The organism is Pseudomonas sp. R15(2017) (genome assembly GCF_002112685.1).
GTDB lineage: Bacteria > Pseudomonadota > Gammaproteobacteria > Pseudomonadales > Pseudomonadaceae > Aquipseudomonas > Aquipseudomonas glycinae.
Genome location: NZ_NEII01000005.1, coordinates 1 through 115,343 on the forward strand (window position 1 = coordinate 1; position 115,343 = coordinate 115,343).

Annotated in this window: 94 protein-coding genes, 3 tRNA genes, 1 rRNA gene, 1 other RNA gene and 1 pseudogene (1 of these 100 running past the window's edge); 72 read left to right on the forward strand and 28 right to left on the reverse strand. The window is 59.9% G+C overall.

Annotation, left to right across the window (positions count from 1 at the left end):
- Nucleotides 1-10: 10 nt before the first annotated feature.
- The 7 genes from rrf (at nucleotide 11) to CAF77_RS11800 (ending at nucleotide 11,984) form a co-directional block, all read left to right on the forward strand.
- A 5S ribosomal RNA gene (gene rrf, locus CAF77_RS11770) occupies nucleotides 11-126 on the forward strand.
- Between the two features lie 154 nt (nucleotides 127-280).
- Nucleotides 281-3,733: an exodeoxyribonuclease V subunit gamma gene (gene recC / locus CAF77_RS11775; RefSeq protein ID WP_085654517.1), complete on the forward strand. Its 3,453-nt coding sequence runs from the start codon at nucleotides 281-283 to the stop codon at nucleotides 3,731-3,733.
- Nucleotides 3,730-7,419 carry an exodeoxyribonuclease V subunit beta gene (gene recB / locus CAF77_RS11780; protein ID WP_085654519.1) on the forward strand — a complete coding sequence of 1,230 codons (3,690 nt, stop codon included), beginning with the start codon at nucleotides 3,730-3,732 and terminating at the stop codon, nucleotides 7,417-7,419. Before recC ends, recB begins: the two co-directional genes overlap by 4 nt.
- Nucleotides 7,416-9,524, forward strand: a complete 2,109-nt coding sequence (gene recD, locus CAF77_RS11785; protein WP_085654521.1) for an exodeoxyribonuclease V subunit alpha — start codon at nucleotides 7,416-7,418, stop codon at nucleotides 9,522-9,524. Before recB ends, recD begins: the two co-directional genes overlap by 4 nt.
- Nucleotides 9,525-9,643: 119 nt before the next feature.
- A complete protein-coding gene (locus CAF77_RS11790) occupies nucleotides 9,644-10,219 on the forward strand; it encodes a YfiR family protein (RefSeq protein WP_064382633.1) in 576 nt (191 codons plus the stop codon).
- Complete coding sequence (locus tag CAF77_RS11795) at nucleotides 10,216-11,484, forward strand: diguanylate cyclase domain-containing protein (RefSeq protein WP_064382632.1); 1,269 nt, start codon at nucleotides 10,216-10,218, stop codon at nucleotides 11,482-11,484. The genes CAF77_RS11790 and CAF77_RS11795 overlap by 4 nt, the downstream gene beginning before the upstream one ends.
- Nucleotides 11,484-11,984, forward strand: coding sequence for an OmpA family protein (locus CAF77_RS11800; RefSeq protein WP_176243896.1), 501 nt, complete (start codon nucleotides 11,484-11,486; stop codon nucleotides 11,982-11,984). Before CAF77_RS11795 ends, CAF77_RS11800 begins: the two co-directional genes overlap by 1 nt.
- On the opposite strand, the gene CAF77_RS11805 is transcribed toward CAF77_RS11800, so the two are convergent.
- On the reverse strand, nucleotides 11,981-12,928 hold the full coding sequence (locus tag CAF77_RS11805; RefSeq protein ID WP_064382631.1) for a LysR family transcriptional regulator: 948 nt from the start codon (nucleotides 12,926-12,928) through the stop codon (nucleotides 11,981-11,983). The genes CAF77_RS11800 and CAF77_RS11805 overlap by 4 nt on opposite strands.
- A gap of 149 nt (nucleotides 12,929-13,077) precedes the next feature.
- Here CAF77_RS11805 and CAF77_RS11810 point away from each other — a divergent pair, with 149 nt between their 5' ends.
- Nucleotides 13,078-14,604, forward strand: coding sequence for a CoA-acylating methylmalonate-semialdehyde dehydrogenase (locus CAF77_RS11810; RefSeq protein ID WP_011332335.1), 1,527 nt, complete (start codon nucleotides 13,078-13,080; stop codon nucleotides 14,602-14,604).
- Nucleotides 14,605-14,613: 9 nt separating this feature from the next.
- Nucleotides 14,614-15,501, forward strand: coding sequence for a 3-hydroxyisobutyrate dehydrogenase (mmsB, locus tag CAF77_RS11815; protein ID WP_085654523.1), 888 nt, complete (start codon nucleotides 14,614-14,616; stop codon nucleotides 15,499-15,501).
- A gap of 94 nt (nucleotides 15,502-15,595) precedes the next feature.
- On the opposite strand, the gene CAF77_RS11820 is transcribed toward mmsB, so the two are convergent.
- On the reverse strand, nucleotides 15,596-15,940 hold the full coding sequence (locus CAF77_RS11820; RefSeq protein WP_039592382.1) for a cupin domain-containing protein: 345 nt from the start codon (nucleotides 15,938-15,940) through the stop codon (nucleotides 15,596-15,598).
- 524 nt (nucleotides 15,941-16,464) lie between these two features.
- Between CAF77_RS11820 and CAF77_RS11825 the strand changes: the two genes are divergently transcribed.
- From CAF77_RS11825 to CAF77_RS11875, 11 genes are all read left to right on the forward strand, one after another.
- Nucleotides 16,465-17,034 (forward strand): acyl carrier protein, encoded by a 570-nt coding sequence (locus CAF77_RS11825; RefSeq protein WP_085654524.1) that lies wholly within the window; start codon nucleotides 16,465-16,467, stop codon nucleotides 17,032-17,034.
- A gap of 8 nt (nucleotides 17,035-17,042) precedes the next feature.
- A complete protein-coding gene (locus CAF77_RS11830; RefSeq protein ID WP_064382629.1) occupies nucleotides 17,043-18,317 on the forward strand; it encodes a beta-ketoacyl-[acyl-carrier-protein] synthase family protein in 1,275 nt (424 codons plus the stop codon).
- A 1-nt stretch (nucleotide 18,318) separates the two neighbouring features.
- Nucleotides 18,319-19,377, forward strand: coding sequence for a beta-ketoacyl synthase N-terminal-like domain-containing protein (locus CAF77_RS11835; protein ID WP_085654526.1), 1,059 nt, complete (start codon nucleotides 18,319-18,321; stop codon nucleotides 19,375-19,377).
- Nucleotides 19,374-20,669, forward strand: a complete 1,296-nt coding sequence (locus CAF77_RS11840; RefSeq protein WP_085654528.1) for a beta-ketoacyl synthase — start codon at nucleotides 19,374-19,376, stop codon at nucleotides 20,667-20,669. Before CAF77_RS11835 ends, CAF77_RS11840 begins: the two co-directional genes overlap by 4 nt.
- Complete coding sequence (locus CAF77_RS11845; protein ID WP_085654530.1) at nucleotides 20,666-21,874, forward strand: beta-ketoacyl synthase N-terminal-like domain-containing protein; 1,209 nt, start codon at nucleotides 20,666-20,668, stop codon at nucleotides 21,872-21,874. Before CAF77_RS11840 ends, CAF77_RS11845 begins: the two co-directional genes overlap by 4 nt.
- Before the next feature lie 54 nt (nucleotides 21,875-21,928).
- Complete coding sequence (locus CAF77_RS11850; protein WP_085654531.1) at nucleotides 21,929-24,799, forward strand: aminotransferase class III-fold pyridoxal phosphate-dependent enzyme; 2,871 nt, start codon at nucleotides 21,929-21,931, stop codon at nucleotides 24,797-24,799.
- A 9-nt stretch (nucleotides 24,800-24,808) separates the two neighbouring features.
- Nucleotides 24,809-25,546: a 3-oxoacyl-ACP reductase family protein gene (locus CAF77_RS11855; RefSeq protein ID WP_064382624.1), complete on the forward strand. Its 738-nt coding sequence runs from the start codon at nucleotides 24,809-24,811 to the stop codon at nucleotides 25,544-25,546.
- Nucleotides 25,543-26,307 carry an SDR family NAD(P)-dependent oxidoreductase gene (locus CAF77_RS11860; RefSeq protein ID WP_085654533.1) on the forward strand — a complete coding sequence of 255 codons (765 nt, stop codon included), beginning with the start codon at nucleotides 25,543-25,545 and terminating at the stop codon, nucleotides 26,305-26,307. The genes CAF77_RS11855 and CAF77_RS11860 overlap by 4 nt, the downstream gene beginning before the upstream one ends.
- A gap of 2 nt (nucleotides 26,308-26,309) precedes the next feature.
- On the forward strand, nucleotides 26,310-27,605 hold the full coding sequence (locus tag CAF77_RS11865) for a DUF1302 family protein (protein WP_085654535.1): 1,296 nt from the start codon (nucleotides 26,310-26,312) through the stop codon (nucleotides 27,603-27,605).
- 70 nt (nucleotides 27,606-27,675) lie between these two features.
- Nucleotides 27,676-28,512 (forward strand): outer membrane lipoprotein-sorting protein, encoded by an 837-nt coding sequence (locus tag CAF77_RS11870; protein WP_085654537.1) that lies wholly within the window; start codon nucleotides 27,676-27,678, stop codon nucleotides 28,510-28,512.
- Nucleotides 28,513-28,545: 33 nt separating this feature from the next.
- Nucleotides 28,546-31,161 (forward strand): RND family transporter, encoded by a 2,616-nt coding sequence (locus CAF77_RS11875; RefSeq protein ID WP_139831592.1) that lies wholly within the window; start codon nucleotides 28,546-28,548, stop codon nucleotides 31,159-31,161.
- 66 nt (nucleotides 31,162-31,227) lie between these two features.
- Here CAF77_RS11875 and CAF77_RS11880 read toward each other — a convergent pair whose 3' ends face one another.
- From CAF77_RS11880 to CAF77_RS11890, 3 genes are all read right to left on the reverse strand, one after another.
- Nucleotides 31,228-31,638 (reverse strand): MerR family transcriptional regulator, encoded by a 411-nt coding sequence (locus tag CAF77_RS11880; protein ID WP_064382619.1) that lies wholly within the window; start codon nucleotides 31,636-31,638, stop codon nucleotides 31,228-31,230.
- A 200-nt stretch (nucleotides 31,639-31,838) separates the two neighbouring features.
- Nucleotides 31,839-32,414, reverse strand: coding sequence for an NAD(P)H-dependent oxidoreductase (locus tag CAF77_RS11885; RefSeq protein ID WP_064382618.1), 576 nt, complete (start codon nucleotides 32,412-32,414; stop codon nucleotides 31,839-31,841).
- A 55-nt stretch (nucleotides 32,415-32,469) separates the two neighbouring features.
- Nucleotides 32,470-33,351, reverse strand: a complete 882-nt coding sequence (locus CAF77_RS11890) for a LysR substrate-binding domain-containing protein (RefSeq protein WP_085654541.1) — start codon at nucleotides 33,349-33,351, stop codon at nucleotides 32,470-32,472.
- Between the two features lie 141 nt (nucleotides 33,352-33,492).
- Between CAF77_RS11890 and CAF77_RS11895 the strand changes: the two genes are divergently transcribed.
- On the forward strand, nucleotides 33,493-34,257 hold the full coding sequence (locus CAF77_RS11895) for a sulfite exporter TauE/SafE family protein (RefSeq protein WP_085654543.1): 765 nt from the start codon (nucleotides 33,493-33,495) through the stop codon (nucleotides 34,255-34,257).
- On the opposite strand, the gene CAF77_RS11900 is transcribed toward CAF77_RS11895, so the two are convergent.
- Nucleotides 34,247-34,561: a putative quinol monooxygenase gene (locus CAF77_RS11900; RefSeq protein WP_011332353.1), complete on the reverse strand. Its 315-nt coding sequence runs from the start codon at nucleotides 34,559-34,561 to the stop codon at nucleotides 34,247-34,249. The genes CAF77_RS11895 and CAF77_RS11900 overlap by 11 nt on opposite strands.
- A 204-nt stretch (nucleotides 34,562-34,765) precedes the next feature.
- Here CAF77_RS11900 and CAF77_RS11905 point away from each other — a divergent pair, with 204 nt between their 5' ends.
- From CAF77_RS11905 to CAF77_RS11935, 7 genes are all read left to right on the forward strand, one after another.
- Entirely contained in the window at nucleotides 34,766-35,356 is a 591-nt protein-coding gene (locus CAF77_RS11905) for an NAD(P)H-dependent oxidoreductase (RefSeq protein ID WP_064382615.1), read from the forward strand.
- 60 nt (nucleotides 35,357-35,416) lie between these two features.
- Nucleotides 35,417-36,328, forward strand: coding sequence for a LysR family transcriptional regulator (locus tag CAF77_RS11910; RefSeq protein WP_039772910.1), 912 nt, complete (start codon nucleotides 35,417-35,419; stop codon nucleotides 36,326-36,328).
- Nucleotides 36,329-36,431: 103 nt separating this feature from the next.
- Nucleotides 36,432-37,325 (forward strand): NAD-dependent epimerase/dehydratase family protein, encoded by an 894-nt coding sequence (locus tag CAF77_RS11915; protein ID WP_064382614.1) that lies wholly within the window; start codon nucleotides 36,432-36,434, stop codon nucleotides 37,323-37,325.
- A gap of 248 nt (nucleotides 37,326-37,573) precedes the next feature.
- Nucleotides 37,574-38,923, forward strand: a complete 1,350-nt coding sequence (locus tag CAF77_RS11920) for a GntP family permease (RefSeq protein ID WP_064384140.1) — start codon at nucleotides 37,574-37,576, stop codon at nucleotides 38,921-38,923.
- A 15-nt stretch (nucleotides 38,924-38,938) separates the two neighbouring features.
- The gene (locus tag CAF77_RS11925) at nucleotides 38,939-39,799 is read left to right on the forward strand and encodes a MurR/RpiR family transcriptional regulator (protein WP_064382613.1); all 861 of its coding nucleotides are present in this window, start codon (nucleotides 38,939-38,941) and stop codon (nucleotides 39,797-39,799) included.
- A gap of 1 nt (nucleotide 39,800) precedes the next feature.
- Nucleotides 39,801-41,258, forward strand: coding sequence for a D-aminoacylase (locus CAF77_RS11930; protein WP_064382612.1), 1,458 nt, complete (start codon nucleotides 39,801-39,803; stop codon nucleotides 41,256-41,258).
- A gap of 117 nt (nucleotides 41,259-41,375) precedes the next feature.
- The gene (locus CAF77_RS11935) at nucleotides 41,376-41,744 is read left to right on the forward strand and encodes a glyoxalase superfamily protein (protein WP_011332360.1); all 369 of its coding nucleotides are present in this window, start codon (nucleotides 41,376-41,378) and stop codon (nucleotides 41,742-41,744) included.
- On the opposite strand, the gene CAF77_RS11940 is transcribed toward CAF77_RS11935, so the two are convergent.
- The 4 genes and pseudogenes from CAF77_RS11940 to CAF77_RS29710 all read right to left on the reverse strand — a co-directional run.
- Nucleotides 41,741-42,769: an AraC family transcriptional regulator gene (locus CAF77_RS11940; protein ID WP_085654545.1), complete on the reverse strand. Its 1,029-nt coding sequence runs from the start codon at nucleotides 42,767-42,769 to the stop codon at nucleotides 41,741-41,743. The two genes, CAF77_RS11935 and CAF77_RS11940, sit on opposite strands and share 4 nt — an antisense overlap.
- 239 nt (nucleotides 42,770-43,008) lie before the next feature.
- On the reverse strand, nucleotides 43,009-43,392 hold the full coding sequence (locus tag CAF77_RS11945; protein WP_085654547.1) for a DUF6124 family protein: 384 nt from the start codon (nucleotides 43,390-43,392) through the stop codon (nucleotides 43,009-43,011).
- A 471-nt stretch (nucleotides 43,393-43,863) separates the two neighbouring features.
- Nucleotides 43,864-44,727: a methyl-accepting chemotaxis protein gene (locus CAF77_RS29705; RefSeq protein WP_371857340.1), complete on the reverse strand. Its 864-nt coding sequence runs from the start codon at nucleotides 44,725-44,727 to the stop codon at nucleotides 43,864-43,866.
- Nucleotides 44,728-44,769: 42 nt separating this feature from the next.
- A pseudogene (locus tag CAF77_RS29710) lies at nucleotides 44,770-45,783 on the reverse strand (methyl-accepting chemotaxis protein); the annotation flags it as partial.
- A gap of 244 nt (nucleotides 45,784-46,027) precedes the next feature.
- Here CAF77_RS29710 and CAF77_RS11955 point away from each other — a divergent pair.
- The gene (locus CAF77_RS11955; RefSeq protein ID WP_085654551.1) at nucleotides 46,028-46,699 is read left to right on the forward strand and encodes a histidine phosphatase family protein; all 672 of its coding nucleotides are present in this window, start codon (nucleotides 46,028-46,030) and stop codon (nucleotides 46,697-46,699) included.
- On the forward strand, nucleotides 46,696-47,517 hold the full coding sequence (locus tag CAF77_RS11960; RefSeq protein WP_085654552.1) for a phosphatase PAP2 family protein: 822 nt from the start codon (nucleotides 46,696-46,698) through the stop codon (nucleotides 47,515-47,517). Before CAF77_RS11955 ends, CAF77_RS11960 begins: the two co-directional genes overlap by 4 nt.
- Nucleotides 47,518-47,582: 65 nt before the next feature.
- On the opposite strand, the gene CAF77_RS11965 is transcribed toward CAF77_RS11960, so the two are convergent.
- Together CAF77_RS11965 and rimJ are read right to left on the reverse strand one after the other, a co-directional pair.
- Nucleotides 47,583-49,016 (reverse strand): glycosyltransferase family 39 protein, encoded by a 1,434-nt coding sequence (locus CAF77_RS11965; protein WP_085654554.1) that lies wholly within the window; start codon nucleotides 49,014-49,016, stop codon nucleotides 47,583-47,585.
- A gap of 68 nt (nucleotides 49,017-49,084) precedes the next feature.
- Nucleotides 49,085-49,672, reverse strand: coding sequence for a ribosomal protein S5-alanine N-acetyltransferase (rimJ, locus tag CAF77_RS11970; protein ID WP_085654556.1), 588 nt, complete (start codon nucleotides 49,670-49,672; stop codon nucleotides 49,085-49,087).
- A 143-nt stretch (nucleotides 49,673-49,815) separates the two neighbouring features.
- On the opposite strand from rimJ, the gene CAF77_RS11975 reads away from it, so the two are divergent.
- Nucleotides 49,816-50,394 (forward strand): GNAT family N-acetyltransferase, encoded by a 579-nt coding sequence (locus tag CAF77_RS11975; RefSeq protein WP_085654557.1) that lies wholly within the window; start codon nucleotides 49,816-49,818, stop codon nucleotides 50,392-50,394.
- A 94-nt stretch (nucleotides 50,395-50,488) separates the two neighbouring features.
- Here CAF77_RS11975 and CAF77_RS11980 read toward each other — a convergent pair whose 3' ends face one another.
- Nucleotides 50,489-50,857: a DUF6124 family protein gene (locus CAF77_RS11980; protein WP_064382603.1), complete on the reverse strand. Its 369-nt coding sequence runs from the start codon at nucleotides 50,855-50,857 to the stop codon at nucleotides 50,489-50,491.
- Nucleotides 50,858-51,521: 664 nt separating this feature from the next.
- On the opposite strand from CAF77_RS11980, the gene CAF77_RS11985 reads away from it, so the two are divergent.
- Genes CAF77_RS11985 through CAF77_RS11995 form a run of 3 tightly spaced genes read left to right on the forward strand, consistent with a single transcriptional unit; the run spans nucleotide 51,522 to nucleotide 57,491 of the window.
- Nucleotides 51,522-54,590, forward strand: a complete 3,069-nt coding sequence (locus tag CAF77_RS11985; RefSeq protein ID WP_256576151.1) for a type I restriction endonuclease subunit R — start codon at nucleotides 51,522-51,524, stop codon at nucleotides 54,588-54,590.
- Nucleotides 54,584-56,230 (forward strand): class I SAM-dependent DNA methyltransferase, encoded by a 1,647-nt coding sequence (locus tag CAF77_RS11990; protein ID WP_085654560.1) that lies wholly within the window; start codon nucleotides 54,584-54,586, stop codon nucleotides 56,228-56,230. Before CAF77_RS11985 ends, CAF77_RS11990 begins: the two co-directional genes overlap by 7 nt.
- The gene (locus CAF77_RS11995) at nucleotides 56,223-57,491 is read left to right on the forward strand and encodes a restriction endonuclease subunit S (RefSeq protein ID WP_085654561.1); all 1,269 of its coding nucleotides are present in this window, start codon (nucleotides 56,223-56,225) and stop codon (nucleotides 57,489-57,491) included. The genes CAF77_RS11990 and CAF77_RS11995 overlap by 8 nt, the downstream gene beginning before the upstream one ends.
- Nucleotides 57,492-57,821: 330 nt before the next feature.
- On the opposite strand, the gene CAF77_RS12000 is transcribed toward CAF77_RS11995, so the two are convergent.
- From CAF77_RS12000 to CAF77_RS12035, 8 genes are all read right to left on the reverse strand, one after another.
- Nucleotides 57,822-58,304 (reverse strand): isochorismatase family protein, encoded by a 483-nt coding sequence (locus tag CAF77_RS12000; protein ID WP_085654563.1) that lies wholly within the window; start codon nucleotides 58,302-58,304, stop codon nucleotides 57,822-57,824.
- A gap of 67 nt (nucleotides 58,305-58,371) precedes the next feature.
- Nucleotides 58,372-58,761, reverse strand: a transfer-messenger RNA (tmRNA) gene (gene ssrA / locus CAF77_RS12005).
- Between the two features lie 98 nt (nucleotides 58,762-58,859).
- Nucleotides 58,860-59,138 (reverse strand): hypothetical protein, encoded by a 279-nt coding sequence (locus CAF77_RS12010; RefSeq protein ID WP_085654565.1) that lies wholly within the window; start codon nucleotides 59,136-59,138, stop codon nucleotides 58,860-58,862.
- A 130-nt stretch (nucleotides 59,139-59,268) separates the two neighbouring features.
- Nucleotides 59,269-62,091, reverse strand: coding sequence for an FAD-binding and (Fe-S)-binding domain-containing protein (locus CAF77_RS12015; protein WP_085654567.1), 2,823 nt, complete (start codon nucleotides 62,089-62,091; stop codon nucleotides 59,269-59,271).
- Complete coding sequence (locus CAF77_RS12020) at nucleotides 62,088-62,759, reverse strand: lactate utilization protein C (protein WP_085654569.1); 672 nt, start codon at nucleotides 62,757-62,759, stop codon at nucleotides 62,088-62,090. Before CAF77_RS12020 ends, CAF77_RS12015 begins: the two co-directional genes overlap by 4 nt.
- Nucleotides 62,759-64,213 carry a LutB/LldF family L-lactate oxidation iron-sulfur protein gene (locus CAF77_RS12025; protein ID WP_064382599.1) on the reverse strand — a complete coding sequence of 485 codons (1,455 nt, stop codon included), beginning with the start codon at nucleotides 64,211-64,213 and terminating at the stop codon, nucleotides 62,759-62,761. Before CAF77_RS12025 ends, CAF77_RS12020 begins: the two co-directional genes overlap by 1 nt.
- Entirely contained in the window at nucleotides 64,210-65,034 is an 825-nt protein-coding gene (locus tag CAF77_RS12030) for a (Fe-S)-binding protein (protein WP_085654570.1), read from the reverse strand. The genes CAF77_RS12025 and CAF77_RS12030 overlap by 4 nt, the downstream gene beginning before the upstream one ends.
- 150 nt (nucleotides 65,035-65,184) lie before the next feature.
- Nucleotides 65,185-66,879 (reverse strand): lactate permease LctP family transporter, encoded by a 1,695-nt coding sequence (locus tag CAF77_RS12035; RefSeq protein ID WP_064382597.1) that lies wholly within the window; start codon nucleotides 66,877-66,879, stop codon nucleotides 65,185-65,187.
- 262 nt (nucleotides 66,880-67,141) lie between these two features.
- Here CAF77_RS12035 and CAF77_RS12040 point away from each other — a divergent pair, with 262 nt between their 5' ends.
- Nucleotides 67,142-67,909 carry an FCD domain-containing protein gene (locus tag CAF77_RS12040; RefSeq protein WP_039769141.1) on the forward strand — a complete coding sequence of 256 codons (768 nt, stop codon included), beginning with the start codon at nucleotides 67,142-67,144 and terminating at the stop codon, nucleotides 67,907-67,909.
- 50 nt (nucleotides 67,910-67,959) lie between these two features.
- On the opposite strand, the gene smpB is transcribed toward CAF77_RS12040, so the two are convergent.
- Nucleotides 67,960-68,442 carry an SsrA-binding protein SmpB gene (gene smpB, locus CAF77_RS12045; protein WP_007953781.1) on the reverse strand — a complete coding sequence of 161 codons (483 nt, stop codon included), beginning with the start codon at nucleotides 68,440-68,442 and terminating at the stop codon, nucleotides 67,960-67,962.
- 119 nt (nucleotides 68,443-68,561) lie between these two features.
- Here smpB and CAF77_RS12050 point away from each other — a divergent pair, with 119 nt between their 5' ends.
- The 3 genes from CAF77_RS12050 to CAF77_RS12060 are packed head-to-tail and all read left to right on the forward strand — an operon-like array spanning nucleotide 68,562 to nucleotide 70,714.
- Nucleotides 68,562-69,965, forward strand: a complete 1,404-nt coding sequence (locus tag CAF77_RS12050; RefSeq protein ID WP_085654572.1) for a sodium-dependent transporter — start codon at nucleotides 68,562-68,564, stop codon at nucleotides 69,963-69,965.
- Nucleotides 69,966-69,972: 7 nt separating this feature from the next.
- Nucleotides 69,973-70,407 carry a type II toxin-antitoxin system RatA family toxin gene (locus tag CAF77_RS12055; protein ID WP_003221509.1) on the forward strand — a complete coding sequence of 145 codons (435 nt, stop codon included), beginning with the start codon at nucleotides 69,973-69,975 and terminating at the stop codon, nucleotides 70,405-70,407.
- A complete protein-coding gene (locus CAF77_RS12060; RefSeq protein ID WP_085654574.1) occupies nucleotides 70,400-70,714 on the forward strand; it encodes an RnfH family protein in 315 nt (104 codons plus the stop codon). The genes CAF77_RS12055 and CAF77_RS12060 overlap by 8 nt, the downstream gene beginning before the upstream one ends.
- A 61-nt stretch (nucleotides 70,715-70,775) precedes the next feature.
- On the opposite strand, the gene CAF77_RS12065 is transcribed toward CAF77_RS12060, so the two are convergent.
- Entirely contained in the window at nucleotides 70,776-71,303 is a 528-nt protein-coding gene (locus CAF77_RS12065) for an outer membrane protein assembly factor BamE (RefSeq protein WP_064382594.1), read from the reverse strand.
- A gap of 97 nt (nucleotides 71,304-71,400) precedes the next feature.
- Between CAF77_RS12065 and fur the strand changes: the two genes are divergently transcribed.
- Nucleotides 71,401-71,805: a ferric iron uptake transcriptional regulator gene (fur, locus tag CAF77_RS12070; RefSeq protein WP_064382593.1), complete on the forward strand. Its 405-nt coding sequence runs from the start codon at nucleotides 71,401-71,403 to the stop codon at nucleotides 71,803-71,805.
- A 75-nt stretch (nucleotides 71,806-71,880) separates the two neighbouring features.
- Here the strand turns inward: fur and recN are convergent, their stop codons facing one another.
- Complete coding sequence (recN, locus tag CAF77_RS12075) at nucleotides 71,881-73,554, reverse strand: DNA repair protein RecN (protein WP_011332393.1); 1,674 nt, start codon at nucleotides 73,552-73,554, stop codon at nucleotides 71,881-71,883.
- Between the two features lie 240 nt (nucleotides 73,555-73,794).
- Here recN and grpE point away from each other — a divergent pair, with 240 nt between their 5' ends.
- From grpE to CAF77_RS12115, 8 genes are all read left to right on the forward strand, one after another.
- Nucleotides 73,795-74,364 carry a nucleotide exchange factor GrpE gene (gene grpE / locus CAF77_RS12080; protein ID WP_011332394.1) on the forward strand — a complete coding sequence of 190 codons (570 nt, stop codon included), beginning with the start codon at nucleotides 73,795-73,797 and terminating at the stop codon, nucleotides 74,362-74,364.
- Nucleotides 74,365-74,466: 102 nt separating this feature from the next.
- Complete coding sequence (gene dnaK / locus CAF77_RS12085; RefSeq protein WP_011332395.1) at nucleotides 74,467-76,383, forward strand: molecular chaperone DnaK; 1,917 nt, start codon at nucleotides 74,467-74,469, stop codon at nucleotides 76,381-76,383.
- 297 nt (nucleotides 76,384-76,680) lie between these two features.
- Nucleotides 76,681-77,805 (forward strand): molecular chaperone DnaJ, encoded by a 1,125-nt coding sequence (gene dnaJ / locus CAF77_RS12090; protein WP_041475136.1) that lies wholly within the window; start codon nucleotides 76,681-76,683, stop codon nucleotides 77,803-77,805.
- A gap of 9 nt (nucleotides 77,806-77,814) precedes the next feature.
- Nucleotides 77,815-78,621 carry a 4-hydroxy-tetrahydrodipicolinate reductase gene (gene dapB / locus CAF77_RS12095; protein WP_085654576.1) on the forward strand — a complete coding sequence of 269 codons (807 nt, stop codon included), beginning with the start codon at nucleotides 77,815-77,817 and terminating at the stop codon, nucleotides 78,619-78,621.
- A 256-nt stretch (nucleotides 78,622-78,877) separates the two neighbouring features.
- A complete protein-coding gene (gene carA, locus CAF77_RS12100) occupies nucleotides 78,878-80,014 on the forward strand; it encodes a glutamine-hydrolyzing carbamoyl-phosphate synthase small subunit (RefSeq protein ID WP_085654578.1) in 1,137 nt (378 codons plus the stop codon).
- A 125-nt stretch (nucleotides 80,015-80,139) separates the two neighbouring features.
- Complete coding sequence (gene carB, locus CAF77_RS12105; RefSeq protein ID WP_039769162.1) at nucleotides 80,140-83,361, forward strand: carbamoyl-phosphate synthase large subunit; 3,222 nt, start codon at nucleotides 80,140-80,142, stop codon at nucleotides 83,359-83,361.
- Nucleotides 83,358-83,834, forward strand: coding sequence for a transcription elongation factor GreA (gene greA / locus CAF77_RS12110; protein ID WP_064382590.1), 477 nt, complete (start codon nucleotides 83,358-83,360; stop codon nucleotides 83,832-83,834). Before carB ends, greA begins: the two co-directional genes overlap by 4 nt.
- A 28-nt stretch (nucleotides 83,835-83,862) precedes the next feature.
- The gene (locus CAF77_RS12115) at nucleotides 83,863-84,267 is read left to right on the forward strand and encodes a hypothetical protein (protein ID WP_064382589.1); all 405 of its coding nucleotides are present in this window, start codon (nucleotides 83,863-83,865) and stop codon (nucleotides 84,265-84,267) included.
- 9 nt (nucleotides 84,268-84,276) lie between these two features.
- Here the strand turns inward: CAF77_RS12115 and CAF77_RS12120 are convergent, their stop codons facing one another.
- Nucleotides 84,277-84,585, reverse strand: coding sequence for a YhbY family RNA-binding protein (locus CAF77_RS12120; protein ID WP_011332401.1), 309 nt, complete (start codon nucleotides 84,583-84,585; stop codon nucleotides 84,277-84,279).
- Between the two features lie 101 nt (nucleotides 84,586-84,686).
- Between CAF77_RS12120 and rlmE the strand changes: the two genes are divergently transcribed.
- The 17 genes from rlmE to CAF77_RS12205 all read left to right on the forward strand — a co-directional run bounded on the left by rlmE (nucleotide 84,687) and on the right by CAF77_RS12205 (nucleotide 100,749).
- On the forward strand, nucleotides 84,687-85,316 hold the full coding sequence (gene rlmE / locus CAF77_RS12125) for a 23S rRNA (uridine(2552)-2'-O)-methyltransferase RlmE (protein ID WP_064382587.1): 630 nt from the start codon (nucleotides 84,687-84,689) through the stop codon (nucleotides 85,314-85,316).
- A 202-nt stretch (nucleotides 85,317-85,518) separates the two neighbouring features.
- Nucleotides 85,519-87,426 carry an ATP-dependent zinc metalloprotease FtsH gene (ftsH, locus tag CAF77_RS12130; protein WP_011332403.1) on the forward strand — a complete coding sequence of 636 codons (1,908 nt, stop codon included), beginning with the start codon at nucleotides 85,519-85,521 and terminating at the stop codon, nucleotides 87,424-87,426.
- 8 nt (nucleotides 87,427-87,434) lie between these two features.
- Nucleotides 87,435-88,286, forward strand: a complete 852-nt coding sequence (gene folP, locus CAF77_RS12135) for a dihydropteroate synthase (RefSeq protein ID WP_064382586.1) — start codon at nucleotides 87,435-87,437, stop codon at nucleotides 88,284-88,286.
- Between the two features lie 16 nt (nucleotides 88,287-88,302).
- Complete coding sequence (gene glmM, locus CAF77_RS12140) at nucleotides 88,303-89,640, forward strand: phosphoglucosamine mutase (RefSeq protein ID WP_085654580.1); 1,338 nt, start codon at nucleotides 88,303-88,305, stop codon at nucleotides 89,638-89,640.
- A 65-nt stretch (nucleotides 89,641-89,705) separates the two neighbouring features.
- Nucleotides 89,706-90,461: a triose-phosphate isomerase gene (gene tpiA, locus CAF77_RS12145; protein ID WP_085654581.1), complete on the forward strand. Its 756-nt coding sequence runs from the start codon at nucleotides 89,706-89,708 to the stop codon at nucleotides 90,459-90,461.
- 4 nt (nucleotides 90,462-90,465) lie between these two features.
- The gene (gene secG / locus CAF77_RS12150) at nucleotides 90,466-90,849 is read left to right on the forward strand and encodes a preprotein translocase subunit SecG (protein ID WP_011332406.1); all 384 of its coding nucleotides are present in this window, start codon (nucleotides 90,466-90,468) and stop codon (nucleotides 90,847-90,849) included.
- A 22-nt stretch (nucleotides 90,850-90,871) separates the two neighbouring features.
- Nucleotides 90,872-90,957: transfer RNA gene (locus CAF77_RS12155), tRNA-Leu, on the forward strand.
- A gap of 97 nt (nucleotides 90,958-91,054) precedes the next feature.
- Nucleotides 91,055-91,131, forward strand: a tRNA-Met gene (locus tag CAF77_RS12160).
- Nucleotides 91,132-91,269: 138 nt separating this feature from the next.
- On the forward strand, nucleotides 91,270-91,728 hold the full coding sequence (rimP, locus tag CAF77_RS12165) for a ribosome maturation factor RimP (protein WP_064384139.1): 459 nt from the start codon (nucleotides 91,270-91,272) through the stop codon (nucleotides 91,726-91,728).
- Between the two features lie 47 nt (nucleotides 91,729-91,775).
- Entirely contained in the window at nucleotides 91,776-93,257 is a 1,482-nt protein-coding gene (gene nusA / locus CAF77_RS12170) for a transcription termination factor NusA (RefSeq protein ID WP_039769175.1), read from the forward strand.
- A gap of 27 nt (nucleotides 93,258-93,284) precedes the next feature.
- On the forward strand, nucleotides 93,285-95,801 hold the full coding sequence (gene infB, locus CAF77_RS12175) for a translation initiation factor IF-2 (protein ID WP_007953742.1): 2,517 nt from the start codon (nucleotides 93,285-93,287) through the stop codon (nucleotides 95,799-95,801).
- Between the two features lie 159 nt (nucleotides 95,802-95,960).
- Entirely contained in the window at nucleotides 95,961-96,362 is a 402-nt protein-coding gene (gene rbfA, locus CAF77_RS12180) for a 30S ribosome-binding factor RbfA (protein ID WP_007953741.1), read from the forward strand.
- Between the two features lie 4 nt (nucleotides 96,363-96,366).
- The gene (gene truB / locus CAF77_RS12185; protein ID WP_007953739.1) at nucleotides 96,367-97,284 is read left to right on the forward strand and encodes a tRNA pseudouridine(55) synthase TruB; all 918 of its coding nucleotides are present in this window, start codon (nucleotides 96,367-96,369) and stop codon (nucleotides 97,282-97,284) included.
- Nucleotides 97,285-97,425: 141 nt separating this feature from the next.
- Entirely contained in the window at nucleotides 97,426-97,695 is a 270-nt protein-coding gene (gene rpsO, locus CAF77_RS12190; protein ID WP_011332409.1) for a 30S ribosomal protein S15, read from the forward strand.
- A gap of 194 nt (nucleotides 97,696-97,889) precedes the next feature.
- Nucleotides 97,890-99,995 carry a polyribonucleotide nucleotidyltransferase gene (gene pnp, locus CAF77_RS12195; protein ID WP_011332410.1) on the forward strand — a complete coding sequence of 702 codons (2,106 nt, stop codon included), beginning with the start codon at nucleotides 97,890-97,892 and terminating at the stop codon, nucleotides 99,993-99,995.
- A gap of 130 nt (nucleotides 99,996-100,125) precedes the next feature.
- A tRNA-Thr gene (locus CAF77_RS12200) sits at nucleotides 100,126-100,201 on the forward strand.
- A 248-nt stretch (nucleotides 100,202-100,449) separates the two neighbouring features.
- Nucleotides 100,450-100,749 carry a DUF6388 family protein gene (locus tag CAF77_RS12205; protein WP_064384138.1) on the forward strand — a complete coding sequence of 100 codons (300 nt, stop codon included), beginning with the start codon at nucleotides 100,450-100,452 and terminating at the stop codon, nucleotides 100,747-100,749.
- Between the two features lie 88 nt (nucleotides 100,750-100,837).
- Here CAF77_RS12205 and nadC read toward each other — a convergent pair whose 3' ends face one another.
- Complete coding sequence (nadC, locus tag CAF77_RS12210; RefSeq protein ID WP_011332412.1) at nucleotides 100,838-101,686, reverse strand: carboxylating nicotinate-nucleotide diphosphorylase; 849 nt, start codon at nucleotides 101,684-101,686, stop codon at nucleotides 100,838-100,840.
- 254 nt (nucleotides 101,687-101,940) lie between these two features.
- Between nadC and CAF77_RS12215 the strand changes: the two genes are divergently transcribed.
- From CAF77_RS12215 to CAF77_RS12235, 5 genes are all read left to right on the forward strand, one after another.
- Entirely contained in the window at nucleotides 101,941-104,130 is a 2,190-nt protein-coding gene (locus CAF77_RS12215) for a DUF1631 domain-containing protein (protein ID WP_085654583.1), read from the forward strand.
- Between the two features lie 64 nt (nucleotides 104,131-104,194).
- The gene (gene ampD / locus CAF77_RS12220) at nucleotides 104,195-104,755 is read left to right on the forward strand and encodes a 1,6-anhydro-N-acetylmuramyl-L-alanine amidase AmpD (RefSeq protein WP_064382582.1); all 561 of its coding nucleotides are present in this window, start codon (nucleotides 104,195-104,197) and stop codon (nucleotides 104,753-104,755) included.
- The gene (ampE, locus tag CAF77_RS12225) at nucleotides 104,752-105,585 is read left to right on the forward strand and encodes a regulatory signaling modulator protein AmpE (RefSeq protein ID WP_085654584.1); all 834 of its coding nucleotides are present in this window, start codon (nucleotides 104,752-104,754) and stop codon (nucleotides 105,583-105,585) included. Before ampD ends, ampE begins: the two co-directional genes overlap by 4 nt.
- A gap of 157 nt (nucleotides 105,586-105,742) precedes the next feature.
- Nucleotides 105,743-107,773, forward strand: a complete 2,031-nt coding sequence (locus CAF77_RS12230) for a methyl-accepting chemotaxis protein (protein WP_085654586.1) — start codon at nucleotides 105,743-105,745, stop codon at nucleotides 107,771-107,773.
- Nucleotides 107,774-107,927: 154 nt separating this feature from the next.
- The gene (locus CAF77_RS12235) at nucleotides 107,928-108,317 is read left to right on the forward strand and encodes a hypothetical protein (RefSeq protein WP_064382579.1); all 390 of its coding nucleotides are present in this window, start codon (nucleotides 107,928-107,930) and stop codon (nucleotides 108,315-108,317) included.
- Here the strand turns inward: CAF77_RS12235 and CAF77_RS12240 are convergent, their stop codons facing one another.
- Complete coding sequence (locus CAF77_RS12240; protein WP_085654588.1) at nucleotides 108,318-109,094, reverse strand: TatD family hydrolase; 777 nt, start codon at nucleotides 109,092-109,094, stop codon at nucleotides 108,318-108,320. It abuts the gene before it with no gap.
- Between the two features lie 3 nt (nucleotides 109,095-109,097).
- A complete protein-coding gene (cra, locus tag CAF77_RS12245; RefSeq protein WP_085654590.1) occupies nucleotides 109,098-110,093 on the reverse strand; it encodes a catabolite repressor/activator in 996 nt (331 codons plus the stop codon).
- A 306-nt stretch (nucleotides 110,094-110,399) separates the two neighbouring features.
- Here cra and ptsP point away from each other — a divergent pair, with 306 nt between their 5' ends.
- The 3 genes in view from ptsP to CAF77_RS12260 are tightly spaced (at most 11 nt apart) and all read left to right on the forward strand, a layout consistent with a single transcriptional unit that may run on beyond the window.
- Nucleotides 110,400-113,261 (forward strand): phosphoenolpyruvate--protein phosphotransferase, encoded by a 2,862-nt coding sequence (ptsP, locus tag CAF77_RS12250; RefSeq protein ID WP_085654592.1) that lies wholly within the window; start codon nucleotides 110,400-110,402, stop codon nucleotides 113,259-113,261.
- On the forward strand, nucleotides 113,261-114,202 hold the full coding sequence (pfkB, locus tag CAF77_RS12255; RefSeq protein WP_085654594.1) for a 1-phosphofructokinase: 942 nt from the start codon (nucleotides 113,261-113,263) through the stop codon (nucleotides 114,200-114,202). The genes ptsP and pfkB overlap by 1 nt, the downstream gene beginning before the upstream one ends.
- 11 nt (nucleotides 114,203-114,213) lie before the next feature.
- On the forward strand, nucleotides 114,214-115,343 hold the 5' portion of the coding sequence (locus CAF77_RS12260; RefSeq protein WP_085654597.1) for a PTS fructose-like transporter subunit IIB. It continues 604 nt past the right edge of the window; only the first 1,130 of its 1,734 coding nucleotides appear in the window; its start codon is at nucleotides 114,214-114,216; its stop codon lies off the right edge, out of view.

Consider the following 115,343-nt stretch of genomic DNA (forward strand, 5'->3'; position numbering starts at 1 on the left):
ACCCGAATTTCTTGACGACCATAGAGCGTTGGAACCACCTGATCCCATCCCGAACTCAGAAGTGAAACGATGCATCGCCGATGGTAGTGTGGGGTTTCCCCATGTGAGAGTAGGTCATCGTCAAGATTAAATTCCGAAACCCCAATTGCGAAAGCAATTGGGGTTTTGTTTTGCCCGCAGGAAAGTTCTTACAGCATTCTCAGCCGTCTTGCGGCTGTCCTCGCCGGCCGACAATGCTAAGGTTCAGCCCTAGCTTTTGTACTTTTCCAAGGAAGCCTTCATGCCGGACACCCAGTCCCTCAACGCTGCATTCATGGTCGTTCAGAGCAACAGCCTGGATGAACTGCGCAGCCTTGTGATCAGCATCATGCGGCGCTATCCGCTGGCACCCTTGGAGAATGAAATTGCGCTCGTGCAGAGTAACGGTATCGCTCAATGGCTCAAGCTGGCCCTGGCTGAAGATCCTGAAGCAGAAGATTCAGGCGGCTGTGGTATCGCCGCTGCTATTGATGTGCAACTGCCGGGCAGTTTCATGTGGCAGCTTTACCGGATGGTGCTGGGGCGAGAAGAAATTCCGGCAAAGTCGTTGCTCGACAAGGCACCGTTGACATGGCGCCTGATGCGCTTGTTGCCACAGGTAATCAACCGTCCGCATTTCGAACCGCTACAACGCTTCCTCACCCATGACACCGATCTACGCAAACGCTACCAGTTATCCGAGCGTCTGGCAGACCTCTTCGACCAATACCAGGTTTACCGCGCTGATTGGCTTGAGGACTGGGCAGAGGGGCATCATCAACTCCGCAATGTAAGAGGTGAAGCGAAGCCGCTCTCACCGACCAGTTGCTGGCAGGCAGAATTGTGGCGCGCTCTGCTGGACGACGTGGGCGAGCAAGGCATGGCCCAAAGCCGGGCAGGCGTGCATCAGCGATTCATGGAACGCATCAACAGTCTTGAAAGCGCACCGAACGGACTTCCCCAGCGAGTAATCGTTTTTGGAATTTCCTCGTTGCCCGCACAAGTACTTGAAGCGTTGGCCGGGCTTTCCCGTTTCAGCCAGGTTTTGTTGTGCGTCCATAACCCCTGTCGTTATCACTGGGCCGATATCGTTGCCGACAAGGATCTACTACGTCATCAGTACAAGCGACAAGCCCGCAAAAACGGCATGCCTGTGGTGCTGGACTCGGAATCACTCCACCAACATGCTCACCCGCTCCTCGCTGCATGGGGTAAGCAAGGTCGTGATTACATCAACCTTCTCGACAGTTACGACGAGCCGGACAGCTATCGCGCAGCATTTCGCAATGGGCGTATTGATCTGTTCAGCGAACACCAGCCGAAGAACATGCTCAATCAGTTACAGGACGACATTCTGGAACTGCGGCCGCTCAGCGAGACTCGTGCGCTCTGGCCGGCAGTCGATCTCACTCAAGACGATTCGATCCGCTTTCATATCGCCCATAGCGCCCAGCGCGAGGTTGAGATTCTCCACGACCAGTTGCTGGCCCGTTTCAGTGCCAACCCTCAATTACGCCCGCGCGACGTGATCGTGATGGTGCCTGACATCGATAGTTATGCGCCGCATATTCGCGCCGTATTTGGGCAGCTTGATCGTCATGACCCACGCTTCATTCCCTTCACCATGGCCGATCAGGGCCAGCGCGGACGGGATCCATTGCTGATCGCTGTCGAGCATCTGCTCAAGCTGCCTGACAGTCGTTTTCCCGTCAGTGAGATCCTCGACCTGCTCGACGTTCCTGCGTTACGCGCCAGATTTGGTGTGCAGGAGCGAGACTTGCCGACCCTGCATCGCTGGATTGAAGGTGCTGGCGTGCGTTGGGGAATCGATGCCGGGCAACGGGCCGAGCTGGGATTGCCCGACGAACTGGAGCAAAACAGTTGGCGCTTTGGCTTGCGCCGGATGCTGCTCGGTTATGCCGTCGGCAGTTCCGGGGCCTGTGGGGATATCGAGCCGTACGACGAAATCGGTGGTCTCGATGCCGCGCTGATCGGCCCATTGGTAGCGTTGCTGGATGCACTGGAACTTTCGCATCAGCAACTGATGACGCCCGCGCAACCATGGGAGTGGGGGGATCGGCTTCAGGCCCTGATGCTGCTGTTTTTCAAACCCGAAAATGAGCATGACGACTACTTGCTCGCTCAACTCGAAGAGCTACGGGAAACCTGGCTGGAAACCTGCGAAGCCGTCGGTCTGTTGGACGAGTTGCCACTGACCGTAGTCCGTGAGGCCTGGTTGGCGGGACTGGATCAGGGTCGCCTGTCGCAGCGTTTCCTGGCGGGAGCCGTGAACTTTTGCACGCTGATGCCGATGCGCGCGATCCCGTTCAGGCTGGTTTGCCTGCTGGGCATGAACGATGGCGATTATCCACGTGCTCAACCGCCGCTGGACTTCGACCTCATGGGCAGCGACTACCGGCCGGGAGATCGCTCCCGTCGGGAGGATGATCGCTATCTTCTGCTTGAAGCGCTTTTGTCCGCCCGTCATCAGCTCTACATCAGCTGGGTCGGCCGCAGCATTCGCGACAACAGTGAGCGGCCCGCCTCTGTGTTGATCGGCCAGTTGCGCGATCATCTCGCCAATGGATGGCGATCGGTCGACGACAACGAAGATCTCCTGATTGCGATGACTCAGGAGCATCCGTTGCAGCCATTCAGTTCGCGCTACTTCCATGAGGAAGACAAGCTGTTCAGCTACGCCAGCGAATGGCAGGTGCTGCATCAACATCACGAACAGAACGACGCCGCAACAATGCTTGCCCCTCATGTCCAGGAGGAACCGTTGAGTCTGGAGTTGCTGCAAGACTTCCTGCGCAATCCGGTCCGACACTTTTTCACTCAGCGACTCAAGGTTTACTTCGAAGCGGCGCAGGTACCTCAGGCTGACGAGGAACCCTTTGTACTGGATGCGTTGCAGCGATACGTGCTCAGCGACAGCTTGCTCGGAGCAGCCTTGAGACACCCGGATAATGTTGATCAGGCACTCGAGTCTCAAGCCCGACGCCTGCAGAACAGCGGACTTTTGCCCATGGCCGGGTTCGGTGAATGCCTTCAACGAGAGCTGATCGAGCCTTTGCCAGACTTGTTGCAACGACATCAACAGCTGTTGGCGTTATGGCCAACACCCCTGACCAACGCCCTACCGATCAATTTCGAATGGCAGGAACTGCGCCTTGAAGGATGGTTGGGAGGTTTGCACCGGCGCGCCGATGGCGGCGTACTGTCGGTCACAACAATCCCCAACAGCATAGGCTCGATCAAGAGCCGCAAATGGCATCGCCTGACCAAGCCCTGGGTCAGCCATCTTGTCGCGTGCGCCAGTGGTCTTTCCCTGACGACAGCACTGGTGGCCAGTGATGACACGCTCCTGCTTGAACCTCTGGAACAGCCCCGGGCGGGCCGAATTCTCGAGGATCTGCTGCTCGCCTGGCAGACGGGTATGCGCCAGCCACTTCCGGTCGCGGTAAAAACGGCTTTTGCATGGCTGGCTCAGACCGATCCGGTCAAGGCTGAAGCGGCTGCCCGCAAAGCCTATGAAGGCGATGGTCAGACCAGCGAAGGCGAGCGGCGTGAAAGCCCGGCTCTGTCCCGACAATTCGCCGACTTCGATGCACTGCAGGCGGATGAAACCTTCTCCGGTTGGTGTGATGCACTGTATCGCCCTTTGCTTGAGGCACCGTGGCGCTCATGGACCCACGAGGAGGCAGGCGCATGAGTAACCAGCCGCCACTCGCCCTGGCATTCCCGTTAAAGGGCAGCCAACTGATTGAAGCCAGTGCAGGCACTGGCAAGACGTTTACCATTTCGGCGTTGTATTTGCGGTTGATCCTTGGCCACGGAGGCGAGGCGAGTGGTTTCGGTCGTGAGCTGTTGCCCCCGCAAATTCTCGTGGTGACCTTCACCGACGCGGCCACCAAAGAGCTGCGCGAACGCATCCGTACGCGTTTGGCCGAAGCCGCCCGTTTCTTCCGCGACGAGACGCCTCCCCCTGATGCGTTGATCAATGAACTGCGTGCACAGTTCGATCCGCAACAATGGCCCGGTTGTGCCAACCGCCTGGACATCGCCGCGCAATGGATGGATGAAGCTGCGGTCTCGACAATCCACAGTTGGTGTCAGCGAATGCTGCGCGAGCATGCGTTCGACAGCGGCAGTCTGTTTACCCAGACCCTTGAAACCGATCACAGCGACTTGCTCGGCGAAGTGCTGCGCGATTATTGGCGGCTGTTCTGCTATCCGATGCAGGGCGATGCATTGAGCTGGGTTCGCAGTCACTGGGGAGGTCCGGCGGCCTTGTTGCCGCGTGTGCGTGGGCTGTTTGGCACCGAGCGCGAGGGGGATTCAGACAATACGCCATCCGAACTGATCGAAGAGTGCCTGCAGGAACGTCGTGCGGCGTTGGTGGACTTGAAGCGACCATGGCGGCAGTGGGCCGATGAGTTGCTCGCCATCTGCCATCAGGGCGTCGCCAACAAAACCGTGGACGGGCGCAAGATGCAGGCCCGCTATTTCGAACCCTGGTTCGAAAAGCTCAAGGCCTGGGCCGAGGACGAGTCGCTCGAACAACTGGATATCGGCACCGGGTTCGCCCGGCTCACGCCGGACGGCATGGCTGAAGCCTGGAAAGGCGAGCCGCCGAGTCACCCGGGCCTGGATGCCATGTCTGTGCTCAAGTCGAGCCTCGACAATTTGCCGACGCCCGATGCGGCCGTGCTGCAGCATGCTGCCAAATGGGTCGGTGCTCGCTTTGAAGACGAGAAGCGCCGTCGAGCCGAAATGGGTTTCGACGACATGCTGTTGCGTCTTGATGCGGCCCTGCAATCCGACGGTGGGGAACGGCTCGCCACGCTCATCCGCGAGCAATTCCCGGTCGCCCTGATCGATGAGTTCCAGGACACGGATCCGGTGCAGTACCGGATCTTCGAAAGCATCTATCGCATTGAAGAAGATAACCCCGAGACCGGGTTGTTTCTGATCGGGGATCCAAAGCAGGCGATCTATGCCTTCCGTGGCGCGGACATCTACACCTATCTGCGAGCCCGGCAGGCCACAACCGGGCGCCTGCATACCCTGGGCACCAACTTCCGTTCCAGTCACGGGATGGTCTGTGCGGTCAACCATGTGTTCGAGCGTGCAGAATCCCGTGAGCAAGGACGCGGAGCGTTTCTGTTCCGAGAGAAAAACGGCGATAACCCTGTGCCGTTCCAGCCTGTGGAGGCTCAGGGGCGCAAAGAACATTTGCAGGTCTCCGGGCTGGATGTGCCGGCGCTGAACATCTGGCATTTATCCACCGACAAACCACTGTCCGGGGCGGTTTACCGCCAGCAGTTGGCGGCCGCCTGTGCCAGTCAGATCACCTCCCTGCTCAATGGCGAACAGACCGGTCGCGCCGGGTTTGCGCAGGAGGGCAAGGATTGGCGTGGGCTGCGGCCAGCGGACATTGCGATCCTGGTGCGCGATGGTAAAGAGGCGCAGGCGGTACGCGGTGAGCTCGCAGTGCGCGGAGTCCGCAGCGTTTATCTGTCGGACAAGGACTCGGTCTTTGCCGCTCAGGAAGCCCATGATCTGCTGTCGTGGCTCAAGGCGTGCGCCGAGCCGGATGTCGAACGCTCCCTGAAAGCGGCGCTGGCGTGCATCACACTGAATCTGCCACTGGCTGAGCTGGAGCGTCTGAATCAGGACGAACGGGTCTGGGAAACCCGGGTCATGCAGTTCCGCGGTTATCGTGAGCTCTGGCGCAAGCAAGGGGTGCTGCCGATGTTGCGGCGCCTGCTGCACGACTTTCAACTGCCGCAGATGCTCATTGCCCGCAGTGATGGCGAGCGGGTGCTGACCAACCTGTTGCACCTGTCGGAGTTGTTGCAACAGGCCGCGTCGGAACTCGATGGCGAGCAGGCACTGATCCGTCATCTGGCCGAGCATCTGGCGCTCTCCGGGCAGGCAGGCGAAGAGCAGATCCTGCGTCTTGAAAGCGACGAACAACTGGTCAAGGTCGTGACCATTCACAAGTCCAAGGGACTTGAATACCCGTTGGTGTTCCTGCCTTTCATCTGCTCGGCCAAACCCGTGGATGGCAGTCGATTGCCGCTGCATTACCACGATGAGTCCGGCAAGGCCCGCATCAGTCTGAAACCCGACGCCGAATTGATCGCCCTGGCGGACAACGAGCGCCTGGCGGAGGATCTGCGTTTGCTCTACGTCGCGCTGACCCGCGCACAACACGCGTGCTGGCTCGGAGTCACGGATCTCAAGCGCGGCAACCACAGCAGCTCGGTGCTGCATCTTTCTGCGCTGGGCTATCTGTTGGGCGGTGGCGCAACGTTGAATGAGTCCAGCGGATTGGCCCGCTGGCTGGACGATCTGCAACAGGATTGCTCGGCGCTGAGCGTTGTTGAAATGCCGGAGGCTACCAGCGAGGTGTACAAGCCCCCGCGTAACGAGGCCAAGCTACGCGCCACACTATTGCCGAGCCGCAGGGCCAGCGAAAACTGGTGGATCGCATCGTACAGCGCCTTGCGCATCAGTGACGTGCTGAGCGTCGGCAATGACGAAGCTCCTGACAGTCCGCAAGCGCAAAAACTGTTCGACGACGAACGCCTCGATCCCGAGGCACAGCGCGAGATCATCACTGGCGGGGCCGATATTCACCGCTTCCCCCGCGGACCGAATCCGGGAACGTTTCTTCACGGTTTGCTGGAGTGGGCAGGGGAGGAGGGTTTCGCGGTCACCCGCGAGTCGTTGAATGATGCGATTGCCCGACGCTGCAACCGTCGGGGCTGGGAAGGCTGGATCACCACCCTCGGCGACTGGTTGCAACATTTGCTCAAACTGCCGCTGCCTGCAGGGCATGATCAACCGCCGGTCGTTCTCGAGCAATTGAAGCAGTATCGGGTCGAGATGGAGTTCTGGTTCGCAAGCCACAAAGTCGACGTCCTCAAGCTTGACGAACAGGTGCGTCAGTTCACCCACAACGGCGTTGCTCGGGTTGGCGCAGAAGCGGTGCAACTCAACGGCATGTTCAAAGGCTTTATCGACCTGACGTTCGAACACGAGGGTCGTTATTACGTGGCCGATTACAAATCCAACTGGCTGGGTGTCGATGACGCGGCGTACACCGAACGGGCCATGGAGCAATCGATCCTCGAGAACCGTTACGACCTGCAATACGTGCTGTACCTGTTGGCACTGCATCGTCAGCTCAAGGCGCGGCTTGCCGATTACGACTACGACCGGCATATCGGTGGCGCGTTGTATCTGTTCCTGCGCGGGACACGGTCCCCTGGAGGCGGCGTTTACTTCGCGAGGCCACCAAGGGAGCTGATCGAACGTCTGGATCTCATGTTCCAGGGCAAACCGCAACCCAAGGCCGAGCCCGCGTGGGAACAGGGAGAACTGCTATGAACCGGACATTCGCCGACCTGCTGCCAACGCCGCTGACCGCCGACAGCCTTGCTCAGCTGACACCTCTGACCCGTGCCGATGATCTGTTGCTGTTGCTGACCCAATGGGTCGAGCGTGGCTGGTTGCGGGCACTGGACAAGGCATTCGTGGCCTTTCTTCATGAGTTGGCACCCGATGTCGATCCGCTGGTGTTGCTAGCCGCCGCATTGACCAGTCACCAGCTCGGCCATGGTCATGTGTGCCTGGATCTGTTCGAAACCCTCAAGGCGCCGGATTTCGCTTTGTCCCTGCCGCCGGAGGGGGATGCACAACCCGGCGTGTTGCTGCTGCCATCGCAACTGCTTGAAACCCTCGACGGAGTACATTGGTGCAAGGTGCTGGCCGACAGTTCGCTGGTTGCACTGGCCGCCGACGAAGGTGCGTCGGCTCGGGAGCGTCCGCTGGTGTTATCCGGCAAACGCTTGTACTTACGGCGCTATTGGGCCTACGAGCGGCGTATTGACAGCGCGTTGCGTCAGCGACTCGCAGAGCAGGAAGCAACACCGTCCGATCTTGCTCGGCGGCTGGACGAGCTGTTCGATCCGGCGATGCGTGCGGATGTCATCGACTGGCAGAAACTGGCCTGCGCCCTGGCCACCCGAAGTGCCTTCAGCATCATCACGGGCGGCCCGGGCACTGGCAAAACGACAACGGTGGTACGTCTGCTGGCGTTGCTTCAGGCACCTGCGGTCGAGGCGCATCAGCCATTGCGCATTCGGCTCGCGGCGCCTACCGGTAAAGCGGCGGCGCGGCTGACCGAGTCCATCAGTCAGCAGGTGCAATCGCTGAGGGTCGCTGACAGCGTCCGGGAAAAAATCCCGACCGAGGTGACCACGGTGCATCGCCTGCTCGGCAGCCGTCCCGGTACCCGACACTTTCGCCACCATGCCGGTAACCGCTTGCCCCTGGACGTACTGGTGGTCGATGAAGCCTCCATGATCGACCTGGAAATGATGACCAACTTGCTTGATGCGCTGCCGCCTCATGCCAGGTTGGTGTTGCTGGGCGACAAGGATCAATTGGCCTCGGTGGAGGCCGGCGCGGTACTGGGAGATTTGTGCCGTGATGCCGAGGAGGGTTGGTACAGCCCGCAGACTTGCCAGTGGCTGGAAGCGGTGAGCGGCGAATCCCTGCGGGATAGTGGCTTGCGCGAAGGCACTGACGGGTCGCACCCGCTGGCCCAGCAGGTGGTGATGTTGCGTCACTCGCGGCGTTTCGGCGAGGGCAGCGGCATCGGTCAACTGGCGCGACGAGTGAATCGGCAGCTCCCTGATGAAGCTCGCCAGTTGCTGGACGGCAACACTCATGGCGATGTGTTTTCGTTGCCGCTTCAGAACGAGCACGACCGGAAACTTGAGCACCTGGTGCTGGATGGACACGGCGAAGGCCCACACGGTTATCGACATTATCTGAGTGTCTTGCGCAATCGACGTCCGGCGAACGGAACCCCGCTCGAGCATTCGGACTGGGTCGACTGGGCGCGTGACGTCTTGCGGGCCTTCGATACCTTCCAGTTGTTGTGCGCAGTGCGCAAAGGGCCGTGGGGTGTCGAGGGGCTGAACCAGCGCATCACCGACGCGCTGCTCAAGGCGCGGCTGATCGAGAGCGACCAGCAATGGTACGAAGGCCGGCCGGTGCTGATGACCCGAAACGACTACGGTCTGGGGCTGATGAACGGTGACATCGGTATCGCCCTGAGATTGCCCGAGCTCGATGGCCCGGATGCCGACAGGTCGGTGTTGCGGGTGGCGTTCCCGCGTAACGACGGCCGCGGCGGGGTGCGCTTCGTTCTGCCGAGCCGACTCAACGATGTCGAAACCGTGTACGCCATGACCGTGCACAAGTCACAGGGCTCGGAGTTTGCCCATACCGCGCTGATCCTGCCGGACGCCCTGAACCCCGTGTTGACCAAGGAACTGATCTACACCGGAATTACCCGGGCCAAGGACTGGTTCACTTTGATCGAACCCCGCAGTGGCGTGTTTGAAGAGGCAGTACAACGCAAGGTGAAGCGCTTGAGCGGACTGATGCTGGAGCTGGAGGAGGGGGCGCTGCCTCGAGGATGAAGGCGCGTTCGATTGCCACCGTTAACTGACCAACCGGTCAGAGGTCGCTGTATCGCTGGCTTTCCAACGCTGTGCTATCGTTGCGGCATCATTTCGTAACGATCCAAGAGAATCCCTGCATGAAGGTGGCTGTCTGGGCGATAGAGCGCGTAGTTGGCTGCAAGCAGGCATTGCTTGCCGTTGTACTCTGTTTGCTCACGGGTTTGGCCGCTGCCCAGACTCCAGCCCCTGCGGGGATGGCCGAACAGCGGGCCAAATCCGTCACCCAGGTTGTTCTCGGTATCCTCAGTTACGCGCGCTGGCCGGTAGAGCCGGCGCAGTTACGCCTGTGCATCGTCGGCCCGACCGAATACACCGATGACCTGGTCAAGGGCACGACGCAGGCCACGGGCCGTCCGGTCATCGTGCGCCGACTGTTGGCCGACAATCCAGCCATCGTCAGCGAGTGCGACGCGGTCTATATCGGCAAACTCACCACAGACGAACGCAGCCGGCTGTTCGCGTCCCTGATCGGCCATCCGGTGCTGAGCATCAGCGAAGGCGGTGATCAATGCACGGTGGGCAGCCTGTTCTGCCTGCGGGTCGGCGATGAACAAGTGTCGTTCGAGGTCAATCTGGACTCCGTCGCCCGTAGCGGTGTGCGCATTCATCCCAGCGTGCTGCAGTTGTCGCGGCGCAAACCGGCGGTGCCATGAGACGCGACAAATCCACAGGGCGCCCGACCCTCGGCTCGGTCATCGGCCGTGGCAACCTGATTGTGGCGCTGGTCGCCGTGGCAATGGCCAGTGTGTCGCTGACGCTGCTCGGGGTACTGGCGCTGCGGGTCTATGCCGATCACAACCTGCACTTGATCGCCCGCTCGATCAGTTACACGGTTGAAGCCGCCGTGGTGTTCAATGACAAGGCTGCCGCGACCGAATCGCTGGCGTTGATCGCCTCAACCGAAGAAGTGGCCGATGCGCAGGTGTTGAACGCTCAGGGCCAGTTGCTCGCGCGCTGGCAGCGTCCGGAGAACGGCCTGTTTTCCGAACTGGAGATGCAGGTCGCGCGGGTCATTCTGGAAAAACCCATCAATCTGCCGATCCAGCATCAGGATCGCGAGATCGGGCGCATCTTGCTGATCGGCCACGGTGGCAGCCTGATGCGCTTTCTGTTGAGCGGTCTGGCGGGGATCATTCTCTGTACGGCGATCAGTGCCTGGGTCGCGCTGTACCTGGCGCAGCGTCAGTTGCGCAGGATCATAGGTCCGTTGCACAGCCTGGCGGCGGTGGCGCATGCGGCACGCAGCGAGCGGGCACTGGATCGACGGGTACCACGGGCGAAAATTGCCGAGCTGGACAACCTCGGCACCGACTTCAATGCCCTGCTCGACGAACTCGAATCCTGGCAAACCCATTTGCAAAGCGAGAACGAAACCCTCGCTCATCAGGCCAGCCATGACAGTCTCACCGGACTGCCGAACCGGGCCTTTTTCGAAGGCCGTCTGATTCGTGCTCTGCGCAATGCCCACAAGTTGAATGAGCAAGTGGCGGTGCTGTTTCTCGACAGCGACCGATTCAAGGACATCAACGACAGCTTCGGCCATGCCGCTGGCGATGCCGTGCTGGTAGCGGTGGCGAATCGAGTGCGGGCGCAGTTGCGTGAAGAGGATCTGGTGGCGCGTCTGGGCGGTGACGAGTTCGCCGTTCTGCTCACGCCCTTGCACAAGACCGAAGACGCCGAACGGATTGCCGACAAGATCCTCGCCAGCATGGACACCCCGATTGCGCTGCCGGGCGACAGCAGTGTCGTGACGTCGCTCAGTATCGGCATCGCGGTTTACCCCGATCATGGCGTCACGCCCGGCACCTTGCTCGATGCGGCCGATGCCGCTATGTATCAAGCCAAGCGTTTGTCGCGCGGCGCCCAATTCACGGCCGGGACGGAGTACCCGGTCGATTCCGTTCAAACCAGGAGCTGATGCCCGTGTTCTCACTTTCCTTTCGACTGTTTTCCACCCTGTTGCTGACGGCCATGCTGGCCCTGACCGGTTGCCAGACCGCCCCGCAAAAAGGCCTGACGCCGGCCCAGGTCGCGGTCCTCAAGCAGCAAGGCTTCGAGCTGACCGATGACGGCTGGGAGTTTGGCCTGTCGGGCAAAGTATTGTTTGGCAGCGATGTCGAAAGCCTGAACCAGCAAAGTACCGAAATCGTTGAGCGTATCGGCAAGGCGTTGCTGGGTGTCGGCATCGAGCGCGTGCGCGTCGATGGCCACACCGACGCTTCGGGCAAGGAGACCTACAACGAGCAGCTGTCACTGCGCCGCGCGAAAAGCGTCGGCAACGTGCTGACCTCGGTCGGCATGAAACAAGAGAACATTCAGCTGCAGGGCCTCGGCAGCCGCGAACCGGTCGCCTCCAACGACACCGCCGCCGGCCGTACCGAAAACCGCCGGGTGTCGATTGTGGTCAGCGCCGATTAATCGGCGAACTGCATCTCTCGGGTCTCGCCCATCAACAGACCCTGATTGCGCTCGGTCACTTCGCGGATGTAATCCCACAACAGGGTGATCCGCTTCAACTTGCGCAGATCCTCCCGGCAGTACATCCAGAACTGCCGGGTGATATCGATTTCCTCCGGCAACACCGGCAACAGGCGCGGATCCTGGGCCGCGAGAAAGCACGGCAGAATCGCCAATGAGCGCCCCTGCTGCGCCGCGACGAATTGTGCGATCACGCTGGTGCTGCGCAAATTGGCGCTGGCGCCGGGCAACACGTTCGCCAGATACAGCAACTCCGAGCTGAACGCCAAGTCATCCACGTAACTGATGAATTGATGCTTGCCCAGGTCGGCGGGGCGGCGGATCGGCGGGTGCTTGTCCAGGTATTCCTGGGTCGCGTAGAGCTGCAAGCGGTAGTCGCAGAGTTTGCAGCACACGTACGGACCGTGTTCCGGGCGTTCGAGGGCGATGACGATATCGGCCTCGCGTTTGGACAGGCTGATGAAGTGTGGCAGCGGCAGGATATCTACCGAAATCGCCGGGTAGGCGTCGACGAAGTGGCTCAGTTGCGGGGTGATGAAGAAGCTGCCGAAACCTTCGGTGCAGCCCATCCGCACATGCCCGGACAGCGCGACGCCGGAGCCCGATACCTGCTCGCAAGCCATGTGCAGTGTGCTTTCGATCGACTCGGCATAACTCAGCAGGCGCTGGCCTTCGGCAGTCAGCACGAAACCGCTGGTGCGGGACTTTTCGAACAGCAAGGTGCCGAGCGCCGATTCCAGCGAACTGATCCGTCGCGACACGGTGGTGTAGTCCACCGCCAGGCGTTTGGCCGCGGTGCTGGCCTTGCGGGTACGGGCGACTTCGAGGAAAAACTTGAGGTCGTCCCAGTTCAGCGAGCCTAAAGACGTGATGTTTTTTTGCATGATGGACCGGCTTATATGTGCGTTCTTATTAGAAGTTTGCACATCTATACTCCAAAAACAGTCCGACAACCAATTCGTGACACACGCCTCATCTCAAGGCGAACCTTTCGCCTTGGCTCCTAAGATAAAAACAAGTTCTGGAGACCAGCATGAACGCATCGCTTACGCCCAACGAAACCACGATCCAGAAGGTCAAGCTGCTGATCGACGGCGAGTGGGTCGAGTCGCAGACCACCGAGTGGCACGACATCGTCAACCCGGCGACCCAGCAGGTTCTGGCCAAGGTTCCATTCGCCACCGCCGCTGAAGTCGACGCCGCCGTCAGCGCCGCCCAGCGCGCCTTCCAGACCTGGAAGCTGACCCCGATCGGCGCGCGCATGCGCATCATGCTCAAGCTGCAGGCGCTGATCCGTGAACATTCCAAACGCATCGCCGTGGTGCTGAGCGCCGAGCAGGGCAAGACCATTGCCGATGCCGAGGGCGATATTTTCCGGGGCCTGGAAGTGGTCGAGCACGCCTGCTCCATCGGTAGCCTGCAGATGGGCGAATTCGCCGAAAACGTGGCCGGCGGTGTCGACACCTACACCCTGCGCCAGCCGATCGGCGTCTGCGCCGGCATCACCCCGTTCAACTTCCCGGCAATGATTCCGCTGTGGATGTTCCCGATGGCCATCGCCTGCGGCAACACCTTCGTCCTCAAGCCATCGGAGCAGGATCCGCTGTCGACCATGTTGCTGGTGGAGCTGGCGATTGAAGCGGGCATTCCGGCCGGTGTGCTTAACGTCGTCCATGGTGGCAAGGACGTGGTTGACGGCTTGTGCACCCACAAGGACATCAAGGCCGTTTCGTTCGTCGGTTCGACTGCCGTCGGCACCCACGTTTATGACCTGGCCGGTAAACACGGCAAACGCGTGCAATCGATGATGGGCGCGAAGAACCATGCGGTGGTGCTGCCGGATGCCAATCGCGAGCAAGCGCTCAACGCCTTGGTCGGCGCCGGTTTCGGTGCGGCCGGTCAGCGTTGCATGGCCACCTCGGTGGTGGTGCTGGTGGGTGCGGCCAAGCAGTGGCTGCCGGATCTGAAAGCGCTGGCGCAGAAACTCAAGGTCAACGCCGGCAATGAGCCGGGCACCGATGTCGGCCCGGTCATTTCGAAAAAGGCCAAGGCGCGGATTCTCGATCTGATCGAAAGCGGCATCAAGGAAGGCGCAAAACTCGAGCTGGACGGTCGCGACATCAGCGTGCCGGGTTACGAGAAAGGCAATTTCGTCGGCCCGACCCTGTTCTCCGGCGTGACCACCGACATGCAGATCTACACCCAGGAAATCTTCGGCCCGGTGCTGGTGGTGCTGGAAGTCGACACCCTCGATCAGGCCATTGCGCTGGTCAACGCCAACCCGTTCGGCAACGGCACGGGCCTGTTCACCCAGAGCGGTGCGGCGGCGCGTAAGTTCCAGACTGAAATCGACGTCGGCCAGGTCGGCATCAACATTCCGATTCCGGTGCCGGTGCCGTTCTTCAGCTTCACCGGTTCGCGTGGTTCGAAACTCGGCGACCTCGGCCCTTACGGCAAGCAAGTGGTGCAGTTCTACACCCAGACCAAAACGGTCACGGCGCGCTGGTTCGATGACGACAGCGTCAACGACGGCGTGAATACCACCATCAACCTGCGCTGAGGAATGGCCATGAAAATCGCATTTATCGGTCTGGGCAACATGGGCGCGCCGATGGCGCGCAACCTGATCAAGGCCGGGCATTCGCTGAATCTGGTGGACCTGAACAAAACCGTGCTGGCGGAACTCGAGCAACTGGGCGGTACCATCCGCGCCTCGGCTCGCGAAGCCGCCGAAGATGCAGAACTGGTGATCACCATGCTGCCGGCGGCGGTGCATGTACGCAGTGTCTGGCTCGGTGAAGACGGCGTGCTGGCGGGGATTGGCAAAGGCGTGCCGGCGGTGGATTGCAGCACCATCGATCCGCAGACCGCACGCGATGTGGCGGCGGCGGCCGCCAAGCAAGGCGTGGCCATGGCCGATGCCCCGGTGTCCGGTGGTACCGGCGGCGCCACTGCAGGTACATTGACCTTCATGGTCGGCGCCACTCCTGAACTGTTCGCCACCCTGCAACCGGTGCTGGCGCAGATGGGTCGCAACATCGTGCATTGCGGTGAGGTCGGCACCGGGCAGATCGCCAAGATCTGCAACAACCTGTTGCTCGCCATTTCGATGGTCGGCGTCAGCGAGGCGATGGCGCTGGGCGATGCGCTGGGGATCGACACCACAGTGCTCGCCGGGATCATCAACAGCTCGACCGGGCGTTGCTGGAGTTCGGAAATGTACAACCCGTGGCCGGGCATCATCGAAACGGCGCCGGCCTCGCGCGGTTACACCGGTGGCTTCGGCGCCGAGCTGATGCTCAAGGATCTGGGGCTGGCTACCGAAGCGGCGCGTCAGGCCCATCAGCCCGTGGTGCTGGGCGCGGTGGCGCAGCAGTTGTATCAGGCAATGAGCCAGCGCGGGGAAGGGGGCAAGGACTTCTCGGCGATCATCAACAGCTATCGCAAGCCGCAGTAATCGTCGTCAGGCCTGTGCTCGTCACAGGTCTGCAATTCAAATGCAGTAGGTGTTGCCGGGAAATCACGTCGGGTGGTTTCCCGGCTTTTTTGTATCAGGCGAACACGAAATATTTGCGCACGGTCTCGACCACTTCCCAGGTGCCTTTCATGCCGGGTTCGACCACGAAGATGTCGCCGGCGCGCAGGTGGATCGGCTCCATGCCGTCCGGGGTAATCACGCAGTAGCCTTCCTGAAAATGGCAGTACTCCCACTTCACGTAGTCCACCCGCCACTTGCCTGGGGTGCAGATCCACGTGCCCATGATCTTGCTGCCGTCTTCGCTGGTGTAGGCGTTGAGATTGACGGTGTGCGGGTCGCCCTCGAGCTTTTCCCATTTGCAGGCGTCGAGTACGGGCAGGGGATGGGTGTCGCGTAAAACGGTGATAGGTGCGGTCATTGGTGAGTTCCAGAATGGGCTTTTGAGCGGAAGCTGCACCCTATAGCGCCGGGTACTTTGCCAATTGTCTGGGCTCGACATTCAGTTGCTCATAAACGCAGTAGCCAATTGCACTGAACGGTTAGTCAATAACCCTGAAACTTTATTTGAAGGGATGTACTGATCTGGAACAAAGGTTATGAACTTATAACAAAATTACTTGATTTAATTTGTCAGGTGATACGTCGGGGTGTCATCGCTAAGTTGCTTTCAATACTTGACCCTGAGAGCGTCCGGCGCGCTCCAGCCTACGCAGACTTTGTTAAGTAAATATGTCGCTCCGACCAATCACTCGCACCAATCGAGTGCAGCATTTACGGGGCTTGTGCACGTCCGTCTCAGATCAATAAAAAACTTTGAATAGTTCGTTGACTCTCCCCTTAAGGGCAGAGTTTAGATTTCCGCCGCGTGAGAAGTTGCTGTAGGAAAAGTTACTTCTCGTATGCGGAAAATATGAGTCAGCCACGACATATAGGGAGATAGAAATGAACAATCCATTGGACTTGGAACAGGTCATAGGCAGCACCCGCGCCATTCTCGCGCAGTTGTTGGTAATGAGCGCTGATGAAATCGATGAGCACAGCAGCATCGTCGAAGATCTGGGGGCGGATTCGCTGGACATCGTCGACCTCAGCTTCCAGCTGGGCCGTCAGTATGGCTGCACCTTGCCCAAGACCAGCGTGCTGGATCACGCGGTGGCTGTCTGCGGGGATGCCAGCGAGTTTCTGGCCAATGGCCGGATCACTGAAAACGGCAAGGCCCTGCTGGAGCAAAGCCTGAGCGCTTACGCACCGGACCAGCTAAAGGCCGGCATGCAGCCGGCGCAGGTGTTCGCGGCCACCACAGTTCTCAACTGGGCGCAGCAGTGCCGCAATCTGTTCAATTACCTGCCATCGAGTTGCCCTGACTGCAACGCCCATCAAGCCGTGCTCAACGAACGTCAGCAAGTGGTCTGTGGTGCATGCGGCGCACGACTGGTGCCGGCCGATGGCGACGAGGTCTCCCGTCAACTGGTCGAGCAGTTTGTGGCCACTCACGTCAAAGAGACGGTGTAGGAGCTCACATGCGGGCACGAGAAGTCTATGTGAGCGGGTTCGGCCTGGTGGCGCCCATGGCGCTGGACGCTGCCACGTTGTTCGAGCGCATCTGCCGGAAACAATCCTGTGTCCGCGAACATCCCCGGTTCCAGGCACTGGGGTTTCGCAACAGTGCGGCCGGGTTTATCGATGACGCGCAGTGGCAGCGGATTGCCGCCGGATTCGGTGGTAACGCTGCGCTGCACCCGCGCCAGAGCGTGCTGGCGGAGTACGTCGCGCGTCAGGCATTGCAGCACGCCGGTCTGACACCGGCCGATTTTGCCCACAGCCGCAGCGGCCTGTTCCTGGGGGCCAATAAATACTGTGCCGACAGTCACGATTTGCAGCGGGTCAGTCGTTGCATGGATGACACGGGGCGAGTCGATCTGGATCGCCTGCTGGATCATCCGGCACCGTCGAGCGCTTCTTTCGCGCGTCGGGTCGATCAACAGACCCAACACCTGGCGGACTGGCTCGGTATACGCGACTGCATCTCGACCCACTCCGACGCCTGTGCCGCCGGCACCATGGCCATCGGCAGCGCTTACCGGGCGATCGAGCGCGGTGAAGTGGACCTGGCAATTTGCGGTGCCGTGGAACTGATGGCCAATGAGCTGCCGTATTACATGTTCAACAGCCTTGGCGCGCTATGCCAGGCCGACCTGCCGGCAGGCGAGCAGAGCCGCCCGTTCATGCCGGATCGCAGTGGTTTTGTGCTCAGCGAAGGCGCGGCGCTGGTGATTCTCGAATCCGCCGAGCATGCCCGGCGGCGCAAGGCCAGGCCACTGGGACGAGTGTTGGGCTACGCCAATGTCTGCGAAGCCCAGAAGATGACCTCCAGCAGCCGGGATGGCAGCAAGTACGAGGAATGCATGGACGCTGCAATCGAAGATGCCGGGCTGCTGCGCAGTGCCGTGCAACACGTCAATACCCACGGGACTTCCACCCAGGCCAACGACAGTTGCGAGGCCCTGGCCCTGCAACGGCTGTTTGGCGAATGCCAGGACTTCATGACCTTCACCGCCAACAAGTCGGCCATTGGGCACTCCCTGGCAGGCAGCGGCGCGATTGAAGCCGTGTTGTCGCTGATGACGTTGCGCGACGGTGTGCTGTTGCCGACCTTGAACTATGAGCCTGAGCGCGCCGAATACCCTTCATTGAAGTTCCTCAGCGAGCCTGTGCGCCAGCCGATCAACGTGGTGATGTCCAACTCCTTCGGGTTCGGCGGCGTCAACAGCTCGCTGGTTCTGGGGAGGGCATGACATGAACAGAGCCCTCTACATCAATGCGGCTGCCGTGCTCAATGCGGCCGGCAGCGAATGCGCCGACCTGCTTGGGACACCGCCGGTGCCACAACCGCTGGCCTTCGACCCGCAACGCAAGGCCCTGGCTTTGCCCGTGCCGCGCCTGGCCAGCGATCTGTTCGATCGCAAGATCCAGCGCAGCGTCGAGCCCCAGGGGTTGCGTCTGCTGCATTGCGCCGCACGTCTGGCGCCCGCGCTGGCAGCGCTGCAACTGCCTGCTGCGCGCATTGCTCTGACCGCCGCCATTCCGGAAGTGGACGCGCCAAGCCCTTGCTGGGATGCAGTGCAAGCGATCCTCGAACAGCCGCAAAAACAGTTGTCGCAACTGTTGGCCAACACCCCGCCATTGCATGCGTTGACGCTGCTCAACAGCAGTGTGATGGCTTACGTGGCCGAGGCGCTGAACTGCCATGGCCCGATGGGCGGCTTCTGCTCCCAGAACAATGCCGGGCTCGATGCGTTGATCGAGGCCTGTCAGCAAATTGCCGAACAACACGCCGATGCGGCGCTGGTGGTCAGCAGCAGTCCGAACCTGACACCGGCCCTATACCTGCGCGAGCCTGTTCTGGCGGACGAGCCGGTTTACGGTGAAGGCGCCGCGGCGCTGTTGCTCAGTTCGACACCGCTGCAGGACGCCACGCAGATCTTGCGTGTGGCCGGGTTTGCCCGAGGCTACAGCGCCGATCCGCAGCGCACGCTGGTCGTCGGCAAACGCGTGATCGAACGCGCCCTGAGCGAGGAAAAACTGTGTATGGGTGACGTTGCCAATGTGGTGGCCAATCCCGCCGACCGGCAACTGATGAGTCTGTTTGAATCGACGCCACAACACCTGCGCAATGCCAGTGCAATGACCGGCGAACTGGGCGCCAGCGGATTGCTGACCGAGGTCGCCATGGCTTTGCACCACAGCCGCGAAGCAGGCGCTGTGCCTGGTTACACCTTGCTCGTCAGTCATGGTCGCGCCGGTCACTGGGGCGCATTGCTGTTGGCCAGTGAAACCCTGGAGAAGTACGCATGAGTGCGACACGGATTGTGATCACCGGAATGGGCGCGGTAACCGGATTCGGTTTCGAATGGCAGACCCTCTGGGAAAAAATGCTCGGCGCCGAACACTGCGTGCGCCCGTGGCAGCCGCAAGACCTGCACGAAAATGAATTTCCGGTTCGCTACGCGGCGCCCGTGGACATGACGTTGTTACCCGGGCATTTGCAGAACCACCCGGCCTGGACGCGGCTCCTGGAAAAACGCAGTCGCTTTGGCTGGGTGGCCGCCACCCAGGCCGTCGCCGACAGCGGGTTGAACCCCGAGCAGTTGCGCGAGGCTGCCGTGCTGTGTGCCTCCGGGGCGCCACAACACATGCTCGCCGACATGCTCCTGACCCAGGCGCCGGACGGCAATGCACCGGACTGGCAACACCTGATGGCGCGGGCAACAGAAGTCAGCGCCGAGGGTTCCTTGCGTCAGGCCAACGACCGGCTGGCGCGAGTGATTGCCGACGACCTCGGTTGTGAGGGCCCGGTGATCAATATCAGCAGTGCCTGTGCCGGCGCATCCCAGGCGATCGGCAATGCGTTCCAGATGATTCGTCGCGGCGAAGTGAATGTTGCCGTGGCCGGTGGCGCCGACTCGGTGCTCAACCTCGACACCATGGCCGCTTTGTACCTGCTGGGCGCAGCCTCGGGCGAGCAGCGCTGGGGCGCTGATCTGTGCCGGCCGTTCGATCGTGACCGCAGCGGTCTGATCGCCGGCGAGGGTGGCGGGTTTGTTGTATTGGAAAGTCTTGAGCATGCCCTGGCGCGGGGGGCGACCCCGTATGCCGAAGTGCTCGGTTACGGCAGCAGCCTGGATGCCTACAAGGTCACCGCACCGCAGCCAGAAGGCCGCGGCGCCGCGCTGGCAATGCAAGCGGCGCTGGACGATGCGGGGTTGCAGCCGCAGCAGATTGACCTGATCAATGCCCACGGCACCTCGACGCCCCTCAATGATGTTGCCGAGACCCTGGCAATCAAGCAGGTGTTCGCTCAGCACAAGCATTATCAGGCGCTGGCCGTCAGTGCCAACAAATCGCAATTCGGCCACCTGATCGCGGCGGCCGGGGCGCCGGAGTGCATTGTCACTGCGCTGGCCTGTCTGAACGATCTGGTCACACCCACCGTGAACCTGCACGAGGCCGATGAACGCTGCGATCTGGATTATTGCGCCGGTCAGGCCGTCAGCCGTCGTGTGGATTACGCCCTCAGCAACTCCTTTGGCTTCGGCGGCCTGAACACCTCGCTGGCCCTTGGCAAATATCGGGAGCACGGACAATGACTAGCGCCACTGCACGCATTGCCATCGCTGGCAGCGGTTGTGTGTTGCCCACGGGTTGGGGCGTCGAGGGTTTCTGGGCGGCGGCCCGGGAAGGTCGCAGTGCGATCGGACCGCTGCAAACGCCGCTGTTTCACAGTGAACGCATCGCCGCATTCGGACAGATCGATGACGCCACGCACCAGCGCAGTCGCCAGGACGTTGCGCAAAACCTGCAGCGTTACTGCCCGCCGGCGGTGATCTGGGGCGTCAGCGCGGTGCGTCAGGCGCTGGCCGAGGCCGGCGTCGAACCCGGTCAGGACGGTTTGCGTTATGGCCTCTATTGCTGTCAGGGCGGGTATACCCATCCGTCAGTGGCTTCCTATGGGGAACTGCTTCAGGAGTCCCGGACCGACGGCGTAGCCGACATGAACCGCCTCGCCCGGCAAGTGTTGCAGGAGCGTGCGCTCGATCCGTTTCTGGTGCTCAAGAGTCTGAGCAACGGCTTGCTCGGTGTGGTCAGTCTGGCCTTGAAGCTGGAGTGCGAGTGCAACGCTTACATGCAGGGCGTGGCCGGCAATCTGGCGGCATTGCGTCAGGCGCACAGTGCCTTGCAGAGTGGACGCATCGACGTGGCCATCGTGGTCGGGGCCGGCAGTGAGCTCGACCCGCTGGCGCTGGCCGCGCTCGCCGAGGCAGGTGTGATCGGTACCGACGGTTCCCGGCAGATGCTCGCCTTTGACCGAAAGGGTTCGGGCGGCATTGCCGGCGAAGGCGCCGCTGCCCTGGTGCTGCGGCGGGCCGCGGATCTGCCGCCGGAACCGCAAACCTGCCTGACGGCGCTGTTCGCGCACCCGCGTCTGGACGCTCTGAGCCTGCCGGACAAACAGGTCGATTTGCTGATCAGCAGTGCCACCGGCACTGCGCACAAGGACGCCGATCTGGCCCGCACGCTGGCCCGAACCGGCGCCGCACACATCACCAGCAGCACGGCGTTGACCGGCATCCTCAGCGGTGCGCCGAGTCTGGTCGACCTGATCCTCGCCCGCCAGATGCTGCAGGCCCAAAGCATCGCGCCGATTGCCGGGCTGACGCAGCCGGTGGATACGCATCTGCCGTTTGTATCGGGCGAACCGCGGGATGCCGTTCTGCACGATTGCCTGGTGATCAACCGCGACGACAACGGCTTCAGCGCCTGCTACCAGCTCGACTTGCAGGCGGACGACTGACCGCTTCAAGGCAATACATCGCTTCTGAATTTTTACTCAAGGGATATGACTGTCATGGATTACCGCGATTACGTTCGGCCAAAATTCGTTGAACTGATGCAGGCCCTGGGCCTGGAGTGCCAGTTCCATCGGGCGCAGGGCAGCAAACTGTTCTACCGCGACAAGCAGGGTGACGAAGTGACCGTCACCGATTTTCTCGGTGGCTACGGTGCCGCGCTGTACGGTCACAACGATCCGCAATTCGTCGATCAGCTGTGCGGCCTGCTGCGCGCCGATGTGCCGTTCAACGCGCAAATGTCGGTGCGTGGCGCGGCGGGGCAGCTGGGGCGCGAACTCAGCGAAGCGTTCAACCGTGAGCTGAACAACACCGAGCGCTACATTTCCACGTTCTCCAACAGTGGCGCCGAGTCGGTGGAAATCGCCGTCAAGCATGCCGAGTACCGTCGTCAGAAAAACCTGCAGAAGCAGTTCGACGAGCGTGATTTCGAACTGGCGAATCTGGTGGCCAGTGACAAGGCCTATGTCGAGCTGGAGATCGACGATCTCGACCTGCCGGCCGGCCTGTTGCCGCCGCACCTGACCTGCTTGACCGTGCGTCAGGTGGCCGAGGCGGTGCGTCAGCACAACCTTGCGCAACTGCATGTCGAGCCGGTCTTCCTCGCGGTGCGAGGCAGCTTCCATGGCAAACTGGTGAACACCGTTCAACTGACTTACGGCAAGCAATACCGCAAGCCATTTGCCCGTTTCGGGCTCAACGTCGAATTCATCGATCCGCATCAACCGCAGCAGCTGCAAGACCTGCCGGCCCGCCACCAGCATCACTGGCTGAGCCTGGAGTGGAGCGGCGAAACCCTGCACGTGCGCCGTGAAGCGTTCAGCGCAATCACTGCCGTGCTGCTGGAGCCGATCCAGGGCGAGGGCGGGATCAACGAGTTTGCCAAAGAGTTCTATCTGGGCTTGCGTCGCCTGTGCAACGAGCAGCAATGCCCGTTGGTCATCGACGAAGTGCAGTCGGGTTTCGGCCGCACCGGCACCTTGCTCGGCGCCACTCATTTCAACCTGCAGGGCGACTACTACTGCCTGTCCAAGGCATTGGGGGGCGGCTTGATGAAAATCGCCGCCACCGTAATTCGCGCCAGTCATTACGAGAATGATTTCAGCTACATCCACAGCTCGACCTTCGCTGAAGACGATGCGTCGTGCCACATCGCGCTGTCGGCCCTGCGCCGGTTGTTCGAAAACGACAGCGCCATGCTCAAGGATGTGAACAAGAAGGGCGAGTACCTCAAGACTTCGCTGCTGGAACTCAAGGCGGCTTATCCGGACGTGATCGCCGATGTGCGCGGACGCGGCCTGCTGCTGGGGTTCGAACTGCATGACCTGACCGGCGCCAGTTCGCTGGTCCAGGCGTCGGCGCAGTACAACGATGCGCTGGGCTATATCATTGCCGGCTACCTGTTGCAGTTCGAGTCGTTGCGTGTGGCGCCGTCGGGCAGCAACGCCAATGTGATTCGCCTGGAACCACCGGTGTGCATCACTTTCCAGGAAATCGATGGCCTGATCGCTTCGCTGCAAAAAGTCTGCGACATGCTGCGTCGTCGCGACGCGTTCCCGCTGGCTGCCGGTGTGTGTGCCGACAGCATCCCCCAGGTGCCGGCACGCGATGTCAGCTTCACGGAGACCGAAAGCCTCCCAAAGCCTGACGAGAACGTGCGCGTGGTCGCACGCGTGGCGTTCATCAACCACCTGATCGATGCGGACATGCTCAGTGATGTCGACCCATCTCTGTCGACCCTGAGCCCGGAGCAGAAGCGCGAGTTCATCAAACGCATGGCCCCCGAGCGCCGCGCGGCGCCCATCGGCCCGGTGCAGATCCGCTCGAAACTCGGCACTGCGGTGGAGTTCACCCTCTATCCGCTATGCATGGATTCCGATGCGATGGCGGCTTACATCGCCAGCGGCGATCTGGAAACCATCCGCGAGGAAGTCGGCAATCGCATCAAGGATGCCCGCGCCGACGGCTATAGCGTGGCCGGCCTGGGCATGTACACCTCGATCGTCACCAACAACTGTCAGGCGCTGAAAATCCCTGATATGGCGCTGACCTCGGGCAACGCGCTGACCATCGGCATGGGGCTGGAAGCGATCAAGCAGGGCTGCAAACAGCAAGGTCTGGAGCTGAGCCGGCAGACCGCTGCGGTGGTCGGTGCTGCCGGCAACATTGCTTCGACCTACGCTTCGCTGTTGTCGACCCGTGTCGAGCACCTGATCCTGATCGGCAGTGGTCGCGACGGCTCGCTGCGACGCCTGGAGAAAACCGCTCACCAGATTTACGCCGAAGCCGCCCGGGCGATTCTAAAGGGTGTTGCCGAGCACGATCGTCTCGCCAGTCGCCTGCAGCAACTGCGGGGTATCGACGCCCTGCTGCAAGCCCATGGCAACAGTACCGATCTCGGGCTGCGAGTGGCGCAAATGGTCGATGAGCAACTGGGAAGCAACGCGTTCATCACCGTCAGCAACGACCTGGATGCCTTGAAGCAAGCGCGCATCGTGCTTTGTGCGGCGAATGCACCGCAGGCCTTTCTCGGTGCCGAACACTTTGCCGAGAACAGCGTGATCTGCGACATCGCCGTTCCGCTGAACGTGGACCAGAACCTCGCCGGTCAGCGCTCCGACGTGCTGTACATGCACGGCGGGATTGTCCAGACGCCGCTGGGCGATGGCCTGGCCCCAAACGTACGCGCCTACCTCAAGCAAGGTCAGTTGTATGCCTGCATGGCGGAGTCGGTACTGATGGGGCTGTCGGGCATGAAACAGCACTACTCCTACGGCGACATCAGCCGTGAGCAAGTGCAGCAGATCCGTGCACTGGCCGCGACCCACGGGTTCAGCCTCGCGCAGTTCAAAACCGACAACTCGCTGTAAGGAACGGTCATGCCGAACAAAGTAGCAGTAGTGACCGGCGGCAGCCGTGGCATCGGTCGGGCCATCGTCCTGGCGCTGGCAGGTGCCGGTTATCAAGTGGCGTTCAGTTATGTGCGTGATGAAGTAGCGGCGATGGCCTTGCGTGATGAAGTGCAAGCGTCGGGCGTGGATTGCCTGGCGCTGCAATGCGACATCAGCCGTGGCGGCAGCATCGAGTCATTCTTCGAGCGGGTCGAGGCGCATTTCCAGCGCGTCGATCTGCTGGTCAACAACGCCGGCATTACCCGTGACGGCTTGCTGGCGACGATGCCGGCCAGCGACATCCTGGAGGTGATCCAGACCAACCTGGTCGGCACCTTGCTCTGCTGTCAGCAGGTGCTGCCGGGCATGCTGCGCCAGCGCAGTGGCTGTATCGTCAATATCAGTTCGGTCGCCGCGCAAAAGCCCGGCAAGGGCCAGAGCAACTATGCCGCGGCCAAGGGCGGGGTCGAAGCCATGACCCGCGCGCTGGCGGTCGAGCTGGCGCCGCGCAATATCCGGGTCAATGCGGTGGCACCGGGGATCGTCAAGACCGAGATGAGCACCGCACTGATCGGCAGTCAGGAGGAGCAGATCCAGTCGCGGTTGCTGATCAAGCGTTACGCCGAGCCCGAGGAAATTGCCGAGGCGGTGCTGTACCTCGCCGACCGTGGCCTGTACCTGACCGGGGAGGTCCTGCCGGTGAACGGCGGGTTGAAAATGCCATGAGCCGCACCATTCTGATTACCGGTGCGGCCAAGGGCATCGGTCGCGCGGTGGCCGAGGACTTCGCGGCCAATGGCGACAATAACCTGATCCTGCTGGACCTGGACTTGCCGCAATTGCAGGGCTGGGTCGATGAGCAGCAGGAGCGGATCAACGCGCGGGTCGAGACCCACGCGGCGAACATCGCCGACCTGCCTGCCATGGAAGCGTTTTTCAAGCAGCTCGGCAGCCGGATCAAGCAGGTCGACGTGCTGGTCAACAGTGCCGGTATCTGCAATGAAAACGAGCCCGAAGATCTGCACAACTGGCACAAGGTGATTTCGGTCAACCTCAACGGTACGTTTTACGTGACCTCGTTGTGCCTGGCGCTGATGCCGGATCGGGGACGCATCATCAACATGTCCTCGATCCTCGGGCGGGCCGGCAAGGTGCGCAACACCGCGTACTGCGCTTCCAAGCACGGCATCGTCGGCATGACCAAGGCTCTGGCACTGGACCTGGCGTCGCGGCAGATCACGGTCAACGCGATTCTGCCGGCCTGGATCGATACACCGATGCTCCAGGGTGAACTGGCGACGCAAGCGGCGATCGCCGGTCTGACCCAGGAACAGATCGTGCGCAACGCGAAGAAAAAACTGCCGATGCGCCGCTTCATCCAGAGCGAAGAAGTGGCGGCGATGGTGCGTTACCTGGCCAGTCCTGAAGCCGGCGGGGTCACGGCCCAGAGCCTGGTGATCGATGGCGGCGTCGGGTTGGGAATGTAGCGATGCCAGGAACTATCAACCGCATCGCCTGGGCGATGTGGGCGTGCGTGGCCGCTCCGGCGGCTGTCGCGGCCCTGGAAGTCGACGATCTGAAGCCCGATTACGCCGACGCCGAAATCGGCGTGGCCACGGCACTGCGCCTGCACGGTGACGATCAGGTCACACAGAAGGCCGTGTATTTCAAAGCCAACCTGGAGGACAACTGGGACGGCGGCTATTACAAGGCCAAGGGCCGTGTGCGCTATGACGCCCGCTACGACGGCAACAACCCGTACAGCGAACGCGCCCGGGAAAAATATCGCTTCGACGCTGATTGGCGGCATCTGTATGTCGGTCATTCGCTGGGCGACGGTGAAGTGACGGTCGGCTGGCAGCAGGTGGTCTGGGGGCGTGCGGATGAGCTGCGTGTGCTGGACCAGATCAACCCGCTGGACTATCGCGATGGGCTGACCCCGTTGCTTGAAGACAGCCGCATCGCTGTACCGATGGTGCGTGTGACGCAGCCCGTAGGCGAGTGGGAACTGGAAGCGCTGTGGATCACCGACTTCGTCAAGAACCAGCCGCCGGTGGCGGGCAGCGAGTTCGCCGCGCCGCTGTTCGCGGCGCCCGATCCGGAGTATTTCCTGCTTGATTCCAAACCCGGCTATGACGGTGACAAGGGCTATGCCTATGGTCTGAGCGCCAATGGCCGGATCGGTGCAGTGGACACCAGTTTCGTGGCGCTGAGCGCACGTCAGCAGGACCCGGTGTATGCCGTCGAAGGTCTGGCCGATGACGGTCGTACGCGTCTTGAACGCCAGTTTCCCCGTTACACCATGGGCGGTGCAGGTCTGGCGATCGACGCCGGTCACAGCATCGTGGTGCGCAGCGAGATTGCCTGGTTCGACAACTGGCGCGTGACCAATCCGACCCGCGCCTACGGTGCCGACAGCACGTCGATGGTCAAGTCGCTGTTGGGTGTCGATTATCTGTGGCGCGACTGGCTGATTTCGGCGCAATGGCAGGAGCAGGTGCTGCTCGACTGGCAGGACGGGATGCTGCAGGACAAGCGCGAGCCGCTGTTCACGCTGTCGGCCGAAGGCACTCACTGGCAGGACCGGCTCAAGAGCCGGCTGGTGGCTGCGGCCTCGCCGCCGCTCAAGGACAACGCCTTGTTGCAGGGCATCTTCACCTACAAACCGGTGGACTACATCAAGCTGGGACTGGAAGTGGACGTGTTCTTCGGCAAACCCGACAGGGCCTTCGGCGAGTACAGCAAGCGCGATCAAGTGCGGCTGTCCGCCGGCTATTTGTTTTAACCCCGTGACGCCTGCCTGCCGCCGGTGGGCCAGGTCCGCATGTACTCATCCGACGAAAAGGGAAATTCCGATGTTGCCGCTTTTGAAAAGTCTGACCGCCACCGCGTTGATCCTCAGTGGCGTCTGCGCCAGCGCTGCCGACGGCAGCAATGCCGATGAAATCATTCGCAAGGTGCGCGATCGCAATGACGGTAAAAGCTTCATGTCCCAGGTGTCGTTGATCCTCCACGACAAGAAGGGCAATACCCGGGTTCGTGAATTCACCTACCTGCAGAAGGACTACCCGGACAGCGACAAATTCAGCATGTATTTCTCGGCGCCGACCGATGTGCGCGACGTCGCGTTCCACATCGAAAACCCGCACGAGACTCTGGGGCTGGAAGACAGCCAGTGGATGTACCTGCCGGTCAGCCGCCAGACCCGCCGGATCTCCACCACCGACAAGCGCGGCTCGTTCATGGGCAGCGAATACTCCTATGCCGACCTGGACAAGATCCGGGTCAAGGATTACTCGCAGACATTGCTGGGAGAAGAGCAGATCAAGGGCCGCGACTGCTACGTGATCGAACGTGAGCCGGTGTCCCCGGAAGTGCTGGCCAAGACCGGTTACAACAAACTCAAGGTGTGGATCGACAAGCAGAATTTCCTGGTCATGCGTCAGGACTTCTTCGACGTCAAAGGTGTGCTGATCAAGCAGATGCGCACCCAGAAGGTCGAGACCATCGACGGGATCGACAGCATCCAGCTCAGTGAAACCGAGCACTTCATCGACGGCACGCGCTCGGAAATGCGCTTCAACCAGTTGCAGTACAACGTTCCGCTGGAAGACCGACTGTTTACCCAGACCGCCATCAAGCGCGGGCTGAAAACCGGTGACCTGCCGGAATTTTCCGTGACTGCCCGCTAAGCGCCGCTCCCGACGACCCTGGAACACATGATCATGGAAAGATACCTGAACTTCGTCGAGCGCCATGCGCGGGCGATCGTTTTCCTGCTGTTGGCGATCACCGCGTATTTCACTTATACGCTGGGTGCGCTGATTTCGGACACCAACCCTTATCTGCTCAAGGACAGCCATCCGGCGCGCAAGACCATCATCGATTTGCAGGGTGAGTTCACCGGCACCTTCGACTCGGTGATGGTGGCGTTGAACAACCCGCAGACGGTCTTCAACAAACAGACGCTTAATGCGCTGTTTTCGATGTCGCAGTCGGTGCGCAAGATGATCCTGGCCAACGACGCCGACAAGGAGCAACTGACGCAACTCGTCGCCCGCTACCCGAATGACAGCCGCGCACAGTTATTGACCCGGGACATTCTGGAGGACGGTTTTTCCCAGAATGATTACGCTCAGGCCAAGGCCCTGCGCGATCATGCCCAGAGTCAGAACTGGGATGCTCATGATCAGTTGTTCCTGACCTTCCTCGCCGAGCGGATCAACCCGATTCGCGAAATGGCGTCGATGGGCGACCTGGAAAACATCGTGCTGACCGACGGTGGCGAGTTGTTGATCCACAAGACCCTCAACGCCTATGACATGGATCCGGCTGTGGTCGAGTCGCAGATCATGGGCAACGAACTGATGGTCGACGGGGTGGTGTCGAAGGACAAGAAAGTCGCGATGCTGGTGGCCGAGCTCGGCACCAAGCAGGATGACGCCCAGGCGCAATTGCGCGCTTATCAGATCGTGCGGGGCATCGTCGCGCAGTATCAGACAGAGCATCCGGAGTACAAGGACGAGATTTTCATTGCCGGCATGCCGATCTTCATCGCGGCCCAACAGGAAATCATCGACCATGACCTGGCGGTGCTGTTTCCGATCGTGTTTCTGCTGATCACCCTGCTGTTGATTTTTTTCTTCCGCAAACCGCTGGGCGTGTTGTTGCCGCTGTTCAACATTCTGTTCTGCACCATCTGGACGCTGGGCCTGATGGCGCTGCTGCGGGTGCCGTTCGACCTGCTGACCAGCGTATTGCCGGTGTTTCTGTTCACCATCTGCTGCTCGGACGCCATCCATGTAATGGCCGAATACTACGAGCAGAAAAACGCCGGCAAGAGCAACCGTGACGCCAACCGCGAGACCCAGCGCCTGATGGTCGTGCCGGTGGTGTTGACGACGGTGACGACCATCGCCACGTTCATGATTTCCACCACCAACAACATCGTCAGCATCCGCAATTTCGGCATGTTCATGTCCATCGGCCTGACGGCGGCGCTGATCATTTCGTTGCTGCTGATTCCGGCCTGGATCTCCATCTGGGGCAAGGATCAACCACCGCAAGCCAAGGTGGCCGCGCACAAGGAATCGATCATCTCGCGTTATCTGGTGGCGTTCTGCGCCTGGATGATCCGCTTTCGCAAACCGATTCTCATGGTCATGCTGCCGTTGCTGGCGCTGGCCACCGTGTTCACCTTCCGCGTCGATATCGAAGACTCGGGCATTGCCTATTTCAAGCCCGAAAGCCATATCCGCATTTCGGACCAGTTCATCAACCACGCCAAAGTCGCGGGTACGGCGCCGGGCTGGATTGCCATTGACAGCAAGGAGCCTCGTGGGGTGCTGACCACGGAGGTGGTGCAGTTCATCGACAAGCTCGACCACTTCATCAAGCAGCAGCCGAACGTGAGTTATGGCTACTCCCTGGCCACTTACGTCAAGCGCATGAACCTGGTGCTTAACGACATGAACCCCGATTACCTGCGCGTTCCCAACGCCATGGAAAAGGTGAGCTCAGTCAATGATGACGGGCAGGTCGAACAATTCGAAGTGCCAGGCAATTCGCTGATTGAGCAGCACGTGATGCTGTTCGAAAACGGTGGCGGCTCGGACTTGAACAACGTGCTCAACGCCGACTTCTCCAAGGCCTTGACGCTGTACACCATGACCTCGTCGGTCGCCAGCGATTATCAGGGCATGCTCGATCGCCTCGACGCCTGGCTGCTGGTGAACAAACCGGCCAATCTGGAGGTGACGCATGCCGGCACGCCGTTGATCTGGACCGGTGTGTTGCAGGAAATCACCCAAGGCCAGGTACTGAGTTTTTCCCTGGCGTTGCTGGTCGTCACGCTGATGATGATGTACTGGCTCAAGTCGGTGCGGCTGGGCATTCTCGGCATGTTGACCCTGCTGACCACCTCGGTCACGGTCTACGGCTTCATGTTTCTGTTCAAGATCGAGCTGAACATCGGCACGACGCTGGTGACGTTCCTGGTGGTGGGCGTGGTCGATTACGCGGTGCACCTGCTGTCGCGCATCAAATGGCTGGTGCAGCAGGGCATTGAAGTTGACGCGGCGATTCTGCAGGCGATGCACAGCGTCGGTCGCTCGACGGTGATCAACGTGGTGATTTTCTCCGTGGGCTTCATGGCGCTGCTGTTTTCTGACTTCAAGCCGATTGTCGACCTGGGGGCGCTGGTGGCCATGGCGCTGTTTTCCAGCGGGGTCATGACCATCATTCTGGTGACGCTGGTTTCGCCGTGGTTCTTCGGCGCGATTGAGCCGGTTGTCCAGCCCGCTCAGGCGCAACGTATCGACGCAGAGGCAGTACCGGGTTGAAGCCCGAGCCGGTTCCGCCTGCCCTGATCCGACAGGCGAACCGGCCCATGCGCCGCAGAAGGGTTTTCAGTTCAGCGTAGCGCCCGGGGTTTTTTCCCCATGCCGGGCGATGCGCTCGAACTGACACTCCTGTCGAGCCTCGTGGAGGTTGTTTTCAAACGCTTCAAGTCCATCGTACAACTGCTGCAAATCGCCGATCTGGGTCACCAGCTCGGCTTTTTTTTGGGCGATGGCATTTTGTGCCATGTCCCAGGGAAATTCTTCGCCGCGGTAGTTGTTCAGGATGACTTGCAACTCCTTGAGCTTGAAGCCCAGTTGCTGAGCGCATTTGATGAACGTCAGTACCTCGACGCTCTCCTGGCTGTAGATACGGTATTTGCCTTCACGCTTGGGCTCGGGCAACAGACCGATTTCTTCGTAATGGCGAATGCTTTTGACTGTGGTGCCCGACAGCTGGGCGGCTTTGCCGATATACATAAAGATCCATCTCGATGATAAAACGGGGCTTAGCGTGACCAGGCTCGAGGCCTGATCGGCGGGCGATTATAGGGTGAATACCATCGGCAGGTTGCAACTGTGCGTAAATGACGCGCACGGCTGACGGACGGGCTCGGGGGAGAGCCCGTGGAGGGGCTGACGGCGTCGGCGGCGCCGTCAGTTGAACAGTAGCGTCAGATTCAGAACGCGGCGCTGGCTCGCGCTTGTTGCAGCCACACATCGCGCTGCTCCGGTTTGGAGCCGAGCATGGGGCCGAACGTCAGGGTCTTGATCGGTTTGACCCCGCAGAACTCCAGCGTGGTCTTGCGGACCTGGTGCAGCCCCGGCATGCGGTAGAACCACTTGTAGTACCAGTACGGCGTGTCCATGGTCACCAGCAAATGGGCGGTGCGGCCTTTGAGCAGTTTGTCCGGGAAGGCCTTGCCCTCGCGGTACTTGAACGCGAAACCGGGCAGGAAGATGCGATCCAGAAAGCCTTTCATCAACGCCGGAATCCCGCCCCACCAGATCGGGTAGACGAAGGTCAGGTGCTCGGCCCAGGTGATGTCGGCCTGCGCCTGTAACAGATCGGGTTCCAGCGGCTGAATCTTGTTGTAACCCTCGTGCAGGACCGGGTCGAAATCCAGTGCATCCAGGCGCATCAACCGCACCTCATGCCCGGCATCCTTGGCCGCCTGAACGTAGGTTTCACTCAGTGCTCCGCAAAAACTGTCGGTGGAGGGGTGTCCCAGAATCACGAGCATTCGTTTGCTCATTGTGTGTACTCCTGAAAAGAAGCTCACAGGATAGAGTCTGCCCCTAGCGGTAGAGTCAAGGCGTCAGAGCATCAAGCAAGGCCCGGCTATAGGCCGGCAGATGAGCGAAATTTCGTGAACACAGATGCAGTGTCCGCCTGGCCCAGGCGTCGTCCAGCGACACGCAGGTAAACGAGTTCGTCCGGGGCCAGCGCTCAGCCGCCACTTTGGGCACGATTGCCAGCCCCGCGCCGTGCGCAACCATGCGCATGAGGGCATCGAAGCCATCGGCGCGGATGCGGATCGCCATGCGCTGGCCGATGTGCAGCGCCTGTTCTTCCAGATGAATCGCCAGGGCACTGTCGGCACCCAGCGCCACGTAGTCATGGGCCAGGGTTTCGGCAAAGGTCAGCGAGAGACGCTCTGCCAGCGCATGACCCGGCGGCACGAGCAGCACCAGCGGGTCGGCGCGAAAGACCCGGGTCTGCAAGTCGCGGGTGTCCACGGCGTCGGAGACAATGCCCAGGTCTGCTGCTCCCTGGCGCAAGGCGTGGGTGATGCGGGCGCTGGGCAGTTGCTGCAAGTCGATGTCGAGGTTGGGGTGTTCGCGCAGGAAATCCGCCAGCACTTCCGGCAGGTATTCGCTGATGGCTGTGGTGTTGCACAGCAAACGCACCTGGCCTTTGACACCCCGGGCGTATTCGTTCAAGTCCTGCTGCATGCGCTCGGCCTGTTGCAGCAGGCGTCGCGCATGTTGCGCCAGGGCCTTACCGGCGGGTGTCGGTGTGACGCCACGGCGCCCGCGCTGAAGAAACTCGGTGCCCAGCGAAGCTTCCATCGCCCGGATCCGCGCACTGGCCGCCGCCAGCGACAGATGACTGCGGGCGGCGCCGGCGGTGATGTTGCCGCTGTCGAGGATGTGCAGGTACAGGCGCAGGTCGGTGAGGTCGAAGTGCATGGGGCAGCCTCAATATTAGTGGTGTCAGTCCCGACGAAGAGGCCAGCGGCCGCGAAAAATTAACAAGCCTCTTGTATAGGTAGAGGCAACCTCAGTGTATGACAGATTTTCAGTTCATCCGCACAGGAGCAAAGTGTGGCCATGAACGCACTCGCAGATTTTTATCAAAACCTCGGACTGGCCCTGTCATTGCTGGTGATTGCGACCTTTGTCGTCGCTGGCATGATCAAGGGCGTGATCGGCCTCGGCCTGCCCACTTTCGCCATGGGTTTGCTCGGTCTGGCTATGGCGCCGTCGCAGGCTGCGGCGTTGTTGATCATTCCAGCGACCTTTACCAACGTCTGGCAACTGGCGTTCGGCGGGCATTTGCAGGGGCTGGTGAAACGACTGTGGCCGATGCTGTTGGCGATCTTCTTCGGCACGGCGGTCGGCACTTTGTGGATCGGCATGGCGGGCGGGCATTGGGTGGTGCGCGGGCTCGGCGCGGCGCTGTTGCTCTATGCGTTGAGCGGATTGTTCCTGCCGACGCTGAGTGTCAGTCGCCGCCATGAACCATGGCTCGGCCCGCTCTGTGGCGTGATCACCGGCGTCATCACTTCGGCCACCGGTGTGTTCGTGATTCCCGCCGTTCCGTACATGCAGGCACTGGGGTTGAGCCGCGATGAACTGGTGCAGGCGCTGGGCCTGTCCTTCACCGTGTCGACTCTGGCGCTGGCCGGCGGATTGCTCTGGCGCGGGTCGCTCGGCGGCGCGGAACTGAGTGCTTCGCTGCTGGCGCTGATCCCGGCAGTGCTCGGCATGTGGCTCGGGCAATGGCTGCGACAGCGCATCAGCGCCGTGCTGTTCAGACGGGTGTTTTTCATCGGTCTGGGCGCGCTCGGCGCCCATCTGCTGATCAGCGGTTAGCGGACGACGCGCTGAGCATTTCAATCGGGCGGATATCGAAATCCCGCTCCAGGTATTCCATGCGCTGGGCCAGAAACTGCTGCATGTGCGGCAGGTTCGAGTGCACGTCCAGATGCGCCTGGCTTTCCCAGATCTCGTAGAAGATGAACAGGGTCGGGTCTTCCTTGTCGCGCAGCATGTGGTACTCGATGCAGCCGGGTTCGGCGCGGCTCGGTTCGACGTAGGCGCGGAAAAACGCTTCGAAAGCCTCGGCTTTTTCCGGGCGGGTCTTGGCGTGCAGGATGAAACCCTGGCGTTCGCTCATCGCAAAAAAACTCCATTCAGATTCAGATGGCGGCCAATCCTACGGCAACAATCGGCATTCGATTCGTGCGTTTTACTCAAATGAATTTTGCGCCATCGGTGCTTATTCCGCGCGAGGTGGATCGCTAATCTGCCGCCATTCAATTTTTTCCCTTCTCCATCCAGCGCTCTGCGCTGCGCATCGGAATCCGATCGAGGCTCTCCCATGAAAAAAGTGCTGTTGCTCAATGGCGGTAAAAAATTCGCCCACTCCGACGGTCGCTACAACACCACCCTGCACGAAGCTGCGCTGAGCGTGCTGGATCGTGGCGGTCTCGACGTCAAGACCACCTTCATCGACGAGGGTTACGACGTCGCCGAAGAGGTCGCGAAATTCCTCTGGGCCGACGTGATCATTTATCAGATGCCGGGCTGGTGGATGGGCGCACCGTGGACCGTGAAAAAGTACATCGACGAAGTCTTTACCGAAGGTCACGGCAGCCTCTATGCCAGCGACGGTCGCACCCGTTCCGACGCGTCGCAGAAGTACGGCAGCGGCGGTCTGATCCACGGCAAGCAATACATGCTGTCGCTGACCTGGAACGCACCGCAGCAGGCGTTCGATGACCCGACCGACTTCTTCGAAGCCAAAGGCGTGGACGCCGTGTACTTCCCGTTCCACAAGGCCAACCAGTTCCTCGGTATGACCGGCCTGCCAACCTTTCTCTGCGTGGACGTGATGAAACGCCCGAACATCGAAGCGGATGTGGCGCGTTATGAGCAGCATCTGACTGAGGTGTTTGGCCTCAAGGCCTGACGCTCGGCTACTATCGAAGGCCTGAGCTTGCGCAGCAGGCCTTTCGATTCGAGGACACCCGTGAAAGCCAGATCCGATGAGTTGCAGATTTTCGTCTGCGTGATCGAATGCGGTTCGATCTCCGCCGCCGCCGAGCAGGTCGGGCAAACGCCGTCGGCGGTCAGTCGCACGCTTTCGCGGCTGGAAGCCAAGCTCGACACCACGCTGATCAACCGCACCACTCGGCGCATGGACCTGACCGAGGAGGGCAAGTATTTCTTCGAACAGGCCAAGCTGATCCTCGACCAGATGGATCAACTCGAAGAGCGCCTCTCTTCACGTCAGCAGACGCCATCAGGACGACTGCGCATCAACGCCGCGTCGCCGTTCATGCTCCACGCCGTCGTGCCGTACATCGACGAATTCCGTCGGCTGTACCCGGATATCCAGCTCGAACTCAACAGCAATGACCTGATCATTGACCTGCTGGAACAAAGCACCGACGTCGCCATCCGCATCGGCACCCTCGCCGATTCGACGTTGCATGCCCGGTCGCTGGGTTGCAGTCCACTGTTGATCGTCGCCAGCCCTGCGTATCTGGAAAAACATGGCGCACCGCTCCAGGTGGCTGATCTCAGCGAACACACATTGCTCGGCTTCACCCAGAACGAAGGCCTCAACCAGTGGCCGCTGCGTTACGTGCACGGCGACCGTTGGCCGATCACTCCGGCGATCAGCGCCTCCAGCGGCGAGACGGTTCGCCATCTGGCGCTGGAGGGGCAGGGCATTGCCTGCCTCTCGCATTTCATGACCATCGACGACATTCGTGCCGGGCGGCTGAAGGTATTGCTGGCGGAATTCAACAGTGGTTATCGCCAGCCGATCAACGCGGTGTACTACCGCAACTCGCAGCTGGCGCTGCGCATCCAGTGCTTCCTCGACTTCATCCAGAGCAAACTGGCGGCTTACGCCAGCGCCGATTTCAAAGGCTGATTCGTGATCCCTGCGCAACAGTGATTTGGTTGGGGGCGGGTTTTTCCACCGGGCTGGCCGATCGATACTCGTTGCATCACTTACTCACGCAGGGAGTTTCTCCATGAACGTATTCGTCACCGGCGCTGCCGGTTTTATCGGCGGCTCCATCGCCACCGGCCTGGTCCAGGCCGGCCACACCGTCACCGGTCTGGTGCGCAGCGCTGAACAGGCCAATGAGCTGAAAGCACTGGGCATCACCCCGGTCATCGGCACCCTCGACGACCAAGCGCTGCTGGCCGAACAGGCCCGCGCCGCCGACGCCGTGATCAACGCCGCCAGCAGCGATCATCGCGGCGCGGTCGAAGCCTTGCTCGATGCCCTGCGCGGCTCGAACAAAGTATTCCTGCACACCAGCGGTTCGAGCATCGTCGGCGATGCGTCCGGCGGCAAATCCAGCGACGTCATCTACTTCGAAGACAATCTGCCGGAGCCGACCGTCGACAAGGCCGCACGCGTGGCCATCGACAACCTGATCCTCGCCGCAGCGCAGGACGGCGTGAACTCGGCCGTCATCTGCAACACCCTGATCTACGGCCACAGCCTGGGCGTCAACCGCGACAGCGTGCAGTTGCCGCGTCTGCTGAAACAGGCACGCAAAAGCGGCGTAGTGCGTCATGTCGGCACCGGTCAGAACATCTGGTCCAACGTGCACATCGAAGACGTGGTGGCGCTGTACCTGCTGGCCCTGAGCAAAAACGTCCCGGGCACTTTCTACTTCGTCGAAAGCGGCGAAGCGTCGTTCATCGACATGACCACCGCCATGGCCGAAGCCCTGAATCTGGACCAGCCACAAGACTGGCCACTGAAAGATGCCGAAGCTGAGTGGGGCTACGAAATGGCCAACTACGGCCTCGGCTCCAACAGCCGCGTACGCGGCAAACACGCCCGCGAACGGCTGGGCTGGGCACCGAAGCGTACGTCGGTGGTTGAATGGATTCGTAACGAAATGGTGTGAGTTCCGCGCTGCTCGTGTGAACACCACTGAACCTGTGGGAGCTGGCAAGCCAGCTCCCACAGGTATTTGTGTTTCCGGTACATGTAAATAACACCGGTGAATTTTCATTATTCGCGACAAGGCATATCCAAAAACGACAACCCTTATCCCTCCACGAAAATTACTTTCACTGGGTTTGAAAACTCGATCTCGAAATGATTTATGAGTTTCACAACCCATTCGAACGTGACCCTTTCGAGGAGTACCGCATGACACCGTCCTTCGGCTATTGGCTGCTGGTGTACGCCGCCGTTGCCATCATCGCCCTGATCGTTCTGATCGCCCGTTACCGGCTCAATCCGTTCATTGTCATTACCCTGATTTCCATCGGCCTGGCGCTGGTGGCAGGGATGCCGCCGTCGGGTGTGGTGGGGGCGTATGAGGCCGGGGTGGGCAAGACGCTGGGGCACATTGCGCTGGTGGTGGCGCTGGGGACGATGCTCGGCAAGATGATGGCCGAGTCCGGCGGGGCCGAGCAGATGGCGCGCACGTTGATCGAGCGCTTTGGCGAGAAGAACGCGCACTGGGCGATGGTGTGCATTGCGTTTCTGGTGGGGCTGCCGCTGTTTTTCGAAGTCGGTTTCGTGTTGCTGGTGCCGATTGCCTTTACCGTGGCGCGGCGGGTGGGCGTGTCGATCCTGATGGTCGGTTTGCCGATGGTCGCCGGGCTGTCGGTGGTGCATGCGCTGGTGCCGCCGCACCCGGCGGCGATGCTGGCGGTGCAGGCTTATCAGGCGTCGGTCGGGCAGACCTTGCTGTACGCGATTGCCATCGGCATTCCGACGGCGATCATTGCCGGCCCCCTGTACGCCAGATTCATCGTGCCGCGCATTCAGTTGCCGGCGGATAACCCGCTGGAAAAACAATTCCTCGAACGCGAACCCCGCGACAGCCTGCCGGGTTTCGGCATCACCATGGCGACCATTCTGTTGCCGGTGGTGCTGATGCTGATCGGCGGTTGGGCCAACCTGATTTCCACGCCGGGCAGCGGCTTCAATCAGTTCCTGTTGTTCATCGGCAACTCGGTGATCGCGCTGTTGCTGGCGACGCTGTTGAGTTTCTGGACGCTCGGTATTGCCCAGGGTTTCAACCGCGAATCGATCCTCAAATTCACCAACGAATGCCTGGCACCGACCGCCAGCATCACCTTGCTGGTGGGCGCCGGTGGCGGTCTGAACCGGATTCTGGTGGACGCCGGCGTCACCGATCAGATCGTCGGCCTCGCTCATGAATTTCACCTGTCGCCGCTGATCATGGGCTGGCTGTTCGCCGCGCTGATGCGCATCGCCACCGGTTCGGCGACCGTGGCGATGACCACGGCTTCCGGCGTGGTCGCGCCAGTGGCCATCGGTCTGGGTTATCCACACCCGGAACTGCTGGTGCTGGCGACCGGCGCGGGCTCGGTTATCTTTTCCCACGTCAACGACGGCGGCTTCTGGTTGATCAAGGAATACTTCAACATGACCGTGGCCCAGACGTTCAAGACCTGGACGGTGCTGGAAACCCTGATCTCAATTGTCGCTTTCGCCCTGACCGTCGGTCTTTCCTACCTGCTGTAGTCGGAGTTATCCGCCATGGACATCCTTTATCAGATCCGCGCCCGTCAGGATTCCTTTAGCGCCGGTGAAGGACGCATCGCCCGTCTGATGCTCGACGACGTAGGATTTGCCGCCTCCGCCAGCCTCGAAGAGTTGGCGCAGCGGGCCGAAGTCAGCACCGCCACCCTGTCGCGCTTCGCCCGCTCCGTCGGTTGTCGCGACCTGCGCGACCTGCGTCTGCAACTGGCCCAGGCCAGCGGCGTCGGCAGCCGTTTCCTCGACCCGGCGGGCACGCCCGAGCAGTCGGCGTTTTACGGGCAGATCGTCGGCGATATCGAAACCACCTTGCGCCAGCATCTGGCGGCGTTCGACGAATCACGCTTCGCCGATGCGGTGAAACTGCTGGGCCAGGCGCGGATGATCCACGCCTTCGGCATCGGCGGTTGCTCGACCCTGTGCAGCGACGAATTGCAGGTGCGACTGGTGCGCCTCGGCTACCCGATTGCGGTGTGCCACGACGCGGTGATGATGCGCGTCACCGCCGCCAGCCTTAGCGCCGAGCAGGTGGTGATCGTCTGTTCGCTGACCGGCATCACCCCGGAGTTGCTGGAGACCGTGGCGCTGGCGCGCAACTACGGCGCACGGATTCTCGCCATCACCCGCGCCGACTCGCCGCTGGCGGAACTGGCCGACATCGTCCTGCCGCTGCAAGGCGCCGAGACCTCGTTCATCTACAAACCGACGGCGGCGCGCTACGGCATGCTGCTCGCCATCGACGTGCTGGCCACCGAGCTGGCGCTGGCCAATCCTGAAGACAATCAAGAACGTCTGCGGCGGATCAAACTCGCCCTCGACGAATACCGCGGCGGCGACGATCACCTGCCGCTGGGAGACTGACATGCTGTACGACACCCTGATTCGCAACGCTCTGGTCATCGACGGCAGCAACCGCCCCGGTTACACCGCCGACGTGGCGATCCTCGATGGCCGCATCGCGCGCATCGGCGACTTGCAAGATGTCAGTGCCAGCGAGGAAATCGACGCCGCTGGCCGTGTGCTGGCGCCGGGTTTCATCGACGTGCACACCCACGACGACACCGTGGTGATCCGTCAGCCGCAGATGCTGCCAAAGCTCAGCCAAGGCGTGACCACGGTGATTGTCGGCAACTGCGGGATCAGTGCGGCGCCGGTCAGCTTGCGCGGCGATCCGCCGGATCCGATGAACCTGCTCGGCTCGGCGGCAGCGTTCGTCTATCCACGTTTTCGCGATTATCGGGCGGCGGTCGAAGCGGCCAATACCACACTGAACGTGGCGGCGCTGGTCGGGCACACGGCGCTGCGCAGCAATCACCTCGATGATCTGTTCCGCACCGCGACCGACGCTGAAATCAGCGCGATGCGCGAGCAGTTGCGTGAAAGCCTGGAGGCGGGCGCCCTCGGTTTATCCACAGGTCTGGCGTATGCGAGCGCGTTCTCGGCATCCACCGACGAAGTCATGCAACTGACTGAAGAACTGAAAGCATTCGGCGCCGTGTACACCACCCACCTGCGCAGTGAATTCGAACCGGTGCTGGAAGCAATGGACGAGGCCTTCCGCATCGGCCGCCATGCTCAATCGCCGGTAATCATTTCCCATCTCAAATGCGCCGGTGCCGGTAACTGGGGCCGTAGTCCGCAGTTGCTCGCCTCGCTGGAGGTGGCGGCGAAAACTCACCCGGTCGGTTGCGATTGCTATCCGTATGCGGCGAGTTCTTCGACCCTGGATCTGAAGCAGGTCACCGACGCCCATCGCATCACCATCACCTGGTCGACGCCGCATCCGGAAATGGGTGGTCGCGATCTGATGGACATCGCCACCGAATGGAATCTGTCGTTGCTCGACGCCGCCAAACGCCTGCAACCGGCGGGCGCGGTGTATTACGGGATGGACGAGAACGACGTGCGCCGGATCCTCGCTCATCCGCTGTCGATGGTCGGTTCCGATGGCCTGCCGGAAGACCCGTTCCCCCATCCGCGTCTGTGGGGCGCTTTCCCACGGGTGCTCGGCCATTTCAGTCGCGATGTCGGCCTGTTTCCGCTGCACACCGCCGTGCACAAGATGACCGGTCTGTCGGCCGCGCGTTTCGGCCTGAAGGAAAGGGGCGAAATTCGTGAAGGGCACTGGGCGGATCTGGTGTTGTTCGACCCGGCGACCGTACGTGACGTGGCGGATTTCAACGACCCGCAACGTGCCGCGCAAGGCATCGACGGGGTGTGGATCAATGGTGTGTTGAGTTATCGCGACGGCCAGGCCAACGGGCAAACAGCAGGGCGGTTCCTGGCGCGCCAGGGCGATCTGCGCGACGGCTTTCGTTGAATTTTGCTGACTGCGTCACGGTGATGGCACATTGCAATTAAAGAAAGCCATCACCAAGCCGAATTGCTGACATCCACCCCGGCTACACTCAGGGGCCAATCAGTCAGGGAGCAACCCATGAGCTTCGGCAAAACCACCCCGATCCTGCGGATTTTCGATGAAGCCAAAGCCGTGGAGTTCTACGTCGACTTCCTCGGCTTCAAGATCGACTGGCAGCATCGTTTCGAACCCGGTTTCCCGTTGTACCTGCAAGTGTCGCGCGGCGAGTGTGTGCTGCATCTGTCCGAACACCACGGCGATGCAACCCCGGGTTCGGCCCTGCGGATCGAGACCGATGAGCTGGAAGCATTTCAGCAGCAGTTGCTGGCCAAGGAGTACAAGTTCTCGCATCCACAGATTCAGGCCATGCCGTGGGGCAGCCAGGACATGACCATCGCCGATCCGTTCGGCAATCGTCTGGTGTTCACCAACGCGATCAGCCTCTAGCCGTCGTTCGAGACCCGGTGAGTCTGCCGAAACTCGCCGGGCGGCATCCCGCGTCGGCTCTTGAAGGCGCGGTGAAAGGAGCGTGATTCGCTGAAGCCCAGATACTGGGCAATGTCCTGAATCGGCAGGGTGCTGTTGAGCAGGTAATGCTCGGCCAGTTCCTGGCGCAGTTCATCGAGAATCTGCTGATACGACGTGCCGGCCTGATGCAACTGACGTTGCAGCGTGCGTACCGACACGGCGAGATGTTCGGCCACTTGTTCCTTGCGCGGCAGGCCTTCCTTGAGCAACTGGCGCAGGATGCTTTTGACCCGCTGCTCCAGCGACACATCCTCCAGCGTCGCCATCAGACTTTGTGCGTGTTCCTCCAGGGTGCGCAGCAAATGCGCATCGGCCTGGCGCAACGGCAACTGCAAATACGGCAGCGGCACGATCAGCGCGGAATAAGGCTGATCGAACAGCACCGGGCATTCAAAAAACTGTTCGTACTGCGCCAGCGTCGTGCCCGCCGGCAGTGAGTGTTCCAGCCACACGGCGGCCGGCGACAGTCGGGTATCGGCGATCCAGCGTGCGTATTGCAGCCAGGAGCCGAGCACGTTCTCCACCAGATGCCGGCGGATCCGCCGGCGTTCAAAGCGGCAGCTCCAGATCAGGTGCACGTGGCTATCGTGCACCTCGGCGCGGCTGACGCCCATGTCGCCCACCAGTTTTTCGAACGGCATGATGCGGCTCATGGCATCGCCCAATGTCGCGCAATTCATGGTGATGTAACCCAGCACGCTCCACGAGTTGGGCAGGACGAAATTCGCCGCGTTGAGGCCGAACAGCGGATCGCCCGAGTGTTCGCAAAAGTAATCGAGCAACCGCTCATGGGTTTCCCCCGGCAGGCGCAGACTGTTGTCGCTCAACTGCTGCGCCTGCAACCCCGCCGCCGCCAATGCAGGCTCGATGGCCAGGCCCAGATGTTCGGCATGGCGCAGGTACTTGAGCAGCGGTGGGACGGAGGTGAAGCCGAGCGATTGCATGACCGAATCCTCTTGATCGAGGCCGCCGTGGGCGGATGAGCGCTCTGAAAGGTAATTTGAATCCGCGAATAAAGTAAATGGCTGACGCTTGCGCGACGTTGGGGGTTGAGGTGATCAACCCTTGGAGAATTTGAGCGAGACAAGCCTTAAGCCTTTGTGACAAAGCCCGCGTCCTGCGGGCTTTGTCATTGAACGATCAATAAGAAGCGGCGAGTGCACCGCACTCGCCATCTCCCGCATCAATCCGTCGGCACGACCTTGTCCAGCGCACGGTTAACGGCCAGTTCGGCGATCATCACGATCTGGGCGATGCCTTGCAGGGTCTTGCGGTGGCTGCCCTCGACCATTGCCACATGATTGTTGAGCATGACGGTGGCGGAACCGAGGGATTCGCTGGCGTCCACCAGCAGGGATTCGGTGTCGGCTTCGGGATGAGCCTGGTAGAGAGTGTTGGGTTTGTAGGGCGCGGCCATGATGTGGGCGCTGAGTGGGCCCAGGTGATAATCGAGGGCGCGTTCGGCGGCTTCGTTGAAGCGTTTCGATCCGGGGCATTCGTAGGGGGATGTTGGATCCGGGAGGGTTGTGGGTTCGGTGAGTGGCGGGTTTGGCGTTACCTTGAACATGGGTGATTTACCTCTTGGTTGAGGCCGCACCTTTTCGCCGCTAAGCAAAAGGGTGGCAGCTGTGCGCAAGTTAGCGGACCGGTAAGTCACCCAAAACCCGGCGCACCCGAAGGTGCCATGCGCACAGCCACCATCAAGTGCAGGCTGGCGCCTGACTGGATTCGACATGTGCAACCGTAGGGGACATTCCGAACCGCTAAGTTCGATCACTGGAAATCAGTGACGCAATCAAGTTACGCAGCCAGCCCAAGGCGCACAAGCCGGCGGATTCTGGCGTAGCCGTAGGCAACGGCGCAAGGTTTTGTGGGCTTCGGGACGTATCACGGCGTGTCATTAAACACCTCTGATCAAGCGTGTGTAATTGCGTTTCAGAACGCGTCATCCACTTCCTGAGGTTGGCAATTTCCGGGCAAAAAAGAAGGGCAGCTTTTCAGCTGCCCTTCTTTGTACATCGGCTTTCGTGTGCAGGGTTTACACGCGGAAATGGCTCACCATCTGCTGCAACTGCCCACCCAACCGCGCCAGTTCAACGCTGGACTTGGCCGTCTCATCACTCGCCGCCGCCGTCTGTTCCGACACGTCGCGGACGTTGATGATGCTGCGGCTGATTTCTTCGGCCACGGCGCTTTGCTGTTCGGCGGCTGCGGCGATCTGCTGGTTCATCGACTGGATGTTCGACACCGTGCGGGTGATGTTTTCCAGCGAGTCGCCAGCCTTGCGGGTCAGGGCCACGCTGCTGTCGGTCAGGGCGCGGCTGTTGTTCATCACGGCGGCCACTTGCTGCGTGCCGTTCTGCAGACCGGCCACCAGGCCTTCGATTTCCTCGGTGGATTTCTGGGTGCGCTGGGCCAGGCCACGGACTTCGTCGGCAACCACGGCAAAACCGCGACCGGCCTCACCGGCACGAGCCGCTTCGATGGCAGCGTTGAGGGCCAGCAGGTTGGTCTGTTCGGCCACGGCCTTGATCACGTCCATGACGCTGCCGATCTTGTCGCTTTCCTGTTGCAGCACGCTCATGGCTTCGGTGGAGCGCACCACTTCGCTGGCCAGACGCTCGATCTGGGCGATGGCTTCGTTCACCACTTTGTCGCCTTCGCGGGCTTCGCCGTCAGCGGCGGCTGCGGCTTGCGAGGCTTCTTCGGCGTTGCGCGCGACTTCCTGCACGGTGGCAGTCATCTCGTGCATCGCGGTGGCAACCTGATCGGTCTCGACTTTCTGGCTGTTCACGCCGGCGCTGGTCTGTTCGGTCACGGCCGACAGTTCTTCGGCGGCGCTGGCGATCTGGGTCACGCCGTCGCGGATGCCGCTGATCAGGTCGCGCAGGGTCACGCCCATGCGCGCGATGCCTTGTTGCAACACGCCGAGTTCGTCGCGGCGGGTAACCACAACGTTGTGGCTCAGGTCGCCGCTGGCGATGCGGTCGACCACGGCCATGGTTTCCTGCAGCGGACGGGTGATCTGACGGGTGATGATGAAGGCAGCGATGACGCCGACCAGCAACGCCAGCAGGGTGCTGATCAGTTGCAGGGTGCGAGCCTGGGCGCTTTCTGCGTCACGGCGATCGAGCTGGATCTGATACAGCTGCTCGCTCAGGGTCACGATGGTCGTGCCCTGATCGGTCATTTCCTTGCGCGCCTGCACCGCATCGGTGTTGGCGTTCTTGAAGGCCTGCAAGGCGCTGCGGTAGTTGGTCAATGCGGTTTCCAGCTGACGCAGGGCGTCCTGTTGGGTGCTGGCGAAATGCATGTTCAGTGGCTTGAGGCTGGCGATGGCCACGTCCAGTTGGCCGACGGCTTTCTGCTCGGTTTCGGCGTTGGCGGTGGCGGTGTAGCCACGCACTTCGTAGCGCGCCAGGATGAACGCTTCCTTGGCGGCGGTGACGGCCTGGAACTGCTCGAAACGCTCATCGCTCAGCGGCATTTGCTGGACGCGGTTGCTCAGCGCTTCGATCAGGCCGTAGGCCGTCGCGGCACTGGCGGCCATCGAGTCGCGCGCCGTGTTGCCGGTGCGGTAGGCGTTACGCATTTTGTTCAGGGACGTCTGGTATTCGGCGATGGTCGCCGCCTGCTCCTTGAGCAGCTTGACGTTTTCCGGGCTCTTGAAGCTGCTGATCAGCTTCTGCTGCTGGGCGGCGAACCCGTCGAGGGTGGTCTGCACGTTCTGCGCGGCCGTTTCGTCGCCGTTGGTCAGCATGTATTGCAGGCGCACCACGCGCAGTTTGGTCAGGCCAGCGTTGAGCTGGGTGATGTCGCTCATCCAGTTGCTGCGGTCAATCAGGCCGCCCAGGCTGGTCCAGCCAGTGAGCGCCAGGATGCAGGTCAGGGCCAGGACGAGGCCGAATCCGAGTCCCAGTTTCAGGTTCACGCTGATGTTGCCGAACCAGCTATTCATCAAAAATCCTCCAGAAAAACGTTGTGCGTCTTGATCGTCGGTCAGGCTGGAAGATTGTTGTTTTTTTGCGCCAGCAAGGGTGTAAGCAGGACTGTATCGGCCGCAAATCCGAGAGCTGAAAGGTTTTTGTCCTACGGAATTTGTAACAGGCACTCACAAGACTTTTTTCACATGGGTTTCACTGCCTGCCCACGCCGTGCTCTCTAACCTCGCCGCATCGAATGACAAGTGATGGCGGCTTTTTGTGGAATTGCGACTGAGTCTGTTCGGCGTCAAGCGCTCGATTGATCTGAGCGGTCTGGCCCGTTTTCGAAACACCTGGGTGGTATTGGCAGCCTCGGTGCTGGTGATCCCTTTGACCCTCTGGCTGCTGGCACCGGCGGCGGTGCCTGACCTTGCCCATGGCAATGTGGCCGGGGCGCAGGCGCTGAAGGAGGGCTGGAACAAAGGCGACATCATCGTGCTGGTGCGCCACGTCGAGCGCTGCGACCACTCGAAAGCCGCTTGCCTGAGCGGCCAAGATGGCATCACCGATCGCTCGCGCAGTGTCGCGGTGGGCGTCGGCGCGCAGTTCGAGCAGTTGGGCCTGGACAAGGCCGACGTCTACAACAGCCCGATGATGCGCACCGTGCAGACCGCCGGCTACATGTTCAACAAGGCGACGGCCAGTGAAGACTGGCTGATCAGTTGCAAGGGCCGGATGTTGCAGGACGCGCTCGCGCACAAGGTCCCGGGACGCAACCTGATTCTGGTGACCCACAGCGAATGCATGGCGCAGCTGGAAAAAGACCTCAAGGTGCCGGCCTCGACCCTCGGGTACGGCGCATCGCTGTTTGTTTCCGCCGCCAGCCCGGCGGCCCCACAGATGCTCGGCTTCATTGAAGCCTCCGACTGGCGCACGGTGACCACCCGATGAAATCACGCTTTTACGCTTATAACTTCGGCATCCCGCTGCTCTGCGCAGCCGTGGTTTTTCTGATGTTCGACATGACCAACATCGACATCGCCTTCAGCAATTTGCTCTTCGATCCACTGACCCACACCTTTCCGCTCGACAAGCTTCACTTCTTTGAAAAACTGACCCACAAGTGGGCGCGGATCATTCCGAACTGGACGGCGGAAATTGCCTTGATCGGCGCCATGCTGTCGTTGGTCTGGCCACTGGTGAAACCGCAAAAGCATCCGCGTCTGGGCGGGTTTCTCGAGCGCGGTAAAGTCGCCCCGGTGCTGCGCTTTACCGCCGATCACCGTAGGGATTTTCTGTTTGTGGTGGTGGCTTTCGCGGTCTGCACCGGGGTGATCCATTTCCTCAAGGCGCATACCAGCGTCTACTGCCCGATCGAAACCACGCTGTACGGCGGAAAGATGCCGCACATCGAGTGGTACAACAATTTCCAGCTGTTCCACGAAGCGGGTGAAGGGCGTTGCTGGCCGGGCGGTCATGCTTCCGGTGGTTTCACCATGCTGGCGCTGTATTTCGTGGCGCGTCGTTATCAGTGGCGTTTCTCCAGCGCGTTGTTGTGGGGCTCGCTGCTGCTCGGTTTTGTCTACGGCACTACGCGAGTCCTACAGGGCTGGCACTACATGTCCCACACGTTTTGGGCCGGGATCTTCGTGTGGCTGGCGTGTTTGCTGACGGCGCTGGCGTTTTACGGGCGGGCTCGTCTGGAATTGCCGGTGTTGAGCAAGCGAGAGCGGAAGGTGTTCGGCGCACAGCCTGAGGTTTCTCTCTGAGTCCTCGCCGCTGAAATGAAAAACCCGCCATCACCGGCGGGTGTTTCGTTTGTGCTGTCGTGGCATCAATAGCCGACGAAGTAATACGCCTGGCGCCCGACCATCATGGTCTTGTGGACTTTCAGCGGGGCGGTGGGTTCGCTGTCTCCCGACATCACGGCGATGTTCGATGGCGATGCACTGAGAAAGTCCCGTAGCTGCGCATCGGTGTCCAGGCCCTTGAGTACGCTTTGGGTATAGAACACGCTGGCGCCGCCGACCCGTTCGTTGGCTTGAAACAGCGCGACCTGATTGCCGCTCGCTTGCAGGGCCTGAATGTGTTCGGTCAGCGGCAGGAACGACAGGTGTTTATCGGCGTTGGGCAGTGCCCATTGCGCGGCGCCTAAATAGCTCGCGATGACAACAGTCAGTATCCCCGCCGCCAGTGTCTGACGATGACGGGCGATTCGTCCGACAAAACCATTCTTGTGATCCTTCAACTTGTCGAACAGCACGCCCGCATATTCCGCCGCGATCACTGCCGCTGCGGGTGTCATCGACATCAGGTACACCGTACGTTTGCTCGAGGCCAGGGTCAGCAGGATGAACTGCGCAATGATCCACAGGCTGAAAAACAGCAGGTAACGGTTGGCCTTCAGCTCCTTGCGAAAATGCCACAACCCCAGATACACCAGAATGTTCCAGGGCAGGAACGCCTGCGGCAGCTTGGCGAGGTAGTAGTAGAACGGCTCGTAGTGCCCGGCTTCGACGAACGATCCGCTGAAGCGTCCGACGCTGTTGGTCAGCAACACTTCGCTGACGGCCTGGACGCCGCCGCGCTGATAGAGCACGGCAAGCCAGATCATCAACGGGATCAGACCGACCAGGGTCAGCAAACCCGGACGCAGCCAGTCCGTCAGCTTGAAGCGCTTGTCCATCAGGTTGTCGGCCAGCAGAAAAGCGAAAATCACCACCCCCGGCATCGCCAACCCGAGCACGCCTTTGCTCAACGTAGCGATCGCAATCCCGACTACAAACAGCAACGAACTGCCCGGGGTCGATGCCCGCTGCGCCTGAAAAAACGCCAGCAACGCCATGGTCACGCCGAGGGCAAGCAGAGCATCCTCGCCGACCCCGCGCACGTTGCTCCAGTAACTGGCCATGGTTGCCAGCAGAATCCCCGCCGTCCAGGCGATGGCCTTCGGGCGTTCGAAGCGGCGCAACATGGCGTACAGCAGCATCACGCTGAGCAACCCGGCCACCGCCGACGCCAGTCGCACCGCCCAGGGCGAGACACCGAAAACCCGCAGGGCGCCGGCGTCCAGCCACAGGCTCAGAGGCGGTTTTTCCAGGAAGGGTTCGCCGAACAGACGCGGCGTCACCCAGTCATTGTCCAGGTGCATTTCCATCGCAATGCCCGCAACACGGGCCTCGGTGGAACCTTGCAGTTGATGGTTACCAAGGGCGAAAAAGAACAGCAGAGCGGCAAGCAGAAGCAGGGAAGAGGCGGCACGCGACATGGGTTCAGGCAACCGGAAGTGAGCGGAAACCCGAGCTTACGCGGCCAATCCTTAATAAATTGTGAACGTCACGACAGCGGCCGCGACCAGCGTTGCTCCTGCGTTTCGAAACGTGGATTGACCCGCGCCGTCAGCACATGATCCTGCCAGCGCCCGGCAATGTTCAGATAGGCCTTGGCATAACCTTCACGTTCAAACCCGAGGCGCTCCAGCAACCGGGCGCTGCGCTCATTGCCGGGAATGTAGTTGGCCATGATCCGGTGCAGGTTCTGGGTCTCGAACATATAGGCGATGGCCGCCTCCAGCGCTTCCTGCATCAACCCCTTGCCCTGATGCGCCTCGTCGATGTGATAACCCAGATAACACGCCTGAAACGCACCGCGGATGATCCCGCTGAAATTGCAGGCGCCGATCATCTGCTCGCCGTCCGGGGTCAGCAACGCCATGTGCACCGCCAGCCCGGCTTCGAAGGCGCTGGCCTGAATTTCAAGGCGTCGGCGGATCTGTTCAGTGGAGAAGTAGTCGGTGGTGCGAATCGGCGACCACGGCGCGAGGTGACGTTGATTGCGCTGGTAGAACGCGTTTTCCAGCGGCGCTTGATCCGGGTCGAGTACCGCGAGCGTGAGGTGTTGACAGGGCAGGGTCAGCAGCGGCATCGGGTGCTCCGGAAGCAGGGAATGATTGACAGAATTGTCCGGCCGGACGGAAAACACAACTGGATCGCCGAACGCAGAGCACTATAAATTTCCCTGATTCACTTCACATCCGGTTATGAGATGCGTCGTTCAAGGAGGACATGATGGAATGGGCATTCAACGCGGGGGAGCAGTCGCTGCGACTGATACCGGCGGATCCGGCGTTTTACTCGTTGTTTCAGCAGGCGCTGAACGCCAGCTACCTGGATCATTCGGAGTTTCTGCCCTGGCCGCGTGAGTACACCAACGCGGAGCAGGCGCTCGAGTTCCTGCTGAAGGCCCGAAAAGAGTTCAACAGTGAAGCCGGCGAGCGACGATGGCTGATCGTGACCGAGGACGGGCAAGCGCTGATCGGTTGCATCGGACTCAAGCCCCGCTCGCGCAACCGCTACGTCGTGGGTTATTGGGCCAACACCGAGCAATCGGGCAAGGGCTACATGCGCGCCGCCCTCACGCACCTGCTCAACAACCTTCCTGAATTCACCTTTTACCTGACGGCGTCCTCTGCCAATGCGCGAAGCCGGCGTCTGGCCGAGGCTGTCGGGTTTGTGTTGATCAGGATCCACCCAGGGGCCCGGCAATCGGAACGGCACGGTGAGCAAGACACCTGCGTCTATCGCCTGCCAGGCAAAACGCAGGCGAAAAAAAGCCCGCAGGAGCGCGGGCGAACCGTAGTTTCTTGAATGAGCGAGGCCAATGTACACGGCCATCACCGCCGCCGGGGTGAAGAAAAGTTCATGTCGATGAACGACTTGCGTCATCGACGAACGGTCGCTTTCAGTGCACGACAGGCGCCGTCGTACGGGGCACCAGATTCACTGGATCAAGGTTCTCCACGGCGCGATTGACCAGCATTTCGGTCATGATCGACAGCTGCCGGATCGCCAGCAACCGGCTGCGTTGAGAGCCCGTGAAATCATCGGCGATGTTGGCAGTCATCATGTTGAGAGCCGCCAGGGTTTCGCAGGCATGGGTCAGCAGAGTGGCCGTATCCACATCGGTGCGCACGGAGAAAATCTCGTTGAAAGGCAGGGTGCGACGCGGCTTTCTCACGTATTCCTGAGGCTGGGCAAGCACTGCCGGTTCTTTCGATTCGGCTTCGTGAGACGGTGTTTGATCAGGCAGGCTTGGGGTGTCTTTTTTCATGACGAGGCTCCATGGTTTCAGGCTCCCGGCGAATCCCTTCGGTAAACCATCTGCCGGGTTGCAGCGGAGCGCGAAGACTAGCGTTTGGAAGCATCTTGAACCAGTTCATGGAATTCGACGTGGGTTGCGGGAAATTTCCTAGGACGGTGGCTGGAGGTGTTATCTGGATGAGGGAGTGTAGATGTTACCAGGCCCGCATTGGGCGGGCCTTGTCGTTGAGAGTTGGTGGATCGGGGGGGATTTGAATTTGCTCAGCAAACTATTGATTTATCGCGTCTATCTCGATTTTTTTTGGCTGGAGTACCAGTTGGAATACTGAAAGTCTACTAAATCACCTGTATGTTTCCGAAGTCCACGCTTTGGAATCAGGATTAGATGTGAGTCCTGCCTGTCAGGCTGTACCCTGCGCTGGTAGAATCCATCGTCCTCGTAATGGATGGCTGAGGAGGTCTACCGTGGCCAACATGCACTTATTGCTGGTGCGGGCGGTGAGGCATCTTAGCTAATCGTTATCAGACCTGACGTTTCAGTTCTCCGGGTTGGACGAGCGGGGGCTGGTGAGGTGGGTGATTTCTTCGAGACCGTAGCGCAACGTAACTCGCGCATTGCATTAAGGAAGAGTACCCCTGATGGTTTTCAGTGAAGATTCGCGCGTCAAGATCCCTTGCATCTTGTTCGCCTGGGCTACAGCTATCTCTCTCTGAAGGGGGCTTCCTGGGATGAGCAAACCAACATCTTTCCGGCGATTTTTTGTTCTTCGCTAACCAGGATTAACCCTGGCGTGGAAGTTGGTGACATCGACCGCCTGCTTGCTGAAGTCAAGCTCTTGCTGGACAACGAAGACCTCGGAAAAGCGTTCTACGACAGGCTCACCGAGCGCACTGGCATCCGTCTGATCGACTTCGAGAACTTCGACAACAACAGCTTCCACGTTGTGACCGAGCTGCCATGCCGAAATGGTGATGATGAATTCCGGCCCGACATCACCCTACTTATCAACGGCATGCCGCTGGCCTTTATCGAGGTCAAGAAGCCTAACAACCGCGAAGGCGTGCTAGCCGAGCGCAACCGTATCATCACGCGCTGCCGCAATCTGCGCTTCCGTCGATTCATCAACATTACCCAGTTGATGGTCTTCTCCAACAACATGGAGTATGAAGACGGCTCGCCGCAGCCAATCGAAGGTGCATTCTATGCTAGCCCTTCGTATGGCTCGCCAATCTTCAACTACTTCCGTGAAGAGGAAGCCTTGAATCTGGCCGAGCTGCTGAACGCAGAAGATGACGACATCGAGAACGCGGTGCTGCGCGACAACAATCTCAACGTCATCAAGCACAGTCCGGAGTTCCTCAGTAACAAGGATCCCGACGCGCCGACCAATCGTATCTGCACGTCACTTTTCAGCCGTCAACGCCTGGCTTTTCTACTGCGTTTTGCGCTCGTCTATGTCAACGAGGCCGACGGACTGCAAAAGCACATCATGCGTTATCCGCAGCTTTTCGCAACTAAGGCGATTGAGAGGAAGCTCGATGCCAGTGTGCACAAGGGCATCATTTGGCACACCCAGGGTAGCGGCAAAACCGCGCTTGCCTACTACAACGTCCGCTTTCTGACGGACTACTTCCAGCGCCAGGGGATAATCCCCAAGTTCTATTTCATCGTCGACCGGCTCGATCTGCTCACCCAGGCCCAGCGCGAATTTTCCGGGCGCGGGCTGATCGTTCACAGCATCGACAGTCGTGAAGCCTTCGCTCGCGACATCAAGGCCACCCAGGTGTTGCACAACCACAGCGGCAGGTCAGAGATCACTGTGGTCAACATCCAGAAATTCCAGGATGACCCGGACGTGGTGCGTACTGAGGACTACGACGTAAACATCCAGCGCGTCTACTTCCTTGATGAGGTTCACCGCAGCTACAACCCTCAGGGCAGTTTCCTCGCCAACCTCAGCCAGTCAGACCGCAGCGCGATCAAGATTGGCCTTACCGGCACCCCTTTGTTAGGTGAAGATCGCAATTCCCGGGCCTTGTTCGGTGACTACATCCACAAGTACTACTACAACGCATCCATCGCAGACGGCTACACCCTGCGACTGATCCGTGAAGAAATTGCCACCAACTACAAACTGGTCCTTCAGGAAGCGCTGGCCGCTGTAGAACTGCAACAGGGTGACATTGACCGTAAGCTTGTCTACTCTCACCCGAAGTTCGTCGAGCCTATGCTCGAATACATCGTGCGTGATTTCGAAAAGAGCCGCGGTGCGCTAGCCGACGCCAGCATCGGTGGTATGGTGATCTGCGACAGCGCCGAACAGGCCCGGCGGATGTTCGAGATCTTCAATGCTGTTCATGCCAACCAGGGCTGGCCCAGCCCCAACCTGCTGAACTCTTCGCAGGCCTTGATCGCCGCCGAGCAGCCCGGAAGCTATGCCGCCCGCTTTCAGTTGGAAAATAAGGCGAAAAACGCTGCGTTGATTCTGCATGACGTAGGAAGCAAAGAAGAACGCAAGCAATGGGTGGAAAACTTTAAGGCAGGAAAAATTGACCTGCTGTTCGTCTACAACATGCTGCTCACTGGCTTCGATGCCAAGCGCCTGAAAAAACTCTACCTCGGCCGAGTGATCCGTTCGCACAACCTGTTGCAGGCGCTCACCCGCGTTAATCGTACCTACAAGGATTTCCGCTACGGCTACGTGGTCGATTTCGCCGACATCCGCAAGGAGTTCGACGCCACCAACAGGGCCTATTTCGACGAACTGCAGGCCGAGTTGGGCGACGAGGTCGAGCACTACTCCAATCTGTTCAAATCCGCTGAAGAAATCGCCGAGGAAATCGAAGCGATCAAGGACATTCTGTTTAGCTTCAACATCGAGAACGCCGAAGAGTTTTCGCGGCAGATTACCCAAATTCAGGATCGCGCCACAGTGCTGGCGCTCAAGAAGGCACTAGCCGACGCTCGCAGCCTTTATAACCTGATTCGCCTGCAGGGCGACTATGCGCTCCTGCAGCAGCTTGATTTTCAGAAGCTCAACCAACTCTTCCGTGAAACATGCAACCACCTCGACATGCTCAACCTAAAAGAGAGCATCGAATCCAATACCGACACCAGCAACCTGCTCAACGTGGCGCTGGAAGATGTGCTGTTCATGTTCACAAAAATCCGGGAAGAAGAGCTGGTACTGGCTGACAAGCTCAAAAACACCCTGCGCCAAACCCGTGAGGCCCTAGCCGACAATTTCGATCAGCAAGATCCCAAGTTCATCACTTTGAGGGAAGAACTGGAGCGGCTGTTCAAGAAGAAGAAACTTAACGAAGTCACCCAGGACGAAATGACCGCCAACATCGGCGCGCTTAACGCAATTCACGACCAGGTCAAAGAGCTTAATCGGCAGAATAACCTGCTGCGCGCTAAGTACCAGGGTGACGCCAAATACACGCGCATCCACAAGCGGCTGCAAGAGCGCGGCGGCCTCACACAAACCGAACGCCGTTTGTTTGAGGCACTCTCCGGCGTCAAACAACAGGCCGACGAGCAGGTGCTGCAGAACACCCAGCTAATGAATAATGAAAGCTATTTTGAAGGAATGGTGATGCCGCTGGTGATTGGCGAGTTCCAAAATCGCCAGAAAATTCAGCTCACTCCAGACGCTTCCCGCGCCATCAACCAGTTGGTGGTGGCCGAATACATCAATGAATTTGCCTCAGGCACTCGAATAGGAACACGTACGTGGTAACGCAGGAATTTGAGCAACGCACTCGCCAACTGATCGACAGCCTCAAGAGCATCTGCGCTGCCTATGGCTTGGGCAACGACGGCAATGAGTTCAAGATCATCACCCAGGTCTTTCTCTATAAGTTCCTCAACGACAAATTCACTTTCGAAGCCAAGAAAATCCGTCCTGAGTTAAGCCAAGCCCTCACTTGGGAGCAGGCTATGGCTAGTCTTAGCGCTGATGAACTGGAAATGCTGCAATTGCAGTTGGGGCCGGACACGCCGCGTCTGAAACCTGATCACTTTCTCGCGCATCTCTTCGGTCGGCAGAATGAGCCTGAATTCGCCAAGTTGTTTGATGACACCCTGCGCGACATCGCCATTACTAACAACGAGATCTTCGCGGTGAAAACCGATGGTGGAGCCAAGGTCACGTTGTTTGATCGCGTTAGCGAATACATCTCTGACCCATCCAAGCGCGACGATTTTTGCCGTGCCCTGATCAACAAACTGGTGGAATTCAGTTTAGAGAGAAGCTTTGAGAGCATCTTTACTCAGAAGTACGACTTCTATTCCACGCTTTTCGAATATCTAATCAAGGACTACAACAAGGACAGTGGCGGCAAATACGCCGAGTATTACACCCCACACGCCGTGGCCAAGATCATGGCTGCCATTCTGGTTCCCGAAAATGTGCGCGGCAAAATCAGGAACGTAAGCTGCTACGACCCTTCCGCCGGCTCCGGCACCTTGCTGATGAACATCGCCCACGCCATCGGCGAGCAGCGCTGCAGCATTTACTCGCAGGACATTTCGCAAAAATCATCCAGTCTGCTGCGCTTGAACCTGATCCTCAACAACCTGGTGCATTCCATCCCCAATATCATCCAGGGCAATACTATGCTCCACCCCTACCACCGGGAGGGCAAGTCGCTTAAAAAATTCGATTACATCGTCAGCAATCCGCCCTTCAAGATGGATTTCAGCGATTTCCGTAACGAGCTGGATAGCAAGGAGCATCAAGAGCGCTTCTTCTCCGGGGTACCAAATATTCCCAAGCAGGCCATGGACAAGATGGCTATCTACCAGCTCTTTTTGCAGCACATCATCTACTCGCTGAAACCTGGTGGTAAAGCCGCCGTAGTAGTGCCGACCGGCTTTATCACTGCTCAAAGCGGTATCGACAAGAAAATTCGCCAGCATCTAGTGGACAACCGAATGCTGGCCGGCGTGGTGTCGATGCCGAGCAACATCTTCGCCACTACTGGCACTAATGTGTCCATTCTGTTTATCGACGATGCTAGTAAAGAAGGCGTAGTGCTACTGGATGCCTCCAACCTAGGCACCAAGGTCAAAGACGGTAAGAATCAGAAAACGTTGCTATCAGAAGCCGAGGAAGACCGCATTATCGCGACTTTCAACGCCAAGCAGGCAGTAGAAGACTTTTCGGTAGTGGTGAATTATTCCGAGATCGCCGCCAAAAACTACAGTTTGAGTGCTGGGCAGTATTTCGAGGTAAATATTGAGTATTCAGATCTGACGCCAAAGCAGTTCACCGCAAAAATGCAGGGGTTTAGCGACAATTTGGACAGGCTGTTCAAGGAGTCTGCGGGGCTAGAGCGGGAGATCAAAAAGCAGTTGGTGGGGTTGTTGTATGAGTAAGTGGCGCCAAACAACGCTTGGGGAGATTGTCTCTGCCGGCGGTGGAAAAATTCAAACAGGTCCGTTTGGTAGTCAGTTACACGCTGCTGATTATGTTGACGTAGGCGTACCTTGTATCATGCCTGCAAACATGAAAAGTAACCGGGTGGATTTGTCCTCCATCGCGTTCATTTCGGAGCAAGATGCTACTCGCCTATCTAAGCACTTGGTGAAAGAAGGAGACATTGTCTATAGCAGGAGAGGCGATGTAACTCAAAAAGCATTAATCAGGAAAACTGAGGTTGGTTATTTTTGCGGAACAGGTTGTCTTCTTGTTCGCCCTGGGAAGATGATTGACCCTGAGTTTCTAACTTATCACCTTAGCACCCCCTCGAATCAAAGCTGGATCGTCAATCAAGCGGTTGGTGCCACAATGCCCAACCTGAACACTGCAATTCTGGCTAATGTACCCTTGAATGTTCCCAGCCAAGGGACACAGAAAAAAATCGCTGCCGTCCTCTCTACCCTCGACGCCAAGATCGACTGTAACAATCGAATCAACGTTGAACTTGAGGCCATGGCCAAGACGATTTACGACTATTGGTTCGTGCAGTTCGATTTCCCTGGTGCCAACGGCAGACCCTACAAATCCTCCGGGGGTAGGTTGGTCTACAACTCAAAACTTAAACGGGGCGTTCCAGACGGATGGACAGACTCAAGCATTCTGGCCGTCTCTGAACTGCTTGGTGGTGGCACACCCACGAAAAAGAAACCTGAGTATTGGGGGGGGGATATTCCCTTTTTTACTCCAACCGATGCCGGTGGACCCATCTTCAAGTTTTCGACGGCAGATCACATCACCGAAAAAGGACTAAAAGGCAGCAGCACCCAGCTATTTGGCAAGCATACTGTTTTCATAACAGCGCGTGGTTCCGTGGGAAAGCTGGTGCTTGCCGGCGTCGATATGGCGATGAATCAATCCTGCTACGCTCTGCGCGCCAAGCCTGGAATCAGTCACACATTTCTGTTCTTTCTGGCCAAGGAGTTGATCCAGCACCTTCAGGTGAAATCCTCGGGCTCTGTTTTCGACTCCATCGTCTCGAATGATATTGAGCTGACCAGCTTGGCAATTCCAACGGAAGATGTCATCGAGAAATTTGCAGCAGTTGTTGAGCCCGTGTTCGAGAAAATCGCCAACAACACGAAAGAAAACCTGCAACTCGCTCAGCTTCGCGACTGGCTGCTGCCCATGCTGATGAATGGCCAGATCTCGGTAGCGTAAAGTGGTCTGCCGTGACTGGAAACACGAAAGCGCACTCTCAACATCGCGGCCAAGCTTCTAGTTTTCATTGATATGATTGGCGAGTGAGCGTGTACGGGAATACGCGAGAAAAGGGACAGAAAAGGGGACAGATTTATTTTGAACGAAATCAATCTGTTCCCTTTTTCATTTGTCTTCGAGTGTCTTTCTCATGACAAGGCTCCATGGTTTCAGGCTCCCGGCGAATTCCTTTGGTAAACCATCTGCCGGGTTGCAGCGGAGCGCGAAGACTAGCGTTTGGAAGCATCTTGAACCAGTTCATGAAAGTCGACGCGGGTTGCGGGAAATTTCCTAGGACGCCTGCAGACAGGAGCGAAGTTCACTCAACGTCAGCGTGTGCTTGAAGTGATGTTCCCACAATCGCACCCCCAGCCCACCCGAACGATCCAGCGACGAGCACACCGTCAGGTCCGTGAGCAACGTCGGCTGCAAACCGGCATCGAACAACGCAAACCCGGCAGCGAGGCAGCAGGTTTCGGTTTGCAGGCCGCAGACCAACACGCGATCCAGATTCAGGCTTCTCAGGTATTCGATTGTGTCCGGGGAGGGCGCGTAGCCGTATTTGATGAAGATGCGGTCTGCGGCGATCAGGCTGTCGTCATCCGCCGCCGGGTGCCAGCCGAGCTGACGCTGGAACGGTGTGCGGGTTTCATCATGGCGCTCGACCGTGGCGACGCTGGGCAGTTTGCCCATGAGCGATTGAATGCCGTCGACCAGCCATTGGGGCGGGGAGAAGCAGGGTTGGACGTCGATGATCAGCAGTGCCTGGCGCATGAGGTCTCCCGGGATGAATCTCCAGATGCGACAAGGCCCGCACTGGGCGGGCCTTGTCGTTGAGAGTTGGTGGAGCCGGGGGGATTTGAACCCCCGTCCGCCAGTACTCCGCTGTCGGTACTACATGCGTAGCCGTGTCTATTAAGTTAACCCTCAGCGACCCGACGGGCAGGGTGCTTTGGGCGAGTTGTGTAAGTTTTAGCCGCTTCGTCCACAACGTACTGCACGGCGATTCTGTTCTATATGACAATCATTTCGGGTTTACAGACATCCCCTGATGATTGCTGGACCCGAAGGTACCAGGAGTGCATGTCAGCTGCAATTAAGCAGCGAGAGCAGCACCGTATTGGTCGTCATTGGCAACTATAAGTAGTTGCAACAGTGGATTTACGACTTCTGTTACCAAGTCGGCATGCACCTAGAGTTTCGCAACCGGCGTCGAATCCTAAACGGCCCCGAACTCATTGCCTAGTAAATCTGATCAGGCAACAAGCGTGCATAGTGTACGTCAATCTGCCGACGAGGCCAACCCGCAGGTTGGCCCGTCAGCATCGATCAGTTGTTGGTGCCGCTGGCTTTCTGCAGCTCCAGCTTGGTTTGCGAGGTTTCTGCCACACAGTCATCAATTTTGCCTTGAGCTTTGAGGGCTTGGGCCTTGCTCAGGCTGGTTTCAACCATCTGGGTTTTTTCCGGGGACGATGACAACTGCCCTTTGAGATTATTGATCTCCTGGATGTTGGCGTCGCACAAGTCAGCAGGCTTGTCTGCGGCGAACGAAGTGGAAGCCATCATCGAGGCAGTAACGAACAGACCTAACAGTACAGAACGCTTCATGTGTATCTCCTTGAACTGAGGGATCCAGACTTCGCTGGCCGTCAGGACGGGCAACCGAATGGAGGACAAGCCCCGATTGTTCGGGGCCTGTTCTGTGGACTGCGGTCGCTCGCAAGGGTTCTATTTTTCTTCAGAGGGCGGTTGCGGGGGCTTTGGCTTGGGTCACCCGATCCACCAGATACACCAGACCGTGGTAGTCGATTCCACCGTGTTGCGTCAGACCGATCTCACAGGTGCGGCTGGTGGAAATCCCCTCGCTGCAATGCTGCACCGCATCCTTGAGCGTTCGCAGTGAGTGGCTGTTGAGCTCCGGCGTGGTGAAACCCTTGTCGCCGGCGAAACCGCAGCAGTGAATGCCTTCCGGGATCACCACGTTCTTGCTGCATTTGCGCGCCAGTTCGATCAGCGCCTGGCTCTCCCCGAGATGCTGAGTGCTGCATGTCACGTGCACGGCAATCGGTGCTTCCTGGGGCGTGAAGTCGAGCCGGTCCAGCAGATGCGTACGGATGAATCGCACAGGGTCATACAGATCCAGGCGAACATTTCCCACGTCCTGCACCAGTCGCAAGGTGCAGGGGCTGGTATCGCAATAGATCGGATCGAGGCCGCCGCGACTGGCCTGAAGCAATGCGCCGATCAGTTCCTGACGCTTGTGCTCGGCCTGTTCGGCATAGCCCTTGGACGCGAAGGGCTGGCCGCAGCAGAGGTTGTCCAGATTGTCCGGGAACACCACCTGATAACCGGCCTTCTCCAGCAGACCACGGGTTTTGTCGTACAGCGACATCTGCTCCTTGTCGCCCGCCGTCGGCCCCATCACACGCGAGACGCAGGCTGCCAGATACACGACGCGCGGGCGTTCGTCCGACACGGCCGGACTGAAGCGAATGGCTTTTTCCGGTTGCGGCATCGCGTTGGTCCACAGCGGCACCTGACCTTTGGACAGCCGCGTCAGGGTCGCTGAAAGCTTCGCCAGGCGCGGTGCACCCATCAAAATCCGCGCTCCGTTGGCCACATGCAGGGTGAAACGCGCACCTTGCAGGGTGGTGGCGAAATTTCCTTCGATCAGGTTGGCGGTTTTCGTATGGGTTGCGTGACGGCTGCGCAGCTTTTTCACCAGCTCGCCGGTATTGATTCCCACGGGGCAGCGTTGCGCACACAAACCGGTCGCGGCGCAGGTATCAATGCCTTGGTACTCGTAGGCTTTATCCAGCTCGGTGGTGTCGATTCCGGCGCGCTTTCGCGCCTGAATATCGCGCCAGATCACGATGCGCTGGCGCGGGCTCAGGGTCAGGCCTTTCGAGGGGCAGACCGGCTCGCAGAAACCGCATTCGATGCATTTATCCACAATCTCGTCGGCCGCCGGCAGCGGTTTCAGGTGCTTGAGGTGAATCTGCGGGTCTTCACTGAGCACCACGTCCGGATTGAGAATGCCGTTGGGGTCGAGCAGGCGTTTGAGCTGCCACATCAATTGATAGGCGTCGCTGCCCCATTCCAGTTCGACGAAGGGCGCCATGTTGCGTCCGGTGCCGTGCTCCGCCTTCAGCGAACCGCCGAACTCCACGGCCACCAGTTGCGCCACATCGTCCATGAACGCCTGATAGCGTGCGACTTCTTCCGTGCTGTTGAAGCCTTGGGTGAAGACGAAGTGCAGATTGCCTTCCAGCGCGTGTCCGAAAAGGATCGCTTCGTCGTAGTGATGTTTGTCGAACAGCTCGATCAGACGGTTCACGCCGATGGCCAGTTGTTCCACCGGGAAGGTGACGTCTTCGATGATCACCGTAGTGCCGGTCTTGCGCACGGCGCCGACGGCGGGGAAGGTGTCCTTGCGGATCGCCCAGAGGCGGGCGTTTTCGACCGGGTCTTCGGTGAAGTCGACCTGTTTCTCCACCGGGAAGCCGCTGAGCGACGCCATGATCTGCGCCAGTTGTTCCTGCAGCAAAGTGGAAGAGGCGGCGCGGGATTCGATCAACAGCGCGCAGGCATTGTTCGACAGCTGCTGTACGAAAGCCGGCATGCCGGGTTTGTCCTGCACCGAGCGCAGGCTGCGGCGGTCGAGCAGTTCCACGGCCGACACCGGTTGGCTTTTCAGCACGGTGACGGCGTTGCAGCAGGTTTCCACATCCGGGAAAACGATCAGCGCCGAAGCCTTGTTCGGGTGGTCGATCACCGTGTCGTAGGTCACCGCGCTGATGAAGCCGAGTGTACCTTCGGAACCGACCAGCAAGTGGCTCAAGATATCCACAGGCTCATCGAAATCCACCAGGGCGTTGAGCGACAGGCCGGTGGTATTTTTCAGACGGTATTTGTGGCGGATTCGCGCGGCCAGTTCGGCATTGGCGCGGGTCTCGCGGCCCAAGCCCGCCAGACGTTCCAGCAAGTCACCGTGGCTGACTCGAAACGCCTCGACGCTGGCGGCATCTTCGGTGTCGAGTCGCGTGCCGTCGGCCAGCACCAAGCGAATCCCGGCCAGCGTGTGATAGGTGTTTTGCGCGGTGCCGCAGCACATGCCGCTGGCGTTGTTGGCGACAATGCCGCCGATCTTGCAGGCGTTGATCGACGCCGGATCCGGGCCGATCTTGCGCCCGAATGGCGCCAGCCATGCATTGGCCTGGGCACCGATTACGCCCGGTTGCAGGCGGATCTGTGTGCCCTGGCCGCGAATTTCACGTGCGTTCCAGTTATCCCCAAGCACGATCAACACCGAATCACTGATCGCCTGGCCGGACAGGCTGGTGCCGGCGGCGCGGAAGGTCACCGGGACCTGATCGCGCTGGGCCAGTTTCAGCAACGCCACCACTTCATCTTCCGATTCGACGCGGATCACCAGTTGCGGAATCAACCGGTAGAAGCTGGCATCGGTGCCGAAGGCCAGGGTAGACAGCGGATCGTCGAAACGCCGTTCGGCCGGAATCAGCTGCTGCGCATCGCGCAGGAAAGTCGCCGGTAAGGTCATTGGTCCTCCAGGATCAACACCACCAGGTCTTTCGGTCCGTGGGCGCCGTAGGCCAGGACTTGTTCGATGTCGGCGGTTTTCGACGGGCCGGACACCAGCAGCGCGTTGGTCGGCATGCCTTGGGCCCACTCGAATTCCTGCTGCACCTGATAGAAGTTGTCGCGGATCTGGCTGGCCTTGAGCAGGGCGAAATGCACCGGCGGCACGAGGCTCATCAACCGTGGTTCTTCGCGGGTCGGCCAGAGAATCAGGCTGCCGGTGGCGGCAATGGCGCCGAGGGTGCCGGTCAGACTGGCCGGGGTGTCGTTGAACAACTCGGCTTTCCACTCTTCCATCGGGCGGTCGTAGGACTTCAGCGCCGGCAGATCAGGATTGTTCGCCCAGTGCTGTGTGATGCGCTGCCCATGGGGTGTAGTCGGTGCGATCAACAGGCTCGGCAACTGACGGTCGCGCAGCAATTGCGCCAGCAGCACCGGCCAGCCATCAGCGGATGTCAGGTGGATTTCGGTGTGCACCGCTTCCATCAGTTTGCGCAGTTGCGGGATCCGTTGTTCGGCGCTGTAGGTGTAAGGCTGGGTCACCAGATCGACGTCAAAGTTGTCGGCAATCGGTGTGGTGCCGATCAGACTCTTCCGTAACTTGCCGAGGATGTTTTGTTTGGCGCTCATCAACGGTCTCCTCGTTTGGCCAGGTGTTCGCGAGCCATGTCATGCAATGAGCGGGCGGCGGGTTTCGGTGCGCTGTGATTCTGCGTCCACGGCCCGACGTTGTTCGGCGCCAGGGCGCGCAGGCGCGTGGCGAAAAACGCAAACAGTCGATACAAAGTCGGCGAGCTGTTGAGCTTCGCCCAAGCGTTCCAGATGAAACGTTCCTTGCGCGAGTATTTGCTGCCCTGACCGCGCATCACCTGATGCGGTGCGTCCGGGGCTTTGACGTTTTCTTCGCGCAGGCGCCGCAGCAACGCGGGGATTGGAATCTTCACCGGGCACACTTCACCGCAGGCGCCGCACAAAGAAGACGCGCTCGGGTGATCCGGGACTTTCGCCAGACCGACCATGTGCGGGGTGATGATTTTGCCGATCGGGCCGGGGTAAACCTCGCCATAGGTATGGCCGCCGACGCGGGTGTAAACCGGGCAATGATTCATGCAGGCGCCGCAGCGGATGCAGTTCAGGGTCTGGCGCAGTTCGCTGTCCGCAAACGCCTGGCTGCGACCGTTGTCGAGCAATACCAGATGCACTTCCTGCGGGCCGTCGAGTTCATGTTCCTTGCGCGGGCCGGAGATCATGTTGACGTAGGTGGTGATCGGAATACCCAGCGCCGAGCGAGTCAGCAATGACAGCAGCGGCACCACGTCGCGCAGGTTTTCCACGACTTTTTCGATGCCGGTGACGGCGATGTGCACCGGTGGCACGGTGGTGGTCATGCGGCCGTTGCCTTCGTTTTCCACTAGCAGCAGGGTGCCGGTTTCGGCCACGGCGAAGTTGACGCCGGAGACGCCGATGTCCGCTTCGAAGAATTTCTGCCGCAGGACCCTGCGACCGATCTGAATGAGTTGGTCAACGTCCTTGGTGTATTCCACGCCAAGTTTGTCGTGGAACAAGGACGCGACCTGACCGGCATTCTTGTGGATTGCCGGCATGATTATGTGTGAAGGCTTCTCGTGGTCGAGCTGGACGATGTACTCCCCCATGTCGGACTCCAGACATTCAATGTCCCGAGCCTCGAGGAAATGGTTCATCTCCATCTCTTCGCTGACCATCGATTTGCCCTTGATCACTTGCCGCGCCTCGTGAGCGCGGATGATCGAAAGGACGATGCCATTGGCCTCGTCCACCGTTTCCGCCCAGTGCACTGTCACACCGTTGCGGGTCAGGTTCTGTTCCAGTTGCTCGAGCAGGTCGGGCAACTTGGAGAGCGCACGCGCCCTGATCGAGTTGCCCAGGGCGCGCAAGTGTTCTCTTTCGTGGGCATCGCTGAAAGCCGCTGCCCGCTTGGTCATCAATGAATCCATCGCGGTGCGGAAGTTGTTCCGCAACTGCGAATCGCCCAGGGCGTTGTGTGCCCGGGTGCGGAAATCTTCTTCTACGGCAACCGTAGGAATAATCGTGGAAGTGCTCATCGCGCACCTCCGGTTCGTTGCCAGAGAAAGCTCGCCAGGTGTTGCCCGCGCAGTGCTTCCTGCTGTTTTTCCAGCGAGCCGTTGATGTTCATCAGGCAGCCGCAGTCGGCACTGAGTACCTGGTGCGCGCCGGATTCCTTCAACGCCCGGGTCTTGTCAGCCACCATCGCGCCGGAAATGTCTGGCATACGGACGCTGAATGTCCCACCGAAGCCACAGCATTCGCTTTCGTGATCGTGGTTGACCCGTTCCACGTTGCTCAACTGCGCCAACAACTCGCGGCCGTGCAGGTGGGTGTTCATTTCCCGTCGCGCCGAACACGAGGTGTGCAGCGCCACTTTGACCGGCTCGCCGCTGTCCTTGAGCTGCACCTTGCAGACGAACAGCAGAAACTCGGCCAGCTCATAGGTTCGGGCCGCGAGGGCCTGAACCTGTTTCAACGTTTCCGGCTCGTCCTTGAACAAGTCGGCGTAATGCTCGCGGATCATTCCGGCGCACGAACCCGACGGCACCACCACCGGACAGTCCCCGGCAAACAGCGCCAGTTGCGAGCGCGCCACCGTCCGTGCCTGCTCGGTGTAACCCGAGGTGTAGGCCGGTTGTCCGCAGCAGCTCTGCCCTTGCGGGTAGTCGACCCGGATGCCTTCGCGTTCCAGCAAGTGGATCGCGTCCATCCCGGCTTCCGGGTAGAACAGGTCGACCACGCACGTGCCGAACAGGTAAACCCGCGACGGTTTCTCGCTGGGATATTGCCGGGGTTCGGGCAGTGGCGGTGCGACGCGAGTAGCGTTGGGCACAGCGTTGTAAAAAAGCTCGCTCATCAGGCGTGTCTCCGGGTGGGCCCGGTTATCCGTCTGTTGAGGCTGCCGAATATAGAACGCATTGCTTTCAGCAGCCTTACAGACCGGGTTGTGAATTGCTGACGCCGGAATCACGAACCGGCGTCGGTTATTTCCATGTCGCTTGTAGTCTTAATGCACCAGCATGCCAGTGAACCAGTAGGCCTGGGCCAAGGTGATCAGGCCGACAATCGTTGCAAAGAATAGGCTGTGCTTGAGGGTGAAGCGGAACAGATCGGATTCCTTGCCCACCAGACCGGTCGCGGCGCAGGCCACGGCGATCGATTGCGGGGAGATCATCTTGCCGGTCACGCCGCCGCTGGTGTTGGCCGCCACCAGTAAGGTGTCGTTGACCCCGATCTGGTGTGCGGTGGTTGCTTGCAGCGAACTGAACAGGGCGTTGGATGAGGTATCGGATCCGGTCAGGAACACGCCGAGCCAGCCGAGGAAAGGCGAGAAGAACGGAAACGCCGCGCCGGTCGCCGCCAGCACCAGAGCCATGGTCGAGGACATGCCGGAATAGTTGGTGACAAAGGCAAACGCCAACACCATGCCGATCGACAGGATCGGCCAGCGCAGTTCGTAGAAAGTCTCTTTCAAAGTGGTCAGACCAGTTTTGATATTGATCTTCAGCACCAGCATCGAGATCAGCGCGGAGAAGAAAATCGCCGTGCCGGTCGCGGAAATCGGATCGAGTTTGAACACGGCCGGAATCGCGGTCGGGGCGGCAACGATCGGCGCGGTCTTGATTACCAGTTGATCCAGGTGCGGAATCGCGAAGTTGAACACCCAGGCGTACATCGAGCCGCCGGCGGCGAACATGGCCTTGAAGGGCTTGAGCGTCCAGATGGTCACCAGCACGGTGAGGATCAGGAACGGTGACCACGCCTTGAAAATTTCCCCGAGGCTGTAAGGCGAAGCGACGGTGGTGCGCTTCTGGCCGAAACCGCCGACGCTGGCAGTCACCACCGAAGCGGACACGGCGCCGACGATGTGCTGGCCGGCGGCACGTTTCGGCTGCCAGACCTTCAGGAACAGTGTCAGCGAAATCAGGCTGGCCAGGGCCGACGTGATGTCCGGCAGTTCCGGGCCGATGAAATTCGAAGTGAAGTATTGGGTGACGGCAAAGCTCAGGCCTGCGACCAGCGCCGCCGGCCAGGTTTCACGCACACCGCGCAGGCCGTCCATCATGAACACCAGCCAGAACGGCACGAACAGCGACAGCAGTGGCAACTGGCGGCCGGTCATGGCGCCGATCTTGAACGCGTCGATGCCGGTGACTTGGCCAGCCACGATGATCGGAATCCCCAGTGCGCCGAATGCCACTGGGGCGGTGTTGGCAATCAGGCACAGGCCGGCGGCGTACAGCGGGTTGAAACCGAGTCCCACCAACAGCGCAGCGGTAATCGCCACGGGTGCACCGAAACCGGCGGCACCTTCCAGGAATGCGCCGAAGCAGAAACCGATCAGCAGCACCTGCAGGCGCTGGTCGTCAGTGATCGACAGCACCGAACTGCGGATGACCTCGAACTGACCGCTCTTGACCGTCAGTTTGTACAGGAACACCGCCGCCACAATGATCCAGGCAATCGGCCATAGACCATAGGCGAAGCCATATCCGGCGGCGGCGAACGCCATGTCGACCGGCATCTGGAACGCGAAGATCGCCACGGCGATAGCCAGGGCGAGCGTGATGCTGCCGGCCACATGACCCTTGAGGCGGAACACCGCCAAAGCGAGGAAGAAGAAAACGATGGGGATGACGGCCGCGAGTGCGGACACGCCGAGACTGCCGAGCGGGCTGTAGAGCTGTTGCCAGGTTTGCATATGGGGTGGCCCCTAATTGTTGTTGGTCAGGCACTGTCAGCGTTCTTGGTTAATTGGTAAGACCAATTTACAATCGCTGTTGGCTAGGGTAAAAGCCTTGATGTCGGTGTGTCAATTTGCCGCCCTAAAACTTTTGTCGAATCACCGGTGCAGAGCTCGATCTGATCCGGTCGCCCAAATGTCATCTGGCAGGTGTCGGCGCAGCGTCGATAGGCCAGAATAGAGAGCCCGGCGAGCGGTCGGGATGGTGGAGAGTTGAGTGATGGGGTTTGATCAGATACGTCAGCGCCGTTTGTCTGATGACATTGTCGAGCGACTGGAAGGGATGATTCTCGAGGGCACGCTGAAGTCCGGCGAGCGTCTGCCGGCCGAGCGGACTCTGGCGGAACAGTTCGGCGTTTCCCGGCCCTCGTTGCGCGAGGCGATTCAGAAACTCGCGGCCAAGGGTTTGCTGGTCAGCAAGCAGGGCGGCGGCAATTATGTCGTGGAAAGCCTCGGTTCGACGTTCAGCGATCCGCTGCTGCAATTGTTGGAAAGCAATCCTGAGGCCCAGCGCGATCTGCTGGAGTTTCGCCACACACTGGAGGCATCGTGTGCCTATTACGCAGCATTGCGTGCCACGGATGTCGATCGTGAACGGCTGACGGCGGCGTTTGAGGAGTTACAGGATTGCTATTCGCGTCATGACGAAGTGAGCCGGGCGGAAGAGGGTGCGGCGGATGCGAAATTCCACCTGGCGATCGCCGAGGCCAGTCACAACGCGGTGTTGCTGCACACCATTCGCGGGCTGTTCGATCTGCTCAAGCGCAACGTGGTGACCAACATCGGCGGCATGTACAAGCAGCGCACGGAAACCCGCGACATGCTGATCACGCAGCATCGGGAGTTGTATCTGGCGATTATCGAGGGGCGCGCGGAACAGGCGCGTGAGGTGTCCAGCCGACACATTCTGTATGTGCAGGAAGTGCTGGAAGAGGTGCGTCAGGAAGTGCAACGCATGGCTCGCGCCGAGCGACGCAAAGGGATGTAGACATGACCGCTCCCGTGCAGGACGCGGGAACGGTCATTCAGGCAGAAAAATCAGTCTTCCTTGCCCTTGTTGCGCACCGCACGCTGCAACTCGCGACCGGCGTCGCGTTCGCGTTCGGTATCACGCTTGTCGTATTCCTTCTTGCCCTTGCCCAGCGCGATCTCGCACTTGACCATGTGCTTGCTCCAGTACCAGGACAGGCACACGCAGGCGTAACCCTTCTGCTGCACGGCGGCGGCGAGCTTGTCCAGCTCGCGGCGGTTGAGCAGCAGCTTGCGGGTACGCACCGGGTCGGCAATGACGTGGGTGCTGGCGGTCATCAGAGGCGTGATGTGGCTGCCGAGCAACCAGGCCTCGCCATCCTTGAGCAGCACGTAACTGTCGACCAGTTGCAGCTTGCTTGCCCGCAGACTTTTTACTTCCCAGCCGGCCAGGACCAGACCAGCCTCGAACTTGTGCTCGATGAAGTAATCGTGTCGCGCCTTTTTGTTTTGCGCGATGGTCCCTGTTGGGTGTTTCTTCTGTTTAGCCATAGGGGCGGCATTATATGGAGATAAACGGCTGTCGGCTACGGTGATGCTGCGTGCTTGAGCAGGTTGAGTGAATCCCGGACAATGCGGCCTCTTTTTCTAACGCTTGGGCGTGATAAACGATGTCGACAGACAAGGTTTCTGTCCACGGCAGTTGGGCTAGCCGCTGGGTTTTCATATTCGCCGCGACCGGTTCGGCCGTGGGATTGGGCAGCATCTGGAAGTTCCCCTACATGGTCGGGGTCTACGGTGGCGGCGCCTTCGTACTGATGTTTCTGGCGTGCATCGCGCTGATCGGCATCCCGGTGATGCTCGCTGAAACCCTGATCGGCCGCCGTGCCCGCCAGAGTCCGGCGAACGCCCTGAAGGTGCTGGCGCGGGAAGCCGGGCACTCGGGCAAATGGTCGTGGGGCGCCTTCGCCGGGATGATCACGGCGTTGCTGATCCTGTCTTTCTACAGTGTGGTCGGCGGCTGGTCGCTGGATTACATCATTGATATGGGGCGCGGAGATTTTCAGGGGGCTACGGCCGATCAGGTCGGGGCCTATTTTGGAAATGTCATCTCCGACCCCTGGCGCCTGACACTTTGGCACACGGTTTTCATGCTGCTGTCTGCGGTGGTGATCGCCAAAGGCGTCGTCGCGGGGCTCGAGCGCAGCCTGCGGATCATGATGCCGCTGCTGTTCGTGATGGTACTGGTGCTGCTGGGTTACAGCATGACCACCGGGCATTTCATGGAGGGCGTGCACTTCATGTTCGACTTCCACCCGGAAAAAGTCCTCGACGGCTTGCTGCCGGCCATGGGCCACGCGTTCTTCTCCCTGAGCGTTGGGGTGGGCTCGATCATGATCTACGGCGCCTACATGACCAAGGAAGCTTCGCTGTCCGGCACGGTTGTGGGTGTGGCACTGCTCGATACCTTTGTTTCGCTGGTGGCCGGTCTGGCCTTGTTTCCGATTGTGTTTGCCGGTGGTTTGAACCCGAGTGAAGGCCCGGGGCTGATGTTCGTCAGTCTGCCATTTGCTTTCGGTAACGTGCTGTTCGGCCAGTTGATGGGCGTGGTGTTCTTTGTTCTGGTGGCAATCGCGGCCTGGAGCTCGGCGATTTCCCTGCTGGAGCCGATGGTCGCCTATCTGGTCGAGCGGACTAAAATCAGTCGTACGTGGGTGACATTCTGGTTGGCGTTCACCTGCTGGTTCGTCGGTCTGGGCACGGTGTTTTCCTTCAATATCTGGAAGGAAGCCAAATTTTTCGTGAACGATGGCGGGGTGTTCCATCTCTACCAATGGGGTGCGGCCGGTGGTCTGGATTTCTTTGGTGTGATCGACTTCTTCACCTCGCGGATCATGTTGCCGCTCGGCGGGCTGTGCTTTGTGCTGTTTGCCGGTTGGGTGATGGGGCGTGAAGCGGTGCGTGACGAATTGTCGATTCGCAGCCCGGCGCTGTTCGCCCTGTCTCTATTTTTGATGCGCTATGTGGCGCCCATCGGCATCCTTGTAGTGTTTGCCGCCCAGCTCTGGAAGTGACGCTTACATGACGACACATATTCAACGATCGGCGCTGCTGCCTTATCCGGCGCAATTTCTTTATGACCTGGTCAATGACGTGGCGCGTTACCCGGAGTTTCTGCCGTGGTGCTCGTCTGCCGAAGTCCTGGAAAGCTCGCCTGAGCATATGCGCGCCAGTGTTGGCGTGGCCAAGGGTGGGCTTAGTCAGCACTTCGTGACGCGCAATACGCTGGTGCCGGGACAGTCGATCGAGATGAATCTTGAGGAAGGTCCATTCAATCAGTTGCACGGTGTCTGGGTGTTCAAGGCGTTGAACGAGAAAGCCTGCAAGATCAGTCTGGATCTGTCCTTCGACTATGCCGGGCCGCTGGTCCGCGCGACGCTCGGTCCTTTGTTCAATCAGGCGGCCAATACATTGGTGGATGCGTTCTGCCAGCGCGCCAAGCAGATGCATGGTTGAGCCGGTGATTCAAATCGAAGTGGTGTATGCCGCCGTTGATCGTCAGGTTTTGCGTGTGATCAGCGTCGCCGAGGGTACGACGGTGCGTGCGGCGCTGATGGCGTCCGGGATTGACGTTGAATTTCCGGAGCTGGATCTGAACGGTTGTCCCTTGGGGATCTTCGGCAAAGTGATCGCTGATCCGGATGCTCGACGGGTCCAGGAAGGCGATCGCATCGAGATCTATAGACCGCTGTTGGCTGATCCGAAAGAGGTGCGCCGTCTGCGCGCCGCCAAGGCTGCCGAGGCCAAGGCGCGAAACCAGTAGGCTGGCCAAACGGCAGGCAATAAAAAACCCGGAATTTCCGGGTTTTTTATTGCGTCGCAAATTACTGCGGCGAGGTGTCCAGCGGTTCTGGCGTTGGAACCGGAACGGTTTCCACACCATCGACGTCCTTCTGGATCTGATCCAGCAAGGAGCCTGGCTTGGCCGGTTTTTCCGGTTTCGGCTGCTCGGCGTTTTCAGCAGGAGCGGTCACGCTGGTGCCGCTGTCCTTGCCGAGAATGGCTTCGTCACGGCTGACGCCCGGCATGAAGTCACCGGACAGGCTGGCAAGGCGGTCATTCGAGTCGAAAATGACACTTACGCGTTCCTGCTGGCGTTCACCGCCCCCCGGTTGCAGGCTGTACAGGTAATCCCAGCGGTTGGCGTGGAACGTGTCGGCAAGCAGAGGGTTGCCCATGATAAACCGTACTTGCGGCCGGGTCATTCCCGGGCGTAACTGGTCTATCATGTCCTGCGTGACGACATTGCCCTGCTGGATGTCGATTTTGTAAACCCCGGGGAATGAACAACCGGCGAGTGCGAGCAGTCCCACAAAGGTGAAACTGGTTAGCAAGAGCTTGGTGTTTTGCATCGGTGGGCGACTTCCACTATCTTGGCTGGGACAACGTAAACGCCGATCATACCCGCATTAAGAGAAGCTGCGAAGCAGCATCGCGAGAAAGCTGACCATGGTTGAAAATAGCGAACTACGCAAAGCCGGCCTCAAAGTGACCCTGCCACGGGTCAAGATCCTGCAAATGCTCGACTCTACCGAGCAGCGTCACATGAGTGCCGAGGACGTCTACAAGGCGTTGATGGAAGCTGGCGAGGATGTCGGTCTGGCCACGGTTTACCGTGTTCTGACCCAGTTCGAAGCGGCTGGCCTCGTGGTCCGTCACAACTTCGACGGCGGCCACGCGGTATTCGAATTGGCCGATGGTGGCCACCACGACCATATGGTCAACGTGGAGTCGGGCGAAGTCATCGAATTCTTCGACGAAGAAATCGAAAAACTTCAGAAGGCGATCGTCGAGAAGCACGGTTACGAGATGGTTGATCACAATCTCGTCCTGTACGTACGCAAGAAAAAGTAAGCATGTCGCGCGAATTTCAGGTTCGCGAAACGAACGAAGGCGACCCAAGGGTCGCCTTCGTGCTTTCTGCGGTTCTTAAACCTTTGCGGTTACGACCATCTTTTTCGCGTGCGCCAAGGACTCCTTGGTCAGATCGATGCCGCCCAACATCCGCGCGACTTCTTCTATGCGGTCATTCTTGCTCAGCTTCGAAACGGCCGTATGAGTCGCCTGCTCGCCACGTACCTTGTGCACGAACAGGTGCTGATGCCCCTGAGCCGCAACTTGCGGCAAATGCGTGACCGTCAGAACCTGTCCGCGATCCCCGAGGCGGCGTAACAACTGGCCGACGATTTCCGCCGTCGGACCGCCAATCCCCACGTCCACTTCGTCGAATACCAATGTCGGTACGCGAGAGGTCTGGGCTGTAATCACCTGGATGGCCAGGCTGATCCGTGACAACTCACCGCCGGACGCCACTTTGGCCAAGGCTTTCAAGGGTTGGCCCGGGTTGGCGCTCACCAGCAGCTCGACTTGTTCCAGACCATTGGGTTGCAACTCGCTGCTATTGTTGGCGCGCAGTTCGATGGTGAAGCGCCCGCCGGGCATGCCCAGGCGCTGAATCTCCTGCTCCACCGCGCTTGCCAGGCTGCCGGCCGCCTGATGGCGCAGCTCACTGAGTTCCCGAGCCTTTTCCTGATAGTGGCGGGCATAGGAAGCGAGTTCTTCGGCGAGGCGTTCGATGGATTCATCGTTGGCGTCCAGCGCTTCGATTTCGTCGAGCAGCTTCTGCTGCATCTCTGCCACTTCCGTCGGCTGAATGCGGTGTTTGCGTGCCAATGTGTAAATGGAGTCCAGGCGTTCCTCGAGATATTGCAGGCGCGCCGGATCAGCGTCGAAGTTGTCGAGAAAACGATTGAGCTCGCCGACGGCCTCTTCGACCTGGATTTGCGCACTGGTCAGCAGGCTGCTCGCTTCACCCAGCGCACCCACCGAGCTGTTCACGCTCGACAGTCGGTTGAGGCTGGCCGTCAAGGCATTCAGCACATTGCCGGAATCGCTTTCGCTGCATTGCTCGACCACTTGTCGGCAGATGCCGAGCAGGGTTTCGGCGTTGGTCAGGTTCTTGTGTTCCTGCTCCAGCTCTTCCAGCTCGTTTTCACCGAGGCCGAGGTTTTCCAGTTCTTCGAGTTGATAGCTGAGCAGTTGATGGCGTGCACGCTGTTCGTCGCCGGAGTTGGAAAGGCGTTCCAGCTCCTGGCGAGTCTGGCGCCAGCGCTGGGCGGCCAAGTGTACCTGGCGTGCCAGATCGGTGGCCCCGGCGTACTCGTCGAGCAGGCGCCGGTGGGTGTCGGTCTTGAGCAGGGATTGATGTTCGTGCTGGCTGTGGATATCGATCAGCAGCTCGCCGAGTGCCTTGAGATCGCCAAGCGGGCAGGGCGTGCCATTTATATAGCCGCGTGACCGACCTTCGGACGTGATGACCCGGCGCAGGATGCACGGGCCGTCGATTTCCAGGTCGCGTTCCGCCAGCCAGGCGCTGGCCTCGGGGATGTCGGCCAGGTCGAAGGTCGCCAGGATATCGGCCTTGTCGGCGCCCGGTCGAACCACGCCGCTGTCGGCGCGATCACCGAGCGTCAGGCCCAGGGCGTCGAGCATGATCGACTTGCCGGCGCCGGTTTCCCCGGTAATCACGCTCATGCCGCGATCGAGTTCGAGATCGAGATGTTCAACGATGGCGTAGTTGTGTACGGACAGGTGCACCAGCATAAAGGCCGCTCCCAGGCTTCAGGTCTGGTTATTTATACAGTGTTTTGTTTCGGGCTGACAATGCCCTCGCTTGGATCGATGAGGGTGATCCGATCAAATGCCTGTCGCGCCCGGGAATGCCAATGCAGCACTTTTTTGTAGGGTTAATCGTTGTCAGCCCTTGAAGCCTGATTTTGCGGCCCCATATACCGGGGCAGAAGCGCGAATCGAACTCGCGGACGATATTGAAAGGAGAATTCTATGGCTGACGAACAGACAGTAGATACGCAAAATCCAGAAGCCAATCAGGCGCCCGAGGCCTCGGGTGATGACCTGGCGACCCGTGTACAAGTGCTCGAAGAGCAATTGGCCGCCGCGCAGGATCAATCGCTGCGCGTAGCTGCCGATCTGCAGAACGTCCGCCGCCGTGCCGAGCAGGATGTCGAAAAGGCGCACAAGTTTGCGCTGGAAAAATTCGCCGGCGATCTGCTGCCGATCGTCGACAGCCTGGAGCGTGGTCTCGAGCTGTCGAGCCCGGATGACGAAAGCATCCGTCCGATGCGCGAAGGCATCGAGCTGACCCTGAAAATGTTTCACGACACCCTCACGCGCTATCAGCTTGTCGCTGTCAGCCCGCAGGAAGGCGAACCGTTCAATGCCGTGGAGCATCAGGCGATGGCCATGCAGGAAAGTGCTGACCTGGAGCCGAACAGCATTCTGAAGGTGTTCCAGAAGGGCTACCAGCTCAACGGTCGCCTGCTGCGTCCGGCGATGGTCGTGGTCAGCAAGGCGCCGGCGCCAGTTTCGCCTTCGATTGACGAGAAGGCTTGAAATTAGCCGCAAGGCCCCCATTTACAAGTCAAGCGTTTAAGTATTACCGCAGTCAGCCACCACTGCTGCGGCAAAAAAATCCAAAGTTTCGGGAGAGTGAACATGGGCAAAATTATCGGTATCGACCTGGGGACTACCAACTCCTGCGTCTCCGTGCTGGAAAACGGCAAAGCCAAAGTTATTGAGAACGCTGAAGGCGCGCGCACCACGCCGTCGATCATCGCTTACGCCAACGATGGCGAAATCCTGGTCGGTCAGTCGGCCAAGCGTCAGGCTGTGACCAACCCGCACAACACCCTTTTCGCAGTGAAGCGTCTGATCGGTCGCCGCTTCGAAGAAGAAGTTGTACAGAAAGACATCAAGCTGGTGCCTTACAAGATCGTCAAGGCTAACAATGGTGACGCCTGGGTCGAGGCCTCCGGCAAGCAGATGGCTCCGCCGCAAATCAGCGCCGAAGTCCTGAAAAAGATGAAGAAGACCGCCGAAGACTATCTCGGTGAGGCTGTGACCGAAGCGGTGATCACCGTTCCGGCGTACTTCAACGACAGTCAGCGTCAGGCAACTAAAGATGCTGGCCGCATCGCCGGTCTGGACGTAAAACGTATCATCAACGAACCGACCGCTGCTGCTCTGGCTTACGGTATGGACAAGGCCAAGGGCGATCACACCGTGATCGTTTACGACCTCGGTGGTGGTACTTTCGACGTCTCCGTGATCGAGATCGCTGAAGTTGACGGCGAGCACCAGTTCGAAGTGCTGGCCACCAACGGCGACACCTTCCTGGGTGGCGAAGACTTTGACATGCGCCTGATCGACTACCTCGTCGACGAGTTCAAGAAAGAGTCCGGCATGGACCTGAAGAACGATCCTCTGGCCTTGCAGCGTCTGAAAGAAGCCGCTGAGAAAGCCAAGATCGAGCTGTCTTCCTCGCAGTCGACCGACGTCAACCTGCCGTACATTACTGCAGACGCGACCGGTCCGAAGCATCTGAATGTGAAGATCTCCCGTGCCAAGCTCGAATCGCTGGTTGAAGATCTGGTGACTCGTACCATCGAGCCATGCCGCATTGCTCTGAAAGACGCCGGCATCGACGCCAGCAAGATCGACGACGTGATCCTGGTCGGCGGTCAGACCCGTATGCCGATGGTGCAGAAAGCTGTTTCGGATTTCTTCGGTAAAGAAGCACGTAAAGACGTGAACCCGGACGAAGCTGTTGCCATGGGTGCTGCGATCCAGGGCGCCGTTCTGGCCGGTGACGTGAAAGACGTTCTGCTGCTCGACGTCAGCCCGCTGACCCTGGGTATCGAAACCATGGGTGGCGTGATGACCGCGCTGATCGAGAAAAACACCACGATTCCTACCAAGAAATCGCAAGTGTTCTCGACGGCCGACGACAACCAGGGCGCCGTGACCATTCACGTCCTGCAAGGCGAGCGCAAGCAAGCCGCACAGAACAAGTCCCTGGGCAAGTTCGACCTGGCCGACATTCCACCTGCTCCACGTGGTGTGCCGCAGATCGAAGTGACCTTCGACATCGACGCCAACGGCATCCTGCACGTAGGTGCGAAGGACAAGGCGACTGGCAAAGAGCAGAAGATCACCATCAAGGCCAACTCTGGTCTGTCGGATGAAGAAATCCAGAAGATGGTGCGCGACGCCGAGCTGAACGCCGAGGAAGACCGCAAGTTCGAAGAGCTGGCCGCTGCCCGTAACCAGGGTGATGCACTGGTTCACTCGACTCGCAAGATGATCGCCGACGCTGGCGACAAAGTGACTGCAGAAGAGAAGACTGCAATCGAGGCGGCTGTGGTTGCCCTGGAAGCTGCCGTCAAAGGCGACGACAAGGCTGCCATCGACGCCAAGGTTGAAGAGCTGTCGAAAGTCTCTGCACCGGTTGCTCAGAAGATGTACGCCGAACAGGCTCAGCCTGCTGAAGGCGCAGCACCGCACGACGAGAAAGCTGAAAAGGCTGACGATGTTGTCGATGCCGAGTTCGAAGAAGTCAAAGACCACAAGTAAGTTGTTGGTCGCCCGGTTGACTGCCTTGCGGCGGTGACTGGTAGGATGTCGCCGCGCGGGAGCTTGCTCCCGCGTTGGCGTATCTGGAATACGCGAATTTTTACAGCATGCGACAAGCTTCGTGTGTTGGCGGTATGGCCGGGAATGCTCCTGCTTTTCGCGCCGCAAATACCGCATGAACCAAAGACCAGGATCGTTGAATTGACGTGAGTTGGGTCCGGGCCTGTATTGGGGCTCAACGAGTTTGGCGAAGCTCAGGAGGGGTTTGCCGAACGTCCTCAAGAGTATGAAGAACTTATGGCTAAGCGTGACTATTACGAAGTGTTGGGTGTTGAGCGCGGCTCAAGCGAAGCAGACCTGAAAAAGGCCTATCGCCGTCTGGCGATGAAGCACCACCCGGACCGTAATCCCGGTGACAAGGCGTCGGAAGATCTGTTCAAAGAGGCTAACGAAGCCTACGAAGTGCTGTCCGATTCCAGCAAGCGTGCAGCGTACGATCAGTATGGTCATGCCGGTGTCGACCCGAGCATGGGCGGCGGCGGTGCAGGCTTCGGCGGTCAGAACTTCTCCGACATCTTCGGTGATGTCTTCAGTGACTTCTTCGGTGGCGGTCGCGGCGGTTCCCGTGGCGGCGCTCAGCGCGGCAGCGATTTGCGTTACACCCTGGAGCTGAACCTGGAAGAAGCGGTACGCGGTACTACCGTGAATATCCGCGTTCCGACATTGGTCAATTGCAAACCATGTGATGGATCGGGTGCCAAGAAAGGCTCGTCGCCATCGACGTGCCCGACGTGCGGCGGCATCGGTCAGGTACGCATGCAGCAAGGCTTCTTCTCGGTGCAGCAGACCTGCCCGCGTTGCCATGGTCAGGGCAAGATCATTTCCGATCCGTGCGATTCCTGCCACGGCGACGGTCGCGTCGAAGAATACAAAACCCTGTCCGTCAAAGTGCCGGCCGGTGTCGACACCGGTGACCGCATTCGTCTGTCCGGCGAAGGCGAAGCGGGCACTCAGGGTGGCCCGACCGGCGACCTGTACGTGGTGATCAATGTCCGCGAACACGACATCTTCCAGCGTGACGGCAAGCATCTGTTCTGCGAAGTGCCGATCAGCTTCGTCGACGCGGCCCTGGGCGGCGAGCTGGAAATTCCGACCCTCGACGGTCGCGTCAAACTGAAGATTCCGGAAGGAACTCAGACCGGCAAGCAGTTCCGCGTACGCGGCAAGGGTGTTGCGCCAGTGCGTGGCGGTGGGGCGGGCGATCTGATGTGCCGTGTGGCCGTCGAAACGCCGGTCAACCTGACCCGTCGTCAACGTGAACTGCTGGAAGAGTTCCGCAGCTCCCTGGCGGACGACAACAGCCACTCCCCGAAAACCACCGGTTGGTTCGACGGTGTGAAACGCTTCTTCGGCGATCTGTAAGGAGTCGGCATGCGACGTATAGCTGTGATGGGCGCTGCCGGGCGCATGGGCAAGATTCTGGTCGAGGCCGTGCAGCAGCGCGCACCGCTGACCGGTCTGACGGCCGCGATTGTTCGTCCTGGCAGTACGCTGATCGGTGTGGATGCCGGTGAGCTGGCTTCGCTGGGCCGAATCGGCGTGCCGCTGTCCGGAAATCTGGAATCGGTGGCGGAAGAGTTCGATGTGTTGATCGACTTCACCCTGCCGGAAGTGATGCTGAGAAACCTGGCCTTCTGCCGCAAGGCCGGCAAGGCGATGGTGATCGGCACGACCGGGCTGGACGCTGCGCAGAAGCAGTTGCTGGCCGAGGCGGGCAAGGATATTCCGATCGTCTTCGCCGCCAACTTCAGTGTCGGCGTCAACCTGTCGCTGAAGCTGCTCGACATGGCAGCGCGGGTATTGGCTGATGATGCGGACATCGAGATCATCGAAGCCCATCACCGCCACAAGATCGATGCGCCGTCGGGTACGGCCCTGCGCATGGGTGAAGTGATTGCCAATGCGCTTGATCGTGATCTTCAAAAAGTCGCGGTCTATGGTCGCGAAGGTCACACCGGTGCCCGTGACCGTGAAACCATCGGCTTTGCCACTGTTCGCGGCGGTGACGTGGTGGGCGATCACACAGTGCTGTTTGCCTGCGAGGGCGAGCGTCTGGAGATCACGCACAAGGCTTCGAGTCGCATGACATTCGCCAAGGGCGCGGTGCGTGCGGCGTTGTGGCTTGACGGTCGCGAGCCTGGTTTGTACGACATGCAGGACGTGCTCGACCTGCATTGAGATGTTCTGAAACCGGCGCAAATGCCCTGTTTGTGCCGGTTTTGCTCCGCCGGGCGACGCCCTGTCGCATTCTCCGGCCTTCAGGCCTCATTGGCGGTAGACCAAAAATCCCTTTTTCTGTAAGCTACAGCTTTAGTGTGTCCACTAAAAGCGCGCAGAATAATTCAGTGAAGAAGCGGGGTGACGTGTCCATACGTCACTCCGCTTTTTTACAACCTGCGATTGCCCTTTCATGCGTTATTTACGGGAGGTCTTCTTGACTAAGCCAGCCATACTTGCCCTTGCTGATGGCAGCATTTTTCGCGGCGAAGCCATTGGAGCCGACGGTCAGACCGTTGGTGAGGTGGTGTTCAACACCGCAATGACCGGCTATCAGGAAATCCTTACCGATCCTTCCTACGCCCAACAGATCGTTACCCTGACTTACCCGCACATCGGCAACACCGGCACCACGCCGGAAGACGCCGAGTCCGATCGCGTCTGGTCCGCTGGCCTGGTCATCCGTGACCTGCCGCTGGTAGCGAGCAACTGGCGTAACACGATGTCCCTGTCCGATTACCTGAAAGCCAACAATGTTGTGGCGATCGCCGGTATCGACACCCGCCGCCTGACCCGCATCCTGCGTGAAAAAGGCGCACAGAACGGCTGCATCATGGCCGGCGACAACATCTCCGAAGAAGCGGCCATCGCCGCGGCGCAAGGCTTCCCGGGCCTGAAGGGCATGGATCTGGCGAAAGTCGTCAGCACCAAGACCCAATACGAATGGCGCTCCACTGTCTGGGATCTGAAAACCGACAGCCACGCGACCATCGAAGCCTCCGAGCTGCCTTACCACGTGGTTGCCTACGACTACGGCGTCAAGGTCAACATCCTGCGCATGTTGGTCGAGCGCGGCTGCCGCGTCACTGTCGTTCCGGCACAGACCCCGGCGGCCGACGTGCTGGCCTTGAAGCCGGACGGCGTGTTCCTGTCCAACGGCCCTGGTGATCCGGAGCCTTGCGACTACGCGATCAAGGCGATCAAGGAAGTACTGGAAACCGAAATTCCGCTCTTCGGCATCTGCCTCGGTCACCAGCTGCTGGCTCTGGCTTCCGGCGCCAAGACCTTGAAAATGGGTCATGGCCACCACGGTGCCAACCACCCGGTTCAGGATCTGGACACTGGCGTCGTGATGATCACCAGCCAGAACCACGGTTTCGCGGTTGACGAAGAAACCCTGCCAGCCAACGTCCGCGCGATCCACAAATCGCTGTTCGACGGCACCCTGCAAGGCATCGAGCGCACCGACAAGAGCGCGTTCAGCTTCCAGGGTCACCCTGAAGCGAGCCCGGGCCCGAACGATGTGGCCCCTCTGTTTGACCGCTTCATCAACGAGATGGCCAAGCGACGCTAAGCGCTCGCCTTGAGACTGTAGCGAGAAGCCCTTGAGGGCGGCCCCGGAACCGGCGGCCCCCTCGGGGCTTCAGAAATCGATCAAGACGGCTTGCCGACTGACCTGCGGATTTGAGTGACAAACCCATGCCAAAACGTACAGACATTAAAAGCATCCTGATTCTCGGCGCTGGCCCGATCGTTATCGGCCAGGCCTGCGAATTCGACTACTCCGGCGCCCAGGCTTGCAAAGCCCTGCGCGAAGAGGGTTACCGCGTCATCCTGGTGAACTCCAACCCGGCCACCATCATGACCGACCCGGACATGGCCGATGCGACCTACATCGAGCCGATCAAATGGCAGACCGTTGCCAAGATCATCGAGAAAGAGCGTCCGGATGCCGTGTTGCCAACCATGGGCGGCCAGACTGCTCTGAACTGCGCCCTGGACCTGGAGCGCGAAGGCGTTCTGGAGAAGTTCGGCGTAGAGATGATCGGCGCCAACGCCGACACCATCGACAAGGCTGAAGACCGTTCGCGTTTCGACAAGGCGATGAAAGCCATCGGCCTGGAATGCCCGCGTTCCGGTATCGCCCACAGCATGGAAGAAGCCAACGCGGTGCTCGAGCGCCTGGGCTTCCCGTGCATCATCCGTCCGTCCTTTACCATGGGCGGCACCGGTGGCGGTATCGCTTACAACCGTGAAGAGTTCGAAGAAATCTGCGCCCGTGGTCTGGATCTGTCGCCAACCAAGGAGCTGCTGATCGACGAATCCCTGATCGGCTGGAAAGAATATGAAATGGAAGTTGTCCGCGACAAAAAGGACAACTGCATCATCGTCTGCTCGATCGAAAACTTCGACCCGATGGGCGTGCACACCGGTGACTCGATCACTGTTGCCCCGGCCCAGACCCTGACCGACAAGGAATACCAGATCCTGCGTAACGCCTCGCTGGCGGTACTGCGCGAGATCGGCGTCGAGACCGGCGGTTCCAACGTTCAGTTCGGTATCTGCCCGGACACCGGCCGCATGGTCGTGATCGAAATGAACCCGCGTGTATCCCGCTCGTCGGCTCTGGCCTCGAAAGCCACCGGTTTCCCGATCGCCAAGATCGCGGCCAAGCTGGCGGTCGGTTACACCCTCGACGAACTGCAGAACGACATCACTGGCGGTCGTACCCCGGCGTCCTTCGAGCCGTCCATCGACTACGTCGTGACCAAGCTGCCGCGCTTCGCTTTCGAGAAGTTCGCCAACGCTGACGCGCGCCTGACCACTCAGATGAAGTCGGTCGGTGAAGTCATGGCCATCGGCCGTACCTTCCAGGAATCCCTGCAGAAAGCTCTGCGCGGTCTGGAAGTGGGTGTTTGCGGCCTGGACGAGAAAGTCGACCTGAGCAACCCGGAAAGCATGAGCGTGCTCAAGCGCGAACTGACTGTGCCGGGCGCCGAGCGTATCTGGTACGTGGCGGACGCTTTCCGCGCCGGCATGACCGTCGAAGAAATCTTCGGCATGAACATGATCGATCCTTGGTTCCTGGTGCAGATCGAAGATCTGATCAAGGACGAAGAGAAGGTCAAGACCCTCGGTCTGTCCGCTATCGACCGCGATCTGATGTACAAGCTCAAGCGCAAAGGTTTCTCCGACCAGCGTCTGGCCAAGCTGCTGGGCGTCACCGAGAAGAACCTGCGCACTCACCGCCACAAGCTGGAAGTGTTCCCGGTCTACAAGCGCGTCGACACCTGCGCGGCCGAGTTCGCCACCGACACCGCCTACCTGTACTCGACCTACGAGGAAGAGTGCGAAGCTGCGCCGTCCGGTCGCGACAAGATCATCATCCTCGGCGGTGGCCCGAACCGTATCGGTCAGGGCATCGAGTTCGACTACTGCTGCGTACACGCGGCACTGGCGCTGCGCGATGACGGTTACGAGACCATCATGGTCAACTGCAACCCGGAAACCGTTTCCACTGACTACGACACTTCCGATCGTCTGTACTTCGAACCAGTGACCCTGGAAGACGTGCTGGAAATCTGCCGCGTCGAGAAGCCGAAGGGCGTGATCGTCCAGTACGGCGGCCAGACGCCTCTGAAACTGGCTCGCGCCCTGGAAGCAGCCGGCGTGCCGATCATCGGCACCAGCCCTGATGCCATCGACCGCGCCGAAGACCGTGAGCGCTTCCAGCAAATGGTCGAGCGTCTGAACCTGCGTCAGCCGCCAAACGCCACCGTGCGCAGCGAAGACGAAGCCGTTCGCGCAGCTGCGAAGATCGGTTACCCGCTGGTGGTGCGTCCGTCCTACGTACTGGGCGGCCGGGCGATGGAAATCGTCTACAAGGAAGAAGAGCTCAAGCGTTACCTGCGTGACGCGGTGCAAGTGTCGAACGACAGTCCGGTGCTGCTCGACCACTTCCTCAACTGCGCCATCGAGATGGACGTGGATGCGGTCTGCGACGGCAAGGACGTAGTGATCGGCGCGATCATGCAGCACATCGAACAGGCGGGCGTTCACTCCGGTGACTCCGCGTGCTCGCTGCCGCCGTACTCGCTGCCGGCACACATCCAGGACGAGATGCGCGAACAGGTCAAGAAAATGGCCCTGGAACTGGGCGTGGTCGGCCTGATGAACGTTCAGTTGGCGCTGCAGGGCGAAGACATCTACGTCATCGAAGTCAACCCGCGTGCTTCCCGTACCGTACCGTTCGTGTCGAAATGCATCGGTATTTCCCTGGCAATGGTCGCGGCTCGCGTGATGGCCGGTAAAACCCTGAAGGAAATCGGCTTCACCAAGGAAATCATCCCGAACTTCTACAGTGTGAAAGAGGCGGTGTTCCCGTTCGCCAAATTCCCTGGCGTTGACCCGATCCTCGGCCCAGAGATGAAGTCCACCGGTGAAGTGATGGGCGTCGGCGACACCTTCGGCGAAGCCTTTGCCAAAGCCCAGATGGGCGCCAGCGAAGTGCTGCCGACCGGCGGTACCGCATTCATCAGCGTGCGCGATGATGACAAGCCACTGGTTGCAGGCGTGGCCCGTGATCTGATCAACTTGGGCTTCGAAGTCGTCGCCACTGCCGGCACTGCCAAGCTGATCGAAGCCGCAGGTCTGAAAGTGCGTCGCGTGAACAAGGTGACCGAGGGGCGTCCGCACGTGGTCGACATGATCAAGAATGACGAAGTCACTCTGATCATCAACACCACCGAAGGTCGTCAGTCGATCGCTGATTCGTACTCCATTCGTCGTAATGCCTTGCAGCACAAGATTTACTGCACCACCACCATTGCTGCTGGCGAAGCTATCTGTGAAGCGCTGAAGTTCGGTCCCGAGAAGACCGTACGCCGCTTGCAGGATCTACACGCAGGATTGAAGGCATGAATAAATACCCAATGACCGTCCAGGGCTCCAAGGCCCTGGAGGAAGAGTACGCTCACCTGACCAAGGTCGTTCGTCCGAAGCTTAGCCAGGACATCGGTACGGCCCGCGAGTTGGGTGACTTGAAAGAAAACGCCGAATACCATGCCGCTCGCGAACAGCAAGGTATGGTCGAGGCGCGGATCCGTGACATCGAAGGTCGCCTGCAGAACGCGGTGATCATTGACGTGACGACCATTCCGCACACCGGCAAAGTGATTTTCGGCACTACCGTCGAAATCGCCAACGTCGAGACTGATGAAAGCGTGACTTACCAGATCGTGGGTGAGGATGAGGCGGACATCAAACTCGGCAAGATTTCCGTCGGCTCGCCGATCGCTCGCGCCTTGATTGCCAAGGAAGAGGGCGATACGGTCGTCGTGAAGACGCCAGGTGGCGTTATCGAGTACGAGATTGTCGAAGTCCGTCACATCTGAGGGTGGGCGCCTGCTGCATGCGGGCGCAATGCTCTGGCAACTGGCCCAGATGTTGTGGGTCGGTGGCCTGTGGCTGGTACATCTCGGTCTGCGACCGGTGCTGGGTCAAATCGGCCTGGCACCGCTGTTGATCGATGAAGTTGCAAGTACGTTTGAAGTGGCGGTGGTGGGGTTTGCCGTCGCGTGCGTGATATTTCAGGCTTTGGTGCTGGTACAGGCCGAGGGCCTTGCCAGTCTATGGCGAGATTTTCGCGGGCAAGTGTTGCTGATGGCGTTGTATGCGTGTGCGATGTTTGTCGCAGTGCGTGGCGGCTGGCCGGATGCGCAGCGCTGGCAGGTGTTCAGCTTTCTCGTGTTGGGTTTTTCCGGGCTGGTGCTGGTATTGCAGCCGGTGCCGGGATGGAGTGGCAGGGTGCGCGAAGCACACCCTTGACCCTTGCCATCACTTGAAACGATGGACGTTCGACAGCTGCTTGTTGACGCTGAAGTTCTTGCGGTAAATCAGTGCCATCTTGCCGATGACTTGAACCAGATCGGCCTTGCCGACCTTGCATAGCTCTGCAACGGACGCCAGGCGCGCCTCGCGATCGAGGATGTTGAGCTTGATCTTGATCAGCTCGTGATCTGCCAATGCGCGTTCGAGTTCGGCTAAAACACCCTCAGTCAAACCGTTGTCAGCCACAGTCAGAACCGGTTTCAGGTGGTGGCCAATGGATTTGTACTGTTTCTTCTGCTCTGGAGTGAGCGGCATAATCTGACCCTTTCGTCTGGATTCTGTAAAATGGCGGCCATTTTACCCGAGGGCTCGTGGATCCGCCCAATTAATCACGACCCTAATCAACGAGGTGCCCAATGGCGCGTTCCAAGACAAGCCTTGGTTGGCTGAAAAGACATGTCAATGACCCCTATGTGAAGCAGGCGCAGAAGGACGGTTACCGTTCGCGTGCGAGTTACAAGCTTCTGGAGGTCCAGGAAAAATACAAGCTGATCCGTCCGGGCATGAGCGTCGTTGACCTGGGTGCGGCGCCTGGCGGCTGGTCTCAAGTCACCAGTCGGCTGATCGGTGGCCAGGGGCGATTGATCGCCTCGGACATCCTGGAGATGGACAGTATTCCGGATGTGACCTTTATCCAGGGTGACTTCACTCAGGACGAAGTGCTCGCGCGGATCCTTGAAGCTGTAGGTAATTCACAGGTTGACCTTGTGATTTCCGATATGGCCCCCAATATGAGTGGTACGCCTGAAGTGGACATGCCCAAGGCCATGTTTCTTTGCGAGCTGGCGCTTGATCTGGCGGAGCGGATACTCAAGCCGGGCGGTAATTTCCTGATCAAGATTTTTCAGGGCGAAGGATTCGATACGTACCTGAAGGATGCTCGCAAGAAGTTCGACAAGATCCAGATGATCAAGCCGGATTCATCTCGCGGCAGCTCTCGTGAGCAATACATGCTGGCTTGGGGCTACCGCGGTCGTAGCGAGTAAAACGAGGTTTTTTGGCGGGGTGATAGGTTTTTCGTATTTCGCCCCGCGCGCATAAGCGCATATTGTGTAGAAAGTGTTTCACAAAGGGTTACAGACGGCGCCTGCCAGAGCTGTAGGTAATGTAGTAAGTTAGGCCGGTGAATATCATGCGAAGCGCGCGCCAGTAGCGGAGCTTGCTTCAGAGGGTAGTTAATTGAACGATATGGCAAAGAATCTGATCCTGTGGTTGATCATCGCGGCAGTCCTGGTGACGGTGATGAACAACTTCTCCAGCCCTAACGAGCCGCAGACCCTCAACTATTCCGACTTCATCCAGCAGGTCAAGGATGGCAAGGTCGAGCGCGTGGCCGTCGACGGCTACGTGATTACCGGCAAGCGCAACGACGGCGACAGCTTCAAGACCATTCGTCCGGCAATTCAGGACAATGGCCTGATCGGCGATCTGGTCGACAACCACGTTGTGGTCGAAGGCAAGCAGCCTGAGCAGCAAAGCATCTGGACCCAGCTTCTGGTGGCCAGCTTCCCGATCCTGGTGATCATCGCGGTGTTCATGTTCTTCATGCGCCAGATGCAGGGCGGTGCGGGCGGCAAGGGCGGGCCGATGAGCTTTGGCAAGAGCAAGGCGCGTCTGCTGTCCGAAGATCAGGTGAAAACCACCTTGGCTGACGTTGCCGGTTGCGATGAAGCCAAGGAAGAAGTGGGTGAGCTGGTCGAGTTCCTCCGTGATCCGGGCAAGTTCCAGCGCCTGGGCGGTCGCATTCCTCGCGGCGTGCTGATGGTGGGGCCACCCGGTACCGGTAAGACCTTGCTGGCCAAGGCGATTGCCGGTGAGGCCAAAGTGCCGTTCTTTACCATTTCCGGTTCCGACTTCGTCGAAATGTTCGTCGGTGTCGGTGCAAGCCGCGTTCGTGACATGTTCGAACAAGCCAAGAAACACGCTCCATGCATCATCTTCATCGACGAGATCGACGCCGTGGGTCGCCATCGTGGCGCCGGTATGGGCGGCGGTCACGATGAGCGCGAGCAGACTCTCAACCAGTTGCTGGTCGAGATGGACGGTTTCGAAATGAATGACGGCATCATCGTCATCGCCGCGACCAACCGCCCTGACGTGCTGGACCCTGCGTTGCTGCGTCCTGGCCGTTTCGACCGTCAGGTGGTGGTCGGCCTGCCGGACATTCGTGGTCGCGAGCAGATCCTCAAGGTTCACATGCGTAAGGTGCCAATGGGTGACGACGTTGCTCCGGCTGTCATCGCGCGTGGCACGCCGGGCTTCTCTGGTGCCGATCTGGCGAACCTGGTGAACGAAGCGTCGTTGTTCGCTGCCCGTGCCGGCAAGCGCATCGTTGAAATGAAAGAGTTCGAGCTGGCGAAAGACAAGATCATGATGGGCGCCGAGCGCAAATCCATGGTCATGTCCGAGAAGGAAAAGCAGAACACCGCTTATCACGAGGCAGGCCACGCTATCGTTGGTCGCGTTGTGCCCGAGCATGATCCGGTCTACAAGGTGTCGATCATCCCGCGCGGTCGTGCGCTGGGTGTGACGATGTTCCTGCCGGAAGAAGATCGTTACAGCCTGTCCAAGCGTGCGCTTATCAGTCAGATCTGCTCGCTGTACGGCGGCCGTATCGCTGAAGAAATGACCTTGGGCTTCGACGGTGTGACCACTGGTGCCTCTAATGACATCATGCGTGCGAGTCAGATCGCGCGGAACATGGTGACCAAATGGGGCTTGTCGGAAAAACTCGGCCCGTTGATGTATGCGGAAGAAGAGGGTGAGGTATTCCTCGGTCGTGGTGGTGGCGGTCAGAATGCCAGCTTCTCCGGTGAGACAGCCAAGCTGATCGACTCCGAAGTACGCAGCATCATCGATCAGTGCTACGGCACCGCCAAGCAGATCCTGACGGACAATCGCGACAAGCTCGATGCCATGGCGGATGCTCTGATGAAGTACGAGACGATCGATGCCGAGCAGATCGACGACATCATGGCCGGTCGTACACCTCGCGAGCCTCGCGACTGGTCGGGAGGTACCGGTACTGGCACGCCTCCTGTCATTCAGGGCGAGCGCCCGGAAACACCGATTGGCGGTCCGGCTGCCGACGTTTAAGGTTTGAAATGACTTCTGTAAAGTCCCTGACCCGGTTGCCTTGCGGCAACCGGGTTCTTGATTTGGCCCGGACGCATGTCATGGGCATTCTCAATGTCACTCCCGATTCTTTCTCCGACGGTGGCCGATACAGCCAGCTCGATGCAGCCTTGCGTCATGCCGAAGCCATGGTTGCGGCGGGTGCAACGCTGATCGATGTGGGCGGCGAGTCGACCCGTCCAGGCGCGCGGGCGGTTTCTCCATTGGAGGAACTGGAGCGTGTCGCTCCCGTCGTCGAGCTGATCAACCGCGAACTGGATGTGGTCATATCGGTCGATACATCCACTCCGGCGGTCATGCGCGAAACAGCGCGGTTGGGTGCTGGTTTGATCAACGACGTTCGTTCGCTAAGGCGCGATGGCGCGTTGGATGCTGCTGCTGCCACGGGATTGCCCGTGTGCCTGATGCATATGCTCGGTGAACCTGACGATATGCAGGACGATCCGCGCTATCAGGATGTCACCCGGGAAGTGGGCGAATTTCTCGCCGAGCGCATGACTCAGTGTGAGTTGGCAGGTATTCCGGCCGAGCGGATCATTCTTGATCCGGGCTTCGGCTTCGCCAAAACCCTGCAGCACAATCTAAGCTTGTTCAAGCATATGGAAGCCCTGCATGCGCTGGGGCGGCCACTATTGGTGGGTGTTTCGCGCAAAAGCATGATCGGTCATGCATTGAATCGTCCGGTGGGTGAGCGTCTATACGGTGGTTTGGCACTGGCTGCGCTGGCGTCGGTGAAAGGTGCGCGTATATTGCGCGTCCATGATGTGGCGGAAACGGTGGACGTGGTGCGAATGCTCGCGGCCGTGGAATCAGCCGAATAAGAATGATGGGGCACTTATGAGCAAGAAATACTTTGGTACTGACGGCATTCGTGGTCGTGTCGGGGAATACCCGATCACGCCGGACTTCATGCTCAAGCTCGGCTGGGCTGCCGGTATGGCCTTTCGCAAGATGGGCGCCTGCAAGGTGTTGGTCGGCAAGGACACGCGGATTTCCGGTTACATGTTCGAATCGGCACTTGAAGCCGGCCTGACATCTGCCGGCGCCGATGTAATGCTGCTCGGCCCGATGCCGACTCCAGCTATTGCCTACCTGTCGCGGACCTTCCAGGCTGAGGCCGGGATCGTGATCAGTGCATCGCACAATCCGCATGACGATAACGGCATCAAGTTTTTCTCCGGCAAGGGCACCAAGTTGCCCGATGAGCTGGAGCTGATGATTGAAGAGCTGCTCGATACGCCAATGACCGTTGTCGAGTCGAGCAAGATTGGCAAGGTGTCGCGCATTAATGATGCGTCCGGTCGCTATATCGAGTTCTGCAAGAGCTCTGTGCCGACCGGCACCAGTTTCTCCGGCCTGAAGATCGTCATCGACTGCGCACACGGAGCAACCTACAAGGTTGCGCCGAGCGTATTCCGTGAACTGGGTGCCGAAGTTGTGGTTCTGTCCGCGCAGCCCAACGGTCTGAATATCAACGACAACTGTGGCTCCACTCACATGGGACAGTTGCAGGCGGCGGTGCTGTCCGAGCACGCTGACCTGGGGATTGCATTCGATGGCGACGGCGACCGGGTGTTGATGGTTGATCACACGGGGGCAATTGTTGATGGCGATGAGCTGATCTTCATTATTGCGCGCGATCTGCATGAGCGAGGCAAGTTGCAGGGTGGTGTGGTCGGTACCTTGATGAGTAACCTTGGGCTCGAGCTCGCGCTCGCAGATCTGGGTATTCCTTTCGTGCGCGCCAATGTCGGCGACCGATATGTGATCGCCGAGCTGCTGGAGCGTAACTGGCTGGTGGGTGGCGAGAACTCGGGGCATGTCGTGTGCTTCAATCACACCACCACGGGTGATGCGATCATCGCTGCTTTGCAGGTGTTGATGGCGCTGAAGGCGCGTAACGAGGGGCTTGCTCAAACTCGCCAGGCGTTGCGCAAGTGCCCGCAGGTGCTGATCAACGTGCGTTTCGGTGGTGGCGATAGCCCGCTGGAGCATCCGGCTGTCAAGGAAGCCAGTGCGCGTGTAACTCAGGCCATGGCGGGGCGTGGTCGTGTACTTTTGCGCAAGTCCGGGACAGAGCCTTTGGTGCGTGTAATGGTCGAAGGCGAGGACGAAACCCAGGTTCGTGGGTATGCCGAAGAACTGGCAAAACTGGTAACTGAAGTTTCTGCCTGATTCGGCTTGCCAGCCATGATTGTGTTGGGTAACATCTGCGCCCACTTTGACCGACGAGGTACAGCATGCGTCGCCCTATGGTAGCTGGTAACTGGAAGATGCACGGTACCCGCGCCAGCGTCGCTGAGCTGATCAACGGCCTTCGTCATCTGGCCTTGCCAAGCGGTGTTGATGTCGCGATATTCCCGCCTTGCTTGTATATCAATCAAGTGATTGATGGCTTGAAAGGTAAATCGATTTCGGTCGGTGCGCAGAACTCTGCGGTGGAATCCATGCAAGGTGCGTTGACGGGCGAGATTGCGCCGAGTCAGTTAGTGGATGCAGGTTGTTCCCTGGTGCTTGTCGGGCACTCCGAACGCCGCCAGATCATGGGCGAGCGAGACGGAATGCTGAATCGCAAGTTCGCAGCGGCACAGGCATGTGGCTTGATTCCGGTGTTGTGTGTGGGGGAGACCCTGGAGCAGCGTGAAGCCGGAAAGACTCTTGAGGTTGTCGGGCGTCAGCTGGGCAGTATCATCGAGGAGCTGGGTGTCGGTGCTTTTGCCAACGCAGTGATCGCTTACGAGCCGGTCTGGGCGATTGGTACCGGGCTGACTGCAACGCCGCAACAGGCTCAGGATGTGCATAAAGCCATTCGCGAGCAGTTGGCGGCAGAGAATTCTGAAGTGGCACGAGGTGTGCGGCTTCTATACGGCGGCAGCGTGAAGGCGGCCAATGCGGTCGAACTGTTCGGCATGCCGGATATCGATGGGGGGCTCATTGGTGGAGCTTCCCTGAATGCAGATGAGTTCGGTGCGATTTGTCGCGCCGCGGGAAACTGAAAAAATGCTGGAAACAGTCGTAGTCGTTTTTCATCTGCTGGGTGCATTGGGCGTAGTAGCTCTGGTTTTGCTGCAGCAGGGTAAAGGTGCGGATGCTGGCGCGTCTTTCGGAGCAGGTGCTTCAAATACTGTGTTCGGAAGCCAAGGTTCCTCTACCTTTCTTAGTAAGTTTACTGCTATACTTGCCGCCGGTTTCTTCATAACCAGCTTGGGGTTAGGATACTTTGCTAAAGAGAAGGCTCATCAGCTGACTCAAGCAGGTTTGCCAAACCCGGCAGTGTTGGAAGTTCCAAAGCAACAACCGGCTTCTGATGATGTCCCGGTGCTTCAAGAGCAAAAGTCGGCTACTCCAGCGACTGACGTACCTCCAGCTCAAGAGCAGAAGTAAGAAGGGTTTCAAACGTAGTATTGCCGAGGTGGTGGAATTGGTAGACACGCAACCTTGAGGTGGTTGTGCCCATAGGGTGTAGGGGTTCGAGTCCCCTTCTCGGTACCAATTAGTCAGGAGAGCCCGCTGTTGCGGGCTTTCTTGCAGGTGGAAGGTTACATTGACCCTATGAGGGATCGGTCGTATACTTCCGCCCCAGCTTTGTCGCGGGGTGGAGCAGTCTGGTAGCTCGTCGGGCTCATAACCCGAAGGTCGTCGGTTCAAATCCGGCCCCCGCAACCAGTTTAAGGAGCCCCTTTTAAGGGGCTTTTTGTTAGCTGGACACTTTCAACGCCGCTGTTCGACGGCGTTTCAAGGATGGGCGTTTCGCCCATTTTTTTATTTTGCATAGCATGCACATACATGCACGAGGGGGTTCAGGTGTCGAGCAAGCTAGAAGAGTTGCAGGCCTTGCTGGCCCCGGTGGTCGTGGCCCTAGGCTATGAATGCTGGGGTATTGAGTTTTCGGCTCAAGGTCGTCACTCAATGTTGCGCGTTTATATCGATAAGGAAGGCGGCGTACTGGTGGACGATTGTGCCATCGTCAGCCGTCAGATCAGCGGTGTGCTGGATGTTGAAGATCCGATCTCCGTTGAATACACCCTTGAAGTTTCCTCGCCAGGCATGGAACGTCCTCTGTTCACTCTTGAGCAGTTTGCCAAATATGTCGGTGAACAAGTGAAGATCAAGCTGCGCTCGCCTTTTGAAGGACGACGCAACTTTCAGGGCCTTCTGCGCGGTGTAGAAGAGCAGGACGTCGTGGTGCAGGTGGAAAACCATGAGTTCCTGTTGCCGATCGATATGATCGACAAGGCCAACATTATTCCCAGTTATGACTGAGACGCGGATCCCGCGGATCCAATGGCTTGCGAAAGGCGAGGCGTACGATGAGCAAAGAAGTACTGCTGGTTGTTGAGTCGGTATCCAATGAAAAGGGTGTACCGGCAAGCGTGATTTTTGAAGCGCTGGAGCTGGCTCTGGCCACTGCTACCAAAAAGCGTTTTGAAGACGAAGTTGATCTGCGTGTGGAAATCAACCGCCACACCGGTTCCTACGAAACATTCCGTCGCTGGACGGTCGTCGAAGAGAATGATCTCGATGATCCGGCCATCGAAACCTGGCCGAGCAAGGTTGCTGAAACGCACCCTGGCGCCAAGGTTGGCGACGTTGTTGAAGAAAAGATCGAGTCCATCGAGTTCGGCCGTATCGCTGCTCAGACCGCCAAGCAGGTCATCGTGCAGAAAGTGCGCGAAGCCGAGCGCGCTCAAGTGGTTGACGCTTATCGCGAGCGCCTGGGAGAAATCATCTCCGGCACCGTGAAGAAAGTGACCCGCGACAACGTGATCGTCGACCTGGGTAATAACGCTGAAGCGTTGCTGGCCCGTGAAGACATCATTTCTCGTGAAACCTTCCGTGTTGGCGTGCGTCTGCGTGCGCTGCTCAAGGAAATCCGCACCGAGAACCGCGGTCCTCAGCTGATCCTGTCGCGTACCGCGCCGGAAATGCTGATCGAACTGTTCCGTATCGAAGTGCCGGAAATTGCTGAAGGTCTGATCGAAGTCATGGCCGCATCCCGTGATCCGGGTTCGCGTGCCAAGATCGCTGTCCGCTCCAAGGACAAACGCATCGACCCGCAGGGCGCGTGCATCGGTATGCGCGGTTCGCGCGTCCAGGCCGTGTCGGGCGAGTTGGGTGGCGAGCGTGTCGACATCGTCCTGTGGGACGACAACCCGGCACAGTTCGTGATCAATGCCATGTCGCCGGCAGAAGTGGCGGCCATCATCGTTGACGAAGATGCCCATGCCATGGACATCGCCGTTGGCGCAGACAATCTGGCTCAGGCCATCGGTCGTGGTGGTCAGAACGTGCGTCTGGCGAGCCAGCTGACTGGCTGGACCCTGAACGTGATGACCGAATCGGACATCCAGGCTAAGCAGCAAGCGGAAACCGGCGACATCCTGCGCAACTTCATCGACGAGCTGGAAGTCGACGAAGAACTGGCTCAGGTGCTGGTAGACGAAGGCTTCACCAGCCTGGAAGAGATTGCCTACGTACCGTTGGAAGAAATGCTCAACATCGACGGCTTTGACGAAGACATCGTCAACGAGCTTCGCGCTCGTGCCAAGGATCGTTTGTTGACCAAAGCCATCGCTACTGAGGAAAAGCTGGCAGACGCCCATCCGGCCGAAGACCTGCTCTCGCTTGAGGGTATGGACAAGGATTTGGCGATGGAACTGGCGGTGCGCGGCGTAATTACCCGCGAAGACCTGGCCGAGCAGTCTATTGACGACCTGCTCGACATCGACGGCATTGACGAAGATCGTGCCGGCAAGTTGATCATGGCCGCCCGAGCCCACTGGTTCGAGTAATTAGGCGCGGCCTGAGGAGAGAAGTGCATGACGCAAGTCACGGTGAAACAACTGGCCGATGAGGTCAAAACACCGGTAGAGCGCCTGTTGCAGCAGATGCGTGAGGCAGGTCTGCCGCACACCGCCGCCGAAGAAAATGTGACTGACAGTGAGAAGCAATCCCTGCTGACCCACTTGAAAAGCAGCCACAAGGCGAAAGTGGAAGAACCACGCAAGATCACGCTGCAGCGTAAAACCACCAGCACCCTGCGTGTGGCTGGCAGCAAAAGCATCAGCGTTGAAGTCCGCAAGAAGAAAGTTTTCGTACAGCGTAGCCCGGAAGAAATCGAAGCCGAGCGCAAGCGTGAACTGGATGAACGTCGTGCAGTAGAAAATGCTGCCCGTCAGAAGGCTGAAGAAGAAGCCCGCGTGCGCGCCGAAGAAGAAGCGCGTCGCCAGCCTGCTGCGCCGTCCGCTCCTGCCGAAGCCGTCGCTGCACCTGCGCCAGTGGCCGAACCAGTGCGCGAAGCCGCGCCGGTTGTGGCTGCTGCCCCAGCTGCCGACACTCGCAAGCGTGACGAGCAGCGCCGCCCGGACAAGCCGCGTGCCGACGACAACAACCGTCGTGGCGGTGGTGATGGCGAGCGCAAAAACGCTCCGCATCGCGCATCGGTCAAGGAAAAGGCTCCGGCACCACGTGTGGCGCCACGCACTACCGACGAAGAAAGCGATGGCTTCCGTCGCGGCGGTCGCGGCAAGGCCAAGCTGAAAAAACGCAACGCTCACGGTTTCCAGAGCCCGACCGGCCCTGTCGTGCGTGAAGTGAAGATCGGCGAAACCATCACTGTTGGCGATCTCGCCCAGCAGATGTCGGTCAAGGCTGCCGAAATCATCAAGTTCATGTTCAAACTGGGTACTCCAGCGACCATCAACCAGGTGCTTGATCAGGAAACTGCTCAACTGGTAGCCGAAGAACTGGGCCACAAAGTGACCCTGGTCAGCGACACCGCCCTGGAAGATTCCCTGGCCGAGTCCCTGAAGTTCGAAGGTGAAGCAGTTCCTCGTGCGCCGGTCGTGACCGTAATGGGCCACGTTGACCACGGTAAGACCTCGCTGCTCGACTACATCCGTCGTGCCAAGGTAGCTGCTGGCGAAGCCGGCGGTATCACCCAGCACATCGGTGCCTACCACGTTGAAACCGAACGCGGCATGGTCACCTTCCTCGACACCCCGGGTCACGCCGCGTTTACCGCCATGCGTGCCCGTGGTGCCAAGGCGACCGACATCGTGATCCTGGTGGTTGCGGCGGACGACGGCGTGATGCCACAAACCATCGAAGCCGTTCAGCACGCTGTTGCTGCCGGCGTTCCGCTGGTGGTTGCGGTGAACAAGATCGACAAGCCGGGTGCCGACCTCGATCGCATCCGTAGCGAACTGTCGGCCCACGGCGTGACCTCTGAAGACTGGGGTGGCGACACTCCATTCGTCCCGGTCTCCGCGAAGATGGGTACCGGCGTCGACGAACTGCTCGAAGCTGTATTGCTGCAGGCTGAAGTTCTCGAACTGACCGCCACGCCTTCGGCTCCTGGCCGTGGTGTCGTGGTTGAATCGCGTCTCGACAAGGGCCGTGGCCCGGTGGCGACTGTTCTGGTTCAGGACGGTACGCTGCGTCAAGGCGACATGGTGCTGGTCGGCTCGAACTATGGCCGCGTGCGCGCCATGCTCGACGAGAACGGCAAGCCGATCAAGGAAGCGGGCCCGGCCATTCCGGTCGAGATCCTCGGCCTGGACGGTACGCCTGACGCTGGCGACGAGATGAGCGTGGTTGCCGACGAGAAGAAAGCCCGTGAAGTGGCTCTGTTCCGTCAAGGCAAGTTCCGCGAAGTCAAGCTGGCTCGCGCTCACGCCGGCAAGCTGGAAAACATCTTCGAAAGCATGGGTCAGGAAGAGAAGAAGACGCTTAACATCGTCCTCAAATCCGACGTCCGTGGTTCGCTGGAAGCCTTGCAGGGCGCTCTGAACGGCCTGGGCAACGACGAAGTGCAAGTGCGCGTGGTCGGTGGCGGCGTCGGTGGTATCACCGAATCCGATGCCAACCTGGCACTGGCTTCCAACGCTGTACTGTTCGGCTTCAACGTGCGTGCCGATGCCGGCGCACGGAAGATCGTCGAGCAGGAAGGTCTGGACATGCGTTACTACAACGTGATCTACGACATCATCGAAGACGTCAAGAAAGCCCTGACCGGTATGCTTGGCAGCGACGTTCGCGAGAACATCCTCGGTGTGGCCGAAGTCCGTGACGTATTCCGTTCGCCTAAGTTCGGCGCCATCGCCGGCTGCATGGTGATCGAGGGTACTGTTCACCGTAACCGTCCGATCCGTGTACTGCGTGAAGACATCGTTATCTTCGAAGGCGAGCTGGAATCCCTGCGCCGCTTCAAGGATGACGCTTCCGAAGTACGTGCCGGCATGGAATGCGGTATCGGCGTGAAGAGCTACAACGACGTCAAAGTCGGTGACAAGATCGAAGTCTTCGAGAAGGTTCAGGTTGCTCGCAGCCTCTGACTCGCGCACTTCAAGGGCCACGTCGGGCCGCCGCATGCAAGTGCGCGGCACGGCGTCAGGACTCTAAACGCAACGCCCGGTCTGGCTTTTGTCAGGCCGGGCGTTTGCCGCTTTCAGACCTTGCGGGTTTCACCGCAGGGCAGTAACAGGTAACAAATCATGGCAAAAGAATACAGCCGTACCCAACGTATCGGCGATCAGATGCAGCGTGAGCTGGCCCAGCTGATCCGTCGTGAAGTCAAAGACCCGCGCGTCGGCCTGGTCACCATTACCGCTGTGGAAGTCAGCCGTGACGTCGGTCACGCAAAGATCTTCATCACCGTGATGGGGCAGGACAACGCCGAAGACATCGCGCAAAGCATCAAGGTTCTCAACGCTGCCGCCGGCTTCCTGCGCATGCAGCTGGCCCGTGAAATGAAGCTGCGCAGCGTGCCGCAATTGCACTTCCACTACGACGAAAGCGTCGTGCGGGGTGCGCACCTGTCGGCCCTGATCGAGCGCGCCGTGGCTGAGGACAATCAGCACGTGGCTGCGGCAGAACCCGAAGACACCAAGGAGTAACTCGGTGGCTCAGGTCAAACGTATCCGTCGTAACGTCAGCGGCATCATCCTGCTCGACAAGCCGCTGGGGTTCACCTCCAACGCAGCCTTGCAGAAGGTTCGCTGGTTGCTCAACGCCGAAAAGGCCGGTCACACCGGCAGTCTCGACCCTCTGGCCACCGGCGTGCTGCCGTTGTGCTTTGGCGAGGCGACCAAGTTCTCGCAGTACCTGCTCGATTCCGACAAGGGTTACGAAACCCTGGCGCAATTGGGCAAGACCACCACCACGGCAGACGCCGAAGGTGAGGTTTTGCAGGAACGTCCGGTGACCGTTGGTCAGGCCGACATTGAAGCGGTTCTGCCGAAATTTCGTGGGCAAATCAGTCAGATACCGCCGATGTACTCGGCTCTCAAGCGTGATGGCCAGCCGCTGTACAAGTTGGCCCGTGCAGGTGAAGTAGTGGAGCGTGAACCGCGTTCTGTTACTATTGCGCGCTTGGAATTGCTGGCCTTCGAAGGCGATACTGCGCGTCTTGCGGTGGATTGCAGCAAGGGCACCTATATTCGCACCCTGGTGGAGGATATCGGTGAGCAACTCGGTTGTGGTGCGTACGTCGCTGAACTGCGTCGTACCCAGGCCGGGCCTTTCACCCTGGCGCAGACCGTGACCCTCGAAGAGCTGGAAGCGGTACATGCCGAAGGCGGCAACGAAGCGGTCGACCGCTTCCTGATGCCATCGGACAGCGGCCTGCAGGATTGGCCGTTGCTGCAGTTCTCGGAAGCGAGCGCGTTCTACTGGCTCAACGGCCAGCCGGTACGTGCCCCGGATGCTCCGAAGTTCGGCATGGTGCGGGTACAGGATCACAACGGTCGCTTCATCGGTATCGGTGAAGTGAGCGAAGACGGGCGCATCGCGCCGCGTCGACTGATTCGGTCAGAATGACCGGAAACCGGTCTGTGTAACAGCAGGCCGGCGAGTGTGGCTGTCAACAGGCACGGTCACTACTCTTTTATAGATACAGGGATTTGTCCCTGGCCTGTTGAAACTGTTTTTGAAACAGTTTCCTGATAAAAGGATTGCCTCATGGCTCTCGACGTTCAAGAAAAAGCTCAAATCGTTGCCGACTACCAGCAAGCCGTTGGTGACACTGGTTCGCCAGAAGTGCAAGTTGCACTGCTGACCGCCAACATCAACAAACTGCAAGGTCACTTCAAGGCCAACGGTAAAGACCACCACTCCCGTCGTGGTCTGATCCGCATGGTTAACCAGCGTCGCAAGCTGCTGGACTACCTGAAAGGCAAGGACGTGAGCCGTTACAGCGCTCTGATCGCTCGCCTGGGTCTGCGTCGCTAATCAGCGATTGCGCTATGAGGTTGGTTGTCTGTCAGACGTCAGCGGGTTTCCGCCGGCGTCCGGCAGGCTCCCAGCCTCAAGTTTTATCTGGATACACGTTTTACCCTGGACAGGCGTCGGGCCGATTCCCGGCATTGCCCAAGAATTTCGCAAGAAACCAGTTCCCCCAAGAGCCACAAAGAAGGTAGGACACCGTGAACCCGGTAATCAAAAAATTCCAGTTCGGTCAGTCGACCGTTACCCTCGAGACTGGCCGTATCGCCCGTCAGGCCTCCGGCGCAGTATTGGTCACCGTTGACGACGACGTCAGCGTATTGGTGACCGTAGTCGGTGCCAAGCAAGCCGATCCGGGCAAGGGCTTCTTCCCTCTGTCCGTTCACTACCAGGAAAAGACTTACGCTGCCGGTAAGATCCCTGGCGGTTTCTTCAAGCGTGAAGGCCGTCCTTCGGAGAAAGAAACCCTGACTTCCCGACTGATCGACCGTCCGATCCGTCCACTGTTCCCTGAAGGTTTCATGAACGAAGTGCAGGTTGTCTGCACCGTCGTTTCCACCAGCAAGAAGACCGATCCGGACATCGCTGCGATGATCGGTACCTCGGCTGCCCTGGCGATCTCCGGCATTCCTTTTGACGGCCCGATCGGCGCCGCCCGCGTGGCTTTCCACGAAAGCACCGGCTACCTGCTGAACCCGACTTACGAGCAGCAAGCTGCCTCGAGCCTGGACATGGTCGTTGCCGGTACTTCGGACGCCGTGCTGATGGTTGAATCGGAAGCCAAAGAGCTGACCGAAGACCAGATGCTGGGCGCAGTACTGTTTGCTCACGACGAGTTCCAGGTCGTGATCAACGCCGTTAAAGAACTGGCTGCCGAAGCGGCCAAGCCAACCTGGACCTGGGCGCCTGCTCCAGAAGCCACCGAGCTGCTGGCTGCTATCCGTTCCGAGTTCGGCGAAGCGATCTCCCAGGCTTACACCATCACCATCAAGGCCGACCGTTATGCGCGTCTGGGCGAGCTGCGTGACCAGGTTGTTGCCAAGCTGTCCGGTGAAGAAGGCCAGCCTTCGGCTGCCGACGTCAAAGCCGCTTTCGGTGAAATCGAATACCGCACCGTTCGCGAAAACATCGTCAACGGCAAGCCACGTATCGACGGTCGCGACACTCGCACCGTACGTCCGCTGAACATCGAAGTCGGCGTTCTGCCGAAGACTCACGGTTCGGCACTGTTCACCCGTGGCGAAACCCAGGCTCTGGTCGTCGCGACGCTGGGCACTGCCCGCGACGCACAACTGCTGGACACCCTGGAAGGCGAGAAAAAAGACCCGTTCATGCTGCACTACAACTTCCCTCCGTTCTCGGTGGGCGAGTGTGGTCGCATGGGTGGCGCCGGTCGTCGCGAAATCGGTCACGGCCGTCTGGCCCGTCGCTCGGTTTCGGCCATGCTGCCTGCCGCTGACGTGTTCCCGTACACCATCCGTGTGGTATCGGAAATCACCGAATCCAACGGTTCGAGCTCGATGGCTTCCGTTTGCGGCGCTTCCCTGGCCCTGATGGACGCTGGTGTTCCGATGAAGGCACCGGTTGCCGGTATCGCCATGGGTCTGGTTAAGGAAGGCGAGAAATTCGCCGTCCTGACCGACATCCTGGGTGACGAAGACCACTTGGGCGACATGGACTTCAAAGTAGCCGGTACCGCCAAAGGTGTGACCGCGCTGCAGATGGACATCAAGATCAAGGGCATCACCGAAGAGATCATGGAAATCGCTCTGGGCCAAGCCCTGGAAGCGCGCCTGAACATCCTCGGCCAGATGAACCAGATCATCGGCCAGTCGCGTACCGAACTGTCGGCCAACGCTCCGACCATGATCGCGATGAAGATCGACACCGACAAGATCCGTGACGTCATCGGTAAAGGCGGCGCGACCATCCGTGCGATCTGCGAAGAGACCAAGGCTTCGATCGACATCGAAGACGACGGTTCGATCAAGATCTTCGGCGAAACCAAGGAAGCCGCTGAAGCAGCTCGTCAGCGCGTTCTGGGTATCACCGCAGAGGCCGAGATCGGCAAGATCTACGTCGGCAAGGTTGAACGCATCGTCGACTTCGGCGCATTCGTCAACATCCTGCCGGGCAAGGACGGTCTGGTGCACATCTCGATGCTGAGCGACGCTCGCGTAGAGAAAGTGACCGACATCCTGAAAGAAGGCCAGGAAGTGGAAGTGCTGGTACTGGACGTGGACAACCGCGGCCGTATCAAGCTGTCCATCAAAGACGTGGCAGCGGCCAAGGCTTCGGGCGTTTAATCACCCCGCAGCTCCAGTGCAATGAAAGATGCCCCGCCGTGAAAACGGCGGGGCATTTTTTTGTCCGTGAAATATCGAGTCATTCGGCGAAGTTGCCGACCTGCAAGACCAGTGCTAGGTTTAGCCCACCGCCCGTGTAGCTCAGCCGGTAGAGCAGCGCACTCGTAACGCGAAGGTCGCAGGTTCGATTCCTGTCTCGGGCACCACTTCTCTTTTCATCTTTCTCGCTCCCCCCTCGAAATCCGGTTTTATGTTCCTCGGGTCAACTTTTTGTGGGAGAGATGTAAAGTCCCGTGTAATTCGCTCGCCAAACGTCCTATATTCGTTGTCTGCATGAGCATCGCTTAGCAGTTTTCAGATGATCCCGAATGGTTCCGAAGGCCGGACAGTCCGCGTCAGAGAGATCCTTGATGATCCAGATCCATCCTCCATTCCCATGATCAGCGAGAACGCCATGAACGAATTAACTCAAGAGCAACGTCACGAAGAAGCGCTTAGAAAATACATCCTTGATGTTCCGGATCTGAAGGAAGAGATCAAGGACCTGAGTCCCGATGATCAGAAAGACCAGATTCAGTGGGCGTTCGAAGATGAAGCCGAAGCCCAGGGCCTGCAGCCGTGGGAGTTGACCCTCAAGTACACCAGTACGCCTGAAGAGTTCGAGGCCAAGCGCCTGGAGCTGCACAAGGAAGCGGCTGAAGTGTTGGGCGTCGAGTGGGAAGAATACTGCGAGATGAACAATCTCGTCGTTTGACGAGAGCTGCCAGCTACAAGCCGCAAGCTACAAGTAAAAGCACAACCGCTTTGGCTTGCAGCTTGTAGCTCGCATCTTGCCGCTGCCCTTAAATGCTCAGGCGCATCGACAGGTCTACAGCCTTCACGTCCTTGGTCATCGCACCGATCGAGATGTAGTCCACCCCGGTCTGTGCGATCGGCAGCAGCGTGCTTTCGTTGATGCCGCCACTGGCTTCCAGTTTTGCCTTGCCGGCGTTCAGGCGCACGGCTTCGCGCATGTCATCAAGGCTCAGTTCGTCGAGCATGATGATGTCGGCACCGGCGGCCAGCGCCTCTTTCAACTCTTCCAGACTTTCCACTTCGATTTCCACCGGCTTGCCCGGGGCAATCTTGTGCGCAGCGGCAATGGCTTGCGGGATGCCACCGCTGGCGGCGATGTGGTTTTCCTTGATCAGGAACGCGTCGTACAGGCCGATGCGATGGTTATGGCAACCGCCGCAGGTGACCGCGTATTTCTGTGCCAGACGCAGCCCCGGCAGGGTCTTGCGGGTGTCGAGCAGTTTCACCGAGGTCTCGGCAACGAAGTCCGCCAGGTATTGCGCGCGGGTCGCCACGCCCGACAGCAATTGCAGGAAGTTCAGGGCGCTGCGCTCGCCGGTCAGCAGCGAACGGGCAGGGCCTTCCAGATGAAACAGTGGCTGATTCGGCGAAACCCGTTCGCCATCGCGCACCTGCCAGTGCACCGCTACCCGTGGATCGAGCTGGCGGAACACCGCATCGACCCAGGCGGTGCCACTGATGACGGCGGCGTCGCGGGTGATGATGGTGGCTTTGGCCAGGCGTTCGGCCGGGATCAGTTGCGCGGTGATGTCGCCGCTGCCGATGTCTTCGAGCAACGCACGGCGCACGTTGGCTTCGATTTCGGCGGTCAAATCGGCGAGACGTAGATTCGGCATAACGGGCTCCACAAACTAAGTGGCCCGATTATAGGGGCATGGCATCAGCCAACCCAAGGCGAGAACCGCTACGCAGCGCTGCATCCGGTCGATTTTCTTGAGCAATCCCCATTCCTTCGTGGTCACTGGAAGGTGTCGGCGCATAGGGGAAACCCTGACGGCTATGGCGCCGGAGACATCTTTTGCAAGATAATCCGCCTTGCATTTGACGCCATGACTTTGACGTCGGCGAATCACCGTTTCAGGAGGCTTGGATGCACAACGACGGGAATGTAGTGCCTTTGCACAAGGTCACTGCCGATCAGGCGACTCACTCGCCGCTCGCCCGCCTGCCCGTAATTCTGCTTCAGGTTCGCGACAAGGCTGCCCAGCGCCTGCGCAACGGTTTGCAGGAGTTGTTCGATAACGCCGACGACACCCTGTTCGAAATGGCCGATCGGGCACGCAATGACGTCGAACAGAACATTTTTTTCGAGGCCATGCGCGACCTGCGCCTCAAGCGCAAGAACATCGAGCGCGGTTTTCTCGAGCAGTTCTTCGAGGCCTTCGTCGGCCTCACTCAATTCGATCCCGTCCCCACCGTCCTCTCTCATGCTTTGCAGCACGAGGACACGACAGCGCGCACCGATGACATGGAGCGCAACGTCGCGGTGGAAACCATGGTCGGCCGCGTACTGAATCGCGACGGTTTCGCCCTCGATCAACTGACCGCGCGATTCAATGCGCTGTTGGGCAAGACCCTGGACGATCATTACAACCCGCTGGGCCCGGCGATGCTTTGCGAATACTTCCTGCAAGCCGGGCGCAATCTGGGGGTGGAGATCAAGGTCAAACTGATCCTGCTCAAATTGTTCGAGCGCTATGTGCTGGCCGACACCGATCAACTCTATGCCGAAGCCAACCAACTGCTGATCGCCACGGGCGTGTTGCCCGAGCTCAAGCCGGCACCGGCCCGTCGCGCCATCGATCAGGCCGTGGCCAGCGTCCAGAGTGAACTCGAGGGCGTCGACCCAACCCAGACCGATACAGGCGTGCAGGAGGTCTTCGCCGCGTTGCAGGAGTTGCTGCTGCATGTGCGCGGCAGCGTCGCACCGACCCTTGAGCCCAGCGCTCCCGCCCAACCGATTTCCACCCGCGACCTGCTGCGCCTGCTTTCGCACCTGCAGCAATACGTGCCGGCGCTGGCGGTGCAGGACGACTTCGATTTGCGCCATCAGCTTGAACAGTTGCTGACCCGGGTCAGCGTGCGCAGCGGCAAGCCGCGAATCGTCGGCGGGGCCGACGAGGACGTGATCAATCTGGTGGCCATGGTCTTCGACTGCATCCTCGATGATCGCAACCTGCCGGATTCGCTCAAGGCGCTGATTGCCCGGTTGCAGATCCCGATGTTGAAGGTCGCGGTGATCGACAAAAGCTTCTTCAGCCGCAGCAGCCACCCGGCGCGGCGCCTGCTCAATGAAATCGCCGAAGCGGCGATGGGTTGGGGTGAGTGCGACGGCAATGCGCGCGACAGCCTGTACCTGCGCATCGAGCAAGTGGTGCAGCGCCTGCTGACGGATTTCGTCGATGACCCGGCGATTTTTTCCGAGTTGCTGGCGGACTTCCTCGCCTTCACCAGTGACGAGCGCCGTCGCAGTGAATTACTTGAACAGCGATTGCGCGATGCCGAAGAGGGCCGGGCGAAAACCGAACTGGCCCGCCAACGGGTCGAGCAGGCGCTCAATCAGGCGTTGCTGGGCAAAGTCCTGCCACCGTCGGTGGTGACGTTCGTGCAGGAGGCCTGGAGCAAGGTGTTGCTGCTGACCTGCCTCAAGCACGGCGATCAGTCTGCCGAATGGCAGGCCGACGTGCAGACCATGGAGCAATTGATCTGGAGCGTGCAGCGCCACGACGACGCCGAAGCCGGTCTGCGTCTGCTGGCGCTGGTGCCGGGGTTGCTCAAGTCATTGCGCGACGGCCTGAGCACTTCAGCTTTTGATCCGTTTGCCACCAGCGGCTTTTTCAGTGAATTGGAAGCGCTGCATGTGCGCCTGCTCGAGCCGTCCAGCGGACCGGATCAGTCCGTGCTGCCGGAAATGATCGAGGTGTCGCAGACGATTGTCTTGCAGATGGCCGACGACGGTCTCAAGCCACGCACGCCGGCGCGTTTGCCGGCCGACGACGCCGGTTTGCGCCAGGTCGATCAGCTGCGTCTGGGCAGTTGGGTGGCGTTCGAGGAAGACGAAGAACACACCCTGCGCTGCAAACTGGCAGCGATCATCGAGGCGACCGGCAAGTATGTATTCGTCGACCGTACCGGGATGAAAGTGCTGGAGCGTGACCGCACCGAACTGGCCCTGGCGTTTCGTCGCGGCGCGGTGCGGACGCTGGACGACACCTTGCTGTTCGATCGGGCGCTGGAGTCGGTGCTCGGCAATCTGCGGCGGCTCAATCGCGGCAAGTGATCGCGCGCCGGGGGCCGATCACGGCATACTGGTCGCCAACACAGTCGGCGTTGAAGGAATCGGTATGCAGTTGGATCCCGCAAGCGGGTGGTGTCACGGGGTGCAGGTCTGCCCTTCGCCCAACTTCAATGAACGCCCGGCGGGCGAAGTCTCCCTGTTGGTCATCCACAACATCAGCCTGCCACCGGCGCAGTTCGCCACCGGCAAGGTCCAGGAATTTTTCCAGAATCGTCTGGATGTCACGGAACATCCCTACTTTGCCGGGATCGCCGACCTGCGCGTGTCTGCGCATTTTCTGATCGAACGTGACGGCAAGGTCACCCAGTTTGTCTCCTGTCTTGAGCGTGCCTGGCATGCCGGCGTTTCGGTGTTCGAGGGACGGGAAACCTGTAACGATTTTTCCGTGGGCATCGAGCTGGAAGGCACCGATGATCTGCCGTTCACCGATGCGCAGTACCAGGCGTTGACCGTGCTGACCCGGCAGATACAGGCGGCGTTCCCGGCGATCACGCTCGAGCGTATCTGCGGGCACAGCGACATCGCCCCCGGTCGCAAGACCGACCCCGGACCCGCATTCGACTGGGCACGCTACCGCGCTGCCCTGGCACAAGAGGAAGGACAATGAGTTTTCTGGTGTTACTGCTGGCGGTCTGGATCGAGAAGTTCTCGGCTCTGCGCCAACGGGTGCAACGCGATGGCGGATGGATCCGCGAACTGCACAAGCTTGAAACCGGCGGGCTGGCGAAACAGCCGTGGCTGGTGCTGACCGTCCTGGTGCTGTTGCCGGTGGCGCTGCTGGGCTTGCTGCTGGTGGTGCTGGAGCCGGTGGCCTACGGTCTGCTGGCGTTGCCGGTGCATTTGCTGGTGGTGATTTACAGCCTGGGGCGGGGTGACCTGCTCGGCGAGCTCGGGCCGTTCCGCGATGCCTGGCGCCGTGAGGATATGCAGGCCGCCGCCCACGTGGCCAAGCGTGATCTGAACATCTGCGCCGAAAGCGGCGAACAATTGCTGGAGCAAGTGCAGCGACATCTGTTGTGGCAGGCCTACCAGAGCTTTTTTGCGGTGATTTTCTGGTATTTCCTGCTCGGTCCGGTGGCGGCGCTGAGCTATCGCTTGCTGGCGCTGGCCGAAGAAAACGCCCAGAACCCGGCGGTGGCCGAACGGGCCGGGCAATTGCGTCATGCCTTCGACTGGGTGCCGGTGCGCCTGCTGGCCGCGAGCCTTGCACTGGTGGGCAATTTCGTCGCGGTCAGCCGAGTAATGCTGCACGAACTGCTGAACTGGAACATCAGCGCCGCGCAACTGATCAACAAGGTCGGGCTGGCGGCCGGGGAAATCCCGCCGGCCGCTGTCGGTCCCGAAGGCATCAACACCCTCGACTGCCTGTGGGAACTGCTGCTGCGGGCGGCGGTGCTGTGGTATGCCGGCTTTGCCCTGTGGACGGTGCTGGCGTAGGCCGTTCCTGTGACGAGGGGGGCAATCCCCCTCGTTAACCTTAAGTTACAAAACCTCCCTTCGATTTGAGCTATACAGAGATGGCGCCCGATAGTGGCTATCTGCTTTCGCCTCGCGCCTGCCAATAAAAACAAGAAAAAACCAAGGGAGACTTCCAGTGAAGAGCTTGCTCTATCCCGCCGTCTCGCTGATGAACCGCTTGAGCTTCGGCATGAAGTTCAGCCTGATCAGCGTGCTGTTCCTGGTGCCGATGCTGGTGACCAATTTCTATCTGGTGCGCGACTCCTATCGCGAATTCCAGGGCACCCGGGTGGAGCTGCAGAGCCTCGACCTGCTGGGCAGCAGCCTGACCCTGCGCCGGGATCTGGAAACCCTTAACAATCTGGTGCAGATCAACGTCACCCTCGGCCAGTCCGGCAAGGCCGGCAATGTCGAAGCGCAGATCACCAGCCTTGAGCAAAACGTCCTGGCGCGCCTGCAAGGGCTGACGCCGATGACCGAGGATCCGGAGCAGATCAAATTCTTCGAGGCCAAGCGCGATGAAATGATCGCCGCCTTCAAGGCCCAGCAAGCGGAAAACTCCCTGCAAAGCAAAAGTGCGCTGATCGGCAAGTTGCTGGGCAATGCGCAGGTTTTCAGCCAGATCGTGGCCAGTCAGGCCGGATTGAGTCGCGACAATCAGGGCGACATTCGCCAGCTCAGCGAGCTGATCACCGCGATCACGCCGGCCGTTACCCAGGCCTTGGGCGAAGGTCGGGCGATGGGCTCGTATTCATTGGGCCAGGGCTTTCTCAACAGTTCGTCGAGCACCCGTTTTGACGAGTTGTTGGTGCAAATTGAAAAACTTCAGGCCGAGTACGGCCTGAAGTTGCAGGACGCGCTGAGCTCAAGCAAAGCCGCCCGTGATTCCCTGAGCGCACCGGCCGATGCCAGCAAGGCATCGCTGAAACAGGCCGGCACCCTGATCGAAGAACAAGTGGTGATGGCCGAAACGCTCGACGCTCCATGGCAGGGGTTTTATGACCAGGTCACCGGGCTGATGGACCAGACCTATCAGCTCAACGACGCCACCCTGAAATTCCTCGACACCCAGTTGCAGCAGCGCCTGGGGCAAAACCGCACGCACATGGTGCTGCAAGCTGTGGCGTTGTCGGTGGTGTTCGTGCTGATTTTCTATCTCTATGGCGGCTTCTACGCGTCGACCCGCGCCACCCTGAAAAACCTCGGCGCCATGATGGATAAAGTTGCCGCGGGCGACATGACAGTGAATTTCCGCGCCAACAGCCGTGATGAACTCGGCGAGTTGGGCGAAGTGTTCAACGGTACGGTGAAGAAAATCCATGACCTGATTGAACGGGTCGGCCACACCGTTGGCGAGGTCGAGCGACAGGCGGGGCAGGTGGAAAACGTCTCGGCGCAAAGCAATCAGGCAGTCGCCGGGCAGCGCACGCAGATTGAGCAGGTGGCCACCGCGATGAACCAGATGTCGGCGACATCGCTGGAGGTGGCACGCAGTGCAGCGGCAGCGGTCAGCAGTGCGCACAGCGTGAACGACGAAACCATCAGCGGTCGCGGGTTGGTGGAATCGCAGCAGGGCAGCATTGCTGCACTGGCGAGCGAAATCGATCAATCGGTGCTGGTGATCAACCAGTTGGCCAGCGACAGTCAGTCGATCAGTCGCGTGCTGGAAGTGATCAAGAGCATCGCCGAACAGACCAATCTGCTGGCGCTCAACGCCGCGATCGAGGCCGCGCGGGCCGGTGAGCAGGGCCGCGGTTTTGCCGTGGTCGCCGACGAAGTCCGCACGCTGGCCAAGCGCACCCAACAATCGACCGAAGAAATCGAGCAGATGATCGCCAAACTCCACGGCGGCGTCGGCGCGGCAGTAAAGGCTATGGGCGTCAGCCATCAGATGGCCAACGGCACGGTGGGGCAGTCGGAAAAAGTCCAGCAGGCGCTGGAAAACATCCTCGGCGCTGTCGGCATGATCGTCGACCAGAACCAGCAGATCGCCGCCGCCGTCGAACAACAGACCGCCGTCGCCCACGATATCGACCAGAACATCGTCGAGATCAACCGTGCCGGCGAGCGCACCGCAGAAGGCGCGCATCAGACCGAAGACGCCAGCCGCGCGTTGTCGGCGCAGGTGGTCGAGTTGAAACAGCTGATCAGCGCGTTCCGGGTTTGAATTGACCTGCCTCCTGTGAGGCAGGTTTTTTCGGAATGGCTTGTAGTACTTTTTTGCCTACATCTGTAAGCCCAATCCTGTTTTCCTCCAGGCGCTGGTTTTTCGGCTTCAATGAACCAAGCTCAGTTCATTGACCACTTGGAGGAGATCGCATATGTCCGTCGCAACCCTGGGCGTCCAGGGCCTCTGCGCCCACTGCCAGACCACGCTGGTGCTCAAACCCTGGCAACTGAATGCCATTTCGATCCACGAAGCGTTCACCTGTGCCCATTGCCAGAAAAGCCTGGAATTGCGTTGCCCCAAGCAGATCAAACGTTTCCGTTCGCTCGATTCACTCGGCCTGCTGCGCGCCAGTGCGCTGGTGACGGTATGCACCGCGCTGCTGGTGGCCCTGGTGATGGAATGGGTGGGTCTGCTCAGCGTCACCGAGCAGCTGAACGGATCGCTGATCGCGATTTTCGTGTACTTCGCGGTGATTCGTTATGCCCGGCAGCGCCAGCATCTGACGCTGATTCTCGACGCGGCCAAGGCCCACGCCGACTGACTACCAGCCGAACACCTCGCAACTGTTGGCGGTACTGGCGGCAGCGAGTTGTTGCGCACTGATGTTCATCAAAGTGGCCAGTGAGTCGCAGATCGCCGGCAGATGCGCTGGCGTATTGCGAATGCCGGGGTACATGGCGGGCGCCATGTCCGGTGAGTCGGTTTCCAATACCACCGAATCCAGCGGCAAGTCGGCCAGCACCCTATGCATGCGCAACGCCTGCGGCCAGGTCGGTGCACCTCCGAGGCCGAGTTTGAAACCGAGTTTGATGTATTCCCGCGCTTCTTCACGGCTGCCTGCGAAGGCGTGAATGATGCCGGCGCGCTTGAGCTTGAAGCGCTTGAGCGTGGCAATCACCGCCGCATGACTGCGCCGCACATGGATCAATGCCGGCAGTTCAAAATCTGCCGCCAATTGTAGTTGTGCCTCGAAAAGCGCTTGCTGGCGTTCGCGGTCGAGGGTTTCGATGAAGTAATCCAGGCCGATTTCGCCGACCGCGCACAGCTGCCGATGACCCTTTAGCCGTGTCAGCCAGTCGCCCAGGGCAAGCAGGTCTTCAGGCCGATGCTGATCGAGATAGACGGGGTGCAATCCGAAGGCCGCGTACAGATCGGCATCGCTTTGCACCAGATCCCACACCCTTTGCCAGTTGCCTTCGTAGACACCCAACACGACCATTCGCCGCACCCCGAGGGCGCGGCTTTCGGTGAGCAGTGCCGCGCGGTCGGCGTCGAAGTCGGGGAAGTCCAGATGGGTGTGGCTGTCGATCAGCTCCACGGCTCAGTCCCGGTGAATACGCTGCTTGAAGGTACGGGCAATGGCTTGCACGCCAGGCTGGTAGTCCGATTGTTCGACCGCCGCCAACGCCAGTTCCAGCGCCTTGTCGGCGATCAACTGGTGCTGCTGGGCCATGGCGTTGACCGGCAGCGGCAGAAAGTCGAGCAACTGGGTGTCGCCGAATGTGCCGAGGCGCAGCGGGCGGTTTTTTAACGGGAAGTCATGCAGCGCGTCGAACACCCCCTGCAACAGTACGTAGGACGTGGTCACCAGCGCATCCGGCAAATGCCCGAGGCGTTGCAGGAGATCTTCCATCAACTGCTTGCCGCACTCGCGGCTGAAGGACTCGGCGTGTTCGATCAGCACTTCGCCCTTGAACCCGGCCAGGGCTTGCTTGAATCCGGCTTCACGTTCCTGGCTGATGCTCAGTTCCGGGCGGGCGCCCAACAGTACGATCTGTTTCGGCTGCGGGTCGAGCAGGCTTTCGGTCAGGTGCAGGCTGGCTTCGCGGTCATCGCTGACCACCGAGCAGAAATGTTCGGCATCCATCACTCGGTCGATGGCAATGATCGGCAAACCCTTGGTCTGCAACTGGCGATAACTGTCGTCACCGGCCGGCAGGCAGCTGGCGACGATCAGCGCATCGCAGCGTCGCGCGCGGAACAGTTGCAGCAGTTGCCGTTCGCTGTCGGGGGCATCGTCGGAGCTGGCGATCAGCAACTGATAACCCCGCGCACGGGCACCTTGCTCCAGCAGTTTGGCGATCCGCGCGTAACTGGGGTTTTCCAGATCCGGCAGGATAAAACCCAGGGTCCGGGTGTGCCGACTGCGCAGCCCGGCTGCCTGTGGATTGGGGGTAAAGCCGTGCAGTTCGACCACCGCCCGCACCCGCTCGACGGTGGCGTTGCTGATGCGTTGCTGTTCGGCCTTGCCATTGATGACGTAGCTGGCGGTGGTCACGGACACTCCGGCCAACCGCGCGATATCACTGAGTTTCAACCCGGGATTTCCTTGTTTTTTCGAGCTTGCCGCGACATTTTCGCCAATCCTACCCGATTCAGGCAGGCGACCATTGTCTCAGCGCATCCGACAAGTTGGACTTCAAGGATGGGACATTATCGAGTAACGTGCCGATCAATCTAGATTAAACGTTTCAGCAAGCGTATTTTCTACGTTTTAGACGCCTTTGGCCGGTTCTGCCGTGAAACCGCCAAAACTGCCTCCTGAAAAGGATGGCCTACAGCGCCTAAGCTGCAACCATTCAAAACAATACCTGGCGTCACACGACGCCAAAAAGGAGATCGCATGCTTGAGCTCACTGTAGAGCAGATATCCATGGGCCAGTCGGCTGTGGATAAACCCGCCGCTTTGCAATTGCTGGCCAGTCATCTGGTCGCCGATGGTCTGGTCGCCGACGGCTACCTCTCCGGCCTGCAGGCCCGGGAGGCTCAGGGCTCGACCTTCCTCGGCCAAGGCATTGCGATCCCCCACGGCACGCCCGAAACCCGTGATCAGGTGTTTGCCACCGGCGTGCGCCTGATGCAGTTTCCCGACGGCGTGGACTGGGGCGACGGCCAGATCGTTTATCTGGCCATCGGCATCGCCGCCAAATCCGACGAACACTTGCGCTTGCTGCAACTGCTGACCCGCGCCCTCGGCGAGACCGATCTGGGCCAGGCCCTGCGCCGCGCCAGTTCGCCCGAAGCATTGCTGAAACTGCTGCAAGGCGCGCCGCAAGAACTGGCGCTGGATGCGCAGATGATCGGCCTCGGTGTATCGGCCGACGATTTCGAAGAACTGGTCTGGCGCGGTGCGCGTCTGCTGCGTCAGGCCGATTGCGTGAGCAACGGTTTCGCTGGCGTTTTGCAGCAGGTCGAAGCGCTGCCGTTGGGCGATGGCCTGTGGTGGCTGCACAGCGAACAGACCGTGAAGCGTCCGGGCCTTGCGTTCGTCACGCCGGACAAACCGATGCGTTACCTCGGCCAGCCGCTCAGCGGTCTGTTCTGTCTGGCCAGTCTCGGTGAAGCGCATCAGGCGTTGCTCGAGCGGTTGTGCGCGTTGCTGATCGAAGGTCGCGGCCATGAACTGGGCCGTGCCACCAGTAGCCGCAAAGTCCTCGAAGTACTCGGCGGCGAGTTGCCGGCCGACTGGCCGAGCGCACGTATCGCATTGGCCAACGCCCATGGTCTGCACGCGCGGCCGGCGAAGATCCTCGCGCAACTGGCGAAGAGTTTTGACGGCGAAATCCGTGTGCGCATCGTCGACGGTCAGGACAGCGCCGTATCGGTGAAAAGCCTGAGCAAATTGCTGAGCCTCGGCGCTCGTCGTGGCCAGGTGCTGGAAATCATCGCCGAACCGAGCATCGCTGCCGATGCCTTGCCGGCGTTGCTGGCCGCCATCGAAGAAGGCCTCGGCGAAGAAGTCGAACCGTTGCCCGCAGTCAGTCAACAGCGCGAAGTGATTACGGACATTGCAGAAGTCCTGACCGCCCCGGCCTCCGGCAGTCTGCTGCAAGCGATCCCTGCCGCCCCTGGCATCGCCATCGGCCCGGCGCACATTCAGGTCCAGCAAACCATCGATTACCCGTTGCGCGGCGAGTCCGCCGCCATTGAGCGCGAGCGTCTCAAGCAAGCGCTAGCCGACGTGCGTCAAGACATTCAGGGCCTGATCGAACGCAGCAAGGCCAAGGCGATCCGCGAGATTTTCATCACCCACCAGGAAATGCTCGACGACCCGGAACTCACCGACGAAGTCGACACCCGTCTCAAGCAGGGCGAAAGCGCCGAAGCAGCCTGGATGGCCGTAATCGAGGCGGCCGCAAAACAACAGGAATCGTTGCAGGACGCGTTGCTCGCTGAGCGCGCCGCCGATCTGCGTGACATTGGTCGTCGGGTGCTGGCGCAACTGTGTGGCGTGCAGACGCCCGCCGAGCCCGAGCAACCGTACATTCTCGTCATGGACGAGGTCGGCCCGTCCGACGTGGCGCGTCTGGATCCGGCGCGGGTCGCGGGGATTCTCACCGCCCGTGGCGGCGCCACCGCGCACAGCGCCATCGTGGCTCGCGCACTGGGGATTCCGGCGCTGGTCGGTGCGGGCGCAGCAGTGCTGCTGCTGAAGCCGGGCACGCCGTTGCTGCTCGATGGTCAGCGCGGTCGCCTGCATGTGGACGCGGATGCCGCGACCCTGCAACGCGCCAGCGAAGAGCGTGACACCCGCGAACAACGTCTGAAAGCCGCCGCCGAACAACGCCATCAACCGGCGCACACCACCGACGGCCACGCCGTGGAAGTGTTCGCCAACATCGGTGAAAGCGCCGGTGTGATCAGCGCGGTGGAGCAGGGCGCCGAAGGCATCGGCCTGCTGCGCACCGAACTGATTTTCATGGCTCATCCACAGGCGCCGGACGAGGCGACGCAGGAAGCCGAATACCGCCGCGTCCTCGACGGCCTCGCCGGTCGGCCGCTGGTGGTGCGCACCCTCGATGTCGGCGGCGACAAACCGCTGCCGTATTGGCCGATCGCCAAGGAAGAAAACCCGTTCCTCGGCGTGCGCGGGATTCGCCTGACCTTGCAGCGTCCGCAGATCATGGAGGCGCAGTTGCGCGCCTTGCTGCGTTCGGCGGACAACCGTCCGTTGCGGATCATGTTCCCGATGGTCGGCAGTGTCGAAGAATGGCGTCAGGCCCGCGACATGACCGAACGCCTGCGTCTGGAAATCCCGGTTGCCGACCTGCAACTGGGGATCATGATCGAAGTGCCGTCCGCCGCACTGCTGGCGCCGGTGCTGGCCAAAGAGGTGGATTTCTTCAGCGTCGGCACCAACGACCTGACCCAGTACACCCTGGCCATCGACCGGGGTCATCCGACCTTGTCCGCCCAGGCTGACGGCTTGCACCCGGCGGTGCTGCAACTGATCGACATCACCGTGCGCGCGGCCCATGCCCACGGCAAATGGGTCGGCGTCTGCGGCGAGCTGGCGGCGGATCCGCTGGCAGTACCGGTGCTGGTCGGCCTCGGTGTGGATGAATTGAGCGTCTCCGGGCGCAGCATCGCCGAGGTCAAGGCACGCATCCGCGAACTCAGCCTGACCCAGGCGCAAACCCTTGCTCAACAAGCCCTGGCCGTGGGCAGCGCCAACGAAGTGCGCGCATTAGTGGAGGCCCTGTAATGGCCAAGATTCTCACCCTGACCCTCAACCCGGCGCTGGACCTCACGGTGCAGTTGCCACGCCTGGAGGCCGGTCAGGTCAACCGCAGCGACGAGATGCACACCCACGCCGCCGGCAAGGGCGTCAACGTCGCGCAAGTGCTGGCCGACCTCGGTCATCAACTGACGGTCAGCGGCTTTCTCGGCGAAGACAATCTGCAAGCGTTCGAAACCCTGTTCGCCAAGCGCGGTTTCACCGATGCGTTTATCCGGGTGCCCGGCGAGACCCGCAGCAACATCAAGGTCGCTGAGCAGGATGGACGCATCACCGACATCAACGGCCCGGGCCCGGTTGTGGGCGTGGTGGCGCAACAGGCGTTGCTGGACCGTCTGGTGCAGATCGCGCCGGGACATGACGCGGTGGTGGTGGCCGGCAGTTTGCCGCGCGGCGTGACTGCGCAGTGGCTGCGCGAGTTGGTCGAGCGTTTGAAGGCGTTGGGTTTGAAAGTCGCTCTGGACACCAGCGGCGAAGCTTTGCGCGCAGCGCTCAAGGCCGGTCCGTGGCTGATCAAACCGAATACCGAAGAGCTGGCCGATGCGCTGGGCTGTGAAGTGGTATCCCACGCGTCTCAGGCCGAGGCAGCCAATCAGCTGCACGCCCAGGGCATCGAGCATGTGGTGATTTCCCATGGCGCCGAGGGTGTGAACTGGTTCAGCGTCGGCTCGGCGCTGCACGCGACGCCGCCGAAAGTCAGCGTCGCCAGCACGGTCGGTGCTGGCGATTCGTTGCTGGCCGGCATGCTCCACGGTCTGCTCAGCGCGGACACGCCGGAACAAACCCTGCGCACGGCCACCGCAATTGCGGCGCAGGCGGTGACCCAGATCGGTTTCGGTATTCACGATGCTGCGCAACTGGTGCAGCTCGAACAGGGCGTGCGCGTGCGCCCCCTGACAGAACAATAAGAGGGTTTGTCATGAAGTTAGCCATTGTCACGTCCTGCCCGAACGGCATGGTCACCAGTGTGCTGTGCGCCCGGCTGCTGGATGCCGCGGCCCAGCGTCAGGGCTGGAGCACCAGCGTCGAAGTGGTAGACGCCGCGCACCCGGAACGTGAATTGTCGGCGGCCACCATCGAGGCTGCCGAGTGGGTGTTGCTGGTGGCCACGGGACCGGTGGACATGACCCGGTTCATCGGCAAGAAAGTCTTTCGGATTGCACCGGCGCAAGCCCTGCAGGATGTCGAAGACGTGCTGCGGCGTGGCGCTGTCGAGGCCGAGGTGTACGTCGCTGCCGAAGCGCCGCCGGTGGTTGCCAGCGCTCAAGCGCCGCGTCTGGTCGCGGTCACCGCGTGCCCGACCGGCGTCGCCCACACCTTCATGGCCGCCGAAGCCTTGCAGCAAGCCGCCAAGCGTCTGGGCTACGACCTGCAGGTCGAGACCCAGGGCTCGGTCGGCGCGCGCAATCCGCTGAGCGCAGCCGCGATTGCCGAGGCTGACGTGGTGCTGCTGGCGGCTGACATTGAAGTCGCCACCGAGCGTTTCGCCGGCAAGAAAATCTACCGCTGTGGCACCGGAATCGCGTTGAAGCAATCCGAAGCCACACTGAAAAAAGCCCTGGCCGAAGGTGTCGTGGAAAGCGCTGCCGGCGACGGCAAGGCCCCGGCCAAACAAGAGAAAAGCGGCGTCTACAAACACCTGCTGACCGGTGTGTCGTTCATGCTGCCGATGGTGGTGGCGGGTGGTCTGATGATCGCCTTGTCGTTCGTGTTCGGCATCACCGCGTTCAAGGAAGAAGGCACGCTGGCGGCGGCGCTGATGCAGATCGGTGGCGAGACCGCGTTCAAATTGATGGTGCCTTTACTGGCCGGTTACATCGCCTGGTCGATTGCCGACCGTCCCGGACTCGCGCCGGGCATGATCGGCGGTTTGCTGGCGAGCACCCTGGGCGCCGGTTTCATCGGCGGGATCGTTGCCGGGTTTATCGCAGGCTACGCGGCCAAGGTGATCAGTCGTTATGTGGCGCTGCCGCAAAGCCTTGAAGCGCTGAAACCGATCTTGATCATCCCGCTGTTCGCCAGTCTGTTCACCGGGCTGGTGATGATTTA

Bases quoted from the DNA above. Each gene is read 5' to 3' on its own strand.
- recC (WP_085654517.1), top strand. From the start codon at position 281: ATGCCGGACACCCAGTCCCTCAACGCTGCATTCATGGTCGTTCAGAGC.
- recB (WP_085654519.1), top strand. From the start codon at position 3,730: ATGAGTAACCAGCCGCCACTCGCCCTGGCATTCCCGTTAAAGGGCAGC.
- recD (WP_085654521.1), top strand. From the start codon at position 7,416: ATGAACCGGACATTCGCCGACCTGCTGCCAACGCCGCTGACCGCCGAC.
- CAF77_RS11790 (WP_064382633.1), top strand. From the start codon at position 9,644: ATGAAGGTGGCTGTCTGGGCGATAGAGCGCGTAGTTGGCTGCAAGCAG.
- CAF77_RS11795 (WP_064382632.1), top strand. From the start codon at position 10,216: ATGAGACGCGACAAATCCACAGGGCGCCCGACCCTCGGCTCGGTCATC.
- CAF77_RS11800 (WP_176243896.1), top strand. From the start codon at position 11,484: ATGCCCGTGTTCTCACTTTCCTTTCGACTGTTTTCCACCCTGTTGCTG.
- CAF77_RS11805 (WP_064382631.1), bottom strand. From the start codon at position 12,928: ATGCAAAAAAACATCACGTCTTTAGGCTCGCTGAACTGGGACGACCTC.
- CAF77_RS11810 (WP_011332335.1), top strand. From the start codon at position 13,078: ATGAACGCATCGCTTACGCCCAACGAAACCACGATCCAGAAGGTCAAG.
- mmsB (WP_085654523.1), top strand. From the start codon at position 14,614: ATGAAAATCGCATTTATCGGTCTGGGCAACATGGGCGCGCCGATGGCG.
- CAF77_RS11820 (WP_039592382.1), bottom strand. From the start codon at position 15,940: ATGACCGCACCTATCACCGTTTTACGCGACACCCATCCCCTGCCCGTA.
- CAF77_RS11825 (WP_085654524.1), top strand. From the start codon at position 16,465: ATGAACAATCCATTGGACTTGGAACAGGTCATAGGCAGCACCCGCGCC.
- CAF77_RS11830 (WP_064382629.1), top strand. From the start codon at position 17,043: ATGCGGGCACGAGAAGTCTATGTGAGCGGGTTCGGCCTGGTGGCGCCC.
- CAF77_RS11835 (WP_085654526.1), top strand. From the start codon at position 18,319: ATGAACAGAGCCCTCTACATCAATGCGGCTGCCGTGCTCAATGCGGCC.
- CAF77_RS11840 (WP_085654528.1), top strand. From the start codon at position 19,374: ATGAGTGCGACACGGATTGTGATCACCGGAATGGGCGCGGTAACCGGA.
- CAF77_RS11845 (WP_085654530.1), top strand. From the start codon at position 20,666: ATGACTAGCGCCACTGCACGCATTGCCATCGCTGGCAGCGGTTGTGTG.
- CAF77_RS11850 (WP_085654531.1), top strand. From the start codon at position 21,929: ATGGATTACCGCGATTACGTTCGGCCAAAATTCGTTGAACTGATGCAG.
- CAF77_RS11855 (WP_064382624.1), top strand. From the start codon at position 24,809: ATGCCGAACAAAGTAGCAGTAGTGACCGGCGGCAGCCGTGGCATCGGT.
- CAF77_RS11860 (WP_085654533.1), top strand. From the start codon at position 25,543: ATGAGCCGCACCATTCTGATTACCGGTGCGGCCAAGGGCATCGGTCGC.
- CAF77_RS11865 (WP_085654535.1), top strand. From the start codon at position 26,310: ATGCCAGGAACTATCAACCGCATCGCCTGGGCGATGTGGGCGTGCGTG.
- CAF77_RS11870 (WP_085654537.1), top strand. From the start codon at position 27,676: ATGTTGCCGCTTTTGAAAAGTCTGACCGCCACCGCGTTGATCCTCAGT.
- CAF77_RS11875 (WP_139831592.1), top strand. From the start codon at position 28,546: ATGGAAAGATACCTGAACTTCGTCGAGCGCCATGCGCGGGCGATCGTT.
- CAF77_RS11880 (WP_064382619.1), bottom strand. From the start codon at position 31,638: ATGTATATCGGCAAAGCCGCCCAGCTGTCGGGCACCACAGTCAAAAGC.
- CAF77_RS11885 (WP_064382618.1), bottom strand. From the start codon at position 32,414: ATGAGCAAACGAATGCTCGTGATTCTGGGACACCCCTCCACCGACAGT.
- CAF77_RS11890 (WP_085654541.1), bottom strand. From the start codon at position 33,351: ATGCACTTCGACCTCACCGACCTGCGCCTGTACCTGCACATCCTCGAC.
- CAF77_RS11895 (WP_085654543.1), top strand. From the start codon at position 33,493: ATGAACGCACTCGCAGATTTTTATCAAAACCTCGGACTGGCCCTGTCA.
- CAF77_RS11900 (WP_011332353.1), bottom strand. From the start codon at position 34,561: ATGAGCGAACGCCAGGGTTTCATCCTGCACGCCAAGACCCGCCCGGAA.
- CAF77_RS11905 (WP_064382615.1), top strand. From the start codon at position 34,766: ATGAAAAAAGTGCTGTTGCTCAATGGCGGTAAAAAATTCGCCCACTCC.
- CAF77_RS11915 (WP_064382614.1), top strand. From the start codon at position 36,432: ATGAACGTATTCGTCACCGGCGCTGCCGGTTTTATCGGCGGCTCCATC.
- CAF77_RS11920 (WP_064384140.1), top strand. From the start codon at position 37,574: ATGACACCGTCCTTCGGCTATTGGCTGCTGGTGTACGCCGCCGTTGCC.
- CAF77_RS11925 (WP_064382613.1), top strand. From the start codon at position 38,939: ATGGACATCCTTTATCAGATCCGCGCCCGTCAGGATTCCTTTAGCGCC.
- CAF77_RS11930 (WP_064382612.1), top strand. From the start codon at position 39,801: ATGCTGTACGACACCCTGATTCGCAACGCTCTGGTCATCGACGGCAGC.
- CAF77_RS11935 (WP_011332360.1), top strand. From the start codon at position 41,376: ATGAGCTTCGGCAAAACCACCCCGATCCTGCGGATTTTCGATGAAGCC.
- CAF77_RS11940 (WP_085654545.1), bottom strand. From the start codon at position 42,769: ATGCAATCGCTCGGCTTCACCTCCGTCCCACCGCTGCTCAAGTACCTG.
- CAF77_RS11945 (WP_085654547.1), bottom strand. From the start codon at position 43,392: ATGTTCAAGGTAACGCCAAACCCGCCACTCACCGAACCCACAACCCTC.
- CAF77_RS29705 (WP_371857340.1), bottom strand. From the start codon at position 44,727: ATGGGCGTGACCCTGCGCGACCTGATCAGCGGCATCCGCGACGGCGTG.
- CAF77_RS11960 (WP_085654552.1), top strand. From the start codon at position 46,696: ATGAAATCACGCTTTTACGCTTATAACTTCGGCATCCCGCTGCTCTGC.
- CAF77_RS11965 (WP_085654554.1), bottom strand. From the start codon at position 49,016: ATGTCGCGTGCCGCCTCTTCCCTGCTTCTGCTTGCCGCTCTGCTGTTC.
- rimJ (WP_085654556.1), bottom strand. From the start codon at position 49,672: ATGCCGCTGCTGACCCTGCCCTGTCAACACCTCACGCTCGCGGTACTC.
- CAF77_RS11975 (WP_085654557.1), top strand. From the start codon at position 49,816: ATGGAATGGGCATTCAACGCGGGGGAGCAGTCGCTGCGACTGATACCG.
- CAF77_RS11980 (WP_064382603.1), bottom strand. From the start codon at position 50,857: ATGAAAAAAGACACCCCAAGCCTGCCTGATCAAACACCGTCTCACGAA.
- CAF77_RS11995 (WP_085654561.1), top strand. From the start codon at position 56,223: ATGAGTAAGTGGCGCCAAACAACGCTTGGGGAGATTGTCTCTGCCGGC.
- CAF77_RS12000 (WP_085654563.1), bottom strand. From the start codon at position 58,304: ATGCGCCAGGCACTGCTGATCATCGACGTCCAACCCTGCTTCTCCCCG.
- CAF77_RS12010 (WP_085654565.1), bottom strand. From the start codon at position 59,138: ATGAAGCGTTCTGTACTGTTAGGTCTGTTCGTTACTGCCTCGATGATG.
- CAF77_RS12015 (WP_085654567.1), bottom strand. From the start codon at position 62,091: ATGACCTTACCGGCGACTTTCCTGCGCGATGCGCAGCAGCTGATTCCG.
- CAF77_RS12020 (WP_085654569.1), bottom strand. From the start codon at position 62,759: ATGAGCGCCAAACAAAACATCCTCGGCAAGTTACGGAAGAGTCTGATC.
- CAF77_RS12025 (WP_064382599.1), bottom strand. From the start codon at position 64,213: ATGAGCACTTCCACGATTATTCCTACGGTTGCCGTAGAAGAAGATTTC.
- CAF77_RS12030 (WP_085654570.1), bottom strand. From the start codon at position 65,034: ATGAGCGAGCTTTTTTACAACGCTGTGCCCAACGCTACTCGCGTCGCA.
- CAF77_RS12035 (WP_064382597.1), bottom strand. From the start codon at position 66,879: ATGCAAACCTGGCAACAGCTCTACAGCCCGCTCGGCAGTCTCGGCGTG.
- CAF77_RS12040 (WP_039769141.1), top strand. From the start codon at position 67,142: ATGGGGTTTGATCAGATACGTCAGCGCCGTTTGTCTGATGACATTGTC.
- smpB (WP_007953781.1), bottom strand. From the start codon at position 68,442: ATGGCTAAACAGAAGAAACACCCAACAGGGACCATCGCGCAAAACAAA.
- CAF77_RS12050 (WP_085654572.1), top strand. From the start codon at position 68,562: ATGTCGACAGACAAGGTTTCTGTCCACGGCAGTTGGGCTAGCCGCTGG.
- CAF77_RS12055 (WP_003221509.1), top strand. From the start codon at position 69,973: ATGACGACACATATTCAACGATCGGCGCTGCTGCCTTATCCGGCGCAA.
- CAF77_RS12060 (WP_085654574.1), top strand. From the start codon at position 70,400: ATGGTTGAGCCGGTGATTCAAATCGAAGTGGTGTATGCCGCCGTTGAT.
- CAF77_RS12065 (WP_064382594.1), bottom strand. From the start codon at position 71,303: ATGCAAAACACCAAGCTCTTGCTAACCAGTTTCACCTTTGTGGGACTG.
- fur (WP_064382593.1), top strand. From the start codon at position 71,401: ATGGTTGAAAATAGCGAACTACGCAAAGCCGGCCTCAAAGTGACCCTG.
- recN (WP_011332393.1), bottom strand. From the start codon at position 73,554: ATGCTGGTGCACCTGTCCGTACACAACTACGCCATCGTTGAACATCTC.
- grpE (WP_011332394.1), top strand. From the start codon at position 73,795: ATGGCTGACGAACAGACAGTAGATACGCAAAATCCAGAAGCCAATCAG.
- dnaK (WP_011332395.1), top strand. From the start codon at position 74,467: ATGGGCAAAATTATCGGTATCGACCTGGGGACTACCAACTCCTGCGTC.
- dnaJ (WP_041475136.1), top strand. From the start codon at position 76,681: ATGGCTAAGCGTGACTATTACGAAGTGTTGGGTGTTGAGCGCGGCTCA.
- dapB (WP_085654576.1), top strand. From the start codon at position 77,815: ATGCGACGTATAGCTGTGATGGGCGCTGCCGGGCGCATGGGCAAGATT.
- carB (WP_039769162.1), top strand. From the start codon at position 80,140: ATGCCAAAACGTACAGACATTAAAAGCATCCTGATTCTCGGCGCTGGC.
- greA (WP_064382590.1), top strand. From the start codon at position 83,358: ATGAATAAATACCCAATGACCGTCCAGGGCTCCAAGGCCCTGGAGGAA.
- CAF77_RS12115 (WP_064382589.1), top strand. From the start codon at position 83,863: ATGCTCTGGCAACTGGCCCAGATGTTGTGGGTCGGTGGCCTGTGGCTG.
- CAF77_RS12120 (WP_011332401.1), bottom strand. From the start codon at position 84,585: ATGCCGCTCACTCCAGAGCAGAAGAAACAGTACAAATCCATTGGCCAC.
- rlmE (WP_064382587.1), top strand. From the start codon at position 84,687: ATGGCGCGTTCCAAGACAAGCCTTGGTTGGCTGAAAAGACATGTCAAT.
- ftsH (WP_011332403.1), top strand. From the start codon at position 85,519: ATGGCAAAGAATCTGATCCTGTGGTTGATCATCGCGGCAGTCCTGGTG.
- folP (WP_064382586.1), top strand. From the start codon at position 87,435: ATGACTTCTGTAAAGTCCCTGACCCGGTTGCCTTGCGGCAACCGGGTT.
- glmM (WP_085654580.1), top strand. From the start codon at position 88,303: ATGAGCAAGAAATACTTTGGTACTGACGGCATTCGTGGTCGTGTCGGG.
- tpiA (WP_085654581.1), top strand. From the start codon at position 89,706: ATGCGTCGCCCTATGGTAGCTGGTAACTGGAAGATGCACGGTACCCGC.
- secG (WP_011332406.1), top strand. From the start codon at position 90,466: ATGCTGGAAACAGTCGTAGTCGTTTTTCATCTGCTGGGTGCATTGGGC.
- nusA (WP_039769175.1), top strand. From the start codon at position 91,776: ATGAGCAAAGAAGTACTGCTGGTTGTTGAGTCGGTATCCAATGAAAAG.
- infB (WP_007953742.1), top strand. From the start codon at position 93,285: ATGACGCAAGTCACGGTGAAACAACTGGCCGATGAGGTCAAAACACCG.
- rbfA (WP_007953741.1), top strand. From the start codon at position 95,961: ATGGCAAAAGAATACAGCCGTACCCAACGTATCGGCGATCAGATGCAG.
- rpsO (WP_011332409.1), top strand. From the start codon at position 97,426: ATGGCTCTCGACGTTCAAGAAAAAGCTCAAATCGTTGCCGACTACCAG.
- CAF77_RS12205 (WP_064384138.1), top strand. From the start codon at position 100,450: ATGAACGAATTAACTCAAGAGCAACGTCACGAAGAAGCGCTTAGAAAA.
- nadC (WP_011332412.1), bottom strand. From the start codon at position 101,686: ATGCCGAATCTACGTCTCGCCGATTTGACCGCCGAAATCGAAGCCAAC.
- CAF77_RS12215 (WP_085654583.1), top strand. From the start codon at position 101,941: ATGCACAACGACGGGAATGTAGTGCCTTTGCACAAGGTCACTGCCGAT.
- ampD (WP_064382582.1), top strand. From the start codon at position 104,195: ATGCAGTTGGATCCCGCAAGCGGGTGGTGTCACGGGGTGCAGGTCTGC.
- ampE (WP_085654584.1), top strand. From the start codon at position 104,752: ATGAGTTTTCTGGTGTTACTGCTGGCGGTCTGGATCGAGAAGTTCTCG.
- CAF77_RS12235 (WP_064382579.1), top strand. From the start codon at position 107,928: ATGTCCGTCGCAACCCTGGGCGTCCAGGGCCTCTGCGCCCACTGCCAG.
- ptsP (WP_085654592.1), top strand. From the start codon at position 110,400: ATGCTTGAGCTCACTGTAGAGCAGATATCCATGGGCCAGTCGGCTGTG.
- pfkB (WP_085654594.1), top strand. From the start codon at position 113,261: ATGGCCAAGATTCTCACCCTGACCCTCAACCCGGCGCTGGACCTCACG.